Source organism: Pseudothioclava arenosa, from assembly GCF_002358085.1.
In the GTDB taxonomy this organism is placed as follows: Bacteria; Pseudomonadota; Alphaproteobacteria; order Rhodobacterales; family Rhodobacteraceae; genus Pseudothioclava; species Pseudothioclava arenosa.
The window spans coordinates 56,209-165,866 of record NZ_NTJD01000007.1 but is presented as its reverse complement, the minus strand read 5'-3'; the positions used below and the strand labels follow the sequence as shown (position 1 = coordinate 165,866).

At 65.7% G+C, this 109,658-nt stretch carries 108 protein-coding genes, 4 tRNA genes, 1 other RNA gene and 2 pseudogenes (2 of these 115 only partly in view); 48 read left to right on the top strand and 67 right to left on the bottom strand.

The annotated features are described in order from the left end of the window. The 3 genes in view from acuR to CLN94_RS10570 are tightly spaced (at most 39 nt apart) and all read left to right on the top strand, a layout consistent with a single transcriptional unit that may run on beyond the window. A protein-coding gene (acuR, locus tag CLN94_RS10580; RefSeq protein ID WP_096433908.1) for an acrylate utilization transcriptional regulator AcuR crosses the window boundary here: on the top strand, positions 1-444 show its 3' portion. 189 nt of this gene lie to the left of the window's left edge; only the last 444 of its 633 coding nucleotides appear in the window; the start codon falls outside the window, past its left edge; its stop codon occupies positions 442-444. 39 nt (positions 445-483) lie between these two features. Next, entirely contained in the window at positions 484-1,479 is a 996-nt protein-coding gene (gene acuI, locus CLN94_RS10575) for an acrylyl-CoA reductase (NADPH) (RefSeq protein WP_096433907.1), read from the top strand. Between the two features lie 11 nt (positions 1,480-1,490). Continuing rightward, the gene (locus CLN94_RS10570) at positions 1,491-2,057 is read left to right on the top strand and encodes a peroxidase-related enzyme (protein ID WP_096433906.1); all 567 of its coding nucleotides are present in this window, start codon (positions 1,491-1,493) and stop codon (positions 2,055-2,057) included. 40 nt (positions 2,058-2,097) lie between these two features. On the opposite strand, the gene CLN94_RS10565 is transcribed toward CLN94_RS10570, so the two are convergent. After that, positions 2,098-2,556 carry an RrF2 family transcriptional regulator gene (locus CLN94_RS10565; RefSeq protein ID WP_096433905.1) on the bottom strand — a complete coding sequence of 153 codons (459 nt, stop codon included), beginning with the start codon at positions 2,554-2,556 and terminating at the stop codon, positions 2,098-2,100. A gap of 118 nt (positions 2,557-2,674) precedes the next feature. Between CLN94_RS10565 and cydD the strand changes: the two genes are divergently transcribed. The 9 genes from cydD (at position 2,675) to CLN94_RS10520 (ending at position 14,791) form a co-directional block, all read left to right on the top strand. After that, a complete protein-coding gene (cydD, locus tag CLN94_RS10560) occupies positions 2,675-4,321 on the top strand; it encodes a thiol reductant ABC exporter subunit CydD (RefSeq protein WP_096433904.1) in 1,647 nt (548 codons plus the stop codon). Then, positions 4,318-5,973, top strand: coding sequence for a thiol reductant ABC exporter subunit CydC (gene cydC, locus CLN94_RS10555; RefSeq protein WP_096433903.1), 1,656 nt, complete (start codon positions 4,318-4,320; stop codon positions 5,971-5,973). Before cydD ends, cydC begins: the two co-directional genes overlap by 4 nt. A gap of 131 nt (positions 5,974-6,104) precedes the next feature. Further along, complete coding sequence (locus tag CLN94_RS10550; protein WP_096433902.1) at positions 6,105-7,703, top strand: cytochrome ubiquinol oxidase subunit I; 1,599 nt, start codon at positions 6,105-6,107, stop codon at positions 7,701-7,703. 5 nt (positions 7,704-7,708) lie between these two features. Further along, entirely contained in the window at positions 7,709-8,869 is a 1,161-nt protein-coding gene (cydB, locus tag CLN94_RS10545; protein WP_096433901.1) for a cytochrome d ubiquinol oxidase subunit II, read from the top strand. Positions 8,870-8,881: 12 nt separating this feature from the next. Further along, complete coding sequence (gene cydX, locus CLN94_RS10540) at positions 8,882-9,019, top strand: cytochrome bd-I oxidase subunit CydX (protein WP_096433900.1); 138 nt, start codon at positions 8,882-8,884, stop codon at positions 9,017-9,019. Between the two features lie 218 nt (positions 9,020-9,237). Next, positions 9,238-11,532, top strand: a complete 2,295-nt coding sequence (locus CLN94_RS10535) for an arginine/lysine/ornithine decarboxylase (protein WP_096433931.1) — start codon at positions 9,238-9,240, stop codon at positions 11,530-11,532. Positions 11,533-11,642: 110 nt separating this feature from the next. After that, a complete protein-coding gene (locus CLN94_RS10530) occupies positions 11,643-12,311 on the top strand; it encodes a class I SAM-dependent methyltransferase (RefSeq protein ID WP_096433899.1) in 669 nt (222 codons plus the stop codon). Positions 12,312-12,378: 67 nt separating this feature from the next. Next, a complete protein-coding gene (locus CLN94_RS10525; protein WP_096433898.1) occupies positions 12,379-14,028 on the top strand; it encodes an AMP-binding protein in 1,650 nt (549 codons plus the stop codon). Continuing rightward, on the top strand, positions 14,015-14,791 hold the full coding sequence (locus tag CLN94_RS10520) for an enoyl-CoA hydratase-related protein (RefSeq protein ID WP_096433897.1): 777 nt from the start codon (positions 14,015-14,017) through the stop codon (positions 14,789-14,791). The genes CLN94_RS10525 and CLN94_RS10520 overlap by 14 nt, the downstream gene beginning before the upstream one ends. Before the next feature lie 45 nt (positions 14,792-14,836). On the opposite strand, the gene CLN94_RS10515 is transcribed toward CLN94_RS10520, so the two are convergent. Next, positions 14,837-17,110, bottom strand: a complete 2,274-nt coding sequence (locus CLN94_RS10515; RefSeq protein ID WP_096433896.1) for an adenosylcobalamin-dependent ribonucleoside-diphosphate reductase — start codon at positions 17,108-17,110, stop codon at positions 14,837-14,839. 155 nt (positions 17,111-17,265) lie between these two features. Here CLN94_RS10515 and CLN94_RS10510 point away from each other — a divergent pair, with 155 nt between their 5' ends. Then, complete coding sequence (locus CLN94_RS10510) at positions 17,266-17,688, top strand: DUF1489 family protein (protein WP_096433895.1); 423 nt, start codon at positions 17,266-17,268, stop codon at positions 17,686-17,688. Positions 17,689-17,755: 67 nt separating this feature from the next. On the opposite strand, the gene CLN94_RS10505 is transcribed toward CLN94_RS10510, so the two are convergent. Continuing rightward, positions 17,756-18,553: an SseB family protein gene (locus tag CLN94_RS10505; RefSeq protein ID WP_096433894.1), complete on the bottom strand. Its 798-nt coding sequence runs from the start codon at positions 18,551-18,553 to the stop codon at positions 17,756-17,758. Next, positions 18,550-19,128, bottom strand: coding sequence for a uracil-DNA glycosylase family protein (locus tag CLN94_RS10500; RefSeq protein ID WP_096433893.1), 579 nt, complete (start codon positions 19,126-19,128; stop codon positions 18,550-18,552). The genes CLN94_RS10505 and CLN94_RS10500 overlap by 4 nt, the downstream gene beginning before the upstream one ends. A gap of 179 nt (positions 19,129-19,307) precedes the next feature. Here CLN94_RS10500 and CLN94_RS10495 point away from each other — a divergent pair, with 179 nt between their 5' ends. From CLN94_RS10495 to kdsA, 3 genes are read left to right on the top strand one after another with little or no spacing between them, the layout of a single operon-like run. Then, positions 19,308-19,958: an ABC transporter ATP-binding protein gene (locus CLN94_RS10495; protein WP_096433892.1), complete on the top strand. Its 651-nt coding sequence runs from the start codon at positions 19,308-19,310 to the stop codon at positions 19,956-19,958. Further along, the gene (locus CLN94_RS10490; RefSeq protein ID WP_096433891.1) at positions 19,945-21,618 is read left to right on the top strand and encodes a KpsE/RkpR family capsule polysaccharide export protein; all 1,674 of its coding nucleotides are present in this window, start codon (positions 19,945-19,947) and stop codon (positions 21,616-21,618) included. Before CLN94_RS10495 ends, CLN94_RS10490 begins: the two co-directional genes overlap by 14 nt. Positions 21,619-21,633: 15 nt before the next feature. After that, positions 21,634-22,467 carry a 3-deoxy-8-phosphooctulonate synthase gene (gene kdsA, locus CLN94_RS10485; RefSeq protein WP_096433890.1) on the top strand — a complete coding sequence of 278 codons (834 nt, stop codon included), beginning with the start codon at positions 21,634-21,636 and terminating at the stop codon, positions 22,465-22,467. Between the two features lie 121 nt (positions 22,468-22,588). On the opposite strand, the pseudogene CLN94_RS10480 reads toward kdsA, so the two are convergent. After that, positions 22,589-23,800 (bottom strand): annotated as a pseudogene (locus tag CLN94_RS10480) (BaiN/RdsA family NAD(P)/FAD-dependent oxidoreductase); the annotation flags it as partial. 78 nt (positions 23,801-23,878) lie between these two features. Between CLN94_RS10480 and CLN94_RS10475 the strand changes: the two are divergent. Then, a tRNA-Gln gene (locus CLN94_RS10475) sits at positions 23,879-23,953 on the top strand. Positions 23,954-24,038: 85 nt separating this feature from the next. Here the strand turns inward: CLN94_RS10475 and CLN94_RS10470 are convergent. Next, complete coding sequence (locus CLN94_RS10470) at positions 24,039-24,821, bottom strand: terminase large subunit domain-containing protein (RefSeq protein ID WP_245845198.1); 783 nt, start codon at positions 24,819-24,821, stop codon at positions 24,039-24,041. 40 nt (positions 24,822-24,861) lie between these two features. On the opposite strand from CLN94_RS10470, the gene CLN94_RS10465 reads away from it, so the two are divergent. Beyond that, complete coding sequence (locus CLN94_RS10465) at positions 24,862-25,170, top strand: hypothetical protein (RefSeq protein WP_143598909.1); 309 nt, start codon at positions 24,862-24,864, stop codon at positions 25,168-25,170. Here CLN94_RS10465 and CLN94_RS10460 read toward each other — a convergent pair. The 6 genes from CLN94_RS10460 to CLN94_RS10435 are packed head-to-tail and all read right to left on the bottom strand — an operon-like array spanning position 25,167 to position 27,690. Further along, entirely contained in the window at positions 25,167-25,556 is a 390-nt protein-coding gene (locus tag CLN94_RS10460; protein ID WP_096433887.1) for a phage terminase small subunit P27 family, read from the bottom strand. The two genes, CLN94_RS10465 and CLN94_RS10460, sit on opposite strands and share 4 nt — an antisense overlap. Beyond that, positions 25,553-26,194: a hypothetical protein gene (locus tag CLN94_RS10455; RefSeq protein ID WP_096433886.1), complete on the bottom strand. Its 642-nt coding sequence runs from the start codon at positions 26,192-26,194 to the stop codon at positions 25,553-25,555. Before CLN94_RS10455 ends, CLN94_RS10460 begins: the two co-directional genes overlap by 4 nt. After that, positions 26,191-26,502, bottom strand: a complete 312-nt coding sequence (locus CLN94_RS10450) for a phage head closure protein (protein WP_143598908.1) — start codon at positions 26,500-26,502, stop codon at positions 26,191-26,193. The genes CLN94_RS10455 and CLN94_RS10450 overlap by 4 nt, the downstream gene beginning before the upstream one ends. A gap of 2 nt (positions 26,503-26,504) precedes the next feature. After that, the gene (locus CLN94_RS10445; protein ID WP_096433884.1) at positions 26,505-26,927 is read right to left on the bottom strand and encodes a DUF3168 domain-containing protein; all 423 of its coding nucleotides are present in this window, start codon (positions 26,925-26,927) and stop codon (positions 26,505-26,507) included. Continuing rightward, a complete protein-coding gene (locus tag CLN94_RS10440; protein ID WP_096433883.1) occupies positions 26,920-27,399 on the bottom strand; it encodes an HK97 gp10 family phage protein in 480 nt (159 codons plus the stop codon). Before CLN94_RS10440 ends, CLN94_RS10445 begins: the two co-directional genes overlap by 8 nt. Positions 27,400-27,402: 3 nt before the next feature. Then, the gene (locus CLN94_RS10435; protein WP_096433882.1) at positions 27,403-27,690 is read right to left on the bottom strand and encodes a head-tail connector protein; all 288 of its coding nucleotides are present in this window, start codon (positions 27,688-27,690) and stop codon (positions 27,403-27,405) included. A gap of 289 nt (positions 27,691-27,979) precedes the next feature. Here CLN94_RS10435 and CLN94_RS10430 point away from each other — a divergent pair, with 289 nt between their 5' ends. The 3 genes from CLN94_RS10430 (at position 27,980) to CLN94_RS13830 (ending at position 30,514) form a co-directional block, all read left to right on the top strand. Beyond that, positions 27,980-28,417, top strand: coding sequence for a hypothetical protein (locus CLN94_RS10430; RefSeq protein ID WP_096433881.1), 438 nt, complete (start codon positions 27,980-27,982; stop codon positions 28,415-28,417). Between the two features lie 220 nt (positions 28,418-28,637). After that, on the top strand, positions 28,638-29,834 hold the full coding sequence (locus CLN94_RS10425; RefSeq protein WP_179300288.1) for a DNA methyltransferase: 1,197 nt from the start codon (positions 28,638-28,640) through the stop codon (positions 29,832-29,834). Beyond that, on the top strand, positions 29,831-30,514 hold the full coding sequence (locus CLN94_RS13830; protein WP_179300287.1) for a hypothetical protein: 684 nt from the start codon (positions 29,831-29,833) through the stop codon (positions 30,512-30,514). Before CLN94_RS10425 ends, CLN94_RS13830 begins: the two co-directional genes overlap by 4 nt. Before the next feature lie 244 nt (positions 30,515-30,758). On the opposite strand, the gene CLN94_RS10410 is transcribed toward CLN94_RS13830, so the two are convergent. The 7 genes and pseudogenes from CLN94_RS10410 to CLN94_RS10380 form a co-directional block, all read right to left on the bottom strand. Continuing rightward, a complete protein-coding gene (locus CLN94_RS10410) occupies positions 30,759-31,100 on the bottom strand; it encodes an HNH endonuclease signature motif containing protein (protein ID WP_096433877.1) in 342 nt (113 codons plus the stop codon). Further along, positions 31,100-31,714 carry a phage tail assembly chaperone gene (locus tag CLN94_RS10405; RefSeq protein WP_096433876.1) on the bottom strand — a complete coding sequence of 205 codons (615 nt, stop codon included), beginning with the start codon at positions 31,712-31,714 and terminating at the stop codon, positions 31,100-31,102. Before CLN94_RS10405 ends, CLN94_RS10410 begins: the two co-directional genes overlap by 1 nt. Before the next feature lie 4 nt (positions 31,715-31,718). After that, positions 31,719-33,215, bottom strand: coding sequence for a phage major capsid protein (locus CLN94_RS10400; RefSeq protein ID WP_096433875.1), 1,497 nt, complete (start codon positions 33,213-33,215; stop codon positions 31,719-31,721). Then, positions 33,212-33,559 carry a gene transfer agent family protein gene (locus tag CLN94_RS10395; protein WP_096433874.1) on the bottom strand — a complete coding sequence of 116 codons (348 nt, stop codon included), beginning with the start codon at positions 33,557-33,559 and terminating at the stop codon, positions 33,212-33,214. The genes CLN94_RS10400 and CLN94_RS10395 overlap by 4 nt, the downstream gene beginning before the upstream one ends. Next, positions 33,552-34,703 carry a phage portal protein gene (locus CLN94_RS10390; RefSeq protein WP_245845196.1) on the bottom strand — a complete coding sequence of 384 codons (1,152 nt, stop codon included), beginning with the start codon at positions 34,701-34,703 and terminating at the stop codon, positions 33,552-33,554. Before CLN94_RS10390 ends, CLN94_RS10395 begins: the two co-directional genes overlap by 8 nt. 1,718 nt (positions 34,704-36,421) lie before the next feature. Continuing rightward, positions 36,422-38,038: pseudogene (locus CLN94_RS14140) on the bottom strand (esterase-like activity of phytase family protein); the annotation flags it as partial. A 134-nt stretch (positions 38,039-38,172) separates the two neighbouring features. Next, positions 38,173-39,636, bottom strand: a complete 1,464-nt coding sequence (locus CLN94_RS10380; RefSeq protein WP_096433871.1) for a tetratricopeptide repeat protein — start codon at positions 39,634-39,636, stop codon at positions 38,173-38,175. Between the two features lie 208 nt (positions 39,637-39,844). Here CLN94_RS10380 and ilvD point away from each other — a divergent pair, with 208 nt between their 5' ends. Next, positions 39,845-41,680, top strand: a complete 1,836-nt coding sequence (ilvD, locus tag CLN94_RS10375; RefSeq protein WP_096433870.1) for a dihydroxy-acid dehydratase — start codon at positions 39,845-39,847, stop codon at positions 41,678-41,680. Positions 41,681-41,731: 51 nt separating this feature from the next. Here ilvD and CLN94_RS10370 read toward each other — a convergent pair whose 3' ends face one another. The 3 genes from CLN94_RS10370 to CLN94_RS10360 form a co-directional block, all read right to left on the bottom strand. Beyond that, positions 41,732-42,127: a VOC family protein gene (locus CLN94_RS10370; protein ID WP_096433869.1), complete on the bottom strand. Its 396-nt coding sequence runs from the start codon at positions 42,125-42,127 to the stop codon at positions 41,732-41,734. A 21-nt stretch (positions 42,128-42,148) separates the two neighbouring features. After that, positions 42,149-42,592 carry a type II 3-dehydroquinate dehydratase gene (gene aroQ, locus CLN94_RS10365; RefSeq protein ID WP_096433868.1) on the bottom strand — a complete coding sequence of 148 codons (444 nt, stop codon included), beginning with the start codon at positions 42,590-42,592 and terminating at the stop codon, positions 42,149-42,151. Between the two features lie 155 nt (positions 42,593-42,747). Next, a tRNA-His gene (locus CLN94_RS10360) sits at positions 42,748-42,824 on the bottom strand. A gap of 152 nt (positions 42,825-42,976) precedes the next feature. Between CLN94_RS10360 and CLN94_RS10355 the strand changes: the two genes are divergently transcribed. After that, positions 42,977-43,183: a DUF6324 family protein gene (locus CLN94_RS10355; RefSeq protein WP_096433867.1), complete on the top strand. Its 207-nt coding sequence runs from the start codon at positions 42,977-42,979 to the stop codon at positions 43,181-43,183. A gap of 3 nt (positions 43,184-43,186) precedes the next feature. On the opposite strand, the gene CLN94_RS10350 is transcribed toward CLN94_RS10355, so the two are convergent. Genes CLN94_RS10350 through CLN94_RS10340 form a run of 3 tightly spaced genes read right to left on the bottom strand, consistent with a single transcriptional unit; the run spans position 43,187 to position 45,718 of the window. After that, complete coding sequence (locus tag CLN94_RS10350; protein WP_245845195.1) at positions 43,187-43,645, bottom strand: MmcB family DNA repair protein; 459 nt, start codon at positions 43,643-43,645, stop codon at positions 43,187-43,189. Positions 43,646-43,684: 39 nt separating this feature from the next. Further along, positions 43,685-44,059, bottom strand: coding sequence for a diacylglycerol kinase (locus tag CLN94_RS10345; RefSeq protein ID WP_096433866.1), 375 nt, complete (start codon positions 44,057-44,059; stop codon positions 43,685-43,687). A 9-nt stretch (positions 44,060-44,068) separates the two neighbouring features. Further along, a complete protein-coding gene (locus CLN94_RS10340) occupies positions 44,069-45,718 on the bottom strand; it encodes a phosphoethanolamine transferase (RefSeq protein WP_096433865.1) in 1,650 nt (549 codons plus the stop codon). Positions 45,719-45,920: 202 nt separating this feature from the next. On the opposite strand from CLN94_RS10340, the gene ssrS reads away from it, so the two are divergent. Next, positions 45,921-46,078, top strand: a non-coding RNA gene (ssrS, locus tag CLN94_RS10335) — 6S RNA. A gap of 72 nt (positions 46,079-46,150) precedes the next feature. Here ssrS and CLN94_RS10330 read toward each other — a convergent pair. From CLN94_RS10330 to CLN94_RS10310, 5 genes are all read right to left on the bottom strand, one after another. Then, positions 46,151-46,483 (bottom strand): hypothetical protein, encoded by a 333-nt coding sequence (locus CLN94_RS10330; RefSeq protein ID WP_096433864.1) that lies wholly within the window; start codon positions 46,481-46,483, stop codon positions 46,151-46,153. Between the two features lie 110 nt (positions 46,484-46,593). Next, a complete protein-coding gene (gene nusB, locus CLN94_RS10325; protein ID WP_096433863.1) occupies positions 46,594-47,106 on the bottom strand; it encodes a transcription antitermination factor NusB in 513 nt (170 codons plus the stop codon). Continuing rightward, complete coding sequence (locus CLN94_RS10320; RefSeq protein WP_096433862.1) at positions 47,103-47,654, bottom strand: 6,7-dimethyl-8-ribityllumazine synthase; 552 nt, start codon at positions 47,652-47,654, stop codon at positions 47,103-47,105. Before CLN94_RS10320 ends, nusB begins: the two co-directional genes overlap by 4 nt. 3 nt (positions 47,655-47,657) lie before the next feature. Then, the gene (ribB, locus tag CLN94_RS10315) at positions 47,658-48,812 is read right to left on the bottom strand and encodes a 3,4-dihydroxy-2-butanone-4-phosphate synthase (protein WP_096433861.1); all 1,155 of its coding nucleotides are present in this window, start codon (positions 48,810-48,812) and stop codon (positions 47,658-47,660) included. Next, complete coding sequence (locus CLN94_RS10310) at positions 48,809-49,399, bottom strand: riboflavin synthase (protein WP_096433860.1); 591 nt, start codon at positions 49,397-49,399, stop codon at positions 48,809-48,811. The genes ribB and CLN94_RS10310 overlap by 4 nt, the downstream gene beginning before the upstream one ends. 227 nt (positions 49,400-49,626) lie before the next feature. Between CLN94_RS10310 and CLN94_RS10305 the strand changes: the two genes are divergently transcribed. From CLN94_RS10305 to CLN94_RS10295, 3 genes are all read left to right on the top strand, one after another. Next, positions 49,627-50,913 carry a capsule biosynthesis protein gene (locus tag CLN94_RS10305; RefSeq protein ID WP_096433859.1) on the top strand — a complete coding sequence of 429 codons (1,287 nt, stop codon included), beginning with the start codon at positions 49,627-49,629 and terminating at the stop codon, positions 50,911-50,913. 91 nt (positions 50,914-51,004) lie between these two features. Continuing rightward, positions 51,005-52,129, top strand: a complete 1,125-nt coding sequence (locus tag CLN94_RS10300; RefSeq protein ID WP_096433858.1) for a polysaccharide biosynthesis/export family protein — start codon at positions 51,005-51,007, stop codon at positions 52,127-52,129. Further along, on the top strand, positions 52,129-54,156 hold the full coding sequence (locus CLN94_RS10295) for a capsular polysaccharide biosynthesis protein (RefSeq protein WP_096433857.1): 2,028 nt from the start codon (positions 52,129-52,131) through the stop codon (positions 54,154-54,156). The genes CLN94_RS10300 and CLN94_RS10295 overlap by 1 nt, the downstream gene beginning before the upstream one ends. Here the strand turns inward: CLN94_RS10295 and ribD are convergent. The 4 genes from ribD to CLN94_RS10275 form a co-directional block, all read right to left on the bottom strand. Next, positions 54,153-55,244: a bifunctional diaminohydroxyphosphoribosylaminopyrimidine deaminase/5-amino-6-(5-phosphoribosylamino)uracil reductase RibD gene (ribD, locus tag CLN94_RS10290; protein ID WP_096433856.1), complete on the bottom strand. Its 1,092-nt coding sequence runs from the start codon at positions 55,242-55,244 to the stop codon at positions 54,153-54,155. The genes CLN94_RS10295 and ribD overlap by 4 nt on opposite strands. Beyond that, on the bottom strand, positions 55,241-55,711 hold the full coding sequence (gene nrdR, locus CLN94_RS10285) for a transcriptional regulator NrdR (protein ID WP_096433855.1): 471 nt from the start codon (positions 55,709-55,711) through the stop codon (positions 55,241-55,243). Before nrdR ends, ribD begins: the two co-directional genes overlap by 4 nt. A 143-nt stretch (positions 55,712-55,854) precedes the next feature. Further along, positions 55,855-56,271 (bottom strand): secondary thiamine-phosphate synthase enzyme YjbQ, encoded by a 417-nt coding sequence (locus tag CLN94_RS10280; protein WP_096433854.1) that lies wholly within the window; start codon positions 56,269-56,271, stop codon positions 55,855-55,857. Continuing rightward, the gene (locus CLN94_RS10275; RefSeq protein WP_143598906.1) at positions 56,271-56,600 is read right to left on the bottom strand and encodes a hypothetical protein; all 330 of its coding nucleotides are present in this window, start codon (positions 56,598-56,600) and stop codon (positions 56,271-56,273) included. The genes CLN94_RS10280 and CLN94_RS10275 overlap by 1 nt, the downstream gene beginning before the upstream one ends. Positions 56,601-56,795: 195 nt before the next feature. Between CLN94_RS10275 and CLN94_RS10270 the strand changes: the two genes are divergently transcribed. Next, a complete protein-coding gene (locus CLN94_RS10270; protein WP_096433852.1) occupies positions 56,796-57,317 on the top strand; it encodes a DUF4760 domain-containing protein in 522 nt (173 codons plus the stop codon). 30 nt (positions 57,318-57,347) lie between these two features. Here CLN94_RS10270 and rpoD read toward each other — a convergent pair whose 3' ends face one another. Beyond that, positions 57,348-59,321: an RNA polymerase sigma factor RpoD gene (gene rpoD / locus CLN94_RS10265; protein WP_096433851.1), complete on the bottom strand. Its 1,974-nt coding sequence runs from the start codon at positions 59,319-59,321 to the stop codon at positions 57,348-57,350. A gap of 178 nt (positions 59,322-59,499) precedes the next feature. Continuing rightward, positions 59,500-61,449, bottom strand: a complete 1,950-nt coding sequence (gene dnaG, locus CLN94_RS10260; RefSeq protein ID WP_096433850.1) for a DNA primase — start codon at positions 61,447-61,449, stop codon at positions 59,500-59,502. A gap of 176 nt (positions 61,450-61,625) precedes the next feature. Between dnaG and CLN94_RS10255 the strand changes: the two genes are divergently transcribed. Beyond that, a complete protein-coding gene (locus CLN94_RS10255; protein WP_096433849.1) occupies positions 61,626-62,537 on the top strand; it encodes a pirin family protein in 912 nt (303 codons plus the stop codon). Positions 62,538-62,672: 135 nt separating this feature from the next. Here the strand turns inward: CLN94_RS10255 and CLN94_RS10250 are convergent, their stop codons facing one another. After that, entirely contained in the window at positions 62,673-63,260 is a 588-nt protein-coding gene (locus tag CLN94_RS10250; protein WP_096433848.1) for a TetR/AcrR family transcriptional regulator, read from the bottom strand. 108 nt (positions 63,261-63,368) lie between these two features. Here CLN94_RS10250 and CLN94_RS10245 point away from each other — a divergent pair, with 108 nt between their 5' ends. The 6 genes from CLN94_RS10245 to CLN94_RS10220 all read left to right on the top strand — a co-directional run bounded on the left by CLN94_RS10245 (position 63,369) and on the right by CLN94_RS10220 (position 68,283). Then, positions 63,369-63,599 (top strand): hypothetical protein, encoded by a 231-nt coding sequence (locus tag CLN94_RS10245; RefSeq protein ID WP_096433847.1) that lies wholly within the window; start codon positions 63,369-63,371, stop codon positions 63,597-63,599. Between the two features lie 65 nt (positions 63,600-63,664). Continuing rightward, the gene (locus tag CLN94_RS10240; RefSeq protein ID WP_096433846.1) at positions 63,665-64,969 is read left to right on the top strand and encodes a homoserine dehydrogenase; all 1,305 of its coding nucleotides are present in this window, start codon (positions 63,665-63,667) and stop codon (positions 64,967-64,969) included. 139 nt (positions 64,970-65,108) lie between these two features. Further along, complete coding sequence (gene glpX / locus CLN94_RS10235) at positions 65,109-66,077, top strand: class II fructose-bisphosphatase (protein ID WP_096433845.1); 969 nt, start codon at positions 65,109-65,111, stop codon at positions 66,075-66,077. Between the two features lie 179 nt (positions 66,078-66,256). After that, on the top strand, positions 66,257-68,008 hold the full coding sequence (gene recJ / locus CLN94_RS10230) for a single-stranded-DNA-specific exonuclease RecJ (RefSeq protein WP_096433929.1): 1,752 nt from the start codon (positions 66,257-66,259) through the stop codon (positions 68,006-68,008). A gap of 105 nt (positions 68,009-68,113) precedes the next feature. After that, positions 68,114-68,188: transfer RNA gene (locus tag CLN94_RS10225), tRNA-Glu, on the top strand. A gap of 20 nt (positions 68,189-68,208) precedes the next feature. Continuing rightward, positions 68,209-68,283: transfer RNA gene (locus tag CLN94_RS10220), tRNA-Glu, on the top strand. Positions 68,284-68,315: 32 nt separating this feature from the next. Here CLN94_RS10220 and CLN94_RS10215 read toward each other — a convergent pair. The 5 genes from CLN94_RS10215 to CLN94_RS10195 all read right to left on the bottom strand — a co-directional run bounded on the left by CLN94_RS10215 (position 68,316) and on the right by CLN94_RS10195 (position 74,933). After that, a complete protein-coding gene (locus CLN94_RS10215; protein ID WP_096433844.1) occupies positions 68,316-69,629 on the bottom strand; it encodes a sigma-54-dependent transcriptional regulator in 1,314 nt (437 codons plus the stop codon). Next, positions 69,626-71,419, bottom strand: a complete 1,794-nt coding sequence (locus tag CLN94_RS10210; RefSeq protein WP_096433843.1) for an ATP-binding protein — start codon at positions 71,417-71,419, stop codon at positions 69,626-69,628. Before CLN94_RS10210 ends, CLN94_RS10215 begins: the two co-directional genes overlap by 4 nt. Positions 71,420-71,429: 10 nt before the next feature. Then, positions 71,430-71,810, bottom strand: coding sequence for a DUF1850 domain-containing protein (locus CLN94_RS10205; RefSeq protein WP_096433841.1), 381 nt, complete (start codon positions 71,808-71,810; stop codon positions 71,430-71,432). Then, on the bottom strand, positions 71,807-73,900 hold the full coding sequence (locus CLN94_RS10200) for a TRAP transporter permease (protein WP_096433839.1): 2,094 nt from the start codon (positions 73,898-73,900) through the stop codon (positions 71,807-71,809). The genes CLN94_RS10205 and CLN94_RS10200 overlap by 4 nt, the downstream gene beginning before the upstream one ends. Before the next feature lie 85 nt (positions 73,901-73,985). Beyond that, the gene (locus CLN94_RS10195) at positions 73,986-74,933 is read right to left on the bottom strand and encodes a TAXI family TRAP transporter solute-binding subunit (protein ID WP_096433837.1); all 948 of its coding nucleotides are present in this window, start codon (positions 74,931-74,933) and stop codon (positions 73,986-73,988) included. A 251-nt stretch (positions 74,934-75,184) separates the two neighbouring features. Here CLN94_RS10195 and CLN94_RS10190 point away from each other — a divergent pair, with 251 nt between their 5' ends. After that, on the top strand, positions 75,185-75,970 hold the full coding sequence (locus tag CLN94_RS10190; protein WP_096433835.1) for an SDR family oxidoreductase: 786 nt from the start codon (positions 75,185-75,187) through the stop codon (positions 75,968-75,970). 17 nt (positions 75,971-75,987) lie between these two features. Here the strand turns inward: CLN94_RS10190 and CLN94_RS10185 are convergent, their stop codons facing one another. The 3 genes from CLN94_RS10185 to CLN94_RS10175 form a co-directional block, all read right to left on the bottom strand. Continuing rightward, positions 75,988-76,257: a DUF6455 family protein gene (locus CLN94_RS10185; RefSeq protein ID WP_096433833.1), complete on the bottom strand. Its 270-nt coding sequence runs from the start codon at positions 76,255-76,257 to the stop codon at positions 75,988-75,990. Positions 76,258-76,260: 3 nt separating this feature from the next. Then, the gene (locus tag CLN94_RS10180) at positions 76,261-76,596 is read right to left on the bottom strand and encodes a DUF6455 family protein (protein WP_143598905.1); all 336 of its coding nucleotides are present in this window, start codon (positions 76,594-76,596) and stop codon (positions 76,261-76,263) included. Positions 76,597-76,746: 150 nt separating this feature from the next. Next, the gene (locus tag CLN94_RS10175; RefSeq protein ID WP_245845192.1) at positions 76,747-77,508 is read right to left on the bottom strand and encodes a M48 family metallopeptidase; all 762 of its coding nucleotides are present in this window, start codon (positions 77,506-77,508) and stop codon (positions 76,747-76,749) included. Between the two features lie 125 nt (positions 77,509-77,633). Here CLN94_RS10175 and CLN94_RS10170 point away from each other — a divergent pair, with 125 nt between their 5' ends. After that, complete coding sequence (locus CLN94_RS10170) at positions 77,634-77,882, top strand: hypothetical protein (protein ID WP_096433829.1); 249 nt, start codon at positions 77,634-77,636, stop codon at positions 77,880-77,882. A 9-nt stretch (positions 77,883-77,891) separates the two neighbouring features. Here CLN94_RS10170 and CLN94_RS10165 read toward each other — a convergent pair whose 3' ends face one another. The 7 genes from CLN94_RS10165 to CLN94_RS10135 all read right to left on the bottom strand — a co-directional run bounded on the left by CLN94_RS10165 (position 77,892) and on the right by CLN94_RS10135 (position 85,135). Then, on the bottom strand, positions 77,892-79,190 hold the full coding sequence (locus CLN94_RS10165; RefSeq protein WP_179300286.1) for an amidase: 1,299 nt from the start codon (positions 79,188-79,190) through the stop codon (positions 77,892-77,894). Position 79,191: 1 nt separating this feature from the next. Further along, the gene (locus CLN94_RS10160) at positions 79,192-80,289 is read right to left on the bottom strand and encodes a M20 family metallopeptidase (protein ID WP_245845190.1); all 1,098 of its coding nucleotides are present in this window, start codon (positions 80,287-80,289) and stop codon (positions 79,192-79,194) included. A gap of 4 nt (positions 80,290-80,293) precedes the next feature. After that, a complete protein-coding gene (locus tag CLN94_RS10155; RefSeq protein WP_096433823.1) occupies positions 80,294-81,001 on the bottom strand; it encodes an ABC transporter ATP-binding protein in 708 nt (235 codons plus the stop codon). After that, complete coding sequence (locus CLN94_RS10150; protein WP_096433821.1) at positions 81,001-81,777, bottom strand: ABC transporter ATP-binding protein; 777 nt, start codon at positions 81,775-81,777, stop codon at positions 81,001-81,003. Before CLN94_RS10150 ends, CLN94_RS10155 begins: the two co-directional genes overlap by 1 nt. After that, on the bottom strand, positions 81,774-82,907 hold the full coding sequence (locus CLN94_RS10145) for a branched-chain amino acid ABC transporter permease (RefSeq protein ID WP_218837248.1): 1,134 nt from the start codon (positions 82,905-82,907) through the stop codon (positions 81,774-81,776). The genes CLN94_RS10150 and CLN94_RS10145 overlap by 4 nt, the downstream gene beginning before the upstream one ends. A gap of 50 nt (positions 82,908-82,957) precedes the next feature. After that, positions 82,958-83,878, bottom strand: a complete 921-nt coding sequence (locus tag CLN94_RS10140) for a branched-chain amino acid ABC transporter permease (protein ID WP_096433817.1) — start codon at positions 83,876-83,878, stop codon at positions 82,958-82,960. 72 nt (positions 83,879-83,950) lie between these two features. After that, positions 83,951-85,135, bottom strand: a complete 1,185-nt coding sequence (locus tag CLN94_RS10135; protein ID WP_096433815.1) for a branched-chain amino acid ABC transporter substrate-binding protein — start codon at positions 85,133-85,135, stop codon at positions 83,951-83,953. 148 nt (positions 85,136-85,283) lie between these two features. Here CLN94_RS10135 and CLN94_RS10130 point away from each other — a divergent pair, with 148 nt between their 5' ends. Beyond that, positions 85,284-85,913 carry a cupin domain-containing protein gene (locus CLN94_RS10130; protein ID WP_218837247.1) on the top strand — a complete coding sequence of 210 codons (630 nt, stop codon included), beginning with the start codon at positions 85,284-85,286 and terminating at the stop codon, positions 85,911-85,913. A 27-nt stretch (positions 85,914-85,940) separates the two neighbouring features. Here the strand turns inward: CLN94_RS10130 and CLN94_RS10125 are convergent, their stop codons facing one another. The 8 genes from CLN94_RS10125 to CLN94_RS10090 all read right to left on the bottom strand — a co-directional run bounded on the left by CLN94_RS10125 (position 85,941) and on the right by CLN94_RS10090 (position 94,774). Continuing rightward, positions 85,941-86,678, bottom strand: coding sequence for a DUF1028 domain-containing protein (locus CLN94_RS10125; RefSeq protein ID WP_096433813.1), 738 nt, complete (start codon positions 86,676-86,678; stop codon positions 85,941-85,943). Between the two features lie 14 nt (positions 86,679-86,692). Then, positions 86,693-88,483 (bottom strand): gamma-glutamyltransferase family protein, encoded by a 1,791-nt coding sequence (locus CLN94_RS10120; protein WP_096433811.1) that lies wholly within the window; start codon positions 88,481-88,483, stop codon positions 86,693-86,695. A gap of 45 nt (positions 88,484-88,528) precedes the next feature. After that, complete coding sequence (locus CLN94_RS10115) at positions 88,529-89,398, bottom strand: ABC transporter permease (protein WP_096433808.1); 870 nt, start codon at positions 89,396-89,398, stop codon at positions 88,529-88,531. Beyond that, positions 89,395-90,342, bottom strand: a complete 948-nt coding sequence (locus CLN94_RS10110; protein ID WP_096433806.1) for an ABC transporter permease — start codon at positions 90,340-90,342, stop codon at positions 89,395-89,397. The genes CLN94_RS10115 and CLN94_RS10110 overlap by 4 nt, the downstream gene beginning before the upstream one ends. 61 nt (positions 90,343-90,403) lie before the next feature. Next, positions 90,404-91,912, bottom strand: coding sequence for an ABC transporter substrate-binding protein (locus CLN94_RS10105; RefSeq protein ID WP_096433804.1), 1,509 nt, complete (start codon positions 91,910-91,912; stop codon positions 90,404-90,406). A gap of 18 nt (positions 91,913-91,930) precedes the next feature. After that, positions 91,931-93,043: an ABC transporter ATP-binding protein gene (locus tag CLN94_RS10100; protein ID WP_096433802.1), complete on the bottom strand. Its 1,113-nt coding sequence runs from the start codon at positions 93,041-93,043 to the stop codon at positions 91,931-91,933. Beyond that, the gene (locus tag CLN94_RS10095) at positions 93,040-94,059 is read right to left on the bottom strand and encodes an ABC transporter ATP-binding protein (RefSeq protein WP_218837246.1); all 1,020 of its coding nucleotides are present in this window, start codon (positions 94,057-94,059) and stop codon (positions 93,040-93,042) included. Before CLN94_RS10095 ends, CLN94_RS10100 begins: the two co-directional genes overlap by 4 nt. Beyond that, complete coding sequence (locus CLN94_RS10090; protein ID WP_096433800.1) at positions 94,052-94,774, bottom strand: FadR/GntR family transcriptional regulator; 723 nt, start codon at positions 94,772-94,774, stop codon at positions 94,052-94,054. The genes CLN94_RS10095 and CLN94_RS10090 overlap by 8 nt, the downstream gene beginning before the upstream one ends. Positions 94,775-95,215: 441 nt before the next feature. On the opposite strand from CLN94_RS10090, the gene CLN94_RS10085 reads away from it, so the two are divergent. From CLN94_RS10085 to CLN94_RS10065, 5 genes are read left to right on the top strand one after another with little or no spacing between them, the layout of a single operon-like run. Next, the gene (locus CLN94_RS10085) at positions 95,216-96,295 is read left to right on the top strand and encodes a TRAP transporter substrate-binding protein (RefSeq protein WP_096433798.1); all 1,080 of its coding nucleotides are present in this window, start codon (positions 95,216-95,218) and stop codon (positions 96,293-96,295) included. A 4-nt stretch (positions 96,296-96,299) separates the two neighbouring features. Next, the gene (locus CLN94_RS10080; protein WP_096433796.1) at positions 96,300-96,830 is read left to right on the top strand and encodes a TRAP transporter small permease subunit; all 531 of its coding nucleotides are present in this window, start codon (positions 96,300-96,302) and stop codon (positions 96,828-96,830) included. 15 nt (positions 96,831-96,845) lie between these two features. Next, complete coding sequence (locus CLN94_RS10075) at positions 96,846-98,171, top strand: TRAP transporter large permease (protein WP_096433794.1); 1,326 nt, start codon at positions 96,846-96,848, stop codon at positions 98,169-98,171. Between the two features lie 3 nt (positions 98,172-98,174). Beyond that, complete coding sequence (locus CLN94_RS10070; RefSeq protein ID WP_096433792.1) at positions 98,175-99,761, top strand: gamma-glutamyltransferase family protein; 1,587 nt, start codon at positions 98,175-98,177, stop codon at positions 99,759-99,761. 18 nt (positions 99,762-99,779) lie between these two features. Beyond that, a complete protein-coding gene (locus tag CLN94_RS10065) occupies positions 99,780-100,607 on the top strand; it encodes a sulfite exporter TauE/SafE family protein (RefSeq protein ID WP_096433790.1) in 828 nt (275 codons plus the stop codon). A 3-nt stretch (positions 100,608-100,610) separates the two neighbouring features. Here the strand turns inward: CLN94_RS10065 and CLN94_RS10060 are convergent, their stop codons facing one another. Together CLN94_RS10060 and CLN94_RS10055 are read right to left on the bottom strand one after the other, a co-directional pair. Continuing rightward, the gene (locus tag CLN94_RS10060) at positions 100,611-101,279 is read right to left on the bottom strand and encodes a GntR family transcriptional regulator (RefSeq protein ID WP_096433788.1); all 669 of its coding nucleotides are present in this window, start codon (positions 101,277-101,279) and stop codon (positions 100,611-100,613) included. Between the two features lie 104 nt (positions 101,280-101,383). Further along, positions 101,384-101,644, bottom strand: coding sequence for a DUF167 domain-containing protein (locus CLN94_RS10055; protein WP_096433786.1), 261 nt, complete (start codon positions 101,642-101,644; stop codon positions 101,384-101,386). 81 nt (positions 101,645-101,725) lie between these two features. On the opposite strand from CLN94_RS10055, the gene CLN94_RS10050 reads away from it, so the two are divergent. After that, complete coding sequence (locus tag CLN94_RS10050; protein ID WP_096433784.1) at positions 101,726-102,331, top strand: nitroreductase family protein; 606 nt, start codon at positions 101,726-101,728, stop codon at positions 102,329-102,331. Further along, positions 102,328-103,026 carry an EI24 domain-containing protein gene (locus tag CLN94_RS10045; protein ID WP_096433783.1) on the top strand — a complete coding sequence of 233 codons (699 nt, stop codon included), beginning with the start codon at positions 102,328-102,330 and terminating at the stop codon, positions 103,024-103,026. Before CLN94_RS10050 ends, CLN94_RS10045 begins: the two co-directional genes overlap by 4 nt. Positions 103,027-103,092: 66 nt before the next feature. Here CLN94_RS10045 and CLN94_RS10040 read toward each other — a convergent pair whose 3' ends face one another. Beyond that, positions 103,093-103,362, bottom strand: coding sequence for a DUF1467 family protein (locus CLN94_RS10040; RefSeq protein ID WP_096433781.1), 270 nt, complete (start codon positions 103,360-103,362; stop codon positions 103,093-103,095). Then, positions 103,362-103,766: a methylmalonyl-CoA epimerase gene (mce, locus tag CLN94_RS10035; RefSeq protein WP_096433779.1), complete on the bottom strand. Its 405-nt coding sequence runs from the start codon at positions 103,764-103,766 to the stop codon at positions 103,362-103,364. The genes CLN94_RS10040 and mce overlap by 1 nt, the downstream gene beginning before the upstream one ends. 162 nt (positions 103,767-103,928) lie before the next feature. Here mce and CLN94_RS10030 point away from each other — a divergent pair, with 162 nt between their 5' ends. After that, positions 103,929-104,639: a response regulator gene (locus CLN94_RS10030; RefSeq protein ID WP_096433777.1), complete on the top strand. Its 711-nt coding sequence runs from the start codon at positions 103,929-103,931 to the stop codon at positions 104,637-104,639. Positions 104,640-104,646: 7 nt separating this feature from the next. Here the strand turns inward: CLN94_RS10030 and CLN94_RS10025 are convergent, their stop codons facing one another. After that, positions 104,647-105,357, bottom strand: coding sequence for a GNAT family N-acetyltransferase (locus CLN94_RS10025; RefSeq protein ID WP_096433775.1), 711 nt, complete (start codon positions 105,355-105,357; stop codon positions 104,647-104,649). Between the two features lie 143 nt (positions 105,358-105,500). Here CLN94_RS10025 and CLN94_RS14220 point away from each other — a divergent pair, with 143 nt between their 5' ends. Then, positions 105,501-105,635: a hypothetical protein gene (locus tag CLN94_RS14220; RefSeq protein WP_281253543.1), complete on the top strand. Its 135-nt coding sequence runs from the start codon at positions 105,501-105,503 to the stop codon at positions 105,633-105,635. A 68-nt stretch (positions 105,636-105,703) separates the two neighbouring features. On the opposite strand, the gene aspS is transcribed toward CLN94_RS14220, so the two are convergent. Next, the gene (aspS, locus tag CLN94_RS10020; protein ID WP_096433773.1) at positions 105,704-107,485 is read right to left on the bottom strand and encodes an aspartate--tRNA ligase; all 1,782 of its coding nucleotides are present in this window, start codon (positions 107,483-107,485) and stop codon (positions 105,704-105,706) included. Next, positions 107,449-107,724, bottom strand: a complete 276-nt coding sequence (locus CLN94_RS13825) for a hypothetical protein (protein ID WP_143598904.1) — start codon at positions 107,722-107,724, stop codon at positions 107,449-107,451. The genes aspS and CLN94_RS13825 overlap by 37 nt, the downstream gene beginning before the upstream one ends. Between CLN94_RS13825 and carB the strand changes: the two genes are divergently transcribed. Then, positions 107,705-109,658 carry the 5' portion of a carbamoyl-phosphate synthase large subunit gene (carB, locus tag CLN94_RS10015; protein WP_096433771.1) on the top strand. 1,379 nt of this gene lie beyond the right edge of the window, so the window shows 1,954 of its 3,333 coding nt (coding positions 1-1,954); its start codon is at positions 107,705-107,707; the stop codon falls past the right edge of the window. The genes CLN94_RS13825 and carB overlap by 20 nt on opposite strands.

The following is a 109,658-nucleotide window of genomic DNA, read 5'->3' as shown; positions in this document are numbered from 1 at the left end:
TTCGACAGCAAGGAGGCCTTCGGTCACGCGCTGATTGACGCCTACAACGCCTATTTCGCGCGCAAGCTGGACCGCTGGTTTCTGGACGACAGCCGCGCGCCGCTCGACCGCATCACCGCCTTCGTCGAGGACGCCAAGGCTGGCATGGCGCGCCACGATTTCCGGCGCGGCTGCCTTGTCGGCAATCTCGGACAGGAGATGGGCACGCTACCCGAATCCTTCCGCGCCCATCTGCGCGCGGTCTTCGACGATTGGCAGGCCCGCACTGCGCGCTGCCTGCGCGCCGCCCAGGCCACCGGCCAGATCGGGACCGAGGCCGATTGCGACGAACTGGCTGCCGTCTTCTGGATCGGCTGGGAGGGCGCGGTGCTGCGCGCCAAGCTCGAATGCCGCCCCGATCCGCTTGAAACATTCGCGCGTGGCTTCTTCGCGATGCTGCGCTGACAAATCGCCCCGGAGGGGGGCCGCAAAAGGGAGGAAACCATGTTCCGTGGCCTGCTGCTGAACAAGACCGAGGACGGGCGCACCGACGCCCGCATCACCGAGATCGACGAGGCCGACCTGCCCGAGGGCGATGTGACCGTGCGTGTCGCGTGGTCGACGCTGAACTACAAGGACGCGCTGGCAATCACCGGCAAGGGGCCGGTGGTGCGACGCTGGCCGATGGTGCCGGGCATCGACTTCGCGGGCGTCGTCGAGACCTCAAGCCACCCCGATTACGCGCCCGGCGACAAGGTCGTGCTGAACGGCTGGGGCGTGGGCGAAGGGCATTGGGGCGGGCTGGCCGAAAAGGCCCGCGTCAAGGGCGACTGGCTGGTGCCGCTGCAGGCCCCCTTCAGCCCGCGCGACGCGATGGCAATCGGCACGGCGGGCTACACCGCGATGCTCTGTGTGCTGGCGCTTGAACGTCACGGGCTGACCCCCGATCAGGGTGATGTGCTGGTCACCGGTGCGGCGGGCGGCGTCGGCAGCGTCACGGTCGCGCTCTTGGCGAAACGCGGCTTTCGCGTGGTGGCCATGTCGGGCCGCGCCGAAGAGACCGATTATCTGAAAGGCCTTGGCGCCGCCGAGGTCATCACCCGCGAGGGCTATGACCAGCCCGGCCGCCCTCTGGCCAAGGAACGCTGGGCCGGCGCGGTCGACGTAGTCGGCGGCCATGTGCTCGCCAATGTCTGCGCGGCGATGAAATACCGCGGCGCGGTCGCGGCCTGCGGTCTGGCGGGCGGCATGGACCTGCCCGCCACCGTCGCCCCCTTCATCCTGCGCGGCGTCGCGCTTTTGGGCGTGGACAGCGTGATGTGCCCCCGCCCCGAGCGGCTGGAGGCCTGGAAACGCCTGGCCAGCGATCTGCCCGCCGAGACGCTGGCCGCACTGACCCGCGAAATCGCGCTGGAGGACACGATTTCCGCCGCGCCGAAATTCCTGTCCGGCGAAATCCGCGGTCGCGTGATCGTGCCGATCGCCCCCGACCTGACCTGAGGAGACCCCAAATGACCCATCCGATCAGCCGCTTCGCGGTGCCGAAGCTTGCCGACATGCCCGAGGACATCCGCACCCGCATTGAGGCGGTGCAGGAAAAATCCGGCTTTATTCCGAATATCTTCCTCGGCCTCGCCCATCGCCCCGACGAGTTCCGCGCCTTCTTCGCCTATCACGACGCACTGATGGAAAAGCCGGGCAACCTGACCAAGGCCGAGCGCGAGATGATCGTGGTCGCGACCTCGAACGCGAACCAGTGCCAGTATTGCGTCGTCGCGCATGGCGCCATTCTGCGGGTGCGCGCGAAAAACCCGCTGATCGCCGATCAGGTCGCGGTGAACTATCGCAAGGCCGATCTGACGCCCCGGCAAAAAGCGATGCTGGATTTCGCGATGAAGGTCTCGGGCCCGGCCTATGAGGTCGGCGAGGCCGATTTTGAGACCCTCGCCGCGCATGGGTTCGACGCCGACGACATCTGGGATATCGCCGGCATCGCGGCCTTCTTCGGCCTGTCGAACCGGATGGCCAATGTCGCCAGCCTGCGCCCGAACGACGAGTTCTTCGCGCTCGCCCGCTAGGTTTCCCCCTTGCCCCGGCGGCCACCCCGCCGGGGCGGGATCAGCCCGCGCAACCGGGCGCCACCGGCCGCGCGCCCAGCAATTCGTAAAGCCCGCAATTGCCCTCGACCAGATCGTGCAGCGTGATCTGATCCAGTTCGTGGTAAAACGCCTCGATCGCGCGGGCGAGATAGCTACGCAACCGGCAAGCCGAGACCAGCGGGCAGGTGTTGGTTTCGGGGTTGAAGCACTCAGCCAGCGGGATATCGGCCTCGAATTCTCGCACAACACTGCCGATCGAGATCGCCTCGACAGGCCGCGCAAGCCGCAGTCCGCCCGCGCGCCCGCGCACCGTCGCCAGCACGCCACTGGCCTGCAACCGCTGCACCACATGCGCCGCGTGATGAACCGAGCAGTTGCAGCTCTCGGCAATCTCGGCGGTCTTGATCAGCGTATCGCGTTGCACCGCGCAGCTCATCAGCACGCGCAAGGCCAGGTTGGTTCGTGTCGTCACGCGCATCTCCCACCCTTTCGTGAGCCGATTTGTTGTATTAAAAATACATAAATTAGTTGATCAAGATCAAGACGGCGATTAGAGCCAGGCTATATTTCGCATTTGATATGTGGAAAATCGGATCATGGCCAGAGCCAGCACCCCGCAGGGCCACCTGACAGCCCCTTCCCGGACCGGCGCGCTTCTGTCGCTGACGGCGGCGTTGGTCTGGCCGGCGCAGGCAGCGCTGATCGCGGCGGTCTTTGCCGGGCTGCTGAGCGGCGCGCCCACGATCTCGCCCTTGATCGCGGCGGCAGGGTTCTTTACGCTGGCCGCCCTGCGCGCGGGGCTTGAGGCCGCCGCCCAACGCAAGTTGGCACGTGCTGCCGAAGCGGTGATCGCCACCGCGCGCCACCAGATCGTGCAAACGGAATCCCACGCGGCGTCTTCGTCGTCGCTGGGCAATGCGGGCGCTCTGGCCGCGCTTGCCACCGACAAGCTAGAGGCCCTGCGCCCCTATCTGCTGCGCTACCGTCCGGCGCGGTTGCGCTCGATGGTGATGCCGCTCGTCATCCTTGCGATTGCGCTCTGGTATGGCTGGGCGGTGGCGGTGGTCTTGCTGCTGGCCGGGCCGCTGATCCCGCTGTTCATGGCGCTGGTGGGCTGGGCCGCGAAAGAGGCCAGCGCCCGCCAGATGGTCGAGATCGGCCAGCTCTCGGACCTGCTGATCGACCGCCTCGCGGCGCTGTCCGACCTGCGCCTGATCGGCGCCGGGCCCGCCGCGATCGAAGGGTTTCACGCCGCCTCGGAAAGCCTGCGCCACCGCACCATGGCGGTGTTGCGCATCGCCTTCCTGTCCTCGACCGTGCTGGAACTGTTCTCGGCACTCGGCGTGGCGATGGTCGCGGTCTGGGTCGGCTTCGCGCTGCTCGGCGAGGTCGGCTGGGGCACTTGGGGCACGCCACTCTCGCCCTTTGGCGGGATGTTCCTCTTGCTGCTCGCGCCGGAGTTCTTTCAGCCGTTGCGCGATCTGGCGGCGGCCTGGCATGACAAGGCGGGCGCCGAGGCGGTGCTGGCGGAACTGGCCGATTACGAGGCCGAAGACCGCCCCGGCCTGCCCGGCCATGACCTTCCTGCCACCGGCCAGCCCCCGGCCGGGCCGATCGCCTGGCGGGGGCTTGTGGCGCGGCGCGGCGGGGTTCTGATCCGCTACCCGGACGCGGTGATCGCCCCCGGCGCGCGCATCGCGATCACCGGCCCGAGCGGCGCGGGCAAGACGACGTTGCTGCGCCTTTTGGCCGGGCTGGACCTGCCCGCCGAAGGCACACTGCACGTCGGGGCGACCGCGCTGAGCGAAGCCCACCTGCCCGACTGGCGCGCGGGGCTCGGCTGGATGCCGCAGGCGCCGCATTTCCTTGATCGCTCGCTGCGCCAGAACATCGGCTTTGGCCGCCCGCTGCCCGAAACCGTGCTGGATCAGGCACAGCTTGGCCCGGTGATCGCGGCCCTGCCCAAGGGGCTGAACACGGTTCTGGGCGAGCGCGGCGCGGGGCTTTCGGGCGGCGAGGCGCGGCGGGTGACGCTGGCGCGGGCGCTGGCGGCGGGCCAGCGCGTGTTGCTGGCCGACGAGCCCACCGCCGACCTTGACCCCGACACCGCCGCGGCGGTCACTGCGGGACTTCTGGACTTCGCCGCGGCGGGCGGCACGCTGATCCTCGCCACGCATGATCCGGCGCTGATCGCGCGGGTGGATCAGGTGATCGCGCTCGGCCCCGAGGAGGCCACGCCATGAAACCGCTCTTGCGCATCATCCGCCTGTTGATCCGCGCTGACCGCCGCGCAATCGCGATCGGGCTGTTGCTGTCGATCGTGGTGCTGGCGATGGGCGCGGCGCTGCTGGGCCTCTCGGGCTGGTTCATCACCGCCTCGGCGGCGGCGGGCATGGCGGGGCTTGGCACGCTGTTCAACTTTTTCGCGCCGTCCGCGATGGTGCGCTTTCTGGCGCTGGGGCGCACCGCCGCGCGCTACGGCGAGCGCCTGACCACCCATGACGCGGTGCTGCGCGCGCTGGGGGCGCTGCGGCTGCGGCTGTTGCGCGGGCTCCTCGCGCAGCCCTATCGCGCGACCGAGCGGCTGCGCGCGGCTTCGGTGCTGAACCGGGTGACGGCGGATGTCGATGCGCTTGATGGCGCGCTGTTGCGGCTGGTGCTGCCGGGGCTTGCCGGGGCGGCGGTGATCGTGCTGGCGGCAGCGCTGGTCGGCTGGCTCGTGCATCCGCTGGTCGGGGCGTGGGTTGGCGCGGGCTACCTGCTGGGGCCGAACCTCGTGTTTCTGGCCGGGCAGCACCGCGCGCGGCGCCCCTCGCGCGAGGCCGAGGCCGCGCTGCAGGCCACCCGCAACCGGCTGGTCGAGATGATCACCGCGCGCGAAGACCTCACCGTTTATGGCCAGATCCCGGCGGCGCGCAGCCGCACCCTTGAAGCTGGCGCCCGGCATGGTGCGGCCCGAACCCGGCTCGACAGGATCGAGCGGCGCACCGGCTTTGCGCTCGATCTGATCGGAGGCGGGGTGACGGCGGGCGCTCTGGGCCTGGGCGCCCGGTTGGCCGAAGCCGGACAGATCACCCCCGCTGCCGCCGCAATTAGCGTTTTCGTGGCGCTTGCGCTGGCCGAGGCCATCGCACCGATCCGCCGCGCCCTGACCGAGATCGGCCGCATGGCGCAGGCCGCGCGCCGGGTCGAACCCGCGCTGGCCCTGCCCGCCGCCGCCCGCTCGACGACGCAGCTGGAACCGCGCCCGGCGCTCCATCTTGAGGCACTTGGTTACGCGCCGCGCCCCGGTGCACCTTCGCTCTTTGCCCCGCTCAGCGCCACCATTGCGCCGGGCAAAACCGTGGCCCTGACCGGCGCGAGCGGCCTTGGCAAAAGCACGGTTCTTCTGATGGCCGCCGGTGCTCTGACGCCTTCGAGCGGGCGCGTGACGTTGGGCGGCACCGATGTCGCGACGCTCGCCCCAGAGACGTTGCACCACACGCTGGTCATGGTGCCGCAGCGCCATGCGCTGATCGCCGGAACCATCGCCGAAAACCTGCGCCTTGCCGCGCCCGAGGCCAGCGAGACCGAGCTGTGGCAGGCGCTGGAAGCGACCTGCCTTGCCGATACGATCCGGGCGCGCGGCGGGTTGGAGGCCCGGCTGGGCCCGCGCGGCGCGGGGCTTTCGGGCGGGCAAGCACGGCGCCTCGCGCTGGCGCGCGCGCTCCTCCGTCGCCCTGCCGTGCTGCTCTTGGATGAACCGACAGAAGGGCTCGACGCGGACACCGCCGCGCGCGTTCTCGCGGGAATGCGCGCCGCCCTGCCCGAGGCGGCGATCCTGATTGCCGCCCATCGCAAGGTCGAGCGCGATGTGGCCACGCGCATGCTGCAGCTGCGGCATTCCCCCGCATAGCGGGATGCGGAAATAATATGTATCCATAATGCTTCTTTTTGATGCAGATCAAATCTGCATCCGGGATACACGTTATAACTCCTCTAAATTCGCATCTGAAACGCGAGTTATGATTCATCAGGAGACTACTCATGGAGATCGGATTGGTCGAGCTGTCGCGCCTTCAGTTCGCGATGACAGCCATGTATCACTTCCTCTTCGTGCCGCTCACGCTGGGTCTGTCGATCCTCGTGGCGATCATGGAGACGGTCTATGTGATGACGAACCGCCCCATCTGGCGGCAGATCACGAAATTCTGGGCCACGCTGTTCGGCATCAACTTCGTGCTGGGCGTGGCGACGGGCATCACGATGGAATTCCAGTTCGGCATGAACTGGAGCTATTACAGCCATTATGTCGGCGACATCTTTGGCGCGCCCCTGGCGATCGAGGGCCTGATGGCCTTCTTCCTCGAGGCGACCTTTGTCGGACTGATGTTCTTTGGCTGGGACAAGCTCAGCCGGGTGCAGCACGCGGTGGTGACCTGGCTGGTCGCGATCGGCTCGAACTTCTCGGCGCTCTGGATCCTGATCGCCAATGGCTGGATGCAGAACCCGGTCGGCGCGGTCTTCAACCCCGACACGATGCGGATGGAGATGACCTCGTTCTTCGACGTGATGTTCAACGAGGTGGCACAGGCGAAATTCGTCCATACCGTCTCGGCGGGCTATGTCACGGCCTCGGTCTTCGTGCTGGGCGTCTCGGCGCTCTACCTGCTGAAGGACCGCCACAAGGAGCTGGCACGGCGCTCGATCGCGGTGGCCTCGGCCTTCGGCCTGGCGGCGGCGCTCTCGGTCGTGGTGCTGGGTGACGAGTCTGGCTATTCGGCGAGCCACACGCAAAAGATGAAGCTCGCCGCGATCGAGGCGATGTGGGAAACCCACCCCGCCCCCGCGCCCTTCACCGCCGTCGGCTTCCCCGATCAGGAGGCCCGCGAGACCCATTACGCCGTGGAAATCCCCTGGGTGATGGGGCTGATCGGCACGCGCTCGCTCGACACGGAAATCCCCGGCATCAACGATCTGGTGAAGGTCTCGGAGGAAAAGATCCGCGATGGGCTGATTGCCTATGACGCGCTGATGCAGATCCGCGAGACCCGGGGCGCGACCCCGCAAGCGGTGCGCGACACCTTCGAGGCGCATTCCGAGAACCTCGGCTATGCGCTCTTGCTCAAGCGTTATGTCGACGACCCGCGCGAGGCGACCGAGGCGCAGATCCTGCAGGCCGCCGATGACACCGTGCCGGGCGTGGCGCCGCTGTTCTGGGCGTTCCGGCTGATGGTGGCCCTTGGCTTCAGCTTCATCGCGGTGATGGGCTATTTCTTCTGGCGCGCCTCGTTCCGTCAGATGAACTTCCCGCGTTGGGCGCTGTATCTGGGCGTGGCGATCATCCCGACGCCCTGGCTTGCGGCAGAACTGGGCTGGTTCGTGGCCGAGTTCGGGCGCCAGCCCTGGACGGTGGACGGCGTCTTGCCGACAGCGCTTTCGGCCTCGTCGCTCTCGGTCGCGGATCTGCTGATTACGCTCGGCGGCTTCGTCACCTTCTACTCGGTTCTCTTCGTGATCGAGATGGGGCTGATGGTGAAATACATCCGCAAGGGCCCGTTCCAGGACGTGGCCGAAACCGAGGCCTGGCAGGCAGCCCATGAGGCCCGTCTGCGCGGCCAAACCAACGCAATTCCGGCGGAGTAAGTGACATGGTTCTGTATGAATTGATCGACCTCGACGTCTTGCGCGTGATCTGGTGGGTGCTGTTGGGGGTGCTGTTGATCGGCTTTGCCCTGACCGACGGCTTCGACATGGGGGTGGGCGCGCTCCTGCCCTTCGTCGGCAAGACCGATGTCGAACGTCGCGTGGTGATCAACACCGTCGGCCCGGTCTGGGAAGGCAACCAGGTGTGGTTTATCCTGGGCGGTGGCGCGATCTTCGCCGCCTGGCCGCCGCTTTACGCGGTGAGCTTCTCGGGCTTCTACCTCGCGATGTTCACCGTGCTCGCCGCCTTCATCCTGCGCCCGGTGGCGTTCAAATACCGCTCCAAGCGGCAGGGCCTTGTCTGGCGGCGCAGCTGGGACTGGGCGCTGTTCATCTCGGGCGCGGTGCCGGCGCTGCTGTTCGGCGTGGCGGTGGGCAACGTGCTTCTGGGCGTGCCCTTCCACCTGACCGACGACCTGCTGTCGATCTACGAAGGCAATGTGCTGACCAAGTTCCTCGGGCTGCTGCGTCCCTTCGCGCTGCTGGCTGGGGTGGTGTCGCTCTCGATGCTGCTGATGCATGGCGCGGCCTGGCTGAGCCTCAAGGCCGAGGGTGTGGTGGCTGAGCGCGCACGTCGCATCGGCACCGTCGCGGGGCTGGTGGCGCTGGCGGGCTATGCGCTGGCCGGGCTCTGGCTCGCGTTCGGGGTGCAGGGCTTCTCGCTCGGCGAAGTGGTTCCGAACGGTCCCTCGAACCCGCTTTATTCCGAGGTCACCCGCAGCGGCAGCTGGCTTGCGGCCTATGCCGCGCGGCCCTGGATCGCGGTGGCACCGGTGATGGGCTTTGTCGGCACGGCGATGGCGATCCTCGGGCTGCGGGCGGGGCGTGAAGTCTCGACGCTGCTCTGGTCGAAGCTGGGCATCACCGGCATCATCGCCTCGGTCGGGCTGACCATGTTCCCGTTCATCCTGCCCTCGAACAGCGATCCGAACAGCTCGCTGACGGTCTGGGATGCCTCGAGCTCACACCAGACGCTGTTCGTCATGCTGGTGGTCACGGTGATCTTCATGCCGCTGATCCTTGCCTACACCGCCTGGGTCTACAAGGTGCTCTGGGGCAAGGTCACCGAAGCGGACGTCACCGAAAACACCGACACGGTCTACTGAAGGAGAAAACGGATGTGGTATTTCGCCTGGGTTCTCGGCCTTCCGCTCGCGGCGCTGTTTGCCGTGCTGAACGCCATGTGGCTTGAGCTGCGCACCGACGCCTGCCTCTCGGATCAGGGCAATTGCCCGATGGGAGAGCATAAACACTGACGGGCAGTCCCTTGCCTTGTCCAGTCGGGCCCGGATCTCTGCGCGGATCCGGGCCCGGCGCCTTTTTGCCCCCCCGCCCGGGCGGAATTTTCGCCAAAGTGATGCGCGCTTGCGCCAAGCACGCGAGTTTGATCCCGCACCTGCGGCACAACCTTGACGTAGCGCCCCACAGGCAACATGAACGGAGTTCCATGGCCCGGATCGACGAGGACCGCCCGATGAAATTCCGCTTCCCCATTGTCATCATCGACGAAGATTTCCGCTCCGAGAACACCTCGGGGCTCGGCATCCGGGCGCTGGCGCAGGCGATCGAGGCCGAAGGCTTCGAAGTGCTGGGCGTGACCAGCTATGGCGACCTGTCGCAATTCGCCCAGCAGCAAAGCCGCGCCTCCGCCTTCGTGCTCTCGATCGACGACGAGGAATTCAGCGCCGGCCCCGAGCTGGACCCGGCGGTCAGGAACCTGCGCACCTTCATCGAGGAAGTGCGCTGGAAAAACGCCGAGGTGCCGATCTTCCTGCATGGCGAGACCAAGACTTCGCGCCACCTGCCCAACGACATCCTGCGCGAGCTGCACGGCTTCATCCACATGTTCGAGGACACGCCGGAATTCGTCGCCAAGCACATCCTGCGCGAGGCCAAGGCCTATATCGAAGGCATCCAGCCGCCCTTCTTCAAGGCGCTTCTGGATTACGCTGAGGACGGGTCCTATTCGTGGCACTGCCCGGGGCATTCGGGCGGTGTCGCCTTCCTGAAAAGCCCGATCGGGCAGATGTATCACCAGTTCTACGGCGAAAACATGCTGCGCGCCGATGTCTGCAACGCGGTCGAGGAACTGGGCCAGCTGCTGGACCACAACGGCGCGATCGGCGCGTCGGAACGCAATGCCGCGCGGATCTTCAACGCCGATCACTGCTTTTTCGTGACCAACGGCACCTCGACCTCGAACAAGATGGTCTGGCATCACACGGTCGCGCCGGGCGATGTGGTGGTCGTCGACCGCAACTGCCACAAGTCGATCCTGCATTCGATCATCATGACCGGCGCGATCCCGGTGTTCCTGCGCCCCACGCGCAACCATTGGGGCATCATCGGGCCGATCCAGCGATCGGAATTCGAGCCCGAGGCGATCCGCGCCAAGATCCGCGCGAACCCGCTCCTGAAGGATTACGACGCCGACACGGTGCAGCCCCGGATCATGACGCTCACGCAATCGACCTATGACGGCGTGCTCTACAACACCGAGGTGATCAAGCGCATGCTCGATGGCTGGGTCGAGAACCTGCATTTCGACGAGGCCTGGCTGCCCCATGCCGCCTTCCACCCGTTCTACGGCCAGTTCCACGCAATGGGCCGCAAGCGCGGGCGCACCGCCAAGTCGATCACCTACGCCACGCAATCGGTGCACAAGCTGCTGGCCGGGATCTCGCAGGCAAGCCACGTCCTGGTGCAGGACAGCCAGGAGGTGCGGCTCGACCGCCACCTCTTCAACGAGAGCTACCTGATGCACACCTCGACCAGCCCGCAATATTCGATCATCGCGAGCTGCGATGTGGCGGCGGCGATGATGGAGCCTCCGGGCGGCACCGCGCTGGTCGAGGAAAGCATCGTCGAGGCGCTCGATTTCCGCCGCGCGATGCGCAAGGTCGAAGAGGAATACGGGCAAGACGACTGGTGGTTCCAGGTCTGGGGTCCGGCCGATTTCGACCATACCGAGGACGGCATGGGCGAGGCCAGCGACTGGGTGCTGCAAAAGACCAATGCCGAGGGCGTCGAGACCGGCGGCGGCGAAAGCTGGCACGGCTTTGGCGACATGGCGCCGGGCTTCAACATGCTCGACCCGATCAAGGCCACGATCATCACCCCCGGCCTCGACATCGAGGGCCGTTTCGACGCGACCGGCATCCCCGCCTCGATCGTCTCGAAATACCTCGCCGAGCACGGGGTCGTGGTGGAAAAGACCGGGCTCTACAGCTTCTTCATCATGTTCACGATCGGCATCACCAAGGGCCGCTGGAACACGCTTCTGGCGGCGCTGCAGCAGTTCAAGGACGATTACGACAAGAACCAGCCGCTGTGGCGCGTGATGCCCGAGTTCTCGGCCAAGCACCCGCGCTATGAGCGCATGGGCCTGAAGGACCTGAGCCAGCACGTCCATACGCTTTACGCGAAATACGACGTGGCGCGGCTCTCGACCGAGATCTACCTGTCGGATCACCTCCCGGCGATGACGCCCTCCGAGGCCTTCTCGCATATCGCGCGACGCAAGACCGAGCGCGTCTCGATCGACGATCTGGAAGGGCGCGTGACCACGAGCCTCGTGACCCCCTATCCGCCGGGCATTCCGCTCCTGATCCCGGGCGAGGTGTTCAACGCGAAGATCGTCGATTACCTGCGCTTCAACCGCGAGTTCGCCCGCGAATGCCCCGGCTTCGAAACCGACATCCACGGGCTGGTGCAAGAGGCCGGGCCCGACGGGCAGATCATGCATTTCGCGGATTGCGTGGCGCTCTGAGCCTGCGGGCGCGGGGTGCAACGCCCCCCCCCCCCGCGCCCGGCACCGCTTGACTTGCGCGCGCAAGGCTGCGCAATGGCGCGGTTCCTCCCTAGCCGAAAGCCCCTCGCGTGTCCTCGAATCCCTATGAAGCCGCCGGTTTCTACGATCAGGCGATTGCCGCGGGCCGGCACCGCGACATCGTCGGCGGGCGCTGGGACGAGACCGGGCGGGTGCAGATGGAGATCCTGCGCGAGGCAGGTCTGCGCCCCGAGCATCACCTGCTCGATATCGGCGCGGGGTCGCTGCGGCTCGGTTGCAAGGCGGTGCCCTATCTGGAGCCCGGCCATTACTGGGCGACGGATGCGGCGCGCGCGCTGTTGCTGGCGGGGCACCGCAACGAGCTGTCCGAGCCCGCACGGCTCGATCCGGCGCATCTGATCGAGGACGCGCGCTTCGCGTTTCCGGGCGTGCCCGACACGATCACCCATGCCATCGCCTTCGCGGTGTTTCCGCATCTGCCGATGGCCTATCTGCGCCGCGCCCTGACCAACCTGCACCGTTTCACGCGTCTGGAGCAGTTTCTGTTCACAGTTTTCCTTGCCCCCGACGCCGAGGCCGCCGCGCGCGCCTACCGCCAGCCCGACGGCGTCGTCACCCATGACATCCGCCCGCCCTATCACCTCTTGCCCGAGGATGTGCTGCATCTGGCGCGCACCACCGGCTGGACGGTGACGCGCCAAGACAAAATGTTGCCGCGCGGGCAGGTCCTGTTCGTGGCAAAGCCGGGCTTGCAGTAAGCGCCGACGCGGGTTAGCCTCCACAACTGAACAAGTGTTCAATTGTATCTGCGGGGAGGCAGGGACGATGTTGAACCCAGAGGCAAGCTATGCGCTGACGCGCGACCGCTTCGCGTGGGACATTCCCGAGCATTACAATATCGGCGTCGATATCTGCGACCGGCCCGCGGCGGAAAATGGCGCGGCAATCGCGATCATTGATGTGTCGGAGGACGGCTCGGTCGCGGAATACAGCTTCGAAGAGTTGCGCCAGCGCTCGAACCGGCTGGCCAATGCGCTCTCGCGGATCTCGGCGCCGGGCGATCGGATCGGCGTGCTCCTGCCGCAATCGGTGGAAACTGCGCTGTCGCATATCGCGATCACCAAGGCGGGGCGGATCGCGCTGCCGCTGTTCACGCTGTTCGGCCCCGAGGCGCTGTTGCACCGGCTGCGCGATTCCGGCGCCTCGGTTGTGGTGACCAACCCCGATGGCCTGCGCAAGCTGGCCGAGATCCGCGACGCCCTGCCCGATCTGCGCCAGATCATCTGCCTAGGCGGCCCCGAAGGCGCGCTGGATTTCGAGGCGATCTGCGCCGCCGAAAGCCCCGAGTTCACCGCCGTCAACAGCCGCGCCGAAGACCCCGCCGTGCTGATCTACACCTCGGGCACGACCGGCAACCCCAAGGGCGCGCTGCATGCGCATCGGGTTCTGCTGGGCCACCTGCCCGGCGTCGAGATGAGCCACGATTTCTTTCCCCAACCCGGCGACCGGATCTGGACGCCCGCCGACTGGGCCTGGATCGGCGGGCTTCTGGATGTGCTGATGCCCGCGCTGCATCATGGCGTCACCGTCGTCGCCTGCCGGTTTCGCAAGTTCACCGCCGAGGCGGCGTTCGAGCTGATGCGCAGCCACGGTATCCGCAACGCCTTCCTGCCGCCCACCGCACTCAAGATGATGCGGCTCTGGCCCGAGGCCGAAGCGCAAAACCTGCAAATGCGCTCGGTCGCGAGCGGCGGCGAGACGCTTGGCAAGGAGCTGATCGACTGGGGTCAGCGCGTCTTTGGCGTGACCATCAACGAGTTCTACGGCCAGACCGAATGCAACATGATCGTCTCGTCCTGCGGCGTGCTGGAACCGACCGAGCCGGGGGTGATGGGCTTTGCCGTGCCCGGCCATGACGTGCAGGTTCTGGACGAGGAGACCGGCGCGGTGATGCCGCCCGGCGAAGAGGGCAGCATCGCGGTGCGCGCGCCCGACCCGGTGATGTTTCTCGAATACTGGAACCGCCCCGATGCGACCGCAGAAAAATTCCTGACCGTGGGCGAGACGCGCTGGCTCCTGACCGGCGACAAGGGGCTGCGCACCGCCTCGGGGCGAATCGCCTTTGTCGGGCGCGAGGATGACGTGATCAGCTCGGCGGGCTATCGCATCGGCCCCGCCGAGATCGAAGATTGCCTGCTCAGCCACCCCGCCGTGCAGATGGCAGGCGTCGTCGGCAAGCCCGACCCGCTGCGCGGCGCGGTGGTCGCAGCCTATATCAAGCTCGCCGAAGGGGTCGCCGAAAGCCCGGCGCTGGCCGAGGAAATCGCGCTGCACGTCAAAGACCGCCTCGCCGCCTATGAATTCCCGCGCGTGGTGCGGTTCATTCCCGAAATGCCGATGACCACCACCGGCAAGATCATCCGCGCCGAGCTGCGCAAGCTGGCAGAACAGGAGGCCGCCAATGAGCAAAACTGAATGCGTCCAGATCGAGGTCACCGGCGGCGTGGCGCTGGTCACACTGAACCGTCCCGAGCGGCGCAATGCCATTGACCCCGAGATGACGCTGGCGCTGCGCGAAGCCTTCGACCGGATCGAGGCCGACCCCGCGATCCGGGTCTCGGTGCTCCGCGGCGCGGGGCCGGTGTTCTGCGCCGGGATGGACCTCAAAAGCTTTCTCGCCGGCAATGCCGAGGCGATCCTCTATGGCCCACACGGCTTTGCGGGCTTCGTCGCACGCGCGCGCCGCAAGCCGGTGATCGCAGCGGTGACCGGCGCAGCCTTGGCCGGGGGCTTCGAGGTCATGCTGGCCTGCGACATGGTCGTGGCGGGCGAAAGCGCGATCTTCGGCCTGCCCGAGGCCAAGCTGGGGCTGGTCGCGGGCGGCGGCGGCGCGATCCGGCTGGCCCGGCGCATCCCGCGCGTGCTGGCGAACGAACTGTTGCTGAGCGCGAAAACCTACAGCGCCGCCGAGATACGCGACTGGGGGCTGCTGAACCGCGTGGTTCCCGACGCCGAGGTGCTGGCCGCCGCGCAGTATCTGGCGCGCGCGGTGGCAGCCAATGCGCCCCTGAGCATCGAGGCAAGCCTTGCCCTGTCGGATCGCGCCTTTGCCGAGGAAGAAACCGCGCTCTGGCAGGCCAATGACGCCGCGCTGCAACGGCTTTCCGACAGCGCCGACGTCACCGAAGGGATCGGCGCCTTTTTCGAAAAGCGCCCGCCGAAATGGAAAGGGCGCTAGGGCCGCAAAGCCCCGGCGCCCCGGTTTTCGAACCTCAGCACGGCCTCAGCCGCACTTCGAATGGCCGCAATCGGCGCAGGTCATGCAGCCTTCGACCTTGCGCATCGCGTAGGAACCGCAGCTCGGGCAGGCCTGGCCGCGCGGGCGCTCGTCGCCCACGGCCATCTCCATCGCCTCGGCCTTCGGGTCGGACTTGAGCCCCATCCCCTCGCCCTTCAGGAAGCCGGTCGAGACCATGTGCCGCTCGATCACGCCGCCGATCGCCGCGAGGATCGAGGGAATGTATTGCCCCTGCATCCAGGCGCCGCCGCGCGGGTCGAACACGGCCTTCAGCTCTTCGACGACAAAGCTCACGTCGCCACCGCGCCGGAACACCGCCGAGATCATCCGCGTCAACGCGACCGTCCAGGCGAAATGCTCCATGTTCTTGGAGTTGATGAACACCTCGAAGGGCCGACGATGGCCGCCCTGCACGATGTCGTTGACGGTGATGTAGATCGCGTGCTCCGAGCCCGGCCACTTGATCTTGTAGGTCGACCCTTCCAGCGAGGCGGGCCGATCGAGCGGCTCGGTCAGATAGACGACATCGGCACCCTGATCGGCCTCGGGCGCCTTTTCCGATTTCTCGGAGACCGACAGAACCGAGCCGGTCACGTCATTCGGGCGATAGGTCGTGCAGCCTTTGCAGCCGGTCTCGAAGGCCTCCATGTAGACATCCTTGAAGGCGTCGAAGGAGATATCTTCGGGGCAGTTGATGGTTTTCGAGATCGACGAGTCGATCCATTTCTGCGCTGCCGCCTGCATCCGCACATGGTCCAGAGGCGCCAGCGTCTGCGCATTCACGAAGTAGTCGGGCAGCGCCTTGTCGCCGAACTTGTCGCGCCACATCTGCACCGCGTAATCGACCACTTCCTCTTCGGTGCGCGAGCCGTCTTTTTGCAGCACCTTGCGCTTGTAGGCATAGGCAAAAACCGGCTCGATCCCCGACGACACGTTGCCCGCGTAGAGGCTGATCGTGCCGGTCGGCGCGATCGAGGTCAGCAGCGCATTGCGGATGCCATGGGTCGCGATCGCGTCGCGCACATCCGCGTCCATCTGCATCATATTGCCCGAGGCGAGGTATTTCTTGGCGTCAAACAGCGGGAAGGCGCCCTTCTCCTTGGCCAGATCGACCGAGGCGAGGTAAGACGCCCGCGCGATCAGCTTCATCCAGGCCTCGGTCTGCGCCGCCGCCTCTTCCGAGCCATAGCGCAGCCCCAGCATCAAAAGCGCATCCGCCAGACCCGTCACACCAAGGCCAATGCGGCGCTTGTTGCGCGCCTCCTCGGCCTGCTGCGGCAGCGGGAAGCGCGAGGCGTCAACCACGTTATCCATCATCCGCACCGCAAGACGCACCAGCTCGTCAAGCGCCTTCGGGTCCATTTCGGCCGTGGTCTCGAACGGGTTGGTCACCAGCCGCGCCAGGTTGATCGACCCCAGAAGACAGGCGCCATAGGGCGGCAGCGGCTGCTCGCCGCACGGGTTCGTCGCCGCAATCGTCTCGCAATAGGCGAGGTTGTTCATCTGGTTGATCCGGTCGATGAAGATCACCCCCGGCTCGGCGAAATCATAGGTCGCGCGCATGATCTTGTTCCACAGATCGCGCGCGTTCAGCGTTTGATAAACGCGACCCTCGAACTTGAGGTCCCACGGCCCGTCGGCCTTCACCGCCTCCATGAACGGGTCCGTCACCAACACCGAGAGGTTGAACATGCGCAGACGCGCGCTGTCCTGCTTGGCGGTGATGAACTGCTCGATATCGGGGTGATCGCAACGCATCGTCGCCATCATCGCGCCGCGCCGCGAGCCCGCCGACATGATCGTGCGGCACATCGCATCCCAGACATCCATGAAGGACAAGGGCCCCGAAGCATCCGCCGCCACCCCGTGCACCGCCGCGCCGCGCGGCCGGATCGTCGAGAAATCATAGCCGATGCCGCCACCCTGCTGCATCGTCAGCGCGGCCTCCTTCAGCATGTCGAAGATCCCCGACATCGAATCCGGAATCGTGCCCATGACAAAGCAGTTGAACAGCGTCACCGCCCGGCCCGTGCCCGCGCCCGCCGCGATCCGCCCCGCCGGCAGAAACTTGAAATCCTCGAGCGCGTGATAAAACCGCTCTTCCCAGACCGCCGGCTCCGCCTCGACTTCCGAGAGCGAGCGCGCGATCCGCCGCCAGCTATCCTCGACCGTCTTGTCGACAGGCGCGCCGTCAGCCTCTTTCAGGCGATATTTCATGTCCCAGATCTGCTCGGCGATTGGGGCGGCAAAACGGCTCATCGGTCGTCCTTCTTGAAGCTCAAAAAGTTGAAAGGGGCAGGCTCCGCCACGGACAGAGGCACAGGCGAAGGGTGTTCACGATACGCAGCCGATCCGCTCCGGTCAACATTGCCCCGACCGTCATCCGCATTATATTGGGGAGGGACTCAACGGACATGGCCGATATGGTGCATCTGATCAAACTCTGCGTGGGCGCTGAAAAGGTCGAAGACCTGATCCAGTGGCAGGCAAGCCGCTATGGCACGGGGCCGGCAATGCATGTCACCCGGATGACCCCGAAACGCGCCGAAGACATACTGGCGGGCGGGTCGCTTTACTGGGTGTTCAAGGGCGTGGTGCTGGCACGCCAGCGCATCCTCGCCCTCGACGAGGTGATGGGCGCCGACGGCATTCCACGCTGCGCCATCGTCCTCGACCGCGCCGTGGTCCGCACCGAGGCCCTGCCCCGCCGCCCGTTCCAAGGCTGGCGCTACCTCAAGCCCGAAGACGCCCCGCGCGACCTGCCAAAACTGCGCGAGCGCGAAGACCCGCTGCCGCGCGACCTGATCAGCGCCTTCTCCGAACTCGGCCTGCGCTGACCCCCGCTTTCATTTTGCCGGAAATATCCTCGGGGGTCCGGGGGCAGACAGCCCCCGGCGTGACGGCTCAGCGCAGGATCGGCGGTTTTGCCGGGTCCATCCCCGGCATCGAGGGCTTCAGCTCCTGCACCTCTTCCTCGACCCGCTCGGGCAGATGCAGCACCAGCGCCTTCGCCAGAAGCACCTCGGCCGCCGGGTTGCCCTCCTCCAGGAAGGTCACGTCCAGCTCGCCCGCATCCAGCCCCGAGAAGGCCAGCGCCTCGGCCATCGCCTTGGCGATCCCGGGCCGCGCAGCTTCGGGCGCGCCAAGAAAGGCCAGCACGTGGCCGCGATGCCCGTCGTCATAGACCACCCCGCCCAGCAGCGCATGGCTCGCCAGCCCCGCGAGCTGCTCGAATTTCGCCTCGAAGGCGGGCAGCAACAGGCCAAGGATCGCCGGCGGCAGGGCAGGCGCCTCGAAGCTTGCCGGCCGGGCCGAGCGCGCCTCGGGCGTATGCGTCAGCGTCTCGGTCAGCCATTCCATCGCCTCGGGCGGCAACAGCATCGCCGAGGCCGCCACGCCGAGATTGACGCCAAGCCCCACGCCCTCGCCCACCAGATGCTGCGCGATCACCCGGCCCGGCAGCGCGGCATAGGGCATCGGCTCATCGACGAATTCCGCCAGCCGCTCTTCCAGATCGAAGGCCAGCACGAAATCGCCCTCCTCGCTCGAGAACAGCTGCGGGCGGATGTTTTCGTCCTCGGGCTCCTCTTCGAGCAACAGGTACAGCTCGGCATCGGCCAGCCGGTCATAAACCGCCAGGCGCAGCGCCTCGTTCTCGGGATCGGCTTCCATCGCGGCATGGGCGCGGTCATAGGGCGTCATCGCAAAACCTCCTTCACCCGGGCGCGCAGGGCCGGCAGCAGATCGGCCTCGAACCACGGGTTGCGTTTGAGCCATCCCGTATTGCGCCAGGACGGATGAGGCAAGGGAAACACGCCCGGCGCGCGCATTCGCCACTGCGAAACCGTCTCGGTCACATTGCGCGCGCCCAGATGCCAGCGCTGCGCGGCCCCGCCCACCAGCAAGGTCAGCGCGTGCGACCCCATCTCGGCCATCACCCGCGCCCGCCATGTCTGCGCGCAAAGAGGCGGCGGCGGCAGGTCGGCGCCCTTCGCATCATAACCCGGAAAGCAAAACGCCATCGGCACGATCGCAATCCGGTCGCGGTCATAGAACTGGTCTTCGCCAACCCCCATCCATCCCCGCAGCCGGTCCCCCGAAGGGTCGGTGAAGGGCCGCCCCGAGGCATGCACCCGCGCGCCCGGCGCCTGCCCCACGATCAGCACCCTTGCCCCAGGCCGGAACCAGACCACCGGGCGCGGCACATGCGCCGTCGCGGTGGCGGCGAACCGCTCGGCGCACAGCCGGCAGGCCTCGATCTCGGTCGCAAGCGTCACGCGCGCCCCTTATCCATTACAACTTTGTCACCTGGCCGCGTCAGGCCTAGTGAAACCGGGCTTTTGCCCATATTATGCCGACAACGAAAAAATGAAGGCCCTTTGTTAAGGTTTCTCTGCCAGCCTGCAGGGTGGCACGCTAAGGGCGGAGGCAAAACGGGCAGGAGCCAACGGCGGGAATGCTGGAGTTCACCAATGTCAGCAAGTCCTTCTGGACGGGAAAGCAGCGCAAGGTCATCCTTGATCGCGCCAGCTTCCGCGTCGAGCTCGGGCAATCGCTCGGCATCCTCGCCCCCAATGGCACCGGCAAGACCACGCTGATCAACATGATGGCGGGGCTGGAGAAACCCGACGAGGGCGAAATCCGCAAGACCTGCCGCGTCTCCTTCCCGCTCGGCTTCATGGGCGGCGTCGTGCCGAAACATACCGCGCGCGAGAACGCGCGGTTCATCGCGCGGCTCTACGGGCTCGACCCCGATTACGTCGAGGCTTTCTGTCGCTGGCTCTGCGGCCTCGAGGAATATTTCGACCAGCCGATCGGCGTCTACAGCTCCGGTATGAAGTCGCGCTTCACTTTTTCCCTCTTGTTGGCGCTGGAATTCGACATCTATCTGATCGACGAGGGCATGCCGGCCACCACCGATGTGGAGTTCAACCGCAAGGCCGGCGCGATCCTGCGCGAACGGCTGCAAAGCACCACCGTGATCGTGGTCTCGCACCAGGCTGCGACACTTGAGAAATTCTGCCGAAGGGCCGCGGTGCTGCGCAACGGGCAGCTCCACATGTTCGACACTCTGGAAGAAGCGAAACGGATGTATGACTACTCCTAAGGCCACCAAATACCGGATCCGTCGCACCAGCACGCCTGCGCCCGCCAAGGCGCCCACGGCTCCGCCCGCCGCACCGAGCGAGCCGCCGGCTCAAGTGCAGCCCGCCAATTCCACCGAGATGCCCTTTACCATGCCGCATGACGATGGCTTCGGCCCGGGCCTCTTTCCAACCGCACAAGCCCCGGAGCCGGAAACCACGACCGCCCCGGACGGGCTGGCCGCCGAGGTCGAGGCGGTGCGCGCCGAAGGCCTGACCGGGCGCCAGCTGCGCCTTGCGCGACGGCTCGCGCAAAAGAACGGCATCGAGGCGAGCTCGGATTTCGAGGCCGTCGCGCTGTTGCGCCGCAGGGGGATCGACCCGTTCGAACGCGGCAGCATCCTCTCGGTCGTGCGCGGCGCGAAAGAAGAAAAAGGCTCGCGTGCGCTGGCCCGGGTCGAGAAAGCCGCTGCTGTGCCGCAAACCACGCAGCCCGGCCAATTCAGCCCCGGCGACTACCTTTCGCCCGACCAGTCCGCCCGTGAAATCATTGCCATTCAGCGCGACATCGCCCGCCGCCGCCGCCGCAAGCTGACGCTTCTGGCGGTGCGTCTGGCGTTTTTCGTGTTCCTGCCGACGCTGATCGCGGGCTGGTATTACTTTGCCGTCGCGACGCCCCTTTACGCCACCAAGAGCGAATTCGTGATCCAGAAGGCCGATGGCATGGGCGGCTCGGGACTGGGCGGATTGTTCTCGGGCACACAGCTCGCCACCGCGCAGGATTCGATCACCGTGCAGAGCTACCTGCAATCGCGCCAGGCGATGCTGCGGCTCGACGAGGATCAGGGGTTCAAGGCGCATTTCCAGGAAGACCGGATCGACCCGCTCAAGCGCCTGCCCACCAATGCCACCAACGAAGAGGCCTTCAAGCTGTATCGTGACATGGTCCAGATCGGATACGACCCCTCCGAGGGGATCGTCCGGATGGAGGTGATCGCAGCCGATCCGGAGTTGTCGCGCAGCTTCTCGGAATCGCTGATTTCCTACGCCGAGGAACAGGTCGATAACCTGACCCAGCGCCTGCGCGGCGACCAGATGCAGGGCGCGCGCGAGAATTACGACGACGCCGAAGCCAAGGTCTTTGCCGCTCAGGCGAAGGTGCTGCACCTGCAGGAACAGGTCGGCATCCTCGATCCGGTTTCGGAAACCAGCTCGGTGATGGGGCAGGTTTCAGGCTTTGAGACGCAGTTGCAGCAGAAGAAACTGGAGCTGGGCCAGCTGCTCGATAACCCGCGCCCGAACGAGGCGCGCGTAGCAGGCGTGCGCGGCGAGATCCAGCGGCTCGAACAGCTGATCGCCGAGCTGCGCGCCCAGCTTACCACCAGCACCGGCCCCGCGGGCGAGTCGCTCGCCTCGGTCACCGGCCAGCTGCGCCTTGCCGAGGCCGAACTGGAAACCCGCCAGATGCTCTTGGCCGCTGCCGCCGAGCAGGTCGAAAGCTCGCGGATCGAGGCCAACAAGCAGGTGCGCTACCTTGAGATGGGCGTGAGCCCGATCGCCCCCGACGAACCCACCTATCCGCGCGCATTCGAGAACACGCTGTTGGCTTTCCTGATCTTCTCGGGCATCTATCTGATGCTGTCGCTGACCGCCTCGATCCTGCGCGAACAGGTCGCGAGCTGACGACCGGAGGAAAAGATGAAAGACGTGAAAATCGGCGGCCTGACCGTCGGCAATGACCGCCCGCTGACCGTGATCGCCGGCCCCTGCCAGCTGGAGACCGAGGCGCATGCACTGATGATCGCCACCGAGATGGCCCGCGCCTGCGCGCAGGCCGGGGCGCAGTTCATCTTCAAGGCCAGCTACGACAAGGCCAACCGCACCAGCCTGAAAGGCAAGCGCGGCATCGGCATCGAAGCCGGGTTGCGGGTGCTGGAAAAAGTGCGCGCCGAACTGGGCTGCCCGGTGCTGACCGACGTCCACGACATCGAACAGACCCGCGCCGCGGCCGAAGTGGTCGACGTCCTGCAGATCCCCGCCTTCCTCTGCCGCCAGACCGACCTGCTTCTGGCCGCGGGCGAGACGGGCAAGGCCGTGAACGTGAAAAAGGGCCAGTTCCTCGCGCCCTGGGACATGCCCAATGTCGCCGCCAAGGTCGCCTCGACCGGCAACGAGAACATCCTGCTGACCGAGCGCGGCACCTCGTTCGGCTACAACACGCTGGTCGCCGACATGCGCGGCCTGCCCGAGATGATGAAAACCGGCTACCCGGTAATCATGGACGCGACCCATTCGGTGCAGCAACCGGGTGGTCAGGGCGGCTCTTCGGGCGGGCAACGCGAATTCGCGCCGGTGATGGCGCGCTGCGCCGTGGCGCTCGGCATCGCGGGTGTATTCATCGAAACCCACGAGGCGCCCGACACCGCGCCGTCGGACGGGCCCAACATGATCCCGCTCGACCAGATGCCGAAGCTGATCGAAACGCTGATGGAATTCGACCGCCTCGCCAAGGACAACCCGATCCGCCTGTGACACCTTCGGGACGCCTCCGGCGGGCGTATTTGGGCCAAGAAGAAACCTGCAGGGGCGTTCCTCCCCACCCTTTCTTCTTGGTGAAAATACGCCGGGGTCCGGGGCAGAGCCCCGGCGCCCGTCAGGCCACCTGCCCGGCGGCCCAGCCCGACGCCCAGGCCCATTGGAAGTTGTATCCGCCCAGCCAGCCGGTCACATCGACGACCTCACCCACAAAATAGAGCCCCGGCACCTGTCGCGCCTCCATCGTTCGGGCGTCGAGTGCGGCGGTTGAAACGCCGCCCAGCGTGACCTCGGCGGTGCGATAGCCCTCAGATCCGACCGGGCGCACCTGCCAGCGATGAATACGGTCTCCGATCAGGGCGAGCGACTTATTGCCATGATCGGCGAGCCGCCCCGCGATGCCAAGCTCGGCGCAGATCCCGGCCGCGAGCTTGTCCGGCAAGAGCCGTCCCAACGCATTATGCGTCGCGAGTTTGCCACCCTGCTGGCGGATCTCGGCCAGCTCGGCAGCGATGTCGCGCCCCGGCGCAAGGTCGATCTCAAGCGTATGGCCTTCGCGCCAATAACTGGAAATCTGCAGGATCGCCGGCCCCGAGAGGCCGCGATGGGTAAACAGAAGCGCCTCGTCGAAGACCGTCTTGCCGTGGCGCACACGAGCATCGCGCGCAATGCCCGAGAGCGGCGCGCATTGCGCGAGGTCTTGTTCGGCAAAGGTCAGCGGCACCAGCGCGGGGCGCGTTTCTATAAGCGGCAGACCGAATTGTTCCGCCAGCCGATAGCCGAAGCCCGTGGCGCCCATCTTGGGAATCGACTTGCCGCCGGTCGCCACCACGAGGCTGGCCGTCAGAATCTCCCCCTGGCTGGTCGAGACCAGATAGGCCTCGCCATCGCGCTGCACGGCCTCGATCTCGGTGCCGAGCCAAAGATGCCCTCCGCCCGCCCGCAGATCGTCCAGGAGCATCTCGGTGATCTGGGTCGCCTTGCCATCGCAAAACAACTGCCCGAGGTGCTTCTCGTGCCAGGCGATGCCCGCACGATCGACCCGCGCGATGAAATCGGCCGGCGTGAAGCGCGACAGCGCCGAAAGCGCAAAGCGCGGATTTTCCGAGAGGAATCGTTCGGTCGCGTTCTGGCGGGTCAGGTCACGGTTGGTGAAATTGCACCGCCCGCCCCCCGAGATGCGAATCTTCTCGCCCGGATGCGCGGCATGATCGAGCACCAGCACCCGGCGCCCCCGCCGTGCCGCCTCGGCCGCCGCCATCAAACCGGCCGCCCCCGCGCCCAGCACCAGAACATCAACTTTTTCCATGCTGCCTGCCTTAGCCCCCCCGCCCGGAGAAGAGCAACGAAATTCGTGTGATTTTCCCCTTGAAGCCGCCCGCCGCCTTGGCTAAACACCGCCCCACGTTGGGGCGTAGCCAAGTGGTAAGGCACCGGTTTTTGGTACCGCGCACCGTAGGTTCGAATCCTACCGCCCCAGCCACTCAAAATTTCCATTTATTTTCAATGACTTGCGAAACAGGCGTCGCGCCGTGTGTTACAGTCGCGTGTGTGTAGCACGTGGCTTTTTAGCCCGTAAACGACTCACAAATGCCGAATACGCATCTAGGTCTCGAAACGGAAAGAGGGCAGGGCCGCGAAGCCCCGCCCTCTAGACCAAAGTTCGGCACCGCGCAGCCAGAGAATAGCCGCCGTGCCGTCTGGGGGTTTTCGGATGCCCTCCGCGCACTCGCCCAGTAATCGCAGCCCGCTTCGCGACGTTGGTGCGTCACCGGGGCGGGCCAGCCCCGCATGCCCGACTGCAATGCTTCCCAGAGGTCGCGCCCCTGCCAGACGTGGATTTCATCAGCGAGAATGAAGGTCGGGGTCGTGCCGTGCTGCGCGCGTCCATCCGAGGAAACGGCTTTCAACACCGAGCCGTCGCGGGTGCTTTTGACCGCCTTCGGGGCGTTGTGCGCGTCGTAGATGCGCGAGACCGCCTCAAGGCGCTTGTCCTGGCGGATGATCTCGGCAGCTTCCCGAAAGCCGATGCCCGCCTGTTCCCGATCCGAAGCCGCAAAGATGATCTGCCCCGCAGGCACCCGCTCAGGCCCGAAGAGGTGCAGAAGCGCCAGCGCCGCCGCCAGCGAGGTCTTCCGGTTGCCCCGAGGGATCATCAGGAAGACCGTCTTGACCACGCGCGAGCCGTCCGCGTTGCGCGGGCCGTAGATGCGCCGAACGATGCGCTCCTGCCACGGCGCGAGCTGGAAGGCGCGCTTGGGTGCTGTGCTGGCCGGGTGACGCAGGCGGCGCAGGAACTGCACCGCGCGCTCGCCATGCCCGAGCGGGTCGGGAATGGGCGAGTTGTCCATGACCCAAGCCGGATAGGTGCCCCCCTTGACAGGGCACTTCATGTTTGGTTTCTCGGCGCTACTCATTGTTTCATATGGAAAAATCATGACTGCAAAGAAGCGTTACCTGCTTACTGTGGCTGCCGTTCTGGTCTTCTTCGGCCTGATACTCAACCTGCCCGCCCTATCTGGAGACTCTGCGATTGCTGGCGCGAAAATTTCAGAGGGCGTTGGGCTGGGCATCAGCGTTTTGATCATGAGCTGCATCGGACTGGCATATCGCAAAGACAAGCCAAAGGGCTTCATGGTTGCCGCCGTAATTATTTCAGCTCTCCTGATCATTCAGAGGTTCGCACTGCCGATAAGCTAAACATTCAACGGATCGTCGTCCTCTTCGGGTGCCACAGGACCAGCAAGTCCGATCCGCGCCCGAGAGGTCGGCGTGAGGCCGTATTCGCTCGCGAGCTGGCGCGCGGTCTGCGCCGCCCGGTTCCACACCCCAAACAGCTTCGGGTCGATCAGACCGCCCGCGCGTTGCTCTTCGATCTGCCGACAGATACCTACCGCCGAGCAATACGCCTCCACGCCCGCAAGGTCGGCGCGGGTGAGGATTCTACGGGCGATCAACTGCGGAAAAATCCTTTTCCACTCGGCCTTTGCATGGGCCGCGAGGTAGGTCGGCGCGGGTGGCGCTTTCGTCAGCGCCTCGGTGTCAGCAGAGAGCGCTGGCTTGATGCCTCGTTGATGCACGCTCATGCTGCCACCGCCAGCGCAGGCGCACTAAAGTTCGCCTCATAGGTCGCCCGCATGAACCCCATAGGCGTGACGCTGCGCGCGTTCGCCCGGTCGCGGCCTTTCCCGGCCATGTCGCGGATAACGTTCATCTGGGCAGGACCGGGAAGCGATGCCCTCGGCGGCATGACGAACCCGCCGCCCGTCCAGAGGCAGGTTTTCTTGGTGTAATGCTCAGACGGCGCGAGCTGGGAATAGTCGCACGGGTCGAAAGTGTGATCGGGCTTGCGCCAGTAGGTGCTGATCGTGCTGCGCGGGTTCTCGATCAGGTAAGGCACTTCGAAGAACTCGGCCCACTCGGCGGCGATGGCGAACAACTCGATTGCATCCGAGAGCGCATGTAGCCCCTTACCCTTGAACCAGCGCGCGCCAGAGGTCGCCAGATCATCGCACGGCGGGAAGGCCGCGAAGAACCGGCAGCGCTCCACCATGTCGCGCGTCGGCTTCCAGCGCCGTGCGTCGGCCTGAACGAAATGCACGTTGCCCACGCTGCGGTTGCCGGGGTGTTGAATGTCAATGCAGTAGCAATCCCACCCCGCAGCCGCGAACGGCTCGGCGGATTTGCCCGACAACTCATAGAGGAAGATGGCGACGGGCTTCATGCTGCCACCGCCCGCAGATCAAGGCCACGCCTGCGCCCGATCTCGGCAATCGCGACGATGTTCCACGCCTTGCCGTTGTGCAGGATGCGATCTGCCACGCTCACGCCCGGAAGCCAGCGGATCAGAAACACCGCATTGTTGCTCACGCCTTCGCCATAGGTCGTCAGGAATTCCGAGATACCCGCCTGACGCAGCTCGGCCCGCCCGGTCGCGTAGGTCTCCCATTCGCCCGACACGGCACCCGAGGCCGCAACGGTCTCGGTCATGCGTTGCAGCTCGATACGGTTTTGAAGTTTTCCAGACTGCATGGTCAGACCCTCCACCGAACAACGGCCTCAAGGGTCATAACGCCATGCGTCAGGCTCAGCTCGGGCTTAGGGTCGCGCAGCCAGACCACGCGCGGCTGTTGCCATTCGTCCATCATCAGCTCGGGCGTGTCCTGCGGCCCGAACTCAAGCGCCCCATGCACCGCAGCACCGATCTGGCGCGCGGTGTCGGCCCCGTCTTCCTGTGCCCGGATGTGCAACGTGAGAAACACGCGCGCGAGGCGCTGCGACCCGGCAGCACAGCCCAGGAACTCGGTGCGCGCATCGCCGAGGACAACCGAGGGCAAGCGCTCAGAGCGCACGGAACCCGCGCGGATATTACCGGCAGGCACAAGCGCCACCACCTCGGGCGCATTAATCAACGCAGAGCGCACGGCGGTTTGGAAGGCCAGCGCGGGGTCAATCATGGCTGCCCCCTTGTGCTGCCTTGCGCATAGCCTGCCCGATGGCCCGCCCGATGCGGCGGCGCGCACGGGCTTCTGTCAGACGTGCAGCGGGCAGAAGGAAGGGTTGCGCCTCGGTGCCGGGGTGTTGAGTGCCCGCGAACTGCCCCGCGTTTACGTGCGGGTCGGTTCCAAACTCCACAAGATGCCCGTGGCGTTGCTCGGGGTTGCCGACCGTCACAAGCGCTTGGTTCTCGCCCGCCCTGCGACGGCCACCACCCTCTGCATAGGCGGGCGTCTCCGCACCGGGCGGCGTCACCACGATTGAGGCTTTCAGGTCGCCCTCGTCTTCCGGCGCGAGGCTGCGCGCCACATGCGTAAGGTCTTCCGCAGAGGCCACCACGGCAGGGCGCACGTCTTGCAGAACCGCATTCGGGATCGCTTCGAGGCGCTTGGCAAGCCGTGCGGCCTGCGCGTTCAGGTCCAGACCGGCCATGCCTCACACCACCCATTGACGCAGCGGTTGCAGCATGTCGTGAACGCCGAAAGGCACCGCGTAGGGGTTGCCCCCGACCTGTGCGGCCTCGCGGGTTTCATACCAGTAGGCTGCCAGCATCAGGACGGCTTGGTTGAAGAGCGCAGAGTCGATGCTGGCGCTGTTCCAGGGGCCGATAAAGGACTGGCAGTAGTGTTCGGCGGCGGCGATCTTGGACGCCAGAAGCGCGTCGTCAAGATCATGGTCAAGGTTGAGCTGGGCTTTCAGCTCAGCAACGGAAACAACAGGCATACTCGCAAACTCATAAACGAAAAGGCATCTATGTTATTACATAACATATCACGCCAAGCATTTGAAGAGTCGAAACAAAGTCAATCACGAATGCATCACGCGACCGTGATTTTCACAAAGCCATACCTCACTTCGCCAGCATCGCCTTAAAAATATGACCCCGAGGTCAATTCTCTGTTGCGCACCAAACACGACAAGCCTGAAACGGGCACCGAACGAGACGCGAAAAGTTGAATGCCCTGACTTCGTTAACCTTTTCTAGCGCACACGTATGCAGAAAGGATAGTTCATGCGTTCTAAGTTTGTTGCTCTCGGGCTTGCTGCAAGCGTTGCGGTTTCCGCTTGTGCGAAGAATGCCAATGAGATTTCGGCACAGTATATTTCTCCCATGCAGTATGAGTCTTACTCCTGCCGCCAGTTGAGTGAAGAGGCTCAACGGGTTTCCAGCCAAGCAGCGCGACTGACTGGGGTCCAGAACGAGAAAGCGAGCAGCGATGCCGTTGCGACCGGCGTCGCGCTGGTTCTCTTCTGGCCGGCCGCGTTCTTCATCGACGGCAACGGTGAAACGGCTTCGGAGCTTGGCCGCCTGAAGGGTGAACTCGAAGCCATCGAGAAAGTCAGTATCAAGAAGAACTGCGGCATCCAGTTCCAGCACGCTCCGGCGCCCGCCGCGAGGGAGCCGGAAGCCAAGAAGCCTTCGACGTTCTCGCCGAAGTCGGACGACTAAGCCCAAAAACGATCAGGGCCGCGATCATCGGCGGCCCTGGCTCAACTGGCATCCAGCGCCTTGATACGCTCTCGAAAAGTTATTTAGGGACAATCCTGCGTGAACCTCCCCCCGCCGGTCCTACTGGGGCCACAAAGTTTCACGGTAGCCCGGCTCAGGAACATGGGCTACACATGCGTCCCAAGTGCAACCGAGCAGGGCAAGCAGAATGCAGTTAGAAATGCGCGACACCCTAAACCACTCGCGACTTCAGACACGGCTGGCGACGTTCTCCGAATTCGGGGGCGAGAGCATCGTGGAGGTGCGCAACGGTGTCCCACACTACATTAACGAGTTCTGGACGGCGGGCCAAAGGCAGGGCCACCGACTTCATGAAGTGAGCTACCGTGCCTGCTTCAAGCCGCAACTGCCTGCGTTCTTCATAGATCTTCTGACGGAACCAGGCGACGTCGTCTATGACCCTTTCATGGGGCGCGGGACCACACCAATTGAAGCGAACCTCAAAGGTCGTGTAGCCTTCGGGAATGATGCGAACCCCCTGAGCATCCTCCTTACGGAACCCAGACTAAACACGCCGACACTCGGACAAGTTCGTGAACGCTTGGCGGAGATACCGTGGAAGTCGTTTGACGACTTTGAACATGACGAACTTCTCCCTTTCTATCACCCGGACACCCTAGCAATGATTGAAGGGTTGCGGTCATGGATGATCGAGCGAAGCAACAACAACCTTCTCGATAACACTGACAAGTGGATTCGAATGGTTGCGATCAACCGCCTCACTGGGCATTCGCCCGGTTTCTTTTCTGTCTACACCATGCCGCCGAACCAAGCGGTGAGCATTGAAACGCAGGTCAAGATTAACGCAAAGCGCAATCAATCGCCGACCCGCAGAGAAGTCCCAGACATAATCTTGAAGAAGTCGAAGTCTCTTCTCTCTCAAGGGGGCGCGTCGACTGATAGCTATAAACTACTGACCAAGAAATCGCACGAGACCAATGAAATTCCTGACGCAAGTGTTTCGCTTACAGTAACTTCACCACCCTTTTTGGACATCGTTCAATACGAGGCAGATAACTGGTTGCGGTGCTGGTTCGCTGGGATCGAAGTTGAAAAGGTGGGCATTTCAAGCCATAAAAAAGTCGAAGACTGGCAAGACTTCACCCACCAGACACTCCGAGAACTAGTGCGCATCACTAAGCCGGGCGGGCATATCGCATATGAAGTTGGTGAGGTAAGAAACAAGACCGTTTTCCTTGAGGAACACGTTCTTGAAGCTTCTAGCGGACTCGCTATAGAACCTGAAGCGGTCATGATCAACCAGCAAGATTTTACCAAAACCTCAAACTGTTGGGGCGTTGGTAACAATGCAGCCGGGACGAATACAAACCGCATAGTCATATTCCGGAGAACATGATGACTACAGAGCGAGAAAAACTTCTCGAAGAAATTTTGGCTCAAATGCTTAAGCCTTTAAAAGGTTTGCCATTTGAAGTTATTGTTAAATCTACCTGCAATACAGACGTAATAAAGTTCGACAAAAACACCGAAGAAAACTCAATATTTCTTGAGAGATTCATCAATGCGATGACTGATGTATGCCGGGAGATACAAGAGAATCCAATTCGACGCCCGCGACCAAATGAAGTTGGGAACGACATGGAGCCGTATGTCGCGAAGTTTCTCTCAGCCCATGGCTTCAATACAGCACCCGCCAAGACAAAGGAGGGCCTCGGGAAAGCCACAGCCTACCCAGACCTTTTTGTGGAACGCGACGGCGTGCCGATTTATGTTGAGGTCAAAAGCTACGCGGCTGAGAACCATTCGACAACTCAACGTTCGTTCTACTTCTCACCTTCCGACGATCCCAAAGTGTCTTGCGATGCCCATCACCTAGTCGTCGGATTTGAGATTTATGACCGAGGGGTGAACGGAAAGAAAGATGACAGGGCAAGAGACCTGCGCGATTACGTGCCGATGGGCTTTACGATCGCCGATCTCTACGGCATGTCGTGCGATATGAAAGCGGAGTTCAACTCGGACAACCGTCGCATGTATGAAGAAGATCGAATTCTCGCGAATGTCCGGGTGAACTAGTTTCCTCAAGGAAAACGCCTACCCGAGGCGACAAATGCGTTTTCTCGCATCCTGCCCCTGACCGCCTCGGGTTCAACGCCAGCGAAGGTGCATACAAGGTCGAGGTCTGCGCTCGGCCTTGTCAGGAAGCGGCGGGCCTCTTGGGTCTCGAACTCGCGGCGCTCGGGTGATACGCCAGACGCAGGCACCCCATGCACAGCGTCGTCAATGGCGCGCATCAGCACGGCCTGCCACAGCTCGCGGCTCATGCCTGCGCCCGCTCCTGCCGTTGCTTGGCGCTGTTGTGGTGGTGGGCGCAGAGGCTTTGCCAGTTGCGCCAGTCCCAGAACAGCTCCTTGTTCCCCCGGTGCGGTGTGATGTGATCGACAACGGTCGCGGGCGCACCGCAGATCACGCATTCAGGATGAAACATCAGATATTCGGCGCGGGCCTTCTGCGAGTCAGTCGTGTAGCCACGCTGGCGGGCGCTAGGGCGGCGCGCATCATGGCGACGGTTCCGGGCGCGGGTGCTTTCGATCTGGCACTGGCAGCGCTTGCCGTGAGGCACAGTGCGGCCACAGGTGCAGACGTGGGGCGGGCGGGGCATCAGAGCTTTCCTTTCAGGGCGCGCAGTCCTGTGCGGTCAAAGTCGGGGTCGAGACCGGCAGCGATGTTCGCGGCGCGCTGTTCCTCGGTCTGGCCGGTGGGGGTCTCGGCTTCGCCTGCCCCATGAATGGCATTGAGCTTCGCAACGTGGCCTTCGAAGGCTTGGGCGATCTCAAGCGGGGTTGCGGCCCAGGTCTCGGTGGGCGTCCAGCCAAGCCAGCCGGTGCCGATGCGGAACAGATCGGCATACGCCTCTGACCACGGCTTAGGCTTCGCGGTAGAAGGCGGCGGCGTGTCGGTGGGTTCTGCATCCATAGGCGCGAGGAACAACCCCAGAAGCTCGCCCAGAGGCTCAGCGACGGCCTCCTTAATCTCATCGAGCGGTCGGTTCGCAAGGGAATGCAAAAGGGCCTCGGCAGCGGAACCAGAAACCGCCGAGGCCCGCATGATCGCCCACACGGTTTGCGTGTGGAGTTGGGAGAGGTGGAGAATGAGACCTTCCCAGCCACCATGCAGGCGCTCAAGCGTCATCGCCGCGCGCAGGCTCGGGCGAAGCGTCACAGCATGACTGCCGTAACGCACCACCACCTCAGAGCTGCGCGCCAGCGGGTGCATAGGCTCAGGCTGCCAGCTTGAGCTTGGTCAAGGCCTCGCCCAGAACCACGCGGCCACCCACGCGGCGGCGGGCGTGCAGCTTGACGATACCGTTTGCCGCGCCGGTGTAGTCGTCGCGCAGGATCTCAAAGCCGGTGCGGTCGGCAATGGTGTAGCCCGACGCGAAGTCACCGAAGACGATGGGCGTGTTGCCTGCGGTCGGGTCGGCCATATCAACGGCCTCATAGACCGGGCGGCCCAGAAGGGTTGCAGGCTGGCCGCTCGTCAGGCCCGACTGCCACAGATAGGTGCCGTCCGTGTCCTTGAGCTTGCGAACCGTCGCCATCGTCTTGCGGTTCATCATCCACGCGCCGTTCTTCGAATAGGCCGATTTCAGCGCATAGAAGAGGTCAACAAGCGCGTCGCCGTCCAGACCGGCGACTTCCAGCTCGGGAACTTCCGCCGAGGTCATCACGCCTTCGGCGGCGGTGGTGCCGTTGCCGGTGACAAGCCATTGCGCTTCCATCTGGCCGAAGCGGCGGGCGATGTGATTGGCGAGGTAGGCGTTCAGATCAACCTGGGCGTCTTCCAGCAGGATGCGCGTCACTGGGACGACAACGGCCATTTCATGCGGCTTGAGGTCGATCTGTTCGAAGCTCGGTTCGGACTCGGGGCGCGCTGCGGTCTCGGTGACGTGGGCGGGCTGAACTTCATCCACCAAGCGGGGCAGTTGCAGAAGCGGGCCGCCCATGCTGATAACCGAGGCGAGGCCACGCATCGGCGATTGTTCGGCGATCTTCTCGATGATCGAAGCCGAGACGGCCTCGGGCGCGAGAATGTTGCCGGTCGAGGGCGCACTGTAGGCGAGGTTCTTGCGGTCGCCGGTGCGCAGGTAGTCGGTAAAGCCCTTCACCTCGTCTTCGGTCATGAGCGGGCTTTGAATGCCGGTCACACCGGGGCGGTTGCCCTTGGCTTCGAGCTTGTCGAGGCGGGCCTTGATCTCGTCAAAGGCTTTGGTGTCGATCTGCGGCACCTGGGCCTTGGTTTCTTCATTTTCCATTTGAGAAATTTCCTTGTTCAGAATGGCGGTTTTCAAAGAGGCGATCTGCGCGCCCGGATGCGCCGGGACGGCAACAATGCTGATTTCGTGAAGTTCAAGAGCGGTGATGCGGCGGCCCTTGCCCTCGCGCTTGGCGTCCTTGGTGACGAAGCCGATAGAGAGGCCAGAGACGGCACCCGCCTTGACCATCGCGCGCACTTCACGGGCGCGCTCCACGTCTTCGATCAGAAGACGGCCTTTCACCGTCAGGCCGGTGTCGGTCTCGGCGATCTGTTCCCAGACGCCAATGACCTGCGCCTGATCGTGCGCGAAGAGCATGGGCAGCGTCGCGGGGCCGGTGAAGGCACCTTTGACGATCACGTCGCCCACGCGGTCAGCAGAACCGAACGGCCACGCGATGCCGGTGATCTCGCCCGCGTCGGTGACGGACAGGTCGGCCTTGATCTCAAGCCGGTCGGTCATGCGACCACCTTGAGCGCCGGGGCGGCGTCAGGCTTGGCAACACCATTCCACCGCGCTTCCATGATCTCGAACGCGAGCGGGAAGGTCTCGGCAAGCGGGCGGTTCGCGGCATAGGTCGCACAGAGCCGCTTGGCTTCCTCGGGGTCAGTGCCGCCGCCGATCAGACCGAGCCGGATGATCTCTTGCAGCACGTTCGCCGGATAGGCGAGGTTCACAAGCTGGAAGTAGACCGCACCGACGCCAAGGCCGGTGATGCGTTCCAGCTCGGCCAGCATTGGGTCGGTCAGGGTGAAGCTGCGTTCGCCGTCACCGAAGAACGCGCGAAGGGTAATCTGGTCAGTCATTCAAAGGGGCTTTCTGGGAATTAGGCACAGGGGCTGCGCCGGTCGAGGTATAGGGGTTCTCAAGCGTGTTGCCGTCATCGTGGGGCGGCAGGTTCAGACCGGCCCGCACCTCGTTCGCGGTCATGGCACCCATGCTGCGATATTGGCCGTAAGCGGTGGCGCGGGCGGCGGTGTCGGTGGTGGTCAGATCGTCGGTGACGAACTCCACATACAGCTCGCGCCGTTCCTCGGGCGTCAGCAGGCACCGGGCATAGGCCCACGCCCAGGACGCCAGCCACGGCTTGAGCGTCACTTGCAGGAACTGGCGGGCCATTTCCTCGGTGTTTGACCATGTGCCGCGCGTCAGCTCGAAAAGCATGGTCGGCGGCACCCGGAAGACGCGGGCAATCTCGCGGATTTGCTCAAGGCGGTTTTCGGAGAACTGGCTATCGGCGAGCGTCATGGTGACGCTCTCGTAAGCCATGCCTTCGTCAAGAATGGCGGTGCCACCCGTGCGGCCCGAGCCGTGCGCAGCGGTCCAGCTCGCAGCCAGCTTGCCCTTGGCTTCGTCGCCGAGCGTCTTTTCGGTCTTGAGGATGCCACCCGGCTTGCCGCCGTTGGCGAAGAGCTTGGCGATATGCTCTTCGAAAGCCAGAGCGAGGCCGATTGCCTCGCGGCCCAGAGTGATCGGGGATGCGCCCCCGAAGGCGCTGACGTGCAGCACGTCCGAGAACGGGTAACGGTGGCGTCCGTCCGCAAGCTGCACAAGGTAGGTGGGTTCGCCGAAGTCGTCGGTCTCGATCTGCACTTGATGCGGTTCAAGGCGGTGCAGCTCTACCGGCTCCCCTGCCCCGTTGCGCACCACGAGCGCGAAGCCATGCCCGCGCAAGAGCGCATCGGTCGTGAGCTGCACCCGCAGGGCTTCCGCCGAGGTCCACGGGTTCGCTTCGCCATGCATCAGCTTGTAGGCCGGATGCTCGGTGACGGCGGCGCGGCCTTCGCGCTCGAAGAGCTTTACCGGCAGGCTGCCGACAGTCTCAGCGATCAGGGCAACGGCACAGGCGACAGCGGGAACGCGCAGCGCGCTTTCAGCGGTGACGCTCTTGCCGGTCAGGGTCGGCACAATGCCGAAGATCGGAAGGGCGGTGGGGTCCGAGACTCCCACCGCCTTCCTCGTGAAAAGGGAAAGGACTTTCTGAAACAAAGGTCACTCGAAACAAATACACTCGCAATGTGGATATTATAACATATCAAATGGCGAGTGTGAATCCCCTAAACTAAGGGGGTTCATCAGTATTACGCGGCGAGGTGGTCGAGATTTAGGCCGGGGTAGGCGATAGCGTTAATCAGCTCTACACGCTGTTCAAGTATCCCTTGAGGCATGATGCCATAGCGCCCCGTCATTGAGGGTTCAGCATGTCCGAGAATGAAGCCGAATTCCTTGTCGAGATATCCAGCCCTGCGAAGGGCATCAGTAGCGCCATGCCGGAACGAATAGAGCGACAGGCCGCGACCTTCCTTGAGGCCGATCCGGGTCATGTAGCGCCCGAACTCACGCGATACATCGGCCATCATCTGACCGCGCTCATTCCGCTTCGCTCCGGGGAATAGCTGCGAGCCGCCTTCCTTCACACGCTGTTCATGGTAGCTAAGAAAGCCGAACCGGATTAGCTCAGGATGAACCGGCACCACGCGCATAGAGCCTTCGGTCTTCACCGATTTGCCTTCCTCGGTTTCATCGCCCTCGGTGGTGATATGCATGATCCAGTGCCCATGCAGCTCGCGCACGTCCGTGACGGCAAGCTGGCCGATCTCACCGGGGCGCGCGCTCGAGAACAGCATGATCAACGGCACCCAGAAGCGGTGGTCTCGGATCAGCACATTGCCGGGCTTCGCCACGTTGCGCCACTCGTCGGCACTCTGGCACCCTGCGAACCACGGCGAACTAAACAGCTTGTTCAGTTGGTCGGACGTGTAGGGCAGGGTGGGGGTCGAGCTTTCCTTTTTCAGCATCATCTTCTCGACCGGGTTGCGGTCTATGTATCCGTTCTCCTCGGACCAAGACAAAAGCGCGCTCAGACTCGACAGGTAGCGGTTCACTGTCCGGTCGGCGATCACAGGCTTGCCTTCCTTTTCATTCGCCTTGACGATCTGATGAATATTCATCCCGGCAAAGACTTTGGTCTCCGTCGCTTTGACCGGATACTTTTTCAGAAGCTGCTTCCACTCTCTGACCTCAACCTTAGTGATCCGAGAGATAGGGAAACTAGCGCCGACCATCTGAACGAAAATGCCAACATCGCGCCGCGACTGGTTGATGCGGTCCTGCGCCACGCCGTTCTTGTTCTCAGCGGCGAATATCTCGAAGACTTCCATGATTGTTTCACCGGGCTTCGCAAGCTCTCTGCGCGCGCCTGTAGCGGGCTTCACGAGAGGGTCATGGGGTTGGCCGGTGTAGTCGCCCTTGTCGCGCTCTAGGGTGCGCTGTAGCGCCTCTATCTCAGCGCGCATCATGGCGCGTGCTAGGCTCAGCCATCCGGGCGATCCAGGCTCGGCAATGAGTTTGTTTGCGCGCAGATACTCATTCACCTCGGACGCGATCAGTGCCGTCTCGCCCTTGGTCAGGTGTTTGCGCATGTCCGCGAGCTTCACCGACCGCGCCGCAGCGCTGATCTTCGAAGTCTCTTTCAGCACCTGATAGTCAAGTGTTACGTCGAGGAGCGCGAGCGGGTCGGTTAGGTCTATCTCCGAGGTCTGAACCGTCTCGATCAGGTCGGCCTTGGCAGCCTCAAGCGTCTCTTCGGTCGGTCGGTGAAGGCGCTCAACATCATCGCGCTCAATGCTGGCCGTGTAGTGATCCCAGACGGCGTTTTCTTGGTCGGCCTTGATCTCGCCCTCGGCGTTGACGTGATAGAGCGCGTGCGGCACGAGCCGGTCGGTGCGCCCCTCGGAGGCGAGCCAGAAGCCGCCCTCGCCATCCGCGACGATACCTTCGAGGTCGAGCTTCTGCGCGGGCCAGCCGGCGCGGGTGACACGGATCGCGCGGGTGATGCGCGCGGGCACCTGCGTCGGGTCGATCTCGAAGATCGTCGGCTGGTAGCCGTAAAAGCTGTCATTGACCGCATAGAGCTTGCCGTCCAGCGCGGTCAGCCCCGACAGGGCGCCCCAGCCGATCAGCGTCTCGGTCCCGGCCGAGGTCAGTTGCGGATAGGCGGGCGGCGCATCCTGATATTCGTAGATCATGACATGCGCCCGCGCGCCACCATCCTCGATCAGGTCGGCCTCGTTCGCGGTCACCAGAAGGTTGCGCGACGGGATCGCCATCACGCCTTCCGGCGCGATCCCCGAGGGCAGCAGTTGCCTGAGCTTCGGCGCCGACGGGTCGGTCACGTCATAGACCGCCGCGATCGAGCCGCGCTCGGAGAGGATGAAGGCAAAGGTCGTCTCGCCGAAACGGGCGATTTCCATCCCCTCGGGCTCCACGCCCTTCGCATCCGAGCGTTTGTCCGGATAATGGCCGATGCGGACGATCTCGTATTCCAGTTCGGGGCCGCTTTCATAGACCACGGTGCCGTCCTTGCGGAACACCGTGAACCCGCGCGAGCCGCCGTCCATGTCGCCCTCATTCGCGGTGATGAAATGGTTGTCGTCGATCCAGCCGAGTCCGTCGGGCTCACGCAGGCGGCCGGGTTGCTCTTGCGAGAAGATCAGCGCGCCGCGTTCGTCGGTGGTGTCGATCCCCGTGAGGTCCACCGAGCCGGCCGGAAAATGCGCCGCGATGGAGCCATCGGCGCCAATCACCACGATGTGGTTGTTTTCCTGCATCGTGACGGCGATCTCGCCGGAGGTGTTCACGTCGACGAATTCGGGCTCCGGGTCTTCGGGCGCGATCTCGGCAAGGCCGGTCATCGCGATCTTCTGGAGCGCCGCGCAATCGGGGGTGCCTTTTGACAGCGGCAGCTTGACCAGCCAGCCTTCGGGCATCTGGCCGACCCGGCCATCACCGGCATCCTCGTCGCGTTCGTTCTCGATCGCGATCGCGAGGAACGACCCGTCGGGCGCGACGGCGGTCGAATCCGGCTGCCCGCCCAGATCGCATTCGCCGCGGATCTCGCCCGAGGCCAGATCGACCGTGACCAGCTTGCCCGACGGCGCCGTGTAGCTTTCCGAAGTGTTCACCGCGACCAGCGCATTCGGCCCCGCGACCGAGACCGCCGTCGGCTCGCCACCCATCGCGACAGTGCCAAGCGGCTTCGGCGCGCGCGGGTCGGTGATGTCGATCCGGGCGATCACGCCCAGCGGGCTGTCGGTATAGACCAGCGTCATGCCATCCGGCGAGGCTGCGATAATTTCGGCCGAGCTTTCACGACCGTGGTCGTCGGCCTCGGCCATATTGTCGACGGTGGCAAAGCTGGCAATGCGGTTGAAGCTCATCTCGGCCATGGCGCCCTGCGCGCAAAGGGCCAGCGCCGAGGTCAGGCACAAACGGGTCAAGAGCATCGGTGGGTCACTCCGTAGCGGGTTGCAATCCACCTCTCCTCGGCGGCGACCGTCTCAGTCAGGTGACGCCGCCGCGAAAAATTTGTGACAATACGCGCGATCAGCCGCCTGGGCCGGTCACCCTGCGAAGCGCCTCAGCCGCGCACCAGAACGGCGGCGATGACCTCGGGGCGCAGCACGCTGTCGCGGCAGGCGGCGGGCTGGTCGATCGTCTCGCAGGCCTTCTTGAGCGCCTTCACCGTGAGCGGGCCGACATAGCCATCGAGCTTGCCCTGATAGAGCCCATCGCGTTGCAGCAGCTTCTGCGCCATGTAGATCGCGACATTCGGGTTGGCCTGGTACAACTCCTTGCCGAGCCAGGTCGTCATGTGCTCGGGGTGCTCGGCGGCCAGTTGCGCGACCTCTTCGTAGCGCGTGTCGTAGCGCGCCCGCTTGGCGGAGAAGGTCAGTTGATATTGCCAGATCTCACGCTCGCTCAGCAGCGGTATGAAATGCTCCAGCGCCAGTTCGGCCTCGTCCAGATCGCGGCGAATATTCATCCGGTTGCCGTCGCGCAACAGGCTGATCAGGAATTTCGCGGCCTCCGCATTGCCCGCCTCGGCCGCCTGCGTCAGTTGCCAGAGCGTCTCGGGGCCGTTCGCGCGCATCGAGATCCCCCACATCCGGCGCGTCGCATCAAGCACCTCGATGCGTTCGCTACCGGCAGCGCGGGCCTTTTCGGCGAAGGCGTCGAACTTGCGGCGCGGGCCGAGGTAGCCATACATCGCCCCTTCGGCGAGGATCGTCCAGGCCGCGCCGACGCCCATATTCCCCGCGCGCGTCAGATAGGCCTCGGCGGCGGCGGGATCGGTGTTTTTCCACATCAGCGTCTCGCCATATTGCGCGAGCCCCTCGCCATTGCCCGCCTCAGCGGCCTCTTCGAACAGCGCCAGCGCGCGCGCCGTGTCCTTGGGCAGGCCGATGCCATAGAGATGAAACGATCCCAGCGCGAGCTTGGCCTTGACCTCGCCTTCGCCGGCCGCCTGTTCCAACAGCGCCTGCCCCGCCGCGATATCGCGCGGCAAGACCCAGCCGCCGACCAGTTGCTCGCCCAGAACCGCCTGCGCCGGGGTGTAACCCGCGTCAGACGCCTCTTGCAGCAGTGCCTGCGCGCGGGCGGTATCCACCGGCACGCCCAGCCCCCACAGATAGGTCTGCGCCATCACGAGCCGCGCCTTGCCGCTGCCCGTCGCCGCCGCCATCTCCAGCAAGGCCAGCCCGCGCTCGGGCTCCGCCGGCAGGTAATAGCCGTCGATCAGCACCTTTCCGAGAACCTCTTGCGCCGTCACGTCCCCGGCCTGCGCCGCCTGATCAAGCAGATCGACCCCGGCCGCGACATTCTTGATCGCGGGGGCGATGCCATAGAGCAATCCCTCGCCGCGTTCGCGCAGCGCAGCCGCCTCGGCCGCGCTCAGCGTCACCGGCGCGGCCACGGCCTCCGCTCCGGGCGCAACCGCGCCCTCGCTGGTCTGCGCCCCCGGGGCGCCCCCGCTCCCTGTCCAGATCACGGCGGCCAGAATGGCAAGAGCCGTGCCTTGAAACTTGTGATGAACACGCATGGCGACCTCCTCCTGCAAAGACAAATCATACCACCTTCGGGCCGGATTCGGCCATGATCTGGCGCAGGGCGCGACACTCGGGCACGGGCGAAAGCACCCCCTCCTGCCCGCGTGGCCTCGTTGCCCCTGTTCAAGCCCGCCCCCATGCATTATTCAGGCCCGAGCCCAAAACCGGCCTTTCCGGCCCATGACCAGACGGACGAAGCCCATGCCTCATTACCGTTCCCGCAAATCCACCCACGGCCGCAACATGGCGGGTGCGCGCGGCCTTTGGCGCGCCACCGGCATGACCGACAGCGATTTCGGCAAGCCGATCATCGCGGTGGTAAACTCGTTCACGCAATTCGTGCCCGGCCACGTCCACCTCAAGGACCTCGGCCAGATGGTCGCGCGCGAGATCGAAGCCGCGGGCGGCGTTGCCAAGGAATTCAACACCATCGCCATCGACGACGGCATCGCGATGGGCCATGACGGCATGCTCTATTCGCTGCCCTCGCGCGAAGTCATCGCCGACTCTGTCGAATACATGGTCAACGGTCATTGCGCCGATGCGATGGTCTGCATCTCGAACTGCGACAAGATCACCCCCGGCATGATGATGGCGGCGATGCGGCTGAACATTCCGGTGATCTTCGTTTCGGGCGGCCCGATGGAAGCGGGCAAGGAAGGCGCCGAGATCGTCGGCCATGACCTCGACCTCGTCGATGCGATGGTCGCCGCCGCCGACGACAAATACACCGACGAAGAGGTCCTCGCGATCGAGAAATCGGCCTGCCCGACCTGCGGGTCGTGCTCGGGGATGTTTACCGCCAACTCGATGAACTGCCTCGCCGAGGCGCTGGGTCTGGCGCTGCCGGGCAACGGCTCGATGCTGGCCACCCATGCCGACCGCAAGGCGCTGTTCCTCGAAGCCGGCCGCAAGATCGTCGAGATCACCAAGGCCCATTACGAAGGCAACCAGCCGGGCCTGCTGCCGCGCGAAATCGCCACCTATCAAGCGTTTGAAAACGCGATGAGCCTCGATATCGCGATGGGCGGCTCGACCAACACGGTGCTGCACCTGCTGGCGATCGCCCATGAGGGCGAGGTCGATTTCACCATGGCCGACATGGACCGGCTGTCGCGCAAGGTGCCGTGCCTGTCGAAGGTCGCCCCCGCCAAGCAGGACGTGCACATGGAAGACGTTCACCGCGCCGGTGGCATCATGGCCATTCTGGGCGAGTTGCACCGTGGCGGCCTCCTGCATGGCGACGTGCGCACCGTCCATTCCGACACGCTGGCCGAGGCGATCGCGAAATGGGACGTGATGACCGCGAACGACCCGGCGATCGAGGAATTCTATCGCGCCGCGCCGGGCGGCGTGCGCACCACCCAGGCCTTCTCCACGCAGAACCGCTACAAGGAACTGGACCGCGACCGCGCCAAGGGCGTGATCCGCTCGGTCGAACATGCGTTCTCCAAGGACGGCGGTCTGGCGGTACTTTACGGCAATATCGCGCTTGATGGCTGTATCGTGAAAACCGCGGGCGTGGACGAGTCGATCCTGAAATTCTCGGGCCCGGCGAAGGTGTTTGAATCGCAAGACGACGCGGTCTCGGGCATCCTGACCGGCAAGGTCACCGAGGGCGAAGTGGTGGTGATCCGCTACGAAGGCCCGCGAGGCGGCCCGGGCATGCAGGAAATGCTCTACCCGACCTCCTACCTGAAATCGAAGGGCCTGGGCGCGAAATGCGCGCTGCTCACCGACGGTCGTTTCTCGGGCGGCACCTCGGGCCTGTCGATCGGGCATGTCTCGCCCGAAGCCGAGGAAGGCGGGCTGATCGGGCTGGTGGAAACCGGCGACCTGATCGAGATCGATATCCCGAACCGCACGATCAACCTCGCCGTGGCCGAAGACGTGCTGGGGGCGCGCCGCGCCGCCAAGGGGCCGCTGCCCTGGGGCCCGGCCGCACCGCGCCCGCGCGCCGTTTCGACCGCGCTCAAGGCCTATGCGATGCTGGCCTCGTCCGCGGCCAAGGGCGGGGTGCGCATCCTGCCCAAGTGATCGTGGATCATGGAATTGGAAAGGCCGCGCCCCCGGGCGCGGCCTTTTGCATTACAGATAGCGCCCGCCGCGTTCGAGCACCTCGATCTGGTAGCCGTCAGGGTCCGCGATAAAGAAGAACCGCGCGATCACCGTGCCGGCGGGCGCGAAATCGACGATCTTGCGCGGCGCAAGCCCAGCCGCCTCCAGCCGCGCGTGCTCGGCCGCGACATCGGCCACCGACACCGCCAGATGGCCATAGCCATCGCCCAGCGCATAGGGCTCGGTCCGGCCCTTGTTCACCGTCAGCTCCAGCTCAAAGCTGCCCTCGCCATTCGACAGGTAGATCAGCGTGAACTCGGGGAAATCCAGCCGCTCGGCCACGCGGAGCCCGAAGGCAGCCTCGTAGAACGCCAGCGAGCGCGCCTCGTCGAGCACGCGGATCATCGAATGGATCATCTTGGCCATCGGGCCCTCCTGTCGCGCAGATCAGCCCGCGAGCACCGAGCAGGCCCGGCGCACGCAAAGCGCATAGCCCTCGACACCAAAGCCCGCCATCACCCCGTCGGCGCGCAGCGAGACATAGGAATGGTGGCGGAAGGATTCGCGCTTGTGCACGTTGGAGATATGGCACTCGAACACCGGCCCCTCGAAGGCGTTCAGCGCATCGAGAATGGCGATCGAGGTATGGGTGTAGGCGCCCGGGTTGATCACGATGGCGCAGGCCTCGTCGCGCGCGCGGTGGATCAGCTCGACGATGCCGCCCTCGTAATTCGACTGGAACAGCGCGACCTCGAACCCCGCCTCGGCGGCGACGGCGGCGCAGTTCCGCTCCACATCCTCAAGCGTGTCATGGCCGTAGATCTCCGGCTGGCGCTTGCCCAGCAGGTTCAGGTTCGGCCCGTTCAGGATGAAGATGGTCTTGCTGCTCATCGGTCCCGCTCCACGTTGAAATCGTTTTACCCATTGCTAACGCAAGCGGCGCGCTCTGGCGAGAGGGTCAGGCCCCGGGGACACGCTCCGTGATGGAGCCGCCACAGCAGGCAAACGGCGCCAGGCACATTCGAGCGGATGTCTGAGGGGGGGGATGGTACCGCCTCCCCGGCTTGAACGGGGGACCTCTGGATCCACAATCCAGCGCTCTAACCAACTGAGCTAAGGCGGCACTGCGCGCGGATTTAGCGCCCCCGACAGGCGATTGCAAGAGCACTTTCGCGCGAATTTGCCTACCGAGGCGGCTCTTGCCCCCGCGCGCGCAAGAGGCTAGGCCGAATGAGACGCGCCACGCGCCCGACTGAACTTGCCGGAGGACCGACCATGGGGATCAACAAGGAAAGCGAAATCGCCGCGAATCTGCAGATCGGCCCGACCGATCACGGCATGGTGCGGATATATGTCGAAGGTGACGGCGTCGATCTGCCGCTCGATTTCGACCCGGAAGAGGCCGAGGAAATTGCCGAAGAGCTGATGGCCGCCGCCGAAGTCGCGCGCCAGATGGCCGCCGGATCAAAGAAAAAGCGCTGAGGCCTAAAGCAACAGCCCCGGGCGCGGATCGCTGAGCATGTGCAACCGCCCCGCCGCCCGGCGCGCGAAATCCAGCGTCAGCGCCTTGCGCCGCGCAGGCGCCAGCGGGCAATGGGGCGCCTCGCGCAGAACCTCGGCGCCATGCCCGTCGGCCAGGATCACGCCGGTCTCCTCGGGCAGAAGATCGAGCGGGAAATCCGCGTCCACCGCCCAGAAATAGCGGTCGCACCACTCAAGATAGCCCTGCCATTTGCGGTCGGCGCGGAAATCCGCGCGCCCCGATTTGCACTCGACGATCCAGATCTCGCCCTTGCGCCCGATCGCCATCACATCGGCGCGCAGGCGCGGGCGCAGCGGCATCTCGGGCAGGCCCGACATCCCCAGATCACGCAGCGCACGCAAAACCCCACGCGCGAGGATCTGGCCGGGCTGCATCTGTTGAAAAGGCTGGGTATCGCTCATGCGGAAAACATGAACGCAAAGTGAACAAAAGTCGAGCCCTCAGGTGATCAGCACATAGGCCAGCAGCGTGCCATGCGCGAGCAGGATGAACGCCACCGACAAGGAGCCCAGATCCTTGGCGTTTTTCGCCATGTCCGAACGCTCGGGCGAGACCCGGTCGACGACCTCTTCGATCGCGGTGTTGATCGCTTCGAAGGCAAAGCCGATCAGCGCCAGCAGGACAAAGAGCACGATCTCGAGGGGCCGCGCATGGGCCGCCACATAGACCGGCAACAACAGCGCCGCGGCCAGCACCTGATGGCGAAAAGCGGTTTCCTTCCAGAGCCGCGCGAGGCCGCTTGCCGAATAGCCCGCAGCGGCCAGAACATGGGCCGGACCGCCGGGTGGCGGCGCGGGGCGCTTTTCGTCACTCATACTCTTTCCTCAGCCGGAAACCGGAGCGCATCCCGCCGTCAGATCCAGCGACCCGTCGCGTGCCTCGGTCTCGATATCCATCATGCCGAGAACAGTATGGAACATGTAATCCTGGCTCAAGGGGGCATCTGATTTCGCCGCGAGGCAGGCGGTATCGACGCCCATCGCCGCCTTGTAGCCCTCGGACATCCAGATCTCCATCGGGACCTTGTACTGGGTCTCGGGGGCGAAGAGGCGCGGCGCTCCATGCAGGTAAAGCCCGCTTTCGCCCAGGCTCTCGCCGTGATCCGACAGGAACAGCATCGCGCTATCGACCTTGTCCTGCTCCGCCATGATCCGGCTCGCCTCGGCGAGGATATGGTCGGAGTAAAGCAGGGTGTTGTCATAGGCGTTGCGGATTTCCTCGGGGGTGCAGGAATTGAAATCGGCGGTGCGGCAATCGGGGGTGAAGCGGCGGAATTCCTCGGGGTAGCGCAGGAAATAGGCCGGGCCGTGGCTGCCGATCATGTGGAAGACCAGAACCGTGTCCTCCGTCGCCGAGGCCAGTTTCTCGCGCAGGATCGGCAGGAAGGCCGCGTCGGTGCATTCGCCCTCGGCGCAGGCAGGATCGGCGGGATCGACCTTGATCCGCCCGGCACCGGTGCGCGCCCCGATGCTCTGATCGCCGGTGTTGTTGTCGATCCACTCGATCTTGACGCCAGCATGCGAGAGCACATCCAGAAGGTTCTCGCGGCCACGGAAGGCGCTGTGCGAATAGTCATCCTCGGTCAGGTTCGAGAACATGCAGGGCAGCGACACGGCCGTCGCGGTGCCGCAGCTTTCGACATCCGAGAAGTTGATCATTCCGGCCGCCATCGTCTCGGGCGAGGTCATCCGCTCATAGCCATTGGCGCCCCAGTTCTGCGCGCGGGCGGTCTCGCCGGCGAAGATTACGGTCACCACCGGCTTCGCAGCCGCCATGATCCGCGCGCCCTTGTGCGCGTCAAGCCCGAGCGACGCGACGACCTGATTGCCCGATTGCAGCTCTTGCTTGGCATAGCGCCAGGCCCCCGCCAGCGGCGCCAGCGGCATGAAGGCGGCCTGAATGTCACGATGCTCGCGGATCACCGCGGAATAGGCCTTGAAGTCGCTCAGCAGGCTGCCCGCCAGCACCGCAACCGACAGGATCAGCATCCCGGCCCAGGTGCCAAGGTCGCGCAGCAGGCTCGCGGGGCGCACCCGCACCCAGAGCACCAGCGCCGCCGGCAGGATACCCGTCAGCACGATATGCTCGACGAAGGGCAAAGTGATCAGGTGATGCGCCTCGGCGAAGGTGGTCTGCATCACGTTGCGGATCATCTCGCGGTCGATCGTGGCGCCAAGCTGATCCTGATACCACGAGGCCGACGAGCCGATCAGCAGAAGCGCCACCAGCACGGGTTTCAACAGCCAGCGAAACCCGAAGAGCGAGGCGACGAACACCGTCAGCGCCGCGAAGGCCGCGACGAAGACCCCAAGCTGTAGCGCGCTGTGCGGGAAGGCCGCCGCCGCGCGACCCCAAAAGGTCGCATTGTCGAAGGCCAGCAGGAACAGCGTCACCAGAAGGGTCAGCACCGGCCCGGAGAGCATTGGGCGCGGAAAGCCCAGGCGGGTCGTCACGGGTGCGGGAATTGCGGTCATGGAATCTGCCTCGGCCTTGTGTTCTCCGGGCAAATTAGGGCCGCCTTCGCGCGCACCCTATCGACTGAGAGTTAGAGGAGGCGGGTCTCAAACCTGAGTATGAGGTGAAAAACGCCGTTCTTTCGGCAGATAGCGCCGCAACGCGGGGCGCAGCCCCCTGCCCTCTTGCCAAGGCGCCCCGGCGCTCCTATCTGGATCGAGGCGGTTACTGCTCTGTGCGTGCAAGGCCCTTTTCCAGTGGCCGATAAGCATTTCCGAGGGGGCTGGCTCTGTCGAGATCCTGGTCTCGTTACCCGGCTCCCACCTGATTTAGTCAGGCTCTCGGGAAATTCACGCCTTCACGGCTGCTGCGGTTTCCGCCACCGCATCCCCCCGGTTCACATGCAAAAGCCCCCCGCGAGGGCGGAGGGCCTGACGGCGCGGAGCGCGAGCTTAGCGGCGGGTCTGAACGCGTGCGGATTTTTCGACCGGCACCGGAACGGCCACCATCTGCGCGGCATCCACCGTCGGGATCGCATCGCGCTTGCCGCCGCCGGGCGTCTCATCCTCGGCCATGCGCATGATGACGATGGCGAATTGCACGCCTGCGAACACCACCGTGTTGAACACCAGAAGCAGCGCCACCGCGATATAGCCGATGTCCGAGGTCGAGATCAGGTGCCAGAGGTTCGCGACGTTGAACCACAAGAGCATGCCCACGAAGGCCACGGCCAAGCCGAAACCGATGATCACGTTCTTGATGTACAGGCGGACAAGCTCCGGCATGACAGATTCTCCTGAAATGGATCTGTTATAAATGTAAGCGCAGCCCGCGCGGATTCAAACGCGCAATCTCGCCGCAGGGCTAAATCCGGGGAAATCCGGCGAAAACCGGCTCAGAATGCCTCGGGGCGCAGCGCGCGTGCCATGTGATCGAGCACCGCGTTGACGAATTTCGGCTCTTTGCCTTCGGGGAAGAAGGCGCGCGCGACATCGACGAACTCGGTGATGACCACCTTGGGCGGCGTCGCGGGGGTGACCAGCTCGGCGCCCGCGGCCCGGAACAGCGCGCGCAGCACCGGGTCGATCCGGTCGATCGGCCAGGCCGCGACCAGCGCCCGGTCGGTCGCCTGGTCGATCTTGGCCTGCCACATCACCGCATCGTCGAGCAGGCGGCGGAACAGGTTCGCATCGCCCTCGGCCATCTCGGTGCCATCCTCATCCACGGCGCCGAAACGATAGCTTTCGAATTCGCGCGCAACGCGGTCCACGCCATGCCCGGCGGCCTCCATCTGAAACAGCGCCTGCACCGCATAGAGGCGGGCGGCGGATTTCATCTGGCGCTTCTCGGCGAGGGTCGGCTTGCGCGGTTTCTCGTCCGGGGTTTCGGGCGTGGTGTCTTCGGTCATGCTGTGGTCGGTCCTTCAGTCTCGCCGGCGATGCGGAACGACTCACCTTGCGGTTTGAAGCCGATGCCTTTCGTGCGGCCCGCCCATTTGCGCGACAATGCGATAAGATGCAAGGCCGCAGCGGCAGCCCCGCCGCCCTTGTCCATATCGGCCGGATCGGCGCGCACTTCGGCCTGCTTGCGGTTTTCGACGGTCAGGATGCCGTTGCCGATGGCCACGCCTTGCAGCCCCAGCAACGTCAGCCCGCGCGAGCTGTCGTTGCAGACGGTGTCGTAATGCGTGGTCTCGCCGCGGATCACGCAGCCCAGCGCGACGAAGCCGTCGTAATCGGCCATCCGCGAGGCCATGCCGATCGCGGTCGGGATTTCAAGCGCACCGGGCACCTCGATCAGGTCCGCCACGGCGCCGGCCTTCTCGGCCACGGCGCGCGCGCCCGCCACCAGATTGTCGGCGATGTCCTTGTAATAGGGCGCGACCACGATCAGGAGCCGCACCGGCTTGTCGAATTGCGGCAGGTCGAGGACGTAATGGGTTTCAGTTCCGGCCATGTCTCAGCCCTCCGTGATCGGGCGGGTACCCACGATGCGCAGCCCATAGGCATCGAGACCCACATATTTCGTCTGCGGATTGTCGGTCAGCAGGATCAGGTCATGCAGCCCCATCGAGGACAGGATCTGCGAGCCAAGGCCGATCTGTTTGATCGTGCGCGGGCCCTTTTCCTCTTCGCGCAGGAGTTTCGCCGACGGGTCGCGGAACAGGCAGACCGCGCCACGCCCTTCGGCGGCCACGATTTCCATCGCGCGGCGGACCTCGTCGCCGGTGCCCGCGCCGATGCCCAGCACGTCATCGAGCACATTCAGCGAATGGGTGCGCACCAGAACCGGCTCGGGGGTGGTGATGTCGCCCTTGACCAGCACGATGTGGTCGACGCCCTCGGCCTGATCGGTGAAGACGCGCATCTCCCAGTCGCCGCCATGGCTTGAGCTCACCGCCAGCCGCTTCATCTCGCGCACGAGGTTGTCGTGGCGGCGGCGATAGGCGATCAGGTCGGAAATCGTGCCGATCTTGAGCCCGTGTTTCTTGCCGAACTCGATCAGCCCGGGCAGGCGCAGCATGTGGCCGTCATCGCCCATGATTTCGCAGATCACACCGGCCGGATAGAGCCCCGCCAGACGCGCCACATCGGTGGCGGCCTCGGTATGGCCCGCGCGCACCAGCACGCCGCCTTCGCGCGCGCGCAGCGGGAAGATATGGCCGGGGCTGGCCAGATCCTGCGGCCCCTTGCGCGGGTCGATGGCGACCGCGATCGTCTGGGCGCGGTCATGCGCGGAAATGCCGGTCGAGATCCCCTCGCGCGCCTCGATCGAGACGGTGAAGGCGGTCTCATGGCGCATCGCATTGGCGCGCACCATCGGCGCAAGGCCCAGCTGATCGACGCGCTCAGCCGGCAAGGGCAGGCAGATCAGGCCGCGACCATGGGTGGCCATGAAATTCACCGCCTCGGGGGTGCATTTCTCGGCCGGAATATAGAGGTCGCCCTCGTTCTCGCGGTCCTCGTGATCGACCAGGATCACCAGACGCCCGGCGCGGGCCTCGGCGATGATCTCCTCGGTCGGCGCGATCGCCGCGCGCAGGCTTTCCTCGACAGCCCCCGGAACGTCATGGGTTCCCGATTTATCGACCGGCTTGGGCTTGGCCTCCGTCATGCATTCCACTCCTGCAACCGCGCGACATAGCGCGCGAGCGTATCAATTTCGAGGTTGATCCGGTCGCCCACTTGGGCCCTGCCCCAGATCGTCACCGCCTTGGTATGCGGAATGATGTTCACGCCGAAATCGCAGCCCGACACTTCGTTGACCGTGAGCGACGTGCCATTCAGCGCGACCGACCCCTTGGGCGCTATAAAACGCGCCAGCGTCTCGGGGGCGCGGAAGGTGAACCGGGTGCTGTCGCCCTCGTCGGTCATTGCGACGATCTCGGCCACGCCATCGACATGGCCCGAGACGATATGCCCGCCCAGCTCGTCACCGACCTTCAGCGCACGTTCAAGATTGAGCCGCGCGCCCACGGCCCAGTCGCCGATATTGGTCTTGGCGACGCTCTCGGCCGAGATCTGCACGTCGAACCAGTCGGCGCCCTTCGAGATCACCGTCAGGCACACGCCGTTGCAGGCGATCGAGGCGCCGATATCGACGCCCTCCATGTCATAGGCGCAGCCGATCCGCGCGCGCAGGTCGCCCGCCTGTTCCAACTCCAGCACTTCGCCGATATCGGTGATGATCCCGGTGAACATCGCACTTCCCTTTCTTTGCTGCCCCTGCCTAGCTCGCGTCGCCCCCCCGCGCAAGGGCCGCGCCTTGCCAGCCTGCACACTGCGACCCTGCGTCAGAGCAGAGCGATTCTCCCATTTTCGCACGGATCAGACCTGTTTACCTCGTGTAAGGGCGCCTCGAGGCACCAGTAAACCGTGACAAGGCCTCGATTTTGCCGCAGAACACCCTGAACCGACCGGACTGGCAGATGACCCGTTTCGCCCATCGCTCCTTCCTGATGCTGCAGGGCCCGCACGGGCCCTTCTTCGACCGGCTCGGCGCAATGCTGCGTGCGGCGGGATGCACGGTCTGGCGCGCGGGCTTCAACCGCGGCGACGAGGTGTTCTGGCGCCACCGCGCCTCGTTCCTGCGCTACGACGGCACGCCCGAGGCCTGGCCGGCGCGGCTGGGTGAAATCCTCGCCGAGAAACAGATCACCGACCTCGTGCTTTACGGCGACACCCGGCCGATCCACGCCGAGGCGGTGGCCGCCGCCCGCGCCGCCGGGATCACCGTGCATGTCTTCGAAGAGGGTTACCTGCGGCCCTATTGGGTCAGCTATGAGCGCGGCGGCTCGAACGGGCATTCGCGGCTGATGGAGATGACGGTGCCCCAGATGCGCGCGGCGCTGGCGCAATCGGAAATCGAGTTTCCCGACGCGCCCCCGCGCTGGGGCGACATGCGCCAGCATATCTTCTACGGCGCGCTCTACCATTTCTTCGTGATGGTGCAGAACGGCGCCTATCGCGCGTTTCGCCCGCATCGCGGCCTCACCGTACTTGACGAGTTTCGCCTCTATCTGCGCCGCCTCGCCTACCTGCCGCTGCATATCGCCGAGCGCTGGCTGGCCACGGCCCGGATCAAGCGTAGCGGTTTTCCCTATCACCTCGTGCTGATGCAGCTGGAACATGACGCGAGCTTTCGCGCGCATTCCGATTTCGCCTCGCAGACCGAGTTTATCGACGAGGTGATGGCGGGGTTTGCCGCCGGAGCGCCCGGCCATCATCACCTCGTGTTCAAGGCCCATCCGCTCGAAGACGGGCGCGCGCCGATCCCGCAGGCGATCCGGCAGGCGACCGCGCGCCACGGGCTGAAAGGCCGTGTGCATTTCGTCCGCGGCGGCAAGCTCGCGGGGCTCTTGGCGCAGGCACGCTCGGCGGTGACGGTGAATTCCACCGCCGCGCAGCAGGCGCTCTGGCGCGGACTGCCGCTCAAGGCCTATGGGCGGGCGGTGTTTTCCAAGCCCGAGTTCGTCTCCGATCAGCCTCTGCCCGAGTTCTTCGCCGCCCCCCGCCGCCCCGACAGCCGCGCCTATCGCGACTACCGCCACTTCCTGCTGGAGACCAGCCAGGTGCCCGGCGGATTCTATTCGGCGCGCGGCCGGCGCACACTGCTGCGCCAGGTCGTCGACATGATGCTGGACGCGCAAGATCCCTATGACGCGCTGATCACCGGCAACGCGACACCGCGGCAACAGTTACGCGTCGTCCGCTAGGTCTTGCTGGAAATTTTTCTCGCTTTTCAGTAGAGTTGCGGGCAAAACAACAATCAGCATCCCGCAAAGAGGAGCTCGAGCAGTGAAATCGATGACCAACCGAAGGGCCGTTCTGGCGGGCCTGACGGCGGCGCTTATGGGCACCGCCTCCTGCGGCCTGCCGCGCTCGGGCCCCAGCAAACGCGAAATCTACGCCGGATCGGTGACCAAGAAGGGCAATGCCTTTGTCGTCGCGGTCGATGACGCGGTGGCGCGCGCGACCGCGCAGCAGCCCTCGCTCGGCTTCTCTTCGGCCCTCCGCAATGCCGGCGTCGTTGGCTCGGACACGATCCACCCGGGCGATACGCTGGGGCTGACGATCTGGGAAAACGTCGATGACGGGCTGCTCGCCTCGCAAGGCGCCAATGCCACCGCCCTGACCGAGATGCAGGTCGATGGCGCGGGCTATATTTTCGTGCCCTATGCCGGGCGGATCAAGGCGGCGGGCAACTCGCCCGACGCGCTGCGCCGGATCATCACCGAAAAGCTCGACCCGCAAACGCCCGACCCGCAGGTCATGGTGACCCGCATGGCGGGCGATGGCGCGACGGTCTCGATCATGGGCTCGATCGGCGGCCAGGGCGTCTATGCGATCGAGCGCCCGACGCGCACGCTCTCGACGATGATCGCGCGCGCGGGCGGTGTCTCGATCAAGCCCGAAGTCGCCAAGATCACCGTGAAACGCGGCGCCCATTCCGAGATGATCTGGCTCAAGGATCTCTACACCAACCCGCAGATGGACATCGCGCTGCGGGCCGGGGATGTGGTCCTCATCGAAGAGGACACCCGCGCCTTCACCTCGCTCGGCGCGACCGGCGCGCAAGCCCGCGTGCCCTTCAAGACGCCGACGCTCTCGGCACTGGAGGCGCTGGCGACGGTAGGCGGGCTGCAGACCCATCTCGCCGATCCGACCGGCATCTTCGTGTTCCGCGACGAGACCGCCGAGATCGCCTCGGCGGTGCTGGGCCGCAACGATCTGGTCGGCGACCAGCGGCTGATCTACGTGCTCGACCTTACCGAGCCGAACGGCCTGTTCATCGCGCGCGATTTCTTCATCCGCGACGGCGACACCGTCTATGTCACGGAAGCCCCCTATGTTCAGTGGCAAAAGACTCTGGGCGTGCTGACCGGCGCGATCGGCACCGCCAGCACGGTCAGCAACGCCACCGGCAATTGATGGATGCGCTGACGCAAGATGACGCCGCCGAGGCCACGCCCCGGCGGCTTTTCTTTTATAACCTTGGCTTCCTGCGCCAACCCCGCCTGCGCGCGATCCTGCGCGCGGCAGGGTATGCGCCAAGCCTCGGCCTGCCCGGCCCCGAGGATGGCGTCGTTGTCTGGGGTCGTTCGCCCTATGCCGCGCGCGGCGAGAAAGTGGCCGAGGCGCGCGGGGTGCCGCTCTTGCGTGTCGAGGATGCGTTTCTGCGTTCGATCCATCCGGGGCGCAGCGGCGCGCCACCGCTCGGGCTGCTGCTTGATGCCGAAGGCGTCCATTTCGACGCCTCGAAACCCTCCCGGCTGGAGCGCATCCTTGCCGAAGCCCCGTTGGACGATCATGCGATTTTGCAACGGGCAAGGGCTGGAGTAGCCCGGCTTCAAAGCTCAAACCTGTCAAAATACAACAATTTTGATCCGGACCTCCCCCCGCCACCTCCCGGCTACGTGCTGGTGATCGACCAAACCGAGGGTGATGCCTCGGTCCGCTTTGGTGGCGCGACGCCAGCGACCTTCCGCGAGATGCTCGCCACCGCCCAGATCGAGCACCCGGGCGCGCGCATCCTGATCAAGACCCACCCCGAGACCTGCGCCGGATATCGTCGCGGCTATTTCGGCCCCGAACATTGCGACCAGCGCACCGAATTGGTGACCGATCCGGTCTCGCCCTGGGCGCTTCTTGAGGGCGCAATCGCGGTCTATACCGTGTCTTCGCAACTCGGGCTGGAGGCGATTTTCGCGGGTCACAAACCCCGCGTCTTCGGGCAGCCCTTCTATGCGGGCTGGGGTCTCACCGTGGATGAGAGCCCCGTTCCACGGCGTCGGCGCCGCCTGACGCGCGCCCAGCTTTTCGCCGCCGCCTATATTCTCGCGCCAACCTGGTTCGATCCTTGCCGCAATCGGATCTGCAGCTTCGAAGAAGCGGTGGATCAGCTTGAGGCCGAAGTCCGCGCCTGGCGCGAAGACCGGTTCGGCTATTCGGCGGGCGGCATGCGCCTTTGGAAACGCGCGCCCTTGCGGCGGTTTTTCGGTCGACATGCCAGCCTGCGGTTTTCCGACCGCGTGAACGCCGAGCGCCCGACCCTCTGGTGGGCCAGCAAGCTGGATGCCGCCACCGAAGCCGCCGCCCAAGCGACAGGGCAGCCGCTGATCCGGGTCGAGGACGGGTTTCTGCGCTCACGCGGGCTCGGCGCCGATCTGGTTCCGCCCCTTTCACTGGTCACCGACAAGACCGGCATCTATTACGACCCGACGCGGCCCAGCGATCTGGAGGCCCTGATCGCCCAAGAGCCGCCCCCGGGCGGGCGAGATCGGGTGGAGCGGTTGATCGCACAGATCCGCAAAGCAAACCTGTCGAAATACAACATCGGCGATGCCCCGCCCGCGCTCCCTGAAGGGCATCTGATTCTGGTGCCCGGGCAGGTTGAGGACGATGCATCGATCCGTTTTGGCAGCGAAAAGATTTGCACAAATCTCGCATTACTTGCGGAAACCCGACGTCAAAATCCGCAATCAATTATCATTTTCAAACCTCATCCCGATGTTGAGGCCGGACTGCGCAAAGGCGCAGTTTCCGAAAGAGAGGCGCGCCGTTTCGCGGATGTAATCTTGCAGAAATGCGATCCCGGGCGACTCATAGACAGGGTCGATGAAGTCTGGACGATGACCTCCTTGCTCGGCTTTGAGGCTCTGCTGCGCGGCAAACCCGTTACCTGCGCCGGGATGCCGTTTTATGCGGGCTGGGGCCTCACGCGCGACCTGAGCCCAGCCCCCGCGCGGCGCAGCACGCGCCCCGATCTGCTGCAACTTGCCCATGCCACGCTGATCGCCTACCCGCGCTATCGTGACCCGGTTTCCGGGTTGCCCTGCCCACCGGAAGTTATCGTGGAACGACTGGCAAACGGCCCCCTGCCGCACCCCTCGGCCGCGAACCGGCTGATCGCCAAACTGCAAGGAGTTTTCGCCTCTTACGCCGACCTTTGGCGCTAGACAGCCAGCCAGCGATGCAGCACATCGCCACCGATTGGCCGGGTTTCCATAAGCCGGAAGCGCGGCGCATCCGCAAGATGCGCCAACTCCATCGCACCGACACTCGCGCGGCCCTCGCCACCAAGCGCGACGCCCGCCGTGAAGCCGATCAACTCATCCACCAGCCCCGCGCGCAGCAAGGCCGCCGCGAACCGCCCACCGCCTTCGCAAAAGACGCGGGTCAGGCCGCGGGTGCCCAGCGCGGCAAGGATCGCCTCGGGCGCGAGCCCCGCGCCTGAGGCGGCAACCTCGATCAGTTCAGCGCCCTGCGCGGCCCACCACTCGCGCGCCTCTTGCGGAGCGGCCCCCGCATGCACAAGCCAAAGCGGGGCCTCGGAAACCGACGCCGCCATACGATCACGCGGAAGATCAAGCGCCGCCGAGGCAACCACCCGCACCGGCTGGCGCAGGGGGGTGAAACCTCTCACAGTCAGCAGCGGGTCATCCGCGCGCACCGTGCCGCCGCCCACCATCACCGCATCGAACCGCGCGCGCAGCGCATGCACATAGGCGCGCGCCTCGGGGCCGGTGATCCACTGGCTCTCGCCGGTCTGCGTGGCGATGCGGCCGTCAAAACTCGTCGCCAGCTTGAGCGCGACCCAAGGCCGCCCCCGCTCAATCCGCGACAGGAAACCGACCTGCAGGGCGCGAGCCTCGACGGCCATCACGCCGGTCTCGACCTCCAGCCCCGCCGCCCGCAACAGCGCGTGTCCCTTGCCGGAAACCCGCGGATCGGGGTCTTCGAGCGCCGAAACCACCCGCGCGACACCGGCAGCCACGAGGGCTTCGGCGCAGGGCGGGGTCTTGCCGTGATGGGCACAGGGTTCGAGCGTCACATAGGCCGTAGCGCCGCGCGCGGCGGCCCCCGCCTGATCCAGCGCGCGCCGTTCGGCATGCGGGCGCCCGCCCGGTTGCGTCCAGCCCCGCCCAACGACGCGCCCCGCGCGCACGATCACGCAGCCCACCGCCGGGTTCGGCCAGACATTGCCAAGTCCTCGCCCCGCCAGCGACAGGGCGAGCGCCATGAAGCGCGCGTCTTCGGCGGTCACTCCGCCTCGCCAGGATTGTTCGGGCGCAGTTCGGAGACGAATTTATCGAAATCGTCTGCCGCCTGGAAGTTCTTGTAAACGCTGGCAAAACGCACATAGGCGACGGTGTCGATCCGGGCCAGCGTCTCCATCACGATCTCGCCAATGGTCTTTGAGGGAATATCGGTCTCGCCCATCGATTCAAGGCGCCGCACGATGCCGGAAATCATCTGATCGATCCGCTCGGGATCGATCGGGCGTTTCTGCATCGAGATGCGGATCGAACGTTCGAGTTTGTCACGATCGAAATCTTCACGCTTGCCCGAGGTCTTGATCACCACCAGATCGCGCAATTGCACGCGCTCATAGGTGGTGAAACGCCCGCCACAGGCCGGGCAAAAACGCCGGCGCCGGATCGCAACGTGATCCTCGGCCGGACGGCTGTCTTTCACTTGGGTGTCAACATTACCGCAAAACGGGCAGCGCATCGGCTTCCCCCTTCTTCCTGTTCCCGCCTCAATTCGGGGTCTTTCGCCCCGGTTCTGTGGAAAACTATAAGGCGGGCGCGATAACTTGGATAGCAGAAATGTGAAACATCCATATCTTGCGTGGGCGCTGTGGCTCCAAGGACTCAACGCAGAAGCGCGGTGACCTGCCGATGGTGGGGATGGGCGCGATGTTCGAAAAGGTAAACTCCCTGCCAAGTGCCCAGATCCAGCCGCCCCGCGATCAGCGGGATCTGCAGGCTGGTGGGCAAGAGCGCCGACTTGATATGGGCGGGCATATCATCGGGGCCTTCGTAGGTGTGGGTCAGATAGGCCATCGACGGGTCACTCGTAGGCGGCACGAGGCGGTGGAAGAAGGCGGTCAGGTCAGTGCGCACCTCGGGGTCGGCGTTTTCCTGAATGAGCAGGCTCGCCGAGGTATGGCGCACGAACAGCGTCAGAAGCGCCTCGCGCTGGCCCTGCCCTTCGGCCCAGGCGCGCAGTTCGCGGGTGAATTCGTAAAGCCCCGGGCCGCGCGTGGCGATCTCGAAGCGGGTGTGCATCAGGCTTTCGGCGCCGGGAGGGCCTGCGCGCGATCCGTCGCCCGGATCGCCAAGCATTCCGGGTTCAGGTCCATGATCCGACGCTCCTTCGCCCAGAGCGCATCGGCCTCGGCGGCGCTGAGCCCACGCTTGACCAGAGCGAGCGGCTCTTTGGAGCCATCGCCCACACCCGAGGTCACGCTGAAACGGCTATTGCCCTCATCGGTCACGTAAAGAAAGCAGGTGCCTACCCGGTCGATCCGCGGCAGGGGCGCACCGTCGGGGCCCATGGCCTCCATCTGGCAGGCGGCGAGCGTGAGGGCGGCAAGGGTAAAAGCAATACGGGTCATGCAAAACCTCGGAACTGGCGTTTTCAAAGGGATAACAGGCACTCCGGCACGGGGGAAGGGGTTTGGCGGAAGGGGCGCCGCCCCTCTGGGGCCGATGGCCCCATTCACCCCGGGATATTTGGGGCAAAATGAGAGGCTATGGCGCGACCAAGAAGCCAGCTATCTTAATAACATCCCAGATTTGAGACATGAACCATGTGGTATGAAACCTTTCTTCTTTTTATTGAAATCACCTCGACGATACTTGTCTTCTCCGGCCTTCTCTTTGCTGCCTATCAAATTCATCAGACTCGCCTAAGCCTAGACTTGAGCGCGGCACAGCATCTCGAAGCAAACGAGTGGAACCGAAGAATTGCCGCCCAGCAAGCACTCGACCAACTGAAAGGATCGCCTGTACTGAGCACCTTACAGACACGGTTTCGCTACATTGATACCAAGGAGGTGATCCCGCTCGAAAGGTTGCGGAAAGCTTTCGAGGAGGATGCCAACCTACAACCAGACTTGTACGGCCTCCTAAATAGCTATGAGAAGCTGGCCCGCAGCGTGAACCTTGGGATCTACGACGAAGAGGTCATTCGGGTCGGGCGGCGCGGCGCCATGTCGAAAGCTTTTCTGGCTTTCAAGGAGGTGATCGAGGCCCGGCGTGTGGATTATGGGGCACCGAATGCCTGGCTGGAACTGGAAAAGCTGGTGACCCGCTGGGAAGCTCAATCCTAAACAAAAACGCCCCCTTGCGGGGGCGCCTTTTTACTGGTCGAGGAAGCTGCGGAGTTTGCGGCTTCGGCTCGGGTGTTTCAGCTTGCGCAGGGCCTTCGCCTCGATCTGGCGGATGCGTTCGCGGGTGACCGAGAACTGCTGACCCACTTCTTCCAGCGTGTGGTCGGTGTTCATGCCGATGCCGAAGCGCATGCGCAGCACGCGTTCTTCGCGGGGCGTGAGGCTTGCCAGAACGCGGGTCGTGGTTTCCTTCAGGTTCTCCTGAATGGCCGAATCCAGCGGCAGGATCGCGTTCTTGTCCTCGATGAAATCGCCAAGCTGGCTGTCTTCCTCGTCGCCGATCGGCGTTTCGAGCGAGATCGGCTCCTTGGCGATCTTCATCACCTTGCGGACCTTTTCGAGCGGCATCTGCAGCTTTTCGGCCAGTTCCTCGGGCGTCGGCTCGCGGCCGATTTCGTGGAGCATCTGACGGCCGGTGCGCACCAGCTTGTTGATCGTCTCGATCATGTGGACCGGAATACGGATGGTGCGCGCCTGATCGGCGATCGAGCGGGTGATCGCCTGACGGATCCACCAGGTCGCATAGGTCGAGAATTTGTAGCCGCGGCGGTACTCGAACTTGTCCACGGCCTTCATCAGGCCGATGTTGCCTTCCTGAATGAGGTCGAGGAATTGCAGCCCGCGGTTGGTGTATTTCTTGGCGATCGAGATCACCAGACGCAGGTTCGCCTCGACCATTTCCTTCTTGGCCTGACGGGCTTCTTTCTCGCCCTTCTGCACCTGGTTCACGATGCGGCGGAATTCGGAGATGTCGACGCCGACATATTGGCCGACTTGCGCCATGTCGCCGCGCAGATCCTCGATCTTGTCGCGCGAACGCTCCATCAGCGCCTGCCAGCCACGGCCGGCCTTGTCGTTCATCCGGTCGAGCCAGGTCGGGTCAAGCTCGTAGCCGCGATATTCCTGAATGAATTCCTGACGGTTGATGCGCGCCTGGTCGGCCAGCTTCACCATATTCGAGTCGATCGACATGATCTTGCGATTGATGCCGTAGAGCTGGTCGATCAGCGCCTCGATCCGGTTGTTGTGCAGGTGCAGCCCGTTCACCAGCTCGACGATCTCGGAGCGCAGCTTCTGATAGGCGGCTTCTTCGGAAACGGTGAAGGAGCCGTCCTCGTTCAGCGTCGCCGACATCCGCAGGTCCTGCATCTCGGCCAGCGTCGCGTAATCGCGCGCGATCAGTTCGAGGGTTTCCAGAACGCGCGGCTTGAGCGTCGCCTCCATCGCGGCCAGCGAGAGGTTCGCGCCTTCGTCCTCATCATCCTCGTCGGACTGGATCGGGTTGCCGTCGGCATCAAGCTCGGGCTCGTCGCTGCGCTCGGATTTCTCTTCGCCCTCGACTTCGTTCACCTCGATACCGTCGTCTTCCTCGTCATCAAGCGAGTTGCCGAAGGTCGCCTCGAGGTCGATCACGTCGCGCAGGAGGATGTCTTCGTTCAGAAGTTCGTCGCGCCAGATGGTGATTGCCTGGAAGGTCAGCGGGCTTTCGCAAAGCCCCAGGATCATCGTGTTGCGGCCAGCCTCGATGCGTTTCGCGATGGCGATCTCGCCCTCGCGGCTCAGCAGCTCGACCGAGCCCATCTCGCGCAGATACATGCGCACCGGGTCGTCGGTGCGATCGAGCGTCTCGGTCGTGGTGGTCGCCACCGCCACCTCGCGCGAGCCGCTTTCGGTCGTCGCGACCTCGTTGCTGTTTTCCTCTTCGGCCTCTTCGGCCTCGACCACGTTGATGCCCATCTCCGAGAGCATCGACATCACGTCTTCGATCTGGTCGCCCGAAACCTGATCGGGCGGCATCACCTTGTTCAGCTCGTCATAGGTGATGAAGCCCTTTTCGCGCGCCTCGGCGATCATCCGTTTGACTGCCGCCTTCGACATGTCGAACGAGGTATCCTCGTCGCTATCGGTCTCGGGCTTGTTCTCTTCGATGTCTTTAGCGGCCATGGGGGCTCCTTGGTCGGTCCGGGCGGTGCCGGGATCGCGGGCGGGCGCGAGTCGAATCATACCTGTCGGTTGTATCGAATCGTCAAAACGAATCACAGGGGCGAATCATTCACAATTCCTCTGCCCCCGAAGGCTCTGCGGGTTTGCCCATGCCCGGCGCATTTACGGGCAGGGGCGCTTATTTCTTGCGCCAGACCTGCGCGTCGATCAGGGCCTGGAGCTGGGCCGACAGGGCGTTGCGGTCTTCGCCCATGTCGGAATTATCGTCGAGCTTCGAGCGTTCGGCCTGGTGGCGTGCCTTGGTGGCCTCTCCCAGCCGGAAGGTGATGCCCTCATTGGCCAGCCCCTCGATCTCCTCCATCGCCTCCTCGATCTCGGAACGCACGGCCCGCGCCGCCGCCAGCTTGGCCAGCTCCTCGGCAAGGCACATTCGCGCCAGTTCGAGGTCGTCAGCCTTGCGCACCGGTGGCGCCGATTTCAGATGGGGCAGGTTCATCAGCTTTTCAAGCTCGGCCCCCGCACGCTGGCGCAAGGTTTCGGCAATCTCTTCAGGCGCGTCATGGGCGCAGAGCAGCATTTCGTGGCGCAGCCGGTCATGCGCGGGGTCTGCAAGCGGCACGCGCTCAAGCTGGCTTTCGAAGATGGCAATGAGCGCGGGATGGGCCACGCAAATGCCCAGCACCATCGCCTCGCGCAGGTGCTCGGCCACCTCGTCGCCCGGCGCCGCCGCCAAGAGCGAGGCGCGCGTCGCAGGCAAGGGTTCTGCCGGGGCGCGCCAGGCGCCCCGCCCGCCCGAGGGCCGCCAAGGCGCGCGTGCAGGCCCTGCCTCGCTACTCTTGCGGCCCGGCGTGAACAGCTCGGCGCGCAGCCGCTTGATCTCTTCGCCGTAATGGCCGCGGATCGAGAGGTCGGCGATGCGCCGCAATTCCTCGCGCAGGCGCTTGTCCAGCGCGGCGCGCCGCTCGGGGCTGTCAAAGTTCTTGCCCTCGGTCGCGCGCGCCCAGAGCAGCTTGACCATCGGCTCGGCACCATCGAGCACCTTCTGCATCGCCTCGCGGCCCTGCGCCTTGATCAGGTCGTCCGGGTCCAGCCCCGCCGGCATCATCGCGATCCGCAGCGCCTTGCCCGCCTCCAGCAGCGGCAGCGCCAGATCGACGACGCGCAGCGCCGCCTTCTGCCCCGCCGCATCGCCATCAAGCGCCACGATCGGCTCGTCATGGATGCGCCAGAGGAGCCGCAGCTGATCCTCGGTCACAGCGGTGCCCAGCGGCGCCACCGCGCCCCCGAACCCCGCCTCGACCAGCGCGATCACGTCCATGTAGCCCTCGGCCACGATCAGCTGCGCGCCCTTGCCCGCCGCCTCGCGCGCGGGACCGTGGTTATACAGCGTGCGCCCCTTGTCGAAGAGCTCGGTCTCGGGCGAGTTGATGTATTTCGCGGGGTCGCTCGGGTCCATCGCACGCCCGCCAAAGGCGATACAGCGCCCGCGCGGATCGCGGATCGGGAACATGATGCGATTGCGGAACGTGTCATAGGGCGCCTTGCCCTGCTGGCTCGCCCGCGCCAGCCCGGCAGCAAGGATCAGCTCCTCCGAGACGCCCTGCCCGCGCAGCGCCTCCCACAGACCCTGCCATCCGGCGGGCGCGAATCCAATCTCGAATCGGGCCTGCGCCTCGGGCGAAAGCCGCCGCCGCGCGAGGTAATCACGTGCCTCAGCCCCCGCCTGCGTCGCGAGTTGCAGGCGGAAGAACCGCACCGCCTGCTCCATCACCTCGGCCAATTCGCTGCGCCGGTCGGCGCGCTGCGCCTCGCGCGGGTCGCGCTCGGGCATCTTCATCCCGGCCTCTTGCGCGAGGATCTCCACCGCCTCCATGAAGCCGACATTCTCGGTCTCGCGCACGAAACTCAGCGCGTCGCCCTTCGCGTGGCAGCCGAAGCAGTAATAATAGCCCTTCTTGTCATCCACATGAAAAGACGCACTTTTCTCATGGTGGAACGGACATGGCGCCCACATGTCGCCCTTACCGATATTCGACTTGCGCATATCCCACGTGACCTTGCGCCCGACCACCGAGGCGATCGAGACACGGGTGCGCAATTCGTCGAGGAATCCGGGCGGCAAGCTCATGGCCCTATATTGGCCCCAGAGGGCGAAGAGTCGAGAGCCCCGATAGGCGCGCGCGACGCTTGCCGGACTGTGCAAAGGCGCGCAGCCGCTCTGCCCCTGCGCCTCTTTGCCGAAACCGCGCCAAGCCCTAGATTTGTCTGAACGCCGCCCCTCCGGGCCTGAACAGGAGACAGACCATGTCGATCCGCCCCGTCCTCGATACCCGCAAGGCCCGCCCGACGCTGGAAGGCGCGGGCGTGCACCTGCACCGCGCCTTCGGCTTTGCCGACCCTTCCGAATGCGACCCGTTCCTGCTGTTCGACGATTTCCGGGGCGAGAAGCCCTCGGATTACCTCGCGGGCTTTCCCTGGCATCCGCATCGCGGCATCGAGACCATCACCTATGTGCTCGCCGGCTCGGTCGAGCATGGCGACAGCCTCGGCAATTCGGGCAGCCTCGGCGCGGGGGATGTGCAATGGATGACGGCGGGCTCGGGCATCCTGCATCAGGAAATGCCGACCGGCAACGCCAAGGGCCAGATGCACGGATTTCAGCTCTGGGCCAACCTGCCCTCGGACCTCAAGATGACGGCGCCGCGCTATCAGGATGTGAAATCGGGCGAGATCCCCGAGGTGATCGACGATGATGGCACGCGGCTGCGCGTCGTCGTGGGCGAGTTCTGGGGCAAGCGCGGCCCGGTCGACGGCATCGCCGCCGATCCGCTCTATCTCGACATCTCGCTGCCGCCGGGGGTGAAGAAGCGCTTCCGCATCGACACCTACCGCTCGACCTTCGCCTATGTCTTCGAAGGTGCCGCCGCCTTTGCCGATGCCTCGCGCCCCGAGGGCGTTCTGCTGGAGAAAGAGGTGATGGGCCAGGAAGTTAATATCCGCGACCTCTCGGGCAACCGCACGCTGGTGCGCTTTGGCACCGGCGACGAGATCGTGGTGCAGGCGGGCGAGGAAGGCGCGCGGTTCCTGCTGATCGCGGGTGCACCGATCCAGGAGCCCGTCGCCTGGCACGGGCCGATCGTGATGAACACCAAGGAAGAGCTTCAAACCGCCTTCCGCGAGCTGCGCAACGGCACCTTCATCAAGCCGCAACATTAAGGGGGCTCTGCCCCCGGCCTGCGGCCTCCCCCGGGATATTTATCGGCAAAATGAAAGGGGGCCTGCCCTTTCATCGAGCACGAAATACTCCGGGGGGTGAGGCGCCTTGCGCCGAGGGGGGCAGCGCCCCCCTTTTCAGGCGCTAACCGCCTTGCGCACCATGTCCCAATAGATCGCCTCGACCGTCTCGCGCGAGAGGCGCCCGCCGGCCCGGAACCACGTATTTACCCCGGTCAACATCGCGATGATCGCCATCGTCGCGAGTTTGCTGTCGGGCAGGTCGAATACGCCCTCGGCCTGACCCGCCTTGAGGATGGCTTCAAGCTCGGTCTCGTAGGTCTTGCGCAGCCCCTCGATCACCGCGAAATTCTCGGGGCCGAGGTTGCGCAGCTCCATGTAGCTCAGGAACACCGCCTCGGCGCGTTCGAGGTTGTAGCGGATATGGAACCGCACGAAGGCCTCGAGGCGGGCCCGCGCGCCCTCGCCCTTGGGCTCTTCGGCCCAGGCCGCCAGAAGGCCGTCCATGTGGGTTTTCAGCAGGTCGAAAAGCAGCGCTTCCTTGTCGGGCGTGTAGAGATAGAGCGCGCCCGCCTGCACGCCCACCGCCGCCGCGATCTGGCGCATCGATACGGCGGCAAAGCCGTGACGGGCAAAAAGCCGTTGCGCCTCGGCGCGGATGCGCGGGCCGGTGATTTCGGAATGGGAACCTGTCTTGCGTGCCATGGCGCCACGCTAACTGAACGGCTGTTCACCCGCAAACCGAAACCGCGCTTGGCTCTGGTCACGGGCGGCGCGAGGGCTTAGTCTCGGCGCGAACCCGAAGGAGGCAAGATGCGCGCCCTGATCCCGATCCTTGCGCTTGGTGTAGTGGCCAGTTGCGGCGGCGACACCGAAGGCGATTACCCCGCGCTCTTGCCGCAGGCGCAGATTCTGGGCACCCCCGCCCCCGAGACCTCGGCCACGGGCGATCTGTCGGCGCGCGCTGCCGCCCTCAGGGCCCGCGCAGCCGGTTTGCGTGGCCCGGTGATCCCACCCGGCAGCCTTCCGGCCAGCGTCGAATAGCGCGCGTTGCAAGCCCGCCGCTTGCGGTGTAACAGGGCGCAGCAACAGATTTCGACGAGGTTCCCATGTCCGCCCCGACCGCTTCCGGCCCCGCGCTCCGTCTTGGCATCGCAGGCCTTGGCACTGTCGGCATCGGCGTCGTGAAAATCGTCCAGCGCCATGCCGAGATGCTCTCGGCGCGCACTGGCCGCCCGGTCGAAATCACCGCCGTTTCCGCGCGCGACCGCTCGAAGAACCGCGATGCCGATCTGTCGAATTACGCCTGGGAAACCGACCCCGTGGCGCTGGCCACGCGCGCGGATGTCGATGTCTTCGTCGAGCTGATGGGCGGGCATGAAGGCGCCGCGCGCGAGGCGACGATCGCCGCGCTGAAGGCGGGCAAGGATGTGGTCACCGCGAACAAGGCGCTTTTGGCGCATCACGGGCAGGAGCTGGCCGAGCTGGCCGAGAGCCTGGGCCGCACGATCCGTTTCGAAGCCGCCGTCGCCGGTGGCATCCCGGTCATCAAGACGCTGACCGAGGGGCTGGCGGGCAACCAGATGCGCCGCGTGATGGGCGTGATGAACGGCACCTGCAACTATATCCTGACCCGCATGGAAGACGCGGGCCTGCCCTATGACATCGTCTTCGAAGAGGCGAACCAGCTGGGCTACCTTGAGGCCGACCCGAACCTGGACGTGGGCGGGATCGACGCGGGGCACAAGCTCTCGATTCTGGCCGCGATCGCCTTTGGCACCAAGGTCGCCTTTGACGATGTGGTGCTGGAAGGTATCGGCAAGATCTCGATCGACGATATCCGTCGCGCGGGCGACATGGGCTACAAGATCAAGCTTCTGGGCGTGGCGCAGATGACGGGTCGCGGGCTCGAACAGCGGATGACGCCCTGCCTCGTGCCGGCCTCCTCGCCGCTCGGGCAGTTGACCGGCGGAACCAACATGGTCGTGCTCGAAGGCGACTCGGTCGGGCAGATCGTGCTGCGCGGCGCGGGCGCGGGCGAAGGCCCGACGGCCAGCGCGGTGATGGGCGATGTGACCGATATCGCGCGCGGGCTGCGCCTGCCGACCTTCGGCCAGCCGGCCGCTTCGCTGAAACAGGCACAATCGGCCGTGGCCGCAGCGCCCGCGCCCTATTACCTGCGCCTGCAGCTGCTGGACAAACCCGGCGCGCTGGCCAAGGTGGCGGCGGTTCTGGGCGACGCGGGCATCTCGATCAGCCGGATGCGCCAATACGGCCATGCCGACACCTCGGCGCCGGTGCTGATCGTCACCCACAAGACCATGCGCGACGCGATCGACACCGCGATCTCGAATTTCCCGCGCACCGGCGTCGTCGAGGGCGAACCGGTCGCGATCCGGATCGAGGAACTCTGAGCAGCGGGGCGAAAACCGCCGTTTTCGCCCGCGTTAGCGTTCCCAGACTTGCCCTTCGGGGCGCTTTGGGTCTTTGTGGCCCGCGACAAATCCAGACGCCTTCGGGCGTGTATCGTTCAGTTCCAGACAGGACAGTCCCATGACCTCTCCGACCGAATTCGCCGACCGCCTGCTCTCGCTCGGGCTTGCCCGCGTGTCCGAAGCGGCCGCCCATGCCTCCGCCACGCTGATCGGGCGCGGCGATGAAAAAGCCGCCGATCAGGCCGCGGTGAACGCCATGCGCGACCAGCTCAACCTGCTCGACATCGCGGGCACCGTGGTGATCGGCGAGGGCGAGCGCGACGAGGCGCCGATGCTCTATATCGGTGAAGAGGTCGGCACCGGCAACGGCCCGGCGGTGGATATCGCGCTCGACCCGCTCGAAGGCACCACGCTGACCGCGAAAGACATGCCGAACGCCCTGACCGTCATCGCGATGGCGCCGCGTGGCACGATGCTGCATGCGCCCGACACCTATATGGACAAGCTCGCCATCGGGCCGGGCTATGCGACCGATGTCGTCAGCCTCGAAATGACCCCGACCGAGCGCGTGCTGGCGCTGGCCAAGGCGCAGGGCGTGAAGCCGACCGACATCACCGTCTGCATCCTCGAGCGTCCGCGCCACGAAGAAATGATCCGCGAAGTCCGCGAAACCGGCGCCGCAATCCGGCTGATCACCGATGGCGACGTGGCCGGCGTGATCCATTGCGCCGAACCGCTGATCACCGGCATCGACATGTACATGGGCCAGGGCGGCGCGCCCGAGGGCGTGCTGGCGGCCTCCGCGCTGAAATGCATGGGCGGCCAGATGTGGGGCCAGCTCGTGTTCCGCAACGACGACGAGAAAGCCCGCGCCGCCAAGGCCGGCATCACCGACCTGAACAAGATCTACACCCGCGACGAAATGGTGCGCGCGGACGTGATCTTTGCCGCCACCGGCGTGACCAACGGCTCGATCGTGCGCGGCGTCAAGCGTGAGCCGAACTACATCGAGACCGAAACCATCCTGATGCGCTCGAAAACCGGCTCGGTGCGGCGCATGGTCTATCGCAACCCGATCAAGCGCTGATCCCGGCGACGCAAGGGGGGCGCTGCCCCCTCGGCCCTGCGCAGGGCTTCGGGCGTTCGGCGGGCGATCCGTCCACCGGGGGGCTCGTTTCCCCGCCTCACCCCCCGGAGTATATCTCGCTCGATGAAAGCATGGCCCTGCCTCTGGCGGGGCCTTCGGTTTTTTGGCAAGAGGAAGTCATGGAACAGGCATCGGCATTTCTGGGCGTTGAGGCATCGCTGAACGGGCGGCGTTGGGTCGGGCCGTCGCCCGAGGCCGAGCGGCTGACCGAGGCGATGGTGCAGGCGACCGCCCTGCCCCCGGCGCTGGCACGGGTGCTGGTCTCGCGCGGGGTCGCGCCCGAAGACGCGATGGGCTTTCTGGAACCCACCCTGCGCGAGCTTTTGCCCGACCCGCTGAAGCTGCGCGACATGGGCGTGGCGGCGACGCGGTTTCTGGCGGCAGTAAAGAACCGCGAAAAGATCGCGATCTTTGCCGATTACGACGTCGATGGCGGATCGTCGGCGGCGCTTTTGATCCATTGGCTGCGCGCGATGGGGCGCGAGGCGACGCTCTATATCCCCGACCGGATCGACGAGGGCTATGGCCCGAACGAGCCCGCGATGGCCGCCCTTGGCGCGGCCCATTCGCTGATCATCTGCGTCGATTGCGGCACGCTGAGCCATGGCCCCGTCGCCGCCGCGCGCCCGGCCGACGTGGTGATCCTCGACCATCACCTCGGCGGCGAGACCCTGCCCCCCGCGCTGGCCTGCGTAAACCCGAACCGGCAGGACGAAAGCGGCGATCTGGGGCATCTTTGCGCGGCCTCGGTGGTGTTCCTGATGCTGGTCGAGGCGAACCGCCAGCTACGCGCCGAGGGCGTGCAGGGGCCCGATTTGATGGCTCTGCTCGATCTCGTGGCGCTGGCCACGGTCGCGGATGTGGCGCCGCTGATCGGGGTCAATCGCGCGCTGGTGCGCCAGGGCCTCAAGGTGATGGCGCGGCGCGCGCGGCCGGGGCTGGTCGCGCTCTCGGATGTGGCGCGAATGGATCAGGCGCCCGCCGCCTATCATCTCGGCTTCATCCTCGGGCCGCGAGTGAATGCGGGCGGGCGGATCGGCGCGGCGGATCTGGGCGCGCGGCTTCTGGCGACCGACGATCCGAACGAGGCCGCGGCGCTGGCCGAGCGGCTCGATTTCCTCAACACCGAGCGGCGCGAGATCGAGAATCGCGTGCGCGACGCGGCGCTTGCGCAGGCCGAGGCGCGCGGGCTTGATGCGCCGCTGGTCTGGGCTGCGGGGCAAGGCTGGCATCCGGGCGTCGTGGGCATTGTCGCGGCGCGGCTGAAAGAGGCCACGAACCGCCCCGCCGTGGTGATCGGGCTGGAGGACGGGATCGGCAAGGGCTCGGCCCGCTCGGTACCGGGTGTGGACCTTGGCGCGGCGGTGCAACGCGTCGCGGCCGAGGGGCTCTTGCTCAAGGGCGGCGGGCACCGGATGGCGGCGGGCCTCACCGTGGAAGAGGCCAAGCTCGAAGCCGCGATGGCGCGCCTCTCCGAGCTTTTGGCAAAACAGGGCGCGGGCGCGGGCGGGCCGCGCGACCTGCGCCTCGACGGGATGCTGATGCCCGGCGCCGCGACGATTCCGCTGATCGAGGAACTCGACAAGGCCGGCCCCTTCGGTCAGGGCGCGCCCGCGCCGCGGTTCGCCTTTGCCGGCTGCGAGATTCGCGGCGCGCGGCGCATCGGCGAGTCGCACCTGCGGTTTGGCCTGAGCGACGGCCTCGGCGCGCAGCTTGAATGCGTGGCGTTCGGTGCCTTTGACGGCCCCTTGGGCGAGGTTCTCTCCAACCCCGGCGCGAACCGCTTTCACCTTGCCGGGCGACTGGAAATCAACACCTGGGGCGGGCGATCCAAGCCCCAACTGCGCCTTGAGGATGCCACCCGCGCCTGACCCGGCAGACGTATCGCGCGCCCCGCAAACGCGATGCGGAAAAAGCGAAAAAACCTCTTGCGCGGCAAATGCGGCTACCGTATGAACCGCCCACGCTGCAGCGATGGCCCGTTCGTCTATCGGTTAGGACGCCAGGTTTTCAACCTGGAAAGAGGGGTTCGATTCCCCTACGGGCTGCCACTCCTGCCGCGTGCCCGCGTGGCCCGTTCGTCTATCGGTTAGGACGCCAGGTTTTCAACCTGGAAAGAGGGGTTCGATTCCCCTACGGGCTGCCACTTTTCCCTGACATTCCCGAAATGATCGCCCCCTACAGGCGGATCTTGTACCGGCTGATCTTGTCGTTCAGCGTGCGCCGCGCCATGCCCAGAGCCTGCGCCGCGCGTTCGGTGTTCCCGCGCGCGCGTTCCAGCGCCGCGCGAATTTCGCGGGCCTCATAGGCGGCGACCTTGTCGGCCAGCGTGCCGGGCTCCGACACTGCCGCAGCGGGCGCATCGGGCAACTCCAACCCCAGCGCAAAGCGTTCGGCCAGCGCCTTCAGCTCGCGCACATTGCCCGGCCAGGGCCGGCGCATCAGCTGCTGACGCAGCCCATAGCCGATCTCGGGCAAGGCGCGACCATAGCGGCGCGCGGCCAACTCAGCGAAATGGCTGAACAAGAGCGGCACGTCATTGCCCAGCGCGCGCAGCGGGTCCAGCCCGATCTCGGCCCCGGCGAGCCGATAGAACAGATCGGCGCGGAAACTGCCGTCAAGCGTGAGCGGGCGCAAATCGGTTTTCGACAGCGCCACGATGCGCAGATCGAGCGGGCGCAGCGTGTTCTCACCCAGCCGTTCGACCGCGCGTTCCTGCAGCGCGCGCAAGAGCTTGGGCTGGGCCGCGGCGGGCATTGCCTCGACCTCGTCCAGAACCAGCGTGCCGCCCGAGGCGGCCTCCAGCTTGCCCGCTTTCTCGGGCGCGCCGGGAAAGGCGCCCGCGGCATGGCCGAACATCTCGGTCTCGAACAGAGCTTCGGGCAAGGCCGCGCAATTCACCGCGACAAAGGGGCCAGCGGCACGCGGGCTTGCGGCATGCAGGGCGCGCGCGACCAACTCCTTGCCGGTGCCAGTCTCGCCGGTCACGATCACGTCGATATCCAAGGGCCCCAGCGCCGCGATGCGGGCGCGCAAGGCCTCGATCGCGTGGGACTGACCCAGAATTTCGGCCCCGTCGCGCCGGTTGATTTCCGCCTGCAAGCGCCCGACTTCGCGCCGGGTCTCCCCCGCCCGCAAGGCGCGCTCGACCACCGCCAGAAAATGCGCCGCGTCATAGGGTTTCTCCAGGAAATCCTCGGCCCCCAGCCGCATCGCGCGCACCGCATGAGGCACGTCTCCATGGCCGGTAATCAGCACCACGGGCAGCTCGGGCCAGCGCTCTTTCAGCGCCGCGAGCAGCGCGAACCCATCCATGCCCGGCATCCGCAGGTCGCTGACCAGAAGATCGGGGCGCGCGCCACCCGCCAGCGCCTCCAGCGCGGCCTCGGCCGAGGCAAAGGCCGCACCGCGATAGCCGCCCGCGTCGATCAGATCCAGGAGCGCCGCGCGGTGATCGGCATCGTCATCGACCAGATGGATCAGGGCGCTCATGACGCGATCTCCTGCAGGGTTTCGCCCGCCACGCGCGGCAGGATCGCCGCCATCACCGTGCCTTCGCCCGGCCGCGAGGAAATGTCGAGCCGGCCGCCGAATTCAGACAGGATGGCCTGCGAAATCGCAAGGCCAAGGCCCAGCCCCTCGCTCTTGGTCTTGGTGGAAAAGAACGGCTCGACCACGCGCGGCAGGTCTTCGGCCGAGATGCCGGGGCCAGTGTCGCGCACCTCGATCCGTGCCTTGTTTCCGGCGACCCCGAGGCTCAGCGCGATCTCAGCGCCCTCCTGCCCCTCGACCGCATCAAGCGCATTCAGCAAGAGGTTTACCAGCACCTGTTCCAGCCGCACCCGCCCCGCGCGCACCATCAGCGGCCCGCCCGACTCCAGCACCGGCAAGATGCCCACCGCCCGCGCCCGCGGCTGCACCAGTTCCAGCGCGCTTTCGGCCACCGCACGGGCGTCGATTTCCTCAAGTGTGCCGCTCTCCTTGCGCGCGAAACTTTTCAGATGCTTGGTGGTGCGCTGCATCCGCCGGATCAGGTTGCGCGCGGTCTCGATCCGGGTCGCGGCCTTTTCGGGCGGCGCGCCGGCGTCGATCGAGATCCCCGCAGCGGCCAGCACCGCCTCCATCGCGGCCAGCGGCTGGCTGAGTTCGTGCACGATCGCCGCCGACATCCGGCCAAGCGCCGCCATCTTTTCCGAATGCACCAGCCCTTCTTGCGCGGCGCGCAGATCGGCCTCGGCATCGCGGCGGGCCTCGATTTCCTGCGCCAATTGCTGCGTGCGGATCGCGACCTGGCCTTCGAGCATCTCGGACTGGCGCAGCCGCAAGGTAACAAGCTGACGGCGCTGGCGCTGAATTTTCGCAAGGCCAAGCCCCAGCGCCGTGGCCAGCGCCGCCGCGCCGCCCCAGCCCAAAGCCGCCATCAGCGCCGGACGCATCGGCGCCGCACTGACCACTTGCCAGTCGGTTTCAAACGGCACCAACCCCGCGCGCAGCCGCCGCCCCGACCCGTCCCGCATCCAGCCCGCCGAGCCTTCCAGCAAGGGCGTGGCGCCCGCCAGATCGGCCTCAAGATAGGTGCGCTGCGCGGCCAGCCGCGACAGCGCCTCATCGGCCAGCGGCTTGAGCGGGCGATAAAGCCACTCGGTCACGCCCGACAGGAAGACGACGCCATCGGCATCCGCGACCGCCGTGGCCTGCCCCGCCGCCTCCCAGGCGCGTTGCAGCGGCACAAGGTCAACCTTGACCACCACGACGCCCACCACGCCCCCCGGCGCCTCGATCCGCGCCGAGAGGAAATACCCCGGCGTCTTCGTCGTCACGCCGATTGCATAAAACCCGCCCGCGCCGGTCTCGAGCGCCTGTTTGAAATAGGGCCGGAAGCTGTAATTCTGCCCGACAAAGCTTTCGTCGAGCTGCCAGTTCGAGGCCGCAAGCGTGAGCCCCTCGGCATCCATCAGGTAAAGATGGCTGGCCCCCGCCAGCTCGGTCACCCGTTCAAGATAGCGGTTCGCCGCCGCAATCGCGGCCGGGTCGAAGGGCAACTGGATCGCCGCACGGATCCGCGCGTCCTCGCCCGTCACCTTGGGCAGGTAGCGAAAGCGGTCGATCTCGGTTTCCAGCGAGCGCAGCGTCAGGATGAGGCTCTGGTAGAGGCGCTCGTCGATATCGGCCAGCGCCGCGCGCCAGGCCAGCGCGCCTGCGGCCAGCGCGACGCAGACCACCGCCGCCGCGACCCAAAGCGCCGCGCCGCGATCGCGCATGAGCCGAGCCCGTGCCGCCATGCCTCCCCCCTTAGCCGCCGACGGCTTCGTCGCCCCGGCATGGGCGCAAGACTAGCGGCTCTGCGGGGGCGGCGCCAAGGGTGATGCAGTCGCGCCCGCAAAGACGCCATCCCGAGGGGGTCTCGCCCGAGGCGGCAAGGACCAGTTCCGCGACCGGCGGCGCCGTGGGTTCCCAGACCCACCAGCCGTCTTCGAACCAGCCGTCGGGGCCGGGTTCCATCCCCGCGCCCGATCCCTTCACCGCCGCGCGGCGCAGGATCATCCGGCCGTCAGAGACCTGCCAGTCTTCGCGCCAGCTTTCTTTCTCGACGGAATGGGTCCATTCGAGGCTAAACCCGCCGCCCGATTCCAGCGCGATGATGACCACACCGGCGATGAGGCAGCTGCTCATGCAGCAGCCCCCGCCTGCCTGCGGCGCAGCCAGATCAGCACACCGAAAGCCAGCGCCAGCGCAAAGCCGATCTCGTCGGTGATCGCGAGCGCGGCCACCAGCGAAAACGCCGCCGCCATCGCCAGAGCCCGCTCCCAGATCGCGAGCGGACGACCCAGCCAGCCGATCACCGCCACGCCCCAGAGCCCCAGCGCCACCAGCGCTTTGAGCACCACATAGGCCACCGCCGGAATATAGCCGATCGCCTCGGCCAGAGGCCCGCCGTCTTGCAGCATCAGCGCGGGCGTATAGACCGCCATGAAGGGCACGACGAAGCCCGCAGCCGCAACCTTCACCGCCTCGAAGCTGATCCGCAGCCCGCTTTCCTTGGCAATGGGCGCGGCGGCAAAGCAGGCCAGTGCCACGGGCGGCGTCAGGTCCGCGAGAATGCCGAAGTAAAAGACGAACATGTGGCTGACGATCAGCGGCACCCCCAGCGCCAGCAGGGCAGGCCCGGCGATCGAGGAGGTGATGATGTAATTCGGGATGGTCGGGATCCCCATGCCCAGAACGATGCAGGTGATCATCGTCAGCACCAGCGACAGGAACAGGCTCTTTTCGCCCACGCCGACGATATATTGCCCGAAGGTATTGGCCGCACCCGTCAGCGTCATCACCCCGATGATCACACCGACCAGCGCGCAGGCGATGCCCACCGGCAGCGCGGTCTTGGCGCCTTCGGCAAGACTGTCGCGGCAGAGCGCCAGCGTTTCACGTCCGCCCTTGCTGAACAGGTTCACCGCAATCAGCGCCGCCAGCGCGATCAGCACGATATTCAGGCCGAACTTGAAGAAGGCCGCTGCGATCAGGCCGAGGAAGATCCAGAAAATCGTGCGGATCAGGCCCGAGGGCAGCCCCAGCGCGATCGAGCCGCCCATGATCAAGAGCCCGGTCAGCGCCAGCCCCACCGTGCCCGCGAACAGCGGCGTATAGCCCGAAAACAGCAGGTAGACGAGCACCGCCAGCGGCAAGATCAGGAACCAGCCCTCTTTCAGCGCGGCCTTGGCGGAGGGGAGTTCGTCGCGCGACAGCCCGCGCAGGTTGCGCTTGCCCGCCTCAAGATGAACCATCCAGAACACGCCGAGGAAATAGAGGATCGCCGGGATCAGCGCCGCCTTGACCACCTCGACATATTCGACGCCCAAGGTCTCGGCCATGACGAAGGCCACCGCCCCCATCACCGGCGGCATGATCTGCCCGCCCATCGAGGCCGTGGCCTCGACGCCACCGGCAAAGGCCGGGCGGTAGCCGAAGCTTTTCATCAGGGGAATGGTGAATTGCCCGGTGGTGACGACATTGGCCACGCCAGAGCCCGAGATCGTGCCCATCAGCCCCGAGGACAGCACCGACACCTTGGCCGCGCCCCCCATCTTGTGGCCGACAAGGCCAAGCGAGACATCGGTGAACAGCTTGATCATCCCGGCCTTTTCGAGGAAAGCGCCGAACAGGATGAACAAAAAGATATAGGTCGCCGAGACATAGGTCGGGATGCCATAGATGCCTTCGGTGCCGTAGGTCAGATGCTCGATCACCTGCGCCACGTCATAGCCGCGATGGTCAAGCGGCGCGGGCAGATGGTTGCCCCAAAGCGCATAGCTGAGGAACACGCCCGAGATGATCGGCAGCGCCGGGCCCATCAGCGCCCAGGCCGCGAAAAAGATCGTGCCAAGCGCCAGAACCCCGAACACGATGTCGCGCGGCAAGGGATCGCCCGCGCGCATCAGAAGATCGGTGTAGTCGATCCATTGATAGGCCGCGATCGCGACGCCGATGCCCGCCAGCCCATAGGCCAGCGCCTTGCCGCCCCGGCCCCAGCGCTTGGCAATCGCCAGCAGCGGCAGGCCCAGCGCCATCAGGAACCCCACATGGACCGCGCGCACCACCTGGCTCGGCAGGTCGATCAGATGCGCCGCCACCGAGATCTGGAACCCCGAAAAGGCCACCGCGAGCCAAAACAGCGCCCGCCCCTCGACACTGGCCGGAAAGCTCTCGGCCAGCGGGTCGTGCAGGCCCAGATCGGCCTCGGGCAATTCATGCGTTTCGCTTTTCATCCCGTTCTCCTCCCGGATGCGCGCAAAGAGACCGGCCCGGAGCGTACCGAGCCGGTCCAAGTCGGGCCCGAAGGCCCGTCGAGGCTTACATCAGCCCCTGTTCCTTGTAGTAACGCTCGGCGCCCGGATGCATCGGAATGGGCGAGCCCTTAACTGCAGCCTCGGCCGAAATGCCGCCCGCCGCCGAATGCGCGGCCTTCAGCGTGTCGAGGTTTTCGAACAGCAGTTTCGTCATCTGATAGGCGGTCTCTTCCGAGACATCCTCATGGGTGACGAGGAAGTTCACCACCGCAACGGTGGGCACATCGGCGGTCTGGCCTTCGTAGGTGCCCGCCGGGATCATGCCCGCGACATAGGGCGCGCCAAGGCTCTCGGCGACTTCGGCCGGAACCGACACGAAGGTGATCGCCTGCGAGGTCGCCAGGTCCTTCAGCGCCGCATTGCCCAGACCCGAGCTTTGCAGCGTCGCGTCCAGCTGGCGGTTTTTCATCAGCTCGACCGATTCCGCAAACGGCAGGTATTCGAGCTTGCCGAGGTCTTCATAGCTCAGACCTGAAGCGCCAAAGATCGCGCGGGCGTTCAGCTCGGTGCCCGATTTGGCCGCGCCGACCGAGAGGCTCTTGCCCTTGAGGTCCGCAACCGTCACCGCGCCGGTGTCCGAGAGCGCCGCAATCTGGATCACGTTCGGATAGATCGCCGCGATCGCGCGCAGCTTGCCGAGCGGCGCCTTGAAGCCGACCTCGGCATTGCCTTCCCAAGCGTATTTCACCGAGTCGCCCAGCGCGAAGGCCAGTTCGCCCTTGCCCTGCTGCAGCAGGTTCAGGTTTTCCACCGAGGCCTTGGTCGATTGCACCTGCGTGCGCGCACCGTCGATGCCCTTGGCATAGATATCCGAGAGCGCCACGCCAAGCGGATAATAGACGCCCGAAGTGCCCCCGGTCAGGATGTTGATGAATTCGCTGCCCTGCGCGACGGGCGCCGACAGCGCGATAATGCCGGCGGCCACGGCGCCGAGCTTGATGTTGTGAAACATCGGTTTCCTCCCAGTTAGGCCCGCCTCCTCGCGGGATACCCAAGCCTCTCCGGATCGTGCCGCCGATCAATCGTTTTCACGGGATCGCGCGCAGAAAGCTGGCAGAGTTCCGCTTCGGCTCTGGCCGATTTCCGCTCGGGCCTTTGCAATCAAGGGCTTGCCGCAGGGGCATTGCTGCACCGCCGCAAGAGGCGAACTGGACAGAGGCGGGCCGCGCAGAGGATGCTCGCTCCGAACAGGGAGGAGAAATCATGGATCTGGGTATCACGGGCCGGGTCGCGCTGGTGCATGGCGCGAGCGGCGGATTGGGCGGCGCGATCGCAACGGCGCTGGCGGCGGAAGGCGCGCGCGTCGCGCTGGCGGGGCGCAACCTTGGCAAGCTGGAGGCGCTGGCCGCGCAGATCACGGCGGCGGGCGGCGAGGCCCTTGTCGTCGCATGGGACCTTGCCGATCCGGGCCGTATTCCCGGCGCCCTCGCCGAGATCGAGGCGGGCCTTGGCCCCGTCGACATCCTGATTGCAAACACCGGCGGCCCCGCACCCGGGCCCGCCGCAGGGCAGCCCCCGGAAAATTGGCGTGCGGGGTTCGAGAGCATGGTGCTATCGGTGATCGCGATCGCGGATGCGGTGCTGCCGGGAATGCGCGCGCGCGGCTGGGGACGGATCGTCACCTCGACCTCGGCCGGGATCATCGCGCCGATCCCCAATCTCGCGCTGTCGAATGCGCTCCGCGCGAGCCTCGTCGGCTGGTCGAAAACTCTCGCTGCCGAGGTCGGGCGCTTTGGCATCACCGCGAATATCGTGGTGCCGGGCCGGATCGCGACCGAGCGCGTGGCCTTTCTGGATGCGAAACGCGCCGAAGCCTCCGGTCGCAGCCCCGACGAGATCAGCGCCGAGAGCCGCGCTGCGATCCCGCTGAGGCGTTATGGCCGCCCCCAGGAATATGCCGATATGGTCTGTTTTCTCGCGTCCGAGCGCGCCTCATACGTCACCGGCGCGGTGATCCGGGTCGACGGCGGGATGATCCCGAGTATCTGAGCCTTCTTGGCGGCGCCTCAGTGGCGCCGCACCAGCGCCGCCAGTTCACGCAGGATCTGCGCGTTGCGGCAATATTCCGGCGGCTCTTCGAGCGGCCCGTTGATCTCTGACAGAACGGCCAGGCAGCCGTCGCTCTCGCCGCAGCAGCGGCAATCCGTGATCATCTTGGCGAATTCGGCTTCGGTCAGGAACCCGTTATGCATCGCCTCGGTCAGGTTCACGCCGAGCCGCTTTGCCAGCGCCCGGGTCAGCCAGAAATTCAGATCGATATTTCCCTGAATACCCATTGCTTAGTCCTCCACGCGCGCAGGTTCACGCGGGGCCCCGATTGGCCCCAGCTTCTCAAGCGTTGTGCGCAGGCGCGCCATCATCAGCCGGTTGTTGCAGAAATCCGGGGCCTCATCTGCGGGCGCCCCGCAGCTACGGTCTTCGGGCGCGCCATGCTCGCCAAGCCAGTGCACGCACCCGGTTGGATCGTCGCAGCTTGCACAGGACACGAGCGCATCGCGCCATTCCTCGGAACTCAACGACCCCCGGCGCAGCGCCTCTTCGAGATCGACGCCAAGGGTTTCGGCCATCCGGTTCATGAGCGCCGCATGACGGTTGAGGACTCGGTTTCCAAACATAACCTTGCTCCAGCTGATGTTGCGCCAGCCTGCGGCCACGCCTCCGGAGCCTCCATGACCTAGATCAAGCGCAAGCGGATCAACCCGCGTGAAGCGGGCCCGAAACACAGGAATGGCGAAAATCTGCGCAGTCCGCGCCCGGAAACCAGCCTAGAGCTGCCCCGCGCGCAGTGCCTCGACGGTCGCGCGCACCACATCCATGCGCAGCCGGTTCGCCGGATGGGTGCCCAGGAAGCGATTGCCCGGATCGGGAATCCGCGTGAAGAACTGCGCGCCCCGCAGCGGGTCATAGCCCGCGTTCCAGGTGATGACGGTGCCCAGCTCGTCGGCCTCCAGCTCGTAATCCTTGGAATAGGTCCGCGCGCCGACCGAGGCACCGAGGTCCTGCGCCCGGCTGATCGCACCTGCATCGCCGCCGCCCGCCGCCGCCAGAACACCCAGAATCAGCGCCCCCGCCACCGCGTCGCGGGTCTTGCTTTGCAGATGCCCGGCGATGTGATGCGCGGCCTCGTGCCCCATCACAAAGGCCAGCTCGTCCCGGTTCGCGGCCTCGGCGATCAGCCCGAGCGTGAACCCCACGACCGGCCGGCCGTATTTATCCTCGGTCTGGAAGGCGTTGGCGGGCTGGTCCGGGCGGTCGTCGACGACGATCTGGTAATCGCAATTGCGCCCGCGCGTGCGCGCCCGGCATTCGGCCTCGATCTGCGGCTCCATCCGCCGCGCGACCGAGATGAAATTCTCGACCTGCACCTCGGGTGGCGGCAAATCGGGCGCAGGCGCATAGGCGGGCGCGGACCCGCCCGGCACCGGCGCCTCGCAGGCCGCAAGCAGTGCCAGCACCAGCCCCGCCAGCGCCAGATTGCGCCCCTTTTGCCCCGTGTATGCCGCCTGCCCGATTGCCGCCATCGCCATTCCCCTGCCCGGTTTGGCCGCAGTCTACCCGGCGCGCGAGAGCCGGAAAAGGCGCGATGTCTCACGCTTCGGTGACAGGCGATTTTGCGCTTTCCGCGCCGCGCCCGTCGCGCTAGGCTGACCCCATGTTCACCATCGAGCACGAATTCGACGCCACCGTGATCACCCTCGTCGACGAGGGCGATGACCCGCGCGATTACCTTCAGGAAGACATCACCATCGCCTCTTTCGAGGATTGCGTGACCGTAGAGCAGGTCGACGACAACGATGTGGTGCAGCGGATCACCTTTTCGCATGCGCAGCTGCGCGAACTGGCCGCCGCGCTGAACCTTCCCGAAGGCGTTTACCGCCTCAAGGACGTGACGAAGAAGTAAACGCCCGCCTCAAAGCAGCACACTCTCCTGCGCGCGCAGCATCAGGCTGTGGGCGACCTCAAGCACGGCCGCATCGTCGCCAAGACGCCCCACCACCTGAACGCCGATCGGGCGCCCGGCCTCGTCCTCGAGGATCGGCACCGTGCAGCAGGGAAAGCCCAGCAGCGACCAGAGCCGGTTGAAGGCCGGATCGCCCGTGCCCGTCTCAAAGGGCGGCGCGCCCCCCGTCGTGGCAGGCGTGAGCCAGATATCGCCCGGCGCCGTGCGCGCCATCATGCGCTGGCGGAACGCGATCATCGCGGCACGATCGGCAAGGCGTTCCTCGGAGCTTTGCGCGCGGCCTTCGGCGATTTGGGCGCGCAAACCTTCCGACAGGAACTCCTCGGCGGTGGCGAGTTCATAGGCCAGCGCCTCGGACGCTTCGACCGCCATGATCCGGGCATGCAGTGCCGGGATCTCGGCCATCTCGGCGCGGATATCCGAATCGAAGGGGCTGGGCGCGCAATAGCGCAGCCGCGCCTCGAAGCCCGCCCAGACGCGCTGCAACTCCGCCGAGGCCTTGCCCCAGGTCGGGCCTCTCAGCACGGAAACCGTCGGGCGCGCGCCGGTGCTGCCCGGTTGCAGTCGCAGCCCGCTCAGCGCCTCGATCGCCAGCGCCGCATCGGGCACCGAGCGCGCGAACACCCCGACCGTATCGAAGGACCGCGCAAAGACGCTCACGCCAGATGGATCGACAAGGTCGAACGAAGGTTTGTATCCCACCACCCCGCAATAGGAGGCCGGGCGGATGATCGAGCCAGAAGTCTGCGTGCCCAACGCCAAGGGCGCCATGCCCGCTGCCACTGCCGCCGCCGAGCCCGACGAAGACCCCCCCGGCGTCGCCCCCGGCACCACCGGGTTGCGCGTACGGCAGGGCTGATAGCCCGCGAATTCCGTGGTCTCGGTCTTACCGAGGATCACCGCCCCCGCCCCGCGTGCCAGCGCAACCGAGGGCGCGTCGAACTCGGCCACGCGGCCCCGCCAGATTGGCGAGCCGCTGCGCCAAGGCAGGTCGCGCACGGCAAAAATGTCTTTCACGCCCAGCGCCACGCCATGCAGCGGCCCGCGGATCGGCCCGGCATCGAGCGCGCGCGCGGCGGCAATCGCGCCCTCGGCGTCGATCTCGACCCAGGCACCGATCCCGGGCTCGCGCGCGGCACAGCGGTCCAGTCGCGCCCGCGTCGCGGCCTCGGCGCTCAACCGCCCGTCCGCAATCGCCCGCACCGTCTCAAGCGCGCCCGGCAGTTCCTGCGCAAGGTCCTTCATCATCTTATCCCTCCCAGTCGTCGAGCGCGTCGCGATAGATCGCGACCGCCTCTTCCAGCCGCGCCAGAGAGACGTATTCATCCGTCTTGTGCGCCAGCTCGGCCCGCCCCGGCCCGAGGATTACCGTCGGCACCTCGGCCAGCGCAGGCGTGAAGATCGAGGCATCGGTGAAATAGCTCATCGCGCTCGGCGCGACGGGTTGGCCCGAACGCGCGGCGCTTTTCGTCGTGAGCCCCGCCAGCCAGGGCTCGGCGGGGTCCGTCCAGACCGGGGGCAGATCGACGATGCGATGCAGCTCGCTGCCTTCGGGCAGGCAGGCGCGCAGCTGCGCAACCAGTCGCGCATGATCGCCCCCCGGCACCGAGCGCAGATCCAGCGTCACCTCGCAGCGGTCGGGCACCGAGTTGGTATTCAGCCCGCCCGCGATCGTGCCGATATTCAGCGTCGGCCGCCCCATCACCGGATGCGCCGGCCCAAGGTCGATCTGCCGGATCGCGGCCAGCGCCACCATCGCCGCCTCGATCGCGTTGACGCCCGCTTCGGGCGCCGAGCCATGCGCGGTGACACCATGAAACACCAGCCGCAGCCAGAGCGCGCCCTTGTGGCCCGGCACCGCTCGGTTTTCGGTGGGCTCAGCCACGATCAGCGCGCCTATGGGTGGCAAGGGGCCCGCCTCGACGATCGCGCGGGCGCCGTCGCTGCCGGTTTCCTCGCCTGCGGTCAGCAGCAGGACGATCCCGCCGGGCGGCACCGGCGCGCCAAGCGCGGCGACGATGAAGGCGGCGACGCCGCCCTTCATGTCGGTGCTGCCGCGCCCGTAAAGGCGCCCCTCCTCGATCACGCCCGCATGCGGCGGATGGCGCCAGGGCGCGGCGCCCAGCGGCACCGTATCGAGATGGCCGGTGAAGGCCAGCGCGCGACCCGCGCCCGTGCCCTTTTCCGCAACCAGATTGCTGCGCCCCGGCCCCTGCGGCACGAGGCGGCAGGTGAACCCGCCCGCCTCAAGAAGCGCCGCGCAAAACGCCATCGCCTCGGCCTCGACCCCGGGCGGGTTGATCGTGTCGAAGGCAATCAGGCGGCGCGTGAGGTCAACCACATCCATGACATCACCCGAAATAGGCTTCGTGGACGGCCTGATCCGAGGCCAGATCCGCCGCGACGCCCTGCGCCACCAGCTTGCCGCCCGACAGGACATAGCCGTAATCGGAAATCGCCAGCGTCTGGCGCACGTTCTGCTCGACGAGGAAGACGGTGATGCCTTCGTCGCGGATGCCCTGGATGATGCGGAAGTTCTCTTTCACGTAAAGCGGTGAAAGGCCCAGCGAAGGCTCGTCGATCAGCAGGATCTTGGGCCCGCCCATCAGCCCGCGCCCGATCGAGACCATCGCCTGCTCGCCACCCGACATCGTGCCCGCGAGCTGGTCGCGGCGCTCGGCCAGGCGCGGGAACAGCGCATAGACCTTATCAAGCCGCTGCCGGATCAGCGCCTCGTCGCGCAGCTGGTAGGCGCCGAGGCGCAGGTTCTCGGCGACGCTCATCTTGGGAAACATCCGCCGCCCCTCAGGGATCGCGGCGATCCCGCGCGCGATCACCTTGTGGGTCGGAAGCGCGGTGATGTCCTCGCCTTCCAGCTTGATCGTGCCCGCGTTGGGCGGCGTCAGCCCGAGGATCGCGCGGATCAGCGTAGACTTGCCCGCCCCGTTCGAGCCCAGCAGGCAGGTGATCTTGCCCGGCGTCACATCGAGCGAGACATCATGCAGCACGTCGGCCTTGTCATAGGCGGCGCGCAGGTTGCGAATTTCGATCCCGGCCATCAGTCTGCTCCCAGATAGGCGTTTTGCACTTCGCTGTCGGCGGCCACCTCGGCATAGGTGCCCTCGGCGATCTTGCGGCCATAGCTGAGCACGATGCAGCGGTCGGTGATGCGCTCGATCACGCCCATCTCGTGCTCGACGATGATGATCGAAAGCCCCTCGCCGCGTGCGCGCACAGCAAGAATGTCGTCCATCAGCTGGTGGGTTTCGTCATGGGTCATCCCGGCCGAGGGTTCGTCCAGCAGCAACAGCCGCGGCCCCGAAATCAGCGCGCGGCAGATCTCGATGCGGCGCCGCTCGATCATCGGCAACGAGCCCACGGGCGCGTCCATCCGGTCGGCAAGCTCAGCCGAGAACGTCGCCACCAGATCGCGCGCCGTGCGCCGGGTCATGTCGAGCTGTTTCTCGAGCCCGCGCCGCGAGATCAGGTTCGACCACAGCCCCCGCGTCAGCCGCGCCGTGTCGCCGATCATGATGTTGTCATAGATCGACAGCGACAGGCACAGACGTGAGCGCTGGAAGGTGCGCACGATCCCGGCCTCGTAGACCGCGCGCGGATCGGCGCCGGTGATGTCGCGCCCCTCGAACATCACCTGCCCCGCGCTCGGCCCATAGATCCCGGTCAGCACGTTGAAGCTGGTGGTCTTGCCCGAGCCGTTCGGCCCGATCAGCCCGAGGATCTCGCGCGGGGCCAGCGTCATCGAGAAATCATCGAGCGCGGTCACCCCGCCGAAGCGTTTCACCACATTGCGGAATTCAAGCAGCGGTTCGCTCATGCCCCGGTCCTCCGGTTCGGAAAGAAGTTACGCAGATGGCGCGGCAGCAGGCCCTCAGGGCGGAACAGCAGCACCAGGATCACCAGGATCGAGAACAGCAGGAAACGGTATTCCTGAAGCAGTTGCAGCTTCTCGGGCAGGAGCACGACGATCGTTGCCGCCACCACGCCGCCCCAGGGGCTGCCGAGACCGCCAAGCAGGACAATCGACACCAGAAGCAGGCTGTCCGAGAAGGTGAAGGAGGCTGGCGCGATGAAGGAAATCATCATCCCGTAAAGCGCCCCGCTCACCCCGAGGATCAGGTTACCGAGCAGGAAGGCGAGGATCTTGGTCTTGCGCACCGAGATGCCGAAGCAGGCCGCCGCAGTTTCATCGAGCCGCACTGCGTCCATGTGCAGCCCGATCCAGCTGCGTTCGAGCCGGCGGAACAGCGCGAACACCAGCGCCGCCAGACCCGCCGCCATCAGCGCGTAATTCAGGTAGAACGAGGTCTCGAAGCCGAACAGATTCGGGGCGTTGTAGAAATCCCAGCCCGGCAGCTTCATCGACTCGACCATCAACCCCTGCGGCCCGCCGAGGATCTCGTTCACCTCGAGGAAGGTGCGGAACAGGACACCGAAGGCGATGGTGACGACGGCCGCGTAATGGCCCGTCGTGCGCACGATCGGTACCAGCAATGGCAGGCTGATCGCCATCGCGACGATGCCGCCCGCGATCAGGATCAGCAGCGGCGGGATCAGCGCCTGCGCCCCCAGCACCGCCGCCGTATAGGCGCCCGCGCCAAAGAAGGCCGCGCCCGCGAAATTCACCAGCCCGGTAAAGCCGAACTGGATGTTCAGCCCGAGCGAGGCGATGAAATAGAGCAGCACCGTCGAGATCATCAGCAGCGCGAAATGCGAGCCCGCCAGCACCAGGATCAGCCCGATCAGCACCGCAAAGGCCAGCCGGTTGAGCTGCGGTTCGGCCTCGGCCCAGTCCCGCTCGACACGGCGCACGAAGCCGGTCTTGTAGGCGGCGATCGTCGCCATGCCCGCCAGCGCCAGCAGGCCCACGACTTGCCAGGTCTCTTCGGCCATCAGCAGCGCCCAGCCATAGTGCCCCGCACCAAGAACCACCAAGGCACCTGCCATCCAGCCCCGCGGGCGGTCGGTTTGAACAAGAGAAATATCGGTCATATGTGTCACACCCGGTCGCTGGAACGTTCAGGGATCAGCCCGGTCGGCTTCCACGCCATCAGCGCGATCACCACCGCGAAGGCGAAGACGTCCTTGTAGGCCGAGGCAAAGGGCAAAAGCGCCGATCCGACCACCTGCAGCCCCGCGAACAGGAAGCCGCCGAGGATCGCGCCATAAAGGTTGCCCAGACCCCCGACGATCGCCGCCGAAAATCCGATCAGGCCCAGGATCAGGCCCATCCCGAAGTTGATTTCATTATAGTAAAGCCCGTTCATGATGCCCGCGAAGGCGGCCACGCCCGAGCCGATCGCAAAGGTCGCCAGCACCACGAGCGTGTAGTTGATCCCCATCGTGCGGGCGGTCTCTTCGTCCTGCGCGACGGCGCGGATCGCCAGACCCAGCCGCGTGCGGTTGATGACAAGGTTCAGCGCCCCGATCAGCGCCAGCCCCGACACCACCAGGATCACGCTGTCGGCGCGCAGCGCGAAGCTGCCGATCTCGACCGAGGCATCGGGCAGGAGCGCGGGAAAAGCCTTGGGGTTCGAGCCGTTCGGATAGAACAGCCGCACCGCCTCGCGGATCGCCGTGCCCAGCATCAGCGTGATCAGCAGCGTATTGAGCTGCGGCGCCCTCTTGAGCGGCAGGATCAGCCAGTTGGCGATCGCCGCCCCGATCAGGGCCGTGCCCGCAAGACTGCACAGGAGCACCCCCGCCAGTTGCAGCCAGGGGTTCGTCACGCCCACCGCCTCAAGCCCGAGCCAGGCGGTAAAGCCGATGAACGTGCCCAGCATCAGCACGTCGCCATGGCTGAACTTGATGACATCGAGCACGCCGAAGAACAGCGTGAACCCCACCGCGACAAGCGCGTACATGGTGCCCAGCAAGATCCCATTGGCGAGGTATTGTGCGATCAGACCGAAATCCATTCGTGCCTCTTCCTTCCCGAGAAATTGGGGCGGGCCGGTGCGTTCCGGCCCGCCGCGATTGCGCCCTGAGGCTTATTTCGGCGCGACCAGCTTGCGCGCGCCCGAGGCGTATTCGCTGTCTTCCCAGACCACCCATTTGCCGTCCTGCGCCACATAGGCGGTGATCAGCGCGACCGTGTTCTGGCCGTGGTCATCAAAGGTGATCGGGCCGGTGATCGAGGCATGCTCCTTCACGCCGCCCATGTACTCGACGATCGCCTTGCGGTCGGGGCCCGAGGCCTCGACGGCGTCAATCAGGAGGTCCATCGCCGCGAAGGCGAAGGGGCCGTAGGCTTCGGGCGGGCTGTCGAAGCCCGCGGCCTCGTATTCCTTGAGGAAATAGGCCCCGCCAGGCAGTTTCTCGGCCGGCGCGCCTTCGAGGAAGGTCATCGTGCCCTCGGCCAGCTCACCGCCCAGCCCTTCGAAGAAAGCGTCCGACTTGATCCCCGAGACGCCCTCGAAGACCGCCTCGATGCCGAGCTTCTCCATCTGCTGACGCACCCGAACGCCGCCGGGCGTCAGGCCCGCATAGACCACCACATCGGGGTTCAGCGCCTTCACCTGCGTCAGCTCTGCGGTGAAATCCTGCTGGTCGGCGGTGACGCCAAAGGCGCCCACCACGCTCGCCCCGCCCTCGGTCAGGAACTGCGTCAGATAGGTGTTGTGACCCTTGCCGTAATCGGTGGTGTCATGAATGATCGCAAAGGTCTTGTAGCCCAGCCCGGTCATCACCGAGGCGGCCTTTTCGTTCTGGTTGATCATCGTGCCGTTGACGCGGGTGATCTCGGGGTAGTCGTTGCCATAGGTGATGTCGGGCAGCACCGCGCCCCAGACCGTCATCGGCAGGCCGAAGCGGTGATAGACATCGACCGTCCCCATCGCCACCGCCGAGCAGTAATGCGCGATCGTGCCCACGACCTTGCGGTCGGTCGCCAGCTTGGTCGCGACCTGCACACCGACATTCGGCTTGCACTCGTCATCGAGCGCGACCAGCTCGTAATGGTATTTCGAGTTCGGGTCGGCATTGCGCAGCTGCACCGCCAGCTCGGCCGAGTTGCGCCCGCCAAGGCCCATCGACGACACACCGCCGGTCAGCGGCCCGATGAAGCCCAGCTCGACCGTATCCTTGGCCTGCGCGGCGACCGCGGCAAGCAGGCTGGCCGAGGTTCCGACCGAAAAGACGACTGCGCGGAGGCTCTTTCTGGTATTGAATTTCATTCCACTTTCCTCAAGGTTGCCTGACGAAGATTGAGACATGAGGAAATTGTGACTCAGTAATTTGAATAGAATTCAACTTTTGGCCATTTAAGGTCAAAAATTTGATCTATTTTCACAACCGGCGCTTCCCTGAGCGGAGATTTGACGGATGAGCACGGAAATTGGGCAGCGCGAAGACCCCATGACAGCTGCCGGGGGTGCACCGGCGCAGAGCACGATGCAGGATCTGGGCGCACGGCTGCGCGACCGGCGCAAGGCGCGAGGCAAGACGCTGCGCGTTCTGGCCGATGAGGTCGGCTGCTCGCCCTCGATGCTCTCCAAGATCGAGACCGATCAGGCCACGCCCTCGCTGCGCACGCTGCACCGAATTCTGGCCGCCCTCGACACCTCGATCGTGGCGCTGTTCGCAAGTGACGGCGCCGAGGACGAGATCAGCGTGATGCGCGCCGACGAGCGGCCCTCGGTTCGGGTCAGTCATGGCGGGGCGAGCGGCGCGATCGTGCTGGAGCGGCTGACGCCGACCTTCCCCGAGCTGCTGCTGGACGCGAATATCCACACGCTCGAACCCGGCGCCGAAAGCGGCGGCGACATCCAGCATGTCGGTCAGGAACTGGGGTTCATCCTGCAGGGCCGGGTCGAGCTGTTCGTGAACGGGCAAAGCCATTTCCTCGGCCCGGGCGACAGCTTCTTTTTCGCCTCGAACCTGCCGCATCGCTATCGCAACATCGATCCGGGCACGTCGCGGATTCTCTGGGTCGCGACGCCGGCGACCTTCTGAGCCGCGGCCCATCCCGCCGCCGCCCGCCTAGCTGGCATCCGGCGCCGCTTTCAGCGCCGCGCGCCGCGCCTCTTCGGCGGCGATTTTCGCGTCGATCTCGGTGCGGTCGGTGACACCCGAGAAATTCGCCCGCGTGGGCATCGCATCGGCAACAAAGAGGTAACGCTCCTGCGCCACGTCATAAAGGCGGCGCAGCTCGGCCAGCGGATCGGGATGGTCGTCGACGCGCAGATCGAGCCAGGGATAATCTTCGCTGCGGTGAATGCGCAGCGCCGCCGCCTGCTTGCCGCGCTTGTCGCCGCCCGCCGCTTCGCCCGCCTCCATCGCGGTCATCAGTCGCTCGGCAAAGGGCAGATCGGGATGGTCGAGATAGCAGGCCAGCGTGTCCGCGATCACCCGGCCATTGGCCAGCATGTTGCCCGCGACCGAGACCCCCTCGGCCTGCACCTGCCCGCACCAGTCGATGCATTTCGCGCCGGTATGCGCCGCGATATTGCCGCGCGCGTCGATCATGTGGATCTGGCGTTGCGACTGGCCCGCGTCGCGATGCACGAGATCAAGAACCACCGCCTCGGGCAGCTCGCCCTCGGCCAGGCGATCGGCAGCCTCCATTCCCCAGAGCGGGCTGACGAAGGCCTGCGTGGCGACGGCACAGCGCTCGCCGCGCACATGCGGCACCAGCGAGCCGACGGCGAAAAAGCGGGTCGCGACGGCCACGCCGAACTGGCCGGTCAGGGGGTCACGAGCAACGATGGACCAGGTCATGGGGGCTCGCCTTCTTAGCGTCCGACGGCATAGGCTTGCATCAGCCGCGGCGTCGCGGCGGCGCGCAGCAGCCCCGAGGGGTCGCGCTGCGCAGCGGTCAGGCGGCCGACCGTCCAGGGTTCGGCAACCTCGATGCGGTGACCGCGGCGGCGCAGCTCGGCAATCGTCGCCTCGCCGAAATTCGGCTCCAGCATCAGGTGGCCGGGGCGGGTGCCGCGCGGATAGAACGAGGCTTGGTTATGCGCGGTATGGAACAGCGGCGCGTCGATCGCGGCCTGCAGGTTCGGCGTCTGATGCACGAGCCGCAGGAAGAAGATCAGCTGCCACTGGTCCTGCTGGTCGCCGCCGGGCGTGCCGAAGGCCATCGCCGCACCATCGCCGCGCAGCCCGATCGAGGGCGTCAGCGTGGTGCGCGGACGGCGCTTGGGCGCAAGCGAGGTGGGCAGGCCTTCCTCGAGCCAGAACATCTGCGCGCGGCTGTTCAGCGGCATCCCCAGCCCCGGCACCACCGGCGAGGATTGCAGCCAGCCGCCCGAAGGCGTGGCCGAGACCATGTTGCCCCAGCGGTCAATCACATCGAGATGCACCGTGTCGCCGCGCTTCTCGGTCAGATGCGCCATCGTCGGCTCGCCCGCCCCGGCGCCAGCCTCGGTGGGCGTCTGCGCGGCGGCGCGCGCGATCGCGGCATCGGCCCAGGCCTCGAACCCCGGCACCCGGCCCGGGCGCTGTTCAAGCGAGGCCTCCGGGCCGATCAGCGCCCGGCGCGTCGCGGCATAGTCGCGCGACAGCAGCACCTCCATCGGGATCTCGGCGAAATCGGGGTCGCCGTAATAGGCCTCGCGGTCGGCCATCGAGAGCTTCAGCGTCTCGGTGATCGTATGCACGAAATCGGAGCCCATCGGGTCCATCGCGCCGATGTCGAACCCCTCGAGGATGCGCAGCGATTGCAACAGCCCCGGCCCCTGCCCCCAGGGCCCCGTCTTGTAGACCTGCCAGTCGCCGTAATCGACCGAGAGCGGGCGCTCGTAGCTGGCGCGCCACTCGGCCATGTCCTGACCGCTCAGCACGCCCTTTCGCCGCCCGCCCGCGGCATCCATCACGCAGGCCTCTTGCATCCAGGCGTCGATCGCCTCGGCCACGAAACCCTGGGCAAAGACCTCGCGCGCCTTGTCGATCTGCGCCTCGCGCCCCGAGACGGCCTCGGCCTCGTCGACAAGCCGGGTCCAGGTCGCGGCCAGATCCCGATTGCAGAACAGGTCGCCCGCCTCGGGCACCTTGCCGTGGGGCAGCCAGGTCGCGGCCGAACTCGGCCATTCCTCGCGGAAGAAATCGGCCAGCCCCGCAATCGTCGCCGCCACGCGCGGCAGCATCGGATGCCCGGTCTCGGCGTAATGGATCGCGGGCTCCAGCACCTCGCGCAGGCTCATCGAACCATGGTCGCGCAACAGCAGCATCCAGCCGTCGAAAGCGCCCGGCGTGACCGTCGCCAAGAGCCCCGAGCCCGGGATCATATCAAGCCCCTCGCTGCGGTAATGCGCGATGGTCGCGCGCGCGGGCGCCACGCCCTGGCCGCAGATCACCGTAGGCTCGGCATCGCCCGCGGCGCGGAAGATTACCGGCAAATCGCCCAGCGGGCCGTTCAGATGCGGCTCGACCACATTCAGCACGAGCCCCATCGCGACCGCCGCGTCAAAGGCGTTGCCGCCTTTTTCCAGAAGGCTCATGCCCACGGCCGAGGCGATCCAATGCGTCGAGGTCGCGACGCCGAAAGTCCCGGTGATTTCAGGGCGGGTGGTAAAGGTCATGTCGGTCTTTTCCTTGGACTTGGCCGGAGACCCGGCGCCTTGTAATCAGTTTTCGCGCGGGTCGAGCGCATCGCGCAGCCCGTCGCCCAGAAGGTTGAAGCCCAGCACCACGAGGAAGATGGCGATGCCCGGCCAGAGCGCCATCCAGGGCGCCTGTTCGAGGAAGTTCTTGGCCACGTTCAGCATCGAGCCCCAGGACGGCGCGGGCGGTTGCTGCCCGAGCCCGAGGAACGACAGCGAGGCCTCGGCGATGATCGCGGTGGCGACCGTCAGCGTCGCCTGCACCAGCAGCGGCGGGAAGATGTTGGGCAGGATGTAGCGCCAGACGATCGCGCGGTGGCTGAGGCCGATGACGCGGGCGCTCTCGACGTAATCCTCGGTCATCACGCTCATCGTCTGCCCGCGCGCGAGCCGCACGAAGACCGGCATCGCCGAGAGCCCGATCGCGATCATCGCGTTGCTCAGCGAGGGCCCCAGAAACGCCGCCAGCGCGATCGCGAGGATCAGGAAGGGCGCGGCCAGAAGCGCCTCGGTGCCGCGGCTGATGATCGCGTCGGTCCAGCCCCGCGCATAGCCCGCAGCGACCCCCAGCGGCACCCCGATGAACAGCGCGATCAGCACCGACACGACCCCGGCCAGCAGCGAGGCCTGCGCCCCCCAGACCATCCGCGAGAGCACATCGCGGCCGATCTCGTCGGTGCCCATCGGATGGGCCAGCGACGGGCCCTTGCGCACCGCCATCCAGTCGGTCTCGAGCGGGGCCGGGATCGGCAGCACCGGCGCCAGCACGGCGACGAGCACGAAGAACCCCACCAGCACCGCGCCAAACAGCGCCGAAGGGCTTGCGCGCAGCTTGCGCCAGACCCGACTGCGGGTCTTGGGCTGCGCCAGTTGCGGGTCGGTGATCGCGGTCATTGTTCTTCCCTCATGCGCGGGTTGAGGACGCGATAGATCGCATCGGCGAGGATGTTCATCGCGATGAAGGCGACGGCGGTGCACAGCACGATCCCCTGCACCACCGCGTAATCACGGTTGAACACGGCATCGACCACGAGCTTGCCGAAGCCCGGGATGGTAAAGATCTGTTCGGTCAGCACGGCGCCGGCCAGCAACTCGCCGAACAGCAGCGTCGTCACCGTGACGATCGGGATCAGCGCGTTGCGCAGCGCGTGCTTGAGCACGACGACGCTTTCGCCCAGCCCCTTGGCACGCGCGGTGCGCACGTAATCCGAGCGCAGCACGCCCAGCATCGCCGAACGCGTGTGGCGCATCAGCGTCGCGGCCAGCCCCGTGCCAAGCACGAAGGCGGGCATGATCATCGTGCGGATCGACTGCAGCGGGTCCTCGGTCAGCGGCACATAGCCCGAGGCCGGCAGCCAGCCGAGTTTGACCGAGACCAGCAGGATCAGCATGATGCCCAGCCAGAAATTCGGGATCGAGAGACCGGAGAGCGCGACGATATTGGCCACCCAGTCGATCACGCTGCCCTTGCGATAGGCCGAGAGAACCCCGGTCGGCACCCCGATCACCAGCGCGATCACCAGCGCCATCACCGCCAGCTGGATCGTCACCGGCAGCTTTTCGGCAATCAGCGTCAGCACCGGCTGCTGGGTGCGCAGCGAAATCCCGAGGTCACCCGTCAGCGCGCCGCCGATCCAGTTGAAATACTGCATCCAGATCGGGTCGTTGAGGCGATATTTCTCGCGCAGGAACTCGATCACCGCCGGGTCGCGCTCTTCGCCGGCCATGGCCAGCACCGGATCGCCCGGCAAGAGCTTTTGCAGCGTGAAGACGAAGATCGAGATCAGCAGGATCGTCGGGATGGCGATCAGCAGGCGGCGGGTCAGGAAACCGAGCATGGCAATAGGTCCGGCGGGTTCGGGAGGGTCCGGCACCTCATGCGCCGGACCCGGGTTTCGATCACTCGGTGAAGCTCACACCTTCCAGACGGATCATGCCGTCCGGATAGGCGGTAAAGCCCGAGACCTTCTTGTCGAGCGCCCAGATCCAGGTCTGGTGATAGAGGTAGATCAGCGGCAGCTCCTCCATCAGCACGTCCTGCGCGGCGTCATAGGCTGCCTTGCGTTCGGCCATGTCGGTCGTGGTGCGCGCCTTGTTCAACGCCGCGTCGACCGCCGGATCGCAGAACTTCGCGTCATTGATCCCGCCCTTGCAGGTCACGAACTGGTGGATGTTGCCATCGGGATCGACACGCCCCGACCAACCGACCTGGCTGGCCACGTAATCGCCCGCGGACTGGTCCTTGAGCAGCGTGGCAAACTCCTTCGCGGTCAGCGAGATGTTGATCCCGGCTTCCGCCGCCATCGCCTGCACGACCTGCATCAGCTGCATCTGCACCGGGTTGTTGGCGACCTGCACCTCGATGTCGACGCTCTCGAGACCGGCCTCTTTCAGCTTGGCCTTGGCGGCTTCGACATCGCGCGCCGCCACCGGGTAATCGGCGTCATACCAGGGCGAGTTCGGCGGGAAGGGCTGGTTGCCCGGCGCAAAGGCACCCTCGAACACCACCTGGTTCAGCACGTCGCGGTCGATCGCCAGCGACAGCGCCTGACGCACCAGCTTGCTTTCGCCGAGCGGGTTCTTGGCGCGCTCGCCATTGGCGAGGTTGAGCGTGATGCCCTGGTAACCCAGCGACACCGCCTGCGCGACGGTCAGGCCCGCATCCGCCTTGGCCGAACCGAGATCGGTCGCCGCCAGACGCTCGAGCATGTCCAGATCGCCCGCCCGCAGGTTCGCAAGGCGCACGGTCGTGTCCGGGATCGGCAGGAAGGTGACGGTGTCGAAATGGATCGCGTCGGCGTTCCAGTAATCGGCGAATTTCTCGAGGACGATGCGGTCCTGCTGCACCCGCTCCTTGAAGGTGAAGGGGCCCGAGCAAACCGGGTTCAGCCCGAAATCGACGCCCACCTCGGCCGCGGCCTTGGGCGCGACCATCATCCCCGCGCGGTCGGCCAGCTGCGCCAGCAGCGTGGCGTCGGGCGCGGTCAGGTTGAACTTGATCGTGGCGTCGTCGATCACCTCGGTCGAGGCGATGGATTTCAGTTCGGACTTGCGGCGGCTTTCCGGCATGGTCTGGCTGCGCTCGATATTGGCGGCCACGGCGGCGGCGTTGAAGGGCTCGCCGTCATGGAAGGTCACGCCCTCGCGCAGTTTCATGGTCAGCGCCATGCCATCCTCCGACCATTCCCAGCTGGTCGCCAGCTGCGGGATGATCTCGAGGCCGGGGGTGATGTCGACCAGCTTGTCGCACAGCGAGGCATAGACGATCCGCCCAACGAAGGTGCGCGACTGATCCGGGTCGAGGACATCCGGGTCTTCCTGAAGGCCGATCCGCAGATCGGCGGCGAAGGCGCCCGAGGCGGCGAGGCACATCGCCGTCGCAAGGGCCGCGGTTCTTATACGTGCCATGGGTGAGGTAACTCCTTGTCAGATCTCGGTAAGTTGTGAGGGGGAGGAAGGGTTGGCCCCTTCTCTTTCAGAACGTCGCGCGCGATAGAGCGCGAAGCGTTTCTCGGCATCCGGGCTACGGCCACCACCTTCGGCCGCAAGGCCTTCCAACGTCAGCTCCTGCGCCCGGTGGCAGGCGACCGACGCGCCATCCGCCCCGATCGCAAGCTCGGGGACGGTGGTCCGGCAGAGCTCGGTGGCATAGGGGCAGCGCGGATGGAACCGGCAGCCCGAGGGCGGGTCGATCGGGTTCGGAGGATCGCCCTCAAGCGCCCGCGCCGCGCGTTTCGCCCCGACGCGCGGCACCGGGATCGCGGAGAGGAGCGCCTCGGTGTAGGGATGGCGCGGGCGCGTGAACAGCTGATCGGCGGGGGCCACCTCGACCAGCTGGCCCAGATACATCACCCCCACGCGATCGGCCATGTGACGGATCACGGCCAGATCATGCGCGATGATGATCAGCGTCAGCGCGAATTCCTCTTTCAGGTCCTGCAACAGGTTCACCACCTGCGCCTGAATCGAGACATCAAGCGCCGAGACCGGCTCGTCGCCGATCAGCACCTTGGGCGAAACCGCGAGCGCACGGGCGATGCCGATGCGCTGGCGCTGGCCGCCCGAGAATTCATGCGGATATCGGCTCGCGTGCTGCGGCAGGAGCCCCACCCGCCCGAGCAGCTCGGCCACGCGCGCGCGGCGCTCTTCGGGGGTGCCGATACCATGGGCGCGCAGCGGCTCTTCGAGCAGAGCGCCAACCGTCATCCGCGGATTGAGCGAGGCGAAGGGGTCCTGGAAGATGAATTGCAGATGGCGGCGCATCTCGCGCAGCTCGGCGCCTTCGAGCCGGGTGATGTCGCGGTTCTCGAAGCGGATCGCGCCCTCGCTCGGGTCGATCAACCGCACAAGCATCCGCGCGAGGGTGGATTTGCCACAGCCGGATTCACCCACGATCGCAAAGGTCTCGCCGCGCCGGACCCGCAGGTCGATGCCATCGACCGCGCGCACCTCGACGGGCGGGCCGAACAGCGGCTTGCGGGTGACGAAGCGGCGCCGGAGCGCGCGGGTCTCGAGGATCAGATCGCGCCCGTCCATCATGCCACCTCTTCCGCTGCGCCGGGCTCCACCGCTTCAAGCGGCGCCAGCCAGCAGGCCACGCTGTGTCCCTCGGCCAGATCGCGCAAGGGCGGCGCCTCGGCACAGGCCGGCGCGGCAAAGGGGCAGCGCGAGGCAAAGCGGCAGCCCTCGGGCATCGCGTCGGCCGGCGGCACCACGCCCGGGATCGTCACCAACCGCCCGCCGCGCGGGCCAAGGTCGGGCATCGAGCTCATCAGCCCGATCGTGTAGGGGTGCTGCGGGTCTTCGAATATCCGCGCGACGGGGCCGGTCTCGACGATGCGGCCGGCATACATCACCGCGACCGTATCGGCCATTTCCGCCACCACACCGAGGTCATGGGTAATCATGATCAGCGCCGCGCCGCTTTCCTGCTGCAAGGCGCGCATCAGGTCGAGCACCTGCGCCTGCACCGTCACATCGAGCGCGGTCGTCGGCTCGTCCGCGATCAGCAGCGCCGGGTCGTTGGCCAGCGCCATCGCGATCATCGCACGCTGGCGCATGCCGCCCGACATCTGGTGCGGATATTCATCCAGCCGCTTCTCGGGCGCCGGAATCCGCACCCGACACAGCATCTCGAGCGCATGGGCGCGCGCCTCGGCGCGGCTCACGCCGCGGTGGCGGCGCACCGATTCCGCGATCTGTTCACCGACCTTGATCGCCGGGTTCAGCGAGGTCATCGGCTCCTGGAAGATCATTGCCATCCGGTCGCCGCGAATATCCTTAAGCTGGTCCAGAGACAGCTCGAACAGGTCGCGCCCCTCGAACACCGCCCGCCCCGACATCCGCCGCGCCGGCGGCATCGGCAACAGCCCCATCAGCGCCAGCGCCGTCAGCGACTTGCCACAGCCCGACTCGCCCACGATGCACAGCGTCTCGCCCGCCGAGAGCCGCAGCGACAGCCCGTCGACAAGGTTGCTCGGCGCGCCGCCGAAGCGGATCGAGAGGTCCGAGATCTCGAGCAGCGGCCCGGCTTCCGTCATCGCCCCCTCAGTCATCACCGGCCTCGCTGTCTTCGATCGCGTGACGCATCCGCTCGGAAAGCGTATTGAGATGGGCGCGCATCGCCTCTTCGGCGCCGATCACGTCACCGCGTTCGATGCAATCGACCAGCTGCATGTGCTGCTGGAAATAAAGTTCATTCGATCCCGGGTCGCGCGCCTTTTCCCGCAGCTCCCGCCAGACGTCCGAGGCGCGGATCTCATCAAGCAGTGAAAACGCCGTCAGCAGCACGCGGTTGCCCGCCGTGCGCGCAATCATCCGGTGCAGCGCACCATCCCAAAGCTCGGCTGCGTTGCGATCGGCAGTCTGGTGAATGCGCTCGACCAGCACCCGCATCCGGCGCACGTCATCGGGTTTGGCACGCGCGGCGCAAAGCCCCGCCAGCGCCGGTTCGATGTAAAGCCGCGCCTCAGCCACTTCGGAGGCGCGGGTCTGGCCCGCGATCGCCGCCGCCAGAGCGCCCGTCGGATCCGGCGGCTGACCGATGAAGGTGCCCTTGCCCTGCTTGCGCCAGACCAGCCCCTCGGACTCAAGCGCCTCAAGCGCACGGCGCACCGCGCGGCGCCCGACGCCAAGCGTCTCGGCCATCTCGCGCTCGGTGGGCAACTTGCCGTCCTCCGGCATCTCACCGCTGGTGACCAGGCGGCGTAGCTGGCGGAGCACATCTGCGAAGCTTCCGGCTTCAAGGATTGTATTTTCAGTGACCGACATAGCGAACCATTCATGCTTTGGTTCGATCAGGCTGGATATTCCTTGACCGTATTGTCAATGCAGAAATCCGATCAGGCGAAAATCTGCACAATATTTTCGCGCCTGCCCGCAAAAACGGGCGCATTTTTCGCAACAAATGAATGAATTTGGCGCGAAAGCCCGGAAGCTGGGCCATCTCCTCGCCACGAATCGCATTTCGCGAATCTCTCGCAACCAATCCGAACCTTTCCTCAGACAGCCCCTCAAAAACTCGTCAAAAATCTAAGATCACCGGCCTGTTTGGTCTCAACTTCGCGCAAATTTCATGCACATTAATGTCTTTAATGGTCAATTTCGTATACAATCTATAGCCAATCACGATAAATGAGCCGAATTCTCTAGCTCCACATCCAAGGCTGCCCCTTAAAGAAAGCGTCACACCTCCCCATGAAAGGACAGCCAATGGACAGACGTAAATTCCTCGCCGCAGGGGCCACGATGGCCGTGGCGCCGCTCGCCGCCCCGTCGGTCGCCCACGCCCAGACCAGCTTCAACTGGAAAATGACCAACGCCTATGGCCCCGGGTCGCCCTTCTACGTCGAAGGCCCCGGCAGCCCGACCGATTTCTGCAAGAAGGTCGAGGCGATGTCGGACGGTCGGCTCAAGATCCAGCATTTCGCGGCGGGCGAGCTGATCCCGGCGCTCGAAGGCTTTGATGCGGTGCGCTCGGGCGCGGTCGAGATGAACGCGGCCAACGCCTATTTCTGGGCCGGCAAGATCCCGGCGGCGCAGTATTTCACCACCGTGCCCTTCGGCCTGAACTTCCAGGGCATGAACGCCTGGCTCTATCACGGCGGCGGCATGGAGCTCTGGGACGAGCTTTATGCCCCCCTTGGCCTCAAGGCGCTGCCGATGGGCAACACCGGCGTGCAGATGACAGGCTGGTTCCGCAAGCCGATCGAGAGCGTCGCCGATTTCCAGAACCTCAAGATGCGGATCCCCGGGCTGGCCGGCAAGGTCTATGCCAAGCTCGGCGTCGACGTGAAGCTGCTGCCCGGCGGCGAGATCTTCCCGGCGCTCGAACGCGGCGTGATCGACGCGGCGGAATTCGTCGGTCCCTATCAGGATCGTCGCCTCGGCCTGCAGAACGCCGCGAAATACTACTATACCACCGGCTGGCACGAGCCCTCGAACGTCACCGAACTGCTGATCGGTAAGGTCGCCTGGGATAGCCTGCCCGCCGACCTTCAGGCGATCGTCTCGACCGCGGCGATGGCGTGCAACCTCGAAAGCCACACCTGGTGCGAGGCCAACAACGCCGCTGCGCTCAAGGATCTGGTCGAGAATTCGGGCGTGATCGCGGGCGTGCTGCCCGAGGATGTCGTGGCCGAGCTGCGCAAGGTGACCGAAGAGGTTCTGGCCGAGGGTGCCGCCGCTGATCCGGCGACGAAAAAGGTGCATGACGCCTTCATGGCCTTCCGCGCCGAGCACCGCGAATGGGCGGCGATCTCGGAAAAGCCCTATCACAACCTGCCGGCCTGAGACGATGACGGGCCTCCTCCATAAAATCGCGAGCGGTGCCGGGGGCACCGTTCGCATCACCGGGCAGATCGCGGCCTGGACCGGGCTTGCGCTGGTGATCCTCGTCGCGCTGAACGTGCTGTTTCGCTATTTCTTTTCCTTCGGCTCGGTCGCCCTTCAGGAGGGGGAATGGCACCTGATGGCCGTGGGCGCGCTGTTCGGCATGTCTTACGGGCTGAACCAGGGCGGCGAAGTGCGCGTCGATATCTTTTACGCGCAGATGCCGCGCGGGATGCAGGCCTTCATCGACCTCGTCTCGAACCTCGCGCTTGGCGCGATCGCGGTGATCGTCGGCTGGCTGTCGCTGTCTTACGTGCAAAGCAGCTACGCGATCTCCGAAGGTTCGCCCGACCCCGGCGGCCTGCCCTATCGTTATCTCCTGAAGGCGGCGATCCCCGCGGCCTTTGCCCTGCTTGCCCTGCAGGCCGTCGCGATGACGGCCGAAAGCCTTACCCGGCTGATCGCCCGGATCACCCGCCGCAAAGGCGCAATCTGATGGAATCCCCTGCCGATGCCCGTGAATGAAATCCTTGCCCTGAGCATGATCGGGGCCTTCTTTCTCCTCCTCCTCGGCGGGCTGCCCGTCGCGGTCTGCCTTGGCCTGACCGGGCTTGTCTTCGGCTATGCGGGGTTCGGCCCGGGGCTGTTTTCACTCTTGCCCGCGCGGATCTATGGCGTGGTCACGAATTACACGCTGCTGGCGCTGCCGCTGTTCATCTTCATGGGGATCATGCTGGAGCGATCCAAGATCGCCGAGAACTTACTAGAGGTCATCGGCCTCGCGATGGGCGGGGTGCGCGGCGGCATGGCGCTGGCGATCATCCTGGTGGGCGTGCTGATGGGCGCGGCCTCGGGCGTGGTGGGGGCGACCGTGGTCACGGTCGGGCTGATCGCGCTCGGGCCGATCATCCGGCGCGGCTATGACAAGGGCGTCGCCACCGGGGTGATCTGCGCCTCAGGGACGCTCGGTCAGATCATCCCGCCGAGCCTCGTGCTGATCCTGCTGGCCGATATCACCGGCGAATCCGTGGGCACGCTGTTTGCCGCGGCGCTGGTGCCGGGACTGCTGCTGTCGGGGCTGTTTGTGGCCTATGTGCTGATCCTCGGCCTTCTCAGCCCCGAGAAAGTTCCCGCCATTCCCGCCGAGGAGCGCGCCGCCTACAGCCGCCGCGACATCGCGGTGAAACTGGTCAAGGTAGTGGCGCCGCCGATCCTGTTGATCGTCGCGGTGCTGGGCTCGATCATCGGTGGCATCGCCGCGCCGACCGAGGCCGCCTCGATGGGCGCCTTCGGTTCGATCCTGCTGGCGGCGGGCTCGGGGCGGCTGAATTTCGCGGTGCTGCGCGACACGGTCCGCTCGGCCTTCGTGACCAGTGCGATGGTGTTCCTGATCCTGATCTTCGCCCAACCCTTCGGCCTCGCCTTCCGCGGGCTCGGCGGTGAGCGGTTGGTGCAAGACGCCTTCAGCGCCGTCCCGGGCGGGCTGAGCGGGCAGATCTTTTTCCTGATGGTGCTCCTGTTCGTGCTGGGATTCTTCCTCGAATGGATCGAGATTTCCTATATCGCGCTGCCGCTGTTTCTGCCGATCTTCCATGCGGCGGGGGTGGACATGGCCTGGATTTCGATCCTGGTCGCGGTCAACCTGCAAACCTCCTTTCTGACGCCGCCCTTTGGCTGGTCGCTGTTCTTCCTCAAGGGCGTGGCGCCGCCCTCGGTGAAAACCAGCGACATCTATCGCGGCGTCATCCCCTTCATCGGCCTGCAGCTCCTGGGGCTCGCGCTGGTCTATTTCTTCCCGCAGCTCACGACCTGGCTGCCCAATCTGATCGGATGGTAACCCATGCTTTACTCCGCCCTCGGCTATAACGGCGCGATCTCGGCTCCTCATCGCGCGGCGGCCCTCGCCGGCCAGGAAATCCTCGCCGCCGGCGGCAGCGCGATCGAGGCGATGGTGGCCGCCGCCTCGACCATCGCGGTGACCTACCCGCATATGAACGGGATCGGCGGCGATGGCTTCTGGCTGATCCACCGCCCCGGCGAAGCACCGGTGGGGATTTTCGCGGGCGGGCATGCCGCCGCGCTGGCGACGCCCGAGTGGTATGCCGAACGCGGCCACATCAACGCGATCCCCGCACGCGGCGGGCAGGCCGCGCTGACCGTGCCCGGCACCATCGGCGGCTGGGAGGCGGCACTGGCCCTCGTCGCCCCCGAGCGGCGCCTGCCGCTGTCGCAACTGCTGGGCCGCGCCATCGACTATGCCCGCGACGGGATCGCGGTAACCGGCAACCAGAGCCGCACCACTGCCGAGAAACTCGACGGGCTAAAGGACGTGCCGGGCTTTGCCGAGACCTTCCTGATCGACGGCGACGTGCCCGCGCCGGGCGCGCGACTGGTGCAGCCGGCGCTGGCGCGCACGCTGACCCATCTGGCCGAGAATGGCCTGCGCAGCTTCTACGACGGGCCGCTGGCCAAACTGCACGGCACCTTCCTCGAGGCGCAGGGCAGCCCGCTGCGCGCAGGTGATTTCGCCGCCTATCGCGCGCAAGAGGTCGCGCCGCTCGAGGTCACCACCTCGCAAGGCAGGCTTTTCAACATGACACCGCCGACGCAGGGCATCGCCTCGCTGATGATTCTGGGCGTCTTCGACCGGCTCGGCGTGACCGAGGGCGAGGGGTTCGACCACATTCACGGGCTGATCGAGGCCACCAAGCAGGCCTTCCTCCTGCGCAACGCCGAGCTCGGCGACCCGGCCACGATGCGCGAACCCGCGCAGGACTGGCTCGCCGATGACCGGCTCGACGCCATGGCCGCCCGGATCGACCGAGGCACCGCGCTTGAGTGGCCCTATGAACCGAAACAGGGCGACACGATCTGGATGGGCGCGGCCGACCGCGACGGCACCGTTGTCAGCTTCATCCAAAGCGTGTTCTGGGAGTTCGGCTCGGGCCTGACCTGTCCCGACACGGGCGTGTTCTTTCAGAACCGCGGCGCGGGGTTCTCGTTGCAGCCGGGGCCGAACCAGCTCGCGCCGGGCAAGCGCCCGTTCCACACGCTCAACCCCGCGCTCGCGCATCTGCCCGATGGCCGCGTGATGGCCTATGGCACGATGGGCGGCGAGGGCCAGCCGCAGACGCAATCGGCCGTTTTCACCCGCTATGCGCAATTCGGCATGGACCTGCAGGCCGCGGTGACGGCGCCGCGCTGGCTCTTGGGCAAGACCTGGGGCGACAACACGACGTCGCTCAAGCTGGAGGCGCGCGTTGACCCCGATCTGGTCGCGGCGCTGCGCACGGCGGGCCACCAGGTCGAGATGATCGACGCCTTCTCGGATCTCGCGGGCCATGCCGGCGCTGTGCTGCGCCACCCGAACGGGCTTTTCGAAGCTGCCACCGATCCGCGCGCCGATGGCGCCGCGCTGAGCTTTTAACCATTAGAGTAACCGACCATGACTGACCTTTCGCTTCTACAAGCCGCCCTCCTGCTCGGGGGCGTCGCCGCCACCGCCATCCTTGCCGGCATCCTTGCCGGGCTGTTGGGGGTCGGCGGCGGCATCGTGCTGGTGCCGGTGCTGTTCTGGATCCTCTCGGCGACGCATTTCCCGCCCGAGCTGTCGATGCACATGGCGGTGGCGACCTCGCTTGCGACGATCATCTTCACCTCGATCTCCTCCGCGCGCGCGCATCACAAGCGTGGCGCAGTCGACATCGGCCTGCTCAGGCTCTGGGCTCCGGGGATCGTGCTCGGCGCGCTGACCGGCGGGCTCGCCGCGAAATACATCGACGCGAGCGGGCTGAAGGCGATTTTCGGGACGATCGCGTTGATCGTCTCGATCAACATGGCAACGCCGAAGAACCTGGTGATTTCCGACCACCTGCCGCGCTCATCGCTGGTGAATGGTGCGATTTCCTACCTGACGGGGCTGTTCTCGGCGCTGATGGGGATCGGCGGCGGGACGCTGTCGGTGCCGCTGCTCAACGGCTTCTCGGTCGAGATCCGGCGCGCGGTGGGCACGGCCTCGGCCTTCGGCTTCATGATCGCGGTGCCGGCGGTGCTGGGCTTCGTCTATTCGGGGCTGGGCGTGCCGAACCGCCCGCCGCTGTCGCTGGGCTACGTGAACCTGCTTGCCGCCGGGATCATCCTGCCCTTCACCGTTGGCTTCGCGCCCGTGGGCGCCGCACTCGCTCATAGCCTCGACACGGTCTGGGTCAAACGCGCCTTCGCGCTGTTCCTCGGGATCACCGCAGTGCGGATGCTGATGTCGGCCTTCGGCTGAGCCCTAGCGCATCCGCGACAGAACCTCGCGCGCGGCACTCACAAGGTGCCGCCGCAAGGCGTTTTCGGTCCGCTTCGGATCGTGATCGAGCAGCGCCGAGACGATCGCCTCATGCTCCTCGTTCGAACGCTCCATCCGGGCGTCGCTGCGCAGTTGCGACTTGCGGAACGGCGCCAGCTTGAGCCGCAGCGCATTCGACAGCTCGATCAGGTCGCGGTTATGGGTCGCGTCATAGATGCGCTGGTGAAATTCGCTGTTGGCGGCCTCGTAGGCCTCGAACTCGCCGCGCTGCGCCATCCCCGCCATCGCGCGGTGCAGGTCCTCCAGCTCGGCCCGCTCGCCGATCGTCATCCGGTCGGCCGCGAGACGCCCGCACATCGCCTCCATCTCGCCCATCGCCTCGAACATCTGCTCGATCCGCTCGCGGGTGATATTGGCGACGACGACGCCGCGATAGGGCATGCGCTCGGCCAGAGAACGCGCAACCAGCTTGTGCAGTGCCTCGCGGATCGGCGTGCGCGAGACACCAAAGCGCTGCACCAGCGACAGCTCGTCGAGCTTGCTGCCCGCCGCAAGATCCCCCGCGACAATCTCGGCCTCGAGCTGTTCGGCGATCACCGTGCCCTGCAGCTTGCGCGTGCCCGGCGAAGACGGCTCTTCAGGTGCCGGCATGCGCCCCCCTCTGTTCTGCGAATTTCCTACGTCTTTCATGAGTCTACCGAACCCCCGCGACGGTTACCAGAGCGCCCGCGCAACGAAAGCCCGCGACGGGTGGCTCAATCAACGCGAAACACCTTGTCGCGCGCGGTTTCGCCCCGCACCAGGGTCAGCCGGGACTTCGCCAGCCCCAGCGCCTTGGCAAGGATCTTCTGCACCTCGCGGTTGGCCTTGCCGCCCTCGGGCACCACGGTGACATAGACGCGCAACCCGTCCTCGGCCGCGACCAGCGCGTTGCGCGAGGCCTTGGGCGTCACGCGGAGCGCGATCTCGGTGCCGGGCCGGGCAAGATGGGCAAGGTCGGTCGGATCTGTGGACATGCGCACAGACTATCCGCCGCCCGCCTCCGCTTGCAATCCCCGCGCCGAGCCCCGATATCATCCGCAACAAAGGAGAGGCGCATGCAGATACCCCCCGGCACGATCAACCCGGCCACCCGCAACGAAGAGGCGCTGCGCTTCCTGCTGACGCGCCGCTCGCGCCCGGCCAAAACGCTGACGCTGCCGGTGCCTGGGCGCGCGGCGCTTGAGGAAATCCTGACCGCCGCCGCCCGCAGCCCCGATCACGGCAAGCTCGAACCCTGGCGCTTCATCGCGCTGGCGCGCCCGGCGCTGGAGCGTCTGGCGGGCATCGCAGAGGCGCGCGCCCGCGCCGCCGGTCTGGCCGAAGAGGCCGTCACCAAGGCCGCCTCGCAATTCGCAGGCTCGCATTGCTGTATCGCGGTGATCGCCTGCCCGCGCGAAAGCGACAAGGTGCCTGAAATCGAACAGACGCTCTCGGTCGGGGCGGTCTGCACCGCCGCGCTGAATGCGGCGCTGGCCGCGGGCTGGGGCGCGAACTGGCTGACCGGCTGGGTCACCGAAGACGCGGGCTTCCGCGCCGAGGCGCTGGGGCTTGCCGATCACGAATGGATCGCGGGCTTTATCCATCTGGGCACCGAGACCTCCCCGCCGCCCGAACGCCCCCGCCCCGATCTGACCGCCATTACCACCTGGGTTGACGCATGATCTTTACCGCCTTCCTGCGCGCAATCGACGACCTGTTCGAGCGCCGCGCGCTCTCTGTCTTGCTCAAGGGCGTCGGGCTGGCGCTGGCGCTGCTGATCGCGATTTTCGTGGTGGTCGCGCAGGTCATCGGCTGGCTCGTCCCCGATCAGTTCACCCTGCCCTTCATCGGCACCATCGACTGGATCGACTCGGTGCTGAGCTGGGGCGCGGTGGTCTTGATGATCCTGCTCTCGCCCTTCCTGATGGCGCCCGTGGCCTCGGCCTTCATCGGGCTGTTCATCGAAGAGGTCGCCGATGCCGTCGAAGAGCGCCACTATCCCGGCCTGCCCGCTCTGGCCGACAAGCCGCTGGCGCAAAGCATGGAAGAGGCGCTGCGCTTCTTCGGCGTGGTGATCGCCGCGAACCTTGCGGCCCTGATGCTGATGCTGGTGCCGCTGTTCTGGCCCTTCGCGCCACTGATTTTCGGCGGCGTGAACGGCTATCTTCTGGGGCGCGAGTATTTCCAGATGGTCGCCGCACGCCGCCGCAACCCCGAGGCCGTGGCCGCGATGTTCGCTCGCCACAAGGGCACGATCATTGCCGCCGGGGTGCTGATGGCGCTGCCGCTTTCGATCCCCGGGGTGAACCTCCTGGTGCCAGTGCTGGGTGCCGCGACTTTCACCCATCTCTATCACGCGCTCAGCGCGCGGGGCTGAGGCCCGGAACAGCAAAACCCCCACCGGATCGCTCTGGCGGGGGTTTTTTGTTTCTGTGTCAGTACCTTAGCGTTCGAGCTGGTTGAACCAGTCGATATCCGCAAGCGTCACCGCCCCCGACAGGATCACCGCCGCAATCACCGCCCAAAGCAGCGTCGCCGCGATCGTGGTGATGATGACCTTGCGCTTCATTCCCGCGTCATGCGGCGCACCGGCCGGCGTGCCCGGAACGACCTCGCCGGCCTCTTCCTGCGTGGTCAGCCGCATCGGCAGCACCACGAAGAGCACCATGAACCAGATCACCGCATAGAGCACGATCCCGCCGGTGAGGTTCATCAGACCTGCTCCAGCTCGACCAGGCAGCCGTTGAAGTCTTTGGGATGCAGGAACAGCACCGGCTTGCCATGGGCGCCGATCTTCGGCTCGCCCGAACCCAGCACGCGCGCGCCTTGCTCTTTCAGACGGTCGCGCGCCGCGAGGATGTCGTCGACCTCGTAGCAGATGTGGTGGATGCCACCGGCCGGGTTCTTTTCGAGGAAACCCGCGATCGGCGAGTTTTCCCCCAGCGGGTAGAGCAGCTCGATCTTGGTGTTCGGCAGCTCAATGAAGACGACCGTCACGCCGTGGTCGGGCTCGTCCTGCGGCGGGTTCACCTTGGCGCCGAGCGTGTCGCGATATTGCGCCGACGCGGCCTCAAGGTCGGGCACGGCGATGGCGACATGGTTCAAACGTCCGATCATGATAGGGCCTCCTCGGGTTGTCTGCCTTGGCTTTAGGGGCGCGCGGGCCGTGATGCAAGGGAAAGCAGGGGCGCGGCGGGGCGCTTAACCGATCGTTAGGCAAGCCCGCGCTCTACTGCGGTGGACGGCGATTCCCCTTGGCGATTCTGCAGGAGCCCCACGATGAGCGACGACCTGAGCGAGCTGATCCATTCCACCGCCCCGACGGCGCAGCGGCCTCTTCTGGGGCTGACGGTGCTGGTGGTCGAGGACAGCCGGTTTGCCTCGGAGGCGATGCGGCTTTTGTGCCTCCGCTCGGGGGCGCGAATCCGGCGCGCCGATTGCCTCGCCTCGGCACGACGCCATCTGGCGACCTACCGCCCCGGCGTGGTGATCGTCGACATGGGCCTGCCCGATGGCTCGGGGGCCGACCTCATCCGCGAGATCCGCGCGATGAAACCCGTGCCGCCCGTGGTGCTGGGCACCTCGGGCGACAGTGGCACGGGGCCCGTCGCGCTGGCCGCCGGGGCGGACGGGTTTCTTGAAAAACCGCTGGAAAGCCTCGCCGCCTTCCAGCAAGTGGTGCTGACCGCCCTGCCGAATGACCTGCGCCCTGCGGTGCTTGCTGCCGCGCCGGATGATCTGGTGCATCCCGATCCGATCGCCTTGCGCGACGACCTGCATCACATGGCCGAGATCCTCTCGCCCCAGGCCGATGCGACCGCGCTGAGCTATGCCGCGCAATTCCTGACCGGGGTCGCGCGCTCCGCCCATGATACGGCACTGGAAACTGCGGCCTCGGCGCTCGCGCGCGAAGGCGGCCCGCGGGCAACCGATGTGTCGCGGCTGAGCAATCTGGTGCAGGAACGGATCGCGGCGGGCGCGGCGTTTTAAGCCGCGCCTAGCCCTCGCCCAGTGCTGGGTCCGAACCGGCCCGAACCAGCCGCGTCAGATCCGAGAGGGATTCGATCTGACGCCCCTCGGCATCGAAATTCGACGGCGCGAGCCAGGCAGAATAGGCCTCTTTCAGCGCGGGCCACTCCTTGTCGATCGCGGCGAACCAGGCGGTGTCGCGGTTGCGGCCCTTGTAATGCGTCGCCTGCCGGAAAATCCCCTCATAGCTCAGCCCGAGCCGCTGCGCCGCACGACGCGAGGGCATGTTGAGCGCGTCGCATTTCCATTCGAACCGGCGATAGCCCGCCTCAAAAGCCCAGCCGATCATCAGCATCAGCGCTTCGCTCGCCGCGACCGTGCGCTGCAACGCGGGCGAGAAACAGATATATCCCAGCTCGATCACGCCCTGCGCGGGCGTGATCCGCAACCACGACAGGATCCCTAGCGCCGCCCCCGTCACAGGGTCGCAGACCGCCATGAAATAGGGATCGCTCCCGGCGGCCATGTCTTTGATAAACCGGATAAACCCGGCCTCGGAAGAGAACGGGCCCGCCGGCATGTAATCCCAGATCGGGTCGGCGCCGGAATAGGCGCGAAACAGGCTGTGGGCATGATGCTCGGCCAGCCGCTCAAGGCGCACATGGCGCCCCTCGATCCGCATCACGTCGGGCGCGCGCGGCGCCACCCAATCGCCCAAAGGCTCACCGAACCGTTTCATCCTGCCCCTCCATTGCCCTGAGCGCGAGGCTACCCGCGCCCGCCTCCGCGCGCAATTGCCCCCAAACTGCACCAAACCCATCCCATTTCAGCCGTATTTCCCCGCGAACCTGATCGTGACGAAGCTGCCACCGGAGTCTGCCGATGAAAATGCATCTGATCCGCATGATCGAAAACGAGCGCCTCGTGTCCGCGACCCATTGGGCCGTGTTCGGGCTGGGCGCCGCCGCACTGACCACCTCGCTCGCCGCGACCGTGGCGAAGGTGCTGTTCTCGTAAATCCACGCCGAGCGCAGAATGCGAAAGGGGCCCCGCAGGGCCCCTTGTTTTTTGCCGAATGCGCCGGATCACTCCTGCGGGATCACCCGCAGATGCAGCTCGCGCAGCTGTTCGTTCATCGGCTCCGAAGGCGCACCCATCATCAGGTCTTCGGCACGCTGGTTCATCGGGAACATGATGACTTCGCGGATGTTGGCAGTGTCGGCCAGCAGCATCACGATCCGGTCGATGCCCGCCGCGCAGCCACCGTGGGGCGGCGCGCCGTATTTAAACGCCTTGACCATGCCGCCGAAGCGTTTCTCGACTTCGGACGCCGGGTAACCCGCGATCTCGAAGGCCTTGTACATGATTTCCAGCTTGTGGTTCCGGATCGCCCCCGAGACCAGCTCGTAGCCGTTGCAGGCGAGGTCATACTGATAGCCCAGCACGTCCAGTGGGTCGCCCGCCAGCGCCTCCATCCCCCCTTGCGGCATCGAGAACGGGTTGTGCGAGAAGTCGATCTTGCCCTCGTCATCCTTCTCGTACATCGGGAAATCGACGATCCAGGCGAATTTGAACTGCTCCTTGTCGGTCAGGCCCAGCTCTTCGCCGATCACGTTGCGCGCACGCCCCGCGATTGCCTCGAAAGTCTCGGGCTTGCCGCCGAGGAAGAAGGCGGCGTCGCCCACGTTCAGGCCAAGCTGCTGGCGGATCGCCTCGGTGCGCTCGGGGCCGATATTCTTGGCCAGCGGACCGGCCGCTTCCATGCCCGCGCCGCCCTCGGCCTCGCGCCAGAAGATATAGCCCATGCCCGGCAGGCCCTGTTCCTGCGCAAATTTGTTCATCCGGTCGCAGAACTTGCGGCTGCCGCCGGTGGGCGCGGGGATCGCGCGAATCTCGGTGCCGTCCTGCTCCAGGAGCTTGGCGAAGATCGCGAAGCCCGAGCCCGCGAAATGCTCGGACACGACCTGCATCTCGATCGGGTTGCGCAGGTCGGGCTTGTCGGAGCCGTATTTCAGCAGCGCCTCGGCATAGGGAATGCGCGGCCAGTCGGCATCGACGCGGCGCCCGCCGCCGAATTCCTCAAACAGCCCCTGAATCACCGGCTGGATCGCGGCGAACACGTCTTCCTGCTCGACAAAGCTCATTTCGAGGTCGAGCTGGTAAAAGTCGGTCGGCGAACGGTCGGCGCGCGGGTCTTCGTCGCGGAAGCAGGGCGCGATCTGGAAGTAGCGGTCGAACCCGCCCACCATGATCAGCTGCTTGAACTGCTGCGGCGCCTGCGGCAACGCGTAGAACTTGCCCGGATGCAGACGCGAGGGCACGAGGAAGTCGCGCGCGCCTTCGGGCGAGGACGCGGTGATGATCGGGGTCTGGAACTCGGTGAAACCGGTGTCCCACATGCGGTTGCGCAGCGAGCGCACCACGTTCGAGCGCAGCATCATGTTGCGGTGCAGGCTTTCGCGGCGCAGGTCGAGGAAGCGATAGGCGAGGCGGGTTTCCTCGGGGTAGTCCTGATCGCCGAAGACCGGCAGCGGCAGCTCGCCCTCAACCGCGCCCAGCACTTCGAGGTCGCGCACGTAGACCTCGATCTCGCCGGTCGGGATCTTCGGGTTGATCAGGCTTTCGTCGCGGCGTTTCACGGTGCCGTCGATGCGGACCACCCATTCCGAGCGCACCGCCTCCATCGCCTTGAACGCGGCCGAGTCGCCGTCGCAGAGCACCTGCGTGATGCCGTAATGGTCGCGCAGGTCGATGAACAGCACGCCCCCGTGGTCGCGCACGCGATGCACCCAGCCCGCAAGGCGGACGGTCTCGCCGGCGTGGCTTGCGTTCAGATCGGCGCAGGTATGGCTGCGATAGGCGTGCATGTGGCTCCCCTTTTCTGGGCGGCATTGTCTTTGGTCGGCCCGATCAACCGCGAAGGCCCGCCAAAGTCAAGCCGGAGCCGCCGAAACCTGCGCCGGAAATCCGCCAATTCGGGTTTTCTGGCCTTGCGCCGGGCGGCTTGATGACTATAACCCCCATCAATTTGCGCGCGCCCTTCCGGGCTGCGGGCTTTCTGCTGCCAAACATCGCCGGGGGTCACCATGCCGAAGAGAACAGACATCAAGTCCATCCTCATCATCGGTGCCGGGCCCATTGTGATCGGTCAGGCCTGCGAATTCGACTATTCGGGGGCCCAGGCCTGCAAGGCCCTGCGCGAGGAAGGCTACCGCGTCATCCTCGTCAACTCGAACCCCGCGACGATCATGACCGACCCGGAAATGGCCGACGCGACCTATATCGAGCCGATCACCCCCGAGGTCGTCGCCAAGATCATCGAAAAGGAACGCCCCGACGCGCTGCTGCCCACGATGGGCGGGCAAACGGGCCTGAACACCTCGCTGGCGCTGGCCGACATGGGCGTGCTGGAGAAATTCGGCGTCGAGATGATCGGCGCCAAGCGCGAGGCCATCGAAATGGCCGAAGACCGCAAGCTGTTTCGCGAGGCGATGGACCGCCTCGGCATCGAAAACCCCAAGGCCACCATCGTCACCGCGCCGAAACTGCCGAACGGCAAGTTCGACATCAATGCGGGCGTGGCGCAGGCCATGCTTGAGCTGGAGCACATCGGCCTGCCCGCGATCATCCGCCCCGCCTTCACGCTGGGCGGCACCGGCGGTGGCGTCGCCTATAACCGCGACGATTACGAGGCGATCTGCCGCTCGGGGCTCGACGCCTCGCCGATGGCGCAGATCCTGGTCGATGAATCGCTGCTGGGCTGGAAAGAATACGAGATGGAGGTTGTGCGCGACAAAGCCGACAACGCCATCATCGTCTGCTCGATCGAGAACGTGGACCCGATGGGCGTGCACACGGGCGACTCGATCACCGTGGCGCCTGCGCTCACGCTGACCGACAAGGAATACCAGATCATGCGCAACGGCTCGATCGCCGTGCTGCGCGAGATCGGCGTCGAAACCGGCGGCTCGAACGTGCAATGGGCGATCAACCCGAAAGACGGCCGCATGGTCGTGATCGAGATGAACCCGCGCGTGTCGCGTTCGTCGGCGCTGGCCTCCAAGGCCACCGGCTTCCCGATCGCCAAGATCGCCGCGAAACTCGCCGTGGGCTACACGCTCGACGAGTTGGACAACGACATCACCAAGGTCACGCCCGCCAGCTTCGAACCGACCATCGACTATGTCGTCACGAAGATCCCGCGCTTCGCCTTTGAGAAATTCCCCGGCTCCAAGCCCGAGCTGACCACCGCGATGAAATCGGTGGGCGAAGCGATGGCGATCGGCCGCAGCTTCCATGAGTCGGTGCAAAAGGCGCTGGCCTCGATGGAAACCGGCCTGACCGGCTTCGACGAGGTCGAGATCGAGGGCGCCCCCGACAAGGCCGCCATCATCAAGGCAATCTCGAAACAGACCCCGGACCGGCTGCGCACCATCGCTCAGGCGATGCGCCACGGCCTGACCGACGATGAAATCATCGCCGCCACCGCCTTCGATCCGTGGTTCCTGGCGCGCATCCGCGAAATCGTCGATGCCGAGGCCGATATCCGCAAGGCTGGCCTGCCGATGACCGAATCCGGTCTGCGCAAGCTCAAGATGCTGGGCTTCACCGACGCGCGTCTGGCCAAGCTCACCGGCCGCGACGAGGCGCAGGTCCGCCGTGCGCGGCGCAACCTCGGCGTCACTGCCGTGTTCAAACGCATCGACACCTGCGCCGCCGAATTCGAGGCGCAGACGCCCTACATGTATTCGACCTACGAAGCCCCCGCGATGGGCGATGTCGAATGCGAGGCCCGCCCTTCGGACCGCAAGAAAGTCGTCATCCTCGGCGGTGGCCCGAACCGGATCGGCCAGGGCATCGAGTTCGACTATTGCTGCTGCCATGCCTGCTTCGCGCTGACCGAGGCCGGCTATGAAACCATCATGGTCAACTGCAACCCGGAAACCGTGTCGACCGACTACGACACCTCGGATCGCCTCTATTTTGAGCCGCTGACGCTGGAACACGTGCTGGAAATCCTGCGCGTCGAGCAGGAAAACG

Coding starts and splice junctions, on each gene's coding strand:
- CLN94_RS10245 (WP_096433847.1), top strand. CDS start 63,369: ATGCGCGCCCTGATCCCGATCCTTGCGCTTGGTGTAGTGGCCAGTTGC.
- recJ (WP_096433929.1), top strand. CDS start 66,257: ATGGAACAGGCATCGGCATTTCTGGGCGTTGAGGCATCGCTGAACGGG.
- CLN94_RS10110 (WP_096433806.1), bottom strand. CDS start 90,342: ATGCTCGGTTTCCTGACCCGCCGCCTGCTGATCGCCATCCCGACGATC.
- CLN94_RS10115 (WP_096433808.1), bottom strand. CDS start 89,398: ATGACCGCGATCACCGACCCGCAACTGGCGCAGCCCAAGACCCGCAGT.
- CLN94_RS10050 (WP_096433784.1), top strand. CDS start 101,726: ATGCAGATACCCCCCGGCACGATCAACCCGGCCACCCGCAACGAAGAG.
- CLN94_RS13825 (WP_143598904.1), bottom strand. CDS start 107,724: ATGTCTGTTCTCTTCGGCATGGTGACCCCCGGCGATGTTTGGCAGCAG.
- CLN94_RS10155 (WP_096433823.1), bottom strand. CDS start 81,001: ATGGCCGGGATCGAAATTCGCAACCTGCGCGCCGCCTATGACAAGGCC.
- CLN94_RS10125 (WP_096433813.1), bottom strand. CDS start 86,678: ATGACCTGGTCCATCGTTGCTCGTGACCCCCTGACCGGCCAGTTCGGC.
- CLN94_RS10520 (WP_096433897.1), top strand. CDS start 14,015: ATGAGCAAAACTGAATGCGTCCAGATCGAGGTCACCGGCGGCGTGGCG.
- CLN94_RS10330 (WP_096433864.1), bottom strand. CDS start 46,483: ATGCCGGAGCTTGTCCGCCTGTACATCAAGAACGTGATCATCGGTTTC.
- CLN94_RS10395 (WP_096433874.1), bottom strand. CDS start 33,559: ATGACTGACCAGATTACCCTTCGCGCGTTCTTCGGTGACGGCGAACGC.
- CLN94_RS10185 (WP_096433833.1), bottom strand. CDS start 76,257: ATGGGTATTCAGGGAAATATCGATCTGAATTTCTGGCTGACCCGGGCG.
- CLN94_RS10165 (WP_179300286.1), bottom strand. CDS start 79,190: ATGATGAAGGACCTTGCGCAGGAACTGCCGGGCGCGCTTGAGACGGTG.
- CLN94_RS10175 (WP_245845192.1), bottom strand. CDS start 77,508: ATGGCGATGGCGGCAATCGGGCAGGCGGCATACACGGGGCAAAAGGGG.
- CLN94_RS10470 (WP_245845198.1), bottom strand. CDS start 24,821: ATGGACAACTCGCCCATTCCCGACCCGCTCGGGCATGGCGAGCGCGCG.
- nrdR (WP_096433855.1), bottom strand. CDS start 55,711: ATGCGCTGCCCGTTTTGCGGTAATGTTGACACCCAAGTGAAAGACAGC.
- CLN94_RS10080 (WP_096433796.1), top strand. CDS start 96,300: ATGACGGGCCTCCTCCATAAAATCGCGAGCGGTGCCGGGGGCACCGTT.
- cydB (WP_096433901.1), top strand. CDS start 7,709: ATGGTTCTGTATGAATTGATCGACCTCGACGTCTTGCGCGTGATCTGG.
- CLN94_RS10130 (WP_218837247.1), top strand. CDS start 85,284: ATGAGCACGGAAATTGGGCAGCGCGAAGACCCCATGACAGCTGCCGGG.
- CLN94_RS10145 (WP_218837248.1), bottom strand. CDS start 82,907: ATGGCAGGTGCCTTGGTGGTTCTTGGTGCGGGGCACTATGGCTGGGCG.
- CLN94_RS10435 (WP_096433882.1), bottom strand. CDS start 27,690: ATGCCTGTTGTTTCCGTTGCTGAGCTGAAAGCCCAGCTCAACCTTGAC.
- CLN94_RS10350 (WP_245845195.1), bottom strand. CDS start 43,645: ATGAGCGATACCCAGCCTTTTCAACAGATGCAGCCCGGCCAGATCCTC.
- CLN94_RS10565 (WP_096433905.1), bottom strand. CDS start 2,556: ATGCGCGTGACGACACGAACCAACCTGGCCTTGCGCGTGCTGATGAGC.
- CLN94_RS10400 (WP_096433875.1), bottom strand. CDS start 33,215: ATGACCGACCGGCTTGAGATCAAGGCCGACCTGTCCGTCACCGACGCG.
- CLN94_RS10085 (WP_096433798.1), top strand. CDS start 95,216: ATGGACAGACGTAAATTCCTCGCCGCAGGGGCCACGATGGCCGTGGCG.
- CLN94_RS10345 (WP_096433866.1), bottom strand. CDS start 44,059: ATGAGTGACGAAAAGCGCCCCGCGCCGCCACCCGGCGGTCCGGCCCAT.
- CLN94_RS10490 (WP_096433891.1), top strand. CDS start 19,945: ATGACTACTCCTAAGGCCACCAAATACCGGATCCGTCGCACCAGCACG.
- CLN94_RS10095 (WP_218837246.1), bottom strand. CDS start 94,059: ATGACTGAGGGGGCGATGACGGAAGCCGGGCCGCTGCTCGAGATCTCG.
- CLN94_RS10240 (WP_096433846.1), top strand. CDS start 63,665: ATGTCCGCCCCGACCGCTTCCGGCCCCGCGCTCCGTCTTGGCATCGCA.
- CLN94_RS10300 (WP_096433858.1), top strand. CDS start 51,005: ATGACCAACCGAAGGGCCGTTCTGGCGGGCCTGACGGCGGCGCTTATG.
- CLN94_RS10355 (WP_096433867.1), top strand. CDS start 42,977: ATGGGGATCAACAAGGAAAGCGAAATCGCCGCGAATCTGCAGATCGGC.
- CLN94_RS10535 (WP_096433931.1), top strand. CDS start 9,238: ATGAAATTCCGCTTCCCCATTGTCATCATCGACGAAGATTTCCGCTCC.
- CLN94_RS10070 (WP_096433792.1), top strand. CDS start 98,175: ATGCTTTACTCCGCCCTCGGCTATAACGGCGCGATCTCGGCTCCTCAT.
- CLN94_RS10100 (WP_096433802.1), bottom strand. CDS start 93,043: ATGATGGACGGGCGCGATCTGATCCTCGAGACCCGCGCGCTCCGGCGC.
- CLN94_RS10210 (WP_096433843.1), bottom strand. CDS start 71,419: ATGGCGGCACGGGCTCGGCTCATGCGCGATCGCGGCGCGGCGCTTTGG.
- CLN94_RS10065 (WP_096433790.1), top strand. CDS start 99,780: ATGACTGACCTTTCGCTTCTACAAGCCGCCCTCCTGCTCGGGGGCGTC.
- acuI (WP_096433907.1), top strand. CDS start 484: ATGTTCCGTGGCCTGCTGCTGAACAAGACCGAGGACGGGCGCACCGAC.
- CLN94_RS10430 (WP_096433881.1), top strand. CDS start 27,980: ATGCGTTCTAAGTTTGTTGCTCTCGGGCTTGCTGCAAGCGTTGCGGTT.
- CLN94_RS10310 (WP_096433860.1), bottom strand. CDS start 49,399: ATGTTCACCGGGATCATCACCGATATCGGCGAAGTGCTGGAGTTGGAA.
- CLN94_RS10275 (WP_143598906.1), bottom strand. CDS start 56,600: ATGACCCGTATTGCTTTTACCCTTGCCGCCCTCACGCTCGCCGCCTGC.
- CLN94_RS10255 (WP_096433849.1), top strand. CDS start 61,626: ATGTCGATCCGCCCCGTCCTCGATACCCGCAAGGCCCGCCCGACGCTG.
- CLN94_RS10055 (WP_096433786.1), bottom strand. CDS start 101,644: ATGTCCACAGATCCGACCGACCTTGCCCATCTTGCCCGGCCCGGCACC.
- CLN94_RS10465 (WP_143598909.1), top strand. CDS start 24,862: ATGTTTGGTTTCTCGGCGCTACTCATTGTTTCATATGGAAAAATCATG.
- CLN94_RS10450 (WP_143598908.1), bottom strand. CDS start 26,502: ATGCAGTCTGGAAAACTTCAAAACCGTATCGAGCTGCAACGCATGACC.
- CLN94_RS10160 (WP_245845190.1), bottom strand. CDS start 80,289: ATGGATGTGGTTGACCTCACGCGCCGCCTGATTGCCTTCGACACGATC.
- CLN94_RS10570 (WP_096433906.1), top strand. CDS start 1,491: ATGACCCATCCGATCAGCCGCTTCGCGGTGCCGAAGCTTGCCGACATG.
- CLN94_RS10460 (WP_096433887.1), bottom strand. CDS start 25,556: ATGAGCGTGCATCAACGAGGCATCAAGCCAGCGCTCTCTGCTGACACC.
- CLN94_RS10190 (WP_096433835.1), top strand. CDS start 75,185: ATGGATCTGGGTATCACGGGCCGGGTCGCGCTGGTGCATGGCGCGAGC.
- CLN94_RS10200 (WP_096433839.1), bottom strand. CDS start 73,900: ATGAAAAGCGAAACGCATGAATTGCCCGAGGCCGATCTGGGCCTGCAC.
- CLN94_RS10505 (WP_096433894.1), bottom strand. CDS start 18,553: ATGACGCCCTATGACCGCGCCCATGCCGCGATGGAAGCCGATCCCGAG.
- aroQ (WP_096433868.1), bottom strand. CDS start 42,592: ATGAGCAGCAAGACCATCTTCATCCTGAACGGGCCGAACCTGAACCTG.
- CLN94_RS10280 (WP_096433854.1), bottom strand. CDS start 56,271: ATGCACACCCGCTTCGAGATCGCCACGCGCGGCCCGGGGCTTTACGAA.
- CLN94_RS10510 (WP_096433895.1), top strand. CDS start 17,266: ATGGCCGATATGGTGCATCTGATCAAACTCTGCGTGGGCGCTGAAAAG.
- mce (WP_096433779.1), bottom strand. CDS start 103,766: ATGATCGGACGTTTGAACCATGTCGCCATCGCCGTGCCCGACCTTGAG.
- CLN94_RS13830 (WP_179300287.1), top strand. CDS start 29,831: ATGATGACTACAGAGCGAGAAAAACTTCTCGAAGAAATTTTGGCTCAA.
- CLN94_RS10425 (WP_179300288.1), top strand. CDS start 28,638: ATGCGCGACACCCTAAACCACTCGCGACTTCAGACACGGCTGGCGACG.
- CLN94_RS10525 (WP_096433898.1), top strand. CDS start 12,379: ATGTTGAACCCAGAGGCAAGCTATGCGCTGACGCGCGACCGCTTCGCG.
- CLN94_RS10320 (WP_096433862.1), bottom strand. CDS start 47,654: ATGGCCGGAACTGAAACCCATTACGTCCTCGACCTGCCGCAATTCGAC.
- glpX (WP_096433845.1), top strand. CDS start 65,109: ATGACCTCTCCGACCGAATTCGCCGACCGCCTGCTCTCGCTCGGGCTT.
- CLN94_RS10180 (WP_143598905.1), bottom strand. CDS start 76,596: ATGTTTGGAAACCGAGTCCTCAACCGTCATGCGGCGCTCATGAACCGG.
- CLN94_RS10045 (WP_096433783.1), top strand. CDS start 102,328: ATGATCTTTACCGCCTTCCTGCGCGCAATCGACGACCTGTTCGAGCGC.
- CLN94_RS10170 (WP_096433829.1), top strand. CDS start 77,634: ATGTTCACCATCGAGCACGAATTCGACGCCACCGTGATCACCCTCGTC.
- CLN94_RS14220 (WP_281253543.1), top strand. CDS start 105,501: ATGAAAATGCATCTGATCCGCATGATCGAAAACGAGCGCCTCGTGTCC.
- cydD (WP_096433904.1), top strand. CDS start 2,675: ATGGCCAGAGCCAGCACCCCGCAGGGCCACCTGACAGCCCCTTCCCGG.
- CLN94_RS10060 (WP_096433788.1), bottom strand. CDS start 101,279: ATGCCGGCACCTGAAGAGCCGTCTTCGCCGGGCACGCGCAAGCTGCAG.
- CLN94_RS10105 (WP_096433804.1), bottom strand. CDS start 91,912: ATGGCACGTATAAGAACCGCGGCCCTTGCGACGGCGATGTGCCTCGCC.
- CLN94_RS10075 (WP_096433794.1), top strand. CDS start 96,846: ATGCCCGTGAATGAAATCCTTGCCCTGAGCATGATCGGGGCCTTCTTT.
- CLN94_RS10140 (WP_096433817.1), bottom strand. CDS start 83,878: ATGGATTTCGGTCTGATCGCACAATACCTCGCCAATGGGATCTTGCTG.
- CLN94_RS10370 (WP_096433869.1), bottom strand. CDS start 42,127: ATGGCCAAGATGATCCATTCGATGATCCGCGTGCTCGACGAGGCGCGC.
- CLN94_RS10215 (WP_096433844.1), bottom strand. CDS start 69,629: ATGAGCGCCCTGATCCATCTGGTCGATGACGATGCCGATCACCGCGCG.
- CLN94_RS10455 (WP_096433886.1), bottom strand. CDS start 26,194: ATGAAGCCCGTCGCCATCTTCCTCTATGAGTTGTCGGGCAAATCCGCC.
- cydC (WP_096433903.1), top strand. CDS start 4,318: ATGAAACCGCTCTTGCGCATCATCCGCCTGTTGATCCGCGCTGACCGC.
- CLN94_RS10030 (WP_096433777.1), top strand. CDS start 103,929: ATGAGCGACGACCTGAGCGAGCTGATCCATTCCACCGCCCCGACGGCG.
- CLN94_RS10295 (WP_096433857.1), top strand. CDS start 52,129: ATGGATGCGCTGACGCAAGATGACGCCGCCGAGGCCACGCCCCGGCGG.
- CLN94_RS10305 (WP_096433859.1), top strand. CDS start 49,627: ATGACCCGTTTCGCCCATCGCTCCTTCCTGATGCTGCAGGGCCCGCAC.
- CLN94_RS10270 (WP_096433852.1), top strand. CDS start 56,796: ATGTGGTATGAAACCTTTCTTCTTTTTATTGAAATCACCTCGACGATA.
- CLN94_RS10090 (WP_096433800.1), bottom strand. CDS start 94,774: ATGTCGGTCACTGAAAATACAATCCTTGAAGCCGGAAGCTTCGCAGAT.
- CLN94_RS10025 (WP_096433775.1), bottom strand. CDS start 105,357: ATGAAACGGTTCGGTGAGCCTTTGGGCGATTGGGTGGCGCCGCGCGCG.
- ribB (WP_096433861.1), bottom strand. CDS start 48,812: ATGACGGAGGCCAAGCCCAAGCCGGTCGATAAATCGGGAACCCATGAC.
- aspS (WP_096433773.1), bottom strand. CDS start 107,485: ATGCACGCCTATCGCAGCCATACCTGCGCCGATCTGAACGCAAGCCAC.
- CLN94_RS10440 (WP_096433883.1), bottom strand. CDS start 27,399: ATGGCCGGTCTGGACCTGAACGCGCAGGCCGCACGGCTTGCCAAGCGC.
- CLN94_RS10250 (WP_096433848.1), bottom strand. CDS start 63,260: ATGGCACGCAAGACAGGTTCCCATTCCGAAATCACCGGCCCGCGCATC.
- dnaG (WP_096433850.1), bottom strand. CDS start 61,449: ATGAGCTTGCCGCCCGGATTCCTCGACGAATTGCGCACCCGTGTCTCG.
- CLN94_RS10410 (WP_096433877.1), bottom strand. CDS start 31,100: ATGCCCCGCCCGCCCCACGTCTGCACCTGTGGCCGCACTGTGCCTCAC.
- rpoD (WP_096433851.1), bottom strand. CDS start 59,321: ATGGCCGCTAAAGACATCGAAGAGAACAAGCCCGAGACCGATAGCGAC.
- CLN94_RS10040 (WP_096433781.1), bottom strand. CDS start 103,362: ATGAACCTCACCGGCGGGATCGTGCTCTATGCGGTGATCTGGTTCATG.
- kdsA (WP_096433890.1), top strand. CDS start 21,634: ATGAAAGACGTGAAAATCGGCGGCCTGACCGTCGGCAATGACCGCCCG.
- ilvD (WP_096433870.1), top strand. CDS start 39,845: ATGCCTCATTACCGTTCCCGCAAATCCACCCACGGCCGCAACATGGCG.
- CLN94_RS10515 (WP_096433896.1), bottom strand. CDS start 17,110: ATGAGCCGTTTTGCCGCCCCAATCGCCGAGCAGATCTGGGACATGAAA.
- CLN94_RS10445 (WP_096433884.1), bottom strand. CDS start 26,927: ATGATTGACCCCGCGCTGGCCTTCCAAACCGCCGTGCGCTCTGCGTTG.
- CLN94_RS10135 (WP_096433815.1), bottom strand. CDS start 85,135: ATGAAATTCAATACCAGAAAGAGCCTCCGCGCAGTCGTCTTTTCGGTC.
- cydX (WP_096433900.1), top strand. CDS start 8,882: ATGTGGTATTTCGCCTGGGTTCTCGGCCTTCCGCTCGCGGCGCTGTTT.
- CLN94_RS10205 (WP_096433841.1), bottom strand. CDS start 71,810: ATGAGCAGCTGCCTCATCGCCGGTGTGGTCATCATCGCGCTGGAATCG.
- CLN94_RS10495 (WP_096433892.1), top strand. CDS start 19,308: ATGCTGGAGTTCACCAATGTCAGCAAGTCCTTCTGGACGGGAAAGCAG.
- CLN94_RS10405 (WP_096433876.1), bottom strand. CDS start 31,714: ATGCACCCGCTGGCGCGCAGCTCTGAGGTGGTGGTGCGTTACGGCAGT.
- CLN94_RS10150 (WP_096433821.1), bottom strand. CDS start 81,777: ATGAGCGAACCGCTGCTTGAATTCCGCAATGTGGTGAAACGCTTCGGC.
- CLN94_RS10120 (WP_096433811.1), bottom strand. CDS start 88,483: ATGACCTTTACCACCCGCCCTGAAATCACCGGGACTTTCGGCGTCGCG.
- CLN94_RS10195 (WP_096433837.1), bottom strand. CDS start 74,933: ATGTTTCACAACATCAAGCTCGGCGCCGTGGCCGCCGGCATTATCGCG.
- CLN94_RS10340 (WP_096433865.1), bottom strand. CDS start 45,718: ATGACCGCAATTCCCGCACCCGTGACGACCCGCCTGGGCTTTCCGCGC.
- nusB (WP_096433863.1), bottom strand. CDS start 47,106: ATGACCGAAGACACCACGCCCGAAACCCCGGACGAGAAACCGCGCAAG.
- CLN94_RS10550 (WP_096433902.1), top strand. CDS start 6,105: ATGGAGATCGGATTGGTCGAGCTGTCGCGCCTTCAGTTCGCGATGACA.
- CLN94_RS10380 (WP_096433871.1), bottom strand. CDS start 39,636: ATGCGTGTTCATCACAAGTTTCAAGGCACGGCTCTTGCCATTCTGGCC.